Genomic DNA, 115,343 nt, shown 5'->3' with positions numbered 1-115,343 from the left:
AAACTTCCAAAAATTAAACAAGTCTTTACGCCTTGATTTATAGCAGCATTAGTTATATTTATAGTAGGATTAACAATAGCGTTTACAATGGTTGGTTTATTAAATGAAGGTTTTGAAAATGCAAGAGCATTAGTTAATGATCAAGGTCAAATTATTGGTAAAGTAGCTGATGTTAGTGGTGATAATCATTCTTTAATGTCATGATTAGGTTATGATCAACACGCTAATTATCAAGAATTGTATAAAACAATTCACGATCAATTGATTAATGGAAAAACAATGGAGTCATTAATTAATAATACTAATAAAAATAACGATCCAAAATTATATGAAGCTCTTCATTATCATGCGCATAGTAAATTTATTAATCATAATGGAACATGAGGATTTGTAACAAAAGTATTAAGTGATTGAGAAAATAGTTGATTTTACAAATATAATCAATTATTCTCACAATTAGCTAACTCACAAAATCCTGTATTAGCAGCTCAAGGAATAAAATCTCTTGCAAAATTATCAACCATTATACAATATCAAAATCCAAATTATATTGCATATAATTGAGTATTTATTGTATTTATGATGCCACAAATGATTACTTTTATAATTATTGTTGTTAAACTAGCGACTGTATTTTCACCTAAAAAAAGTGCTGAAGAAAAACAAGCTTATAAACTTGCAAAACTTGAAGTTAAAAATCAAAAAAAGGCTAAAAAATTAAATAATTCTTTACAACAAATAAATTTAAATTTAGAGGCAAACTAGTATGTCTTTAGATGCAATGAAACGAAAAATTAACTCAGTTCAAACAACTGCTAAGATTACGAATGCAATGAAACTAGTGGCAACTGCAAAATTAAAACGTCAGCGTGATCGTTTAGCTGCAATTAAAGAATATTGTCATGATTACTATGATGTTATTGGGTTATTATTGTCTGTTGTTGATGATGTTGAATTTTTAAAAATTCCAAATGCGAAAGATCGAACTTTATATATCACTATTAATTCAACAATGGGTTTAGCGGGTTCTTATAACTATAATGTTAATAAATTAATTTCTAAAATTGTAAATGAAACTGATATAACATTTACAATTGGAAAAAAAGGACATGACTTTATGCGTTTATCAGGTCGTGTTGATCAAGTTAATACTTATTTGAATTTAAATGATAATGATTTAACATTTGACATGAGTTTACAAATTGCGCGCGAGGCTCTTGAATTATATTCACAAGGTGAAGTTAATAAAATTTGTATTATATATACTAAATTTATTAACGCAATTACTTTTGAAGTAAGTGTTATAGATGTTCTTCCATTCGATAAGACAGCTTTAATTAAAGATCATCTTGCTGAAACTATTGAATTAGCAAAAGATAATATTATTTTTAAACCTAACAAGTTTGAGCTTGTTAAAAAAATTCTACCTACTTATATTGCAACAGTTCTATATGGTTCATTAATTGAATCAAAAATCTCTGAAAATGCATCACGACGCAATGCAATGGATGCAGCTACAAAAAATGCCAAAGCATTGGCTGAAAATTATAAATTAATTTACAATACATTACGCCAAGGTAAAATTACTCGTGAAATTACTGAAATTGTTGCTGGTAGTGATGATTAGAAACTATAAACAATAAGGAGCAAAATATGACAGAAGTTAAAAAAGGTAAAATTAACCAAATTTTGGGCCCTGTTGTTGACGTGCGTTTTCCCTCTGAATGATTGCCTGAAATTAACACTGCTTTAGAATTAAACAATCATGGTTCTAAATTAGTACTTGAGGTTTCTCAATTAGTTGGTGATAATATTGCAAGATGTATTGCAATGGATACAACTGATGGACTAGTACGTGGACAAGAGGTAATTAATACTCAAAAACCAATCACAATGCCTGTTGGTAAACAAGTACTTGGACGTATGTTCAATGTAACTGGTGATCCAATTGATGAACAACCTGCACCAACAGGTAAACGTATGCCAATTCATCGTCCTGCACCTTCATTCGCCGAACAAGCAGAATCAATTGAAATCCTAGAAACGGGAATTAAAGTTGTCGACTTACTTGTACCTTTTGCAAAGGGTGGTAAGATCGGTTTATTTGGTGGTGCTGGAGTTGGTAAAACAGTTTTAATGCAAGAATTAATTCATAACATCGCTAAAAATCATGGTGGTTTATCAGTTTTTGCTGGAGTTGGAGAAAGAACACGTGAAGGAAATGATTTATACTATGAAATGGCTGAGTCAGATGTTTTAGATAAAACAGCTCTTGTCTTTGGACAAATGAATGAACCACCAGGAGCACGTATGCGCGTCGCATTAAGCGGTTTAACAATGGCTGAAGAATTCCGTGATGCTTTTGGTCAAGATGTTTTATTATTTATCGATAACATTTTTAGATTCACACAAGCTGGTTCAGAAGTTTCTGCTTTACTTGGACGAATGCCATCAGCAGTTGGTTATCAACCAACACTTGCTTTTGAAATGGGTCAATTACAAGAACGAATTACATCAACTAAAAAAGGATCAATTACATCGGTTCAAGCTGTTTATGTTCCAGCTGATGACTTAACTGACCCCGCACCAGCAACAACTTTTTCACACTTAGATGCTAAAGTTGTTTTAGATAGAGCTATTGCCTCATTGGGATTATATCCAGCAATTTCACCACTACAATCAACAAGTCGTTTATTAGATCCATTAGTTGTTGGTGTAAAACACTACAGTGTTGCGCGTCGTGTAATTGAAATTTTACAAAGATTTATGGAATTACAAGATATTATTGCAATTCTTGGAATGGATGAATTAAGCGAAGAAGATCGTCAATTAGTAATGCGCGCACGTAAAGTACGTAACTACTTATCACAGCCAAGCCACGTTGCTGAAAAATTCTCTGGTCAACCTGGATTATCAGTTAAACTTGAAGATACTATTGAAGGATTTAGAAAAATTCTTGATGGTGAATGTGATGATATTCATGAACAACATTTCTTATATGTTGGTAAAATTGATGACGTTTTTGAAAAAGCAGCAAAAAATAAATAATGGCTAATTTAACTAAATTAAAAATTGTTACACCTTATGCACAAATTTTAGAAAAAGATGTGTATAGTGTTGAATTAAAAACATCAGAAGGACGAATTACCGTTTTACCTGACCATAACCCTTTGATGTCAACAATTGAAAACCATGTTGCTTATATTCGTGAATTACCAAATACTCCACGTAAACCACTATTATTATTAGATGGTATAGTTTATATTGAACAACATCAAGTTCGTGTTTTTAGTGACTATTTTAAATTTTTAGATGAAATTCAAATTGATGAAATTAATTCTTCGTTAAATCAATTAAAACATGATTTAAATAATGAAGAAGATGATAAGAAAAAACTTCAATTAAAATCTAAAATTAAATTAAACGAATCAATTTTAATCGCTTATAAAGATCGATAAAATAATAAAGACAAGAGGAATTTTCTTCTTGTTTTTTTTATTTTTTTTAAAAAATAAATAGCCCTTAAAATAAATTAATTATGTTTTAAATTTATCTAGTTTAATCTATGTTAAAATAATTAAAAATAAATTAAGGAAAATTATGAAGATTATTGGGTCAGCTTTTTTAGGAATAGTTTTTTGCATTCTTTTGGCTTTTGCAATTATTTTTGGAATCGAAATTGATTATTATCATCAAGGTGATTATTTGAAATATCTTAATTTTTTAGATAAATTACACCAATATAATAAAATTGATAATTCATTTGAATACTCAAATCATTATGAATCAGCATTAATTGGTGTAATTGTTTTAACAATTATTTGCTTTTTAATATTCATAACACCAATTATAATAATAGTAATAACAAAGATTAAAGAAAAGAAAGTAATTAACAAAAAGATTTAAAGATAAAACGGTGTTGATTTTAACAAAACGCCGTTTTATCTTTATTTATCAATTCTTTTTAAAAAATTTTATTCTTTTTAATATATAATTAAAATCCTTTAAAAAAAATAAAATTATTGACATTATATGCAAAAAAAAATATTAAAAAACTTATCAATAGGTGTTGTATCAACAATAATTCTTGGTTCAATAACTATATCATTATCTAATTGTTCTTATAACAAAAAAACATTTTCGTCTTCTACAATTACGAATCAAGATACTAAAAATTTAGACATAATAGCAAAAAACATTAAATTTAAATATGATATTTTTGAAAATGAAGATGAGCAAATAATTAAAATTAATAAAATTAAAGTTGTGGGTGACTTGGGGCAAGCTAAAATAATAATTAAAAAAGTTATTATTGAACAAAAGTCAAATAATTTTTTTGTTCAATACCAACTCAGTTTGCATAACCAAACTAAAGAATATACACAAAACTTAGAAATCAATAAGAAGCAAAGTGTTATTGAAACAAAATATATTAATGATGAATTAATAAATAATGATTATCGTCCTTTTGCATTAAAACAATTATTATCTTCACCGCAAAACATAAAAAAAACTAGTGATCTTTCTTTAATAACAATGCAGAAAAATAACCAAGAATTTAATAATTATTTTAATTTTATTCAAAATGAAGATAATTTTAAACAACTACCCTTTAATCAAGCAACGCTCTTAACAAAACAAAACCAACTAACAGATCATCACACTAACTTTAAATTTGAAAAAATTGAAATAGATAAGCAAAACCAAATTGCAACAGTTAGTTTTAGTCATGATTCTGATTCACAAACAATACAAAAAATATTAAATGCGACAAATAAACGTCTTTTGATTAAAAATTTTGATTGAACCAATCCTTTTAGCAAAATTATTTCATATGAAAAAATTAATAATAATCAATTACGCTTTTCACTAAAAGATTTTCCTAAATCATTAACAAAATTTATCATTACTCATATTCAGTATGATGATGTTGTAGAATCACTAGGACGTGATTTAAAAAATTTATTTTTATATAATCAAATTGAAGAAGAGTTAACACTCAAAAAACTTAATTTCTATTTGCAAGAAAATGAAGTATATGGATCAGCATTTTTTGATTTTAATGAACAAACTTTAAAATTATATAAGAACAAGATTTTTTTATTTGAGTTTACTCTAGACGAAAATTATAGCGAAGCTAAAAAAAATCAAAGTTTAATTGCAAAATATACTCCACCAATTCAGTATGTTCGTGTTCCTTTTAAATCGCTATGAAAATTCAAAATCCCTCATTTATATAATGGATATTTATACAAATTAAACAGAATTAGTGTTCGTGATAATAATAGTTTAACGCCTTTTGCTTTTGTTAAAGTAAAAGAATTAAATACAAGTACTTTTTTTGTAAAAAATATAATATATAATGATCGTAAAATTATTGATTTGTATTACAATAATAATCAGTTTTTTTCAACAAAATATCAAACTTTAAAGAATAAAAATTTAACTTTAAATGACTTATATAAACTTTGAGCATCTAATCAAAATAATTTATATTTAGATTATTCATTGCGAAATTTTATTTCATTAGTTCAATATGAAAATACCTACTTATTTTATCAAAATAAAACAAACGAAGGTTTTTATGATTTCATAACTAAAAAAGCTGATTTTATACTTGTAAATAATAATGAAATCAAAAATTTACATAAAACTACATTAAAAGATAATCCAGATTTGATCTTTAAAAAAGATAAAGATAATTATTTTCAATTAACAAAAAAAATAAATAAGATTAAAAATTTAAATCTTGTAAATGAAAAAAATTTAGTTTTTAATATTACTTTTGGTTTAGATCCAAATCTCATCAAAGAAACTAACCTGTGAAAAAACCTTATGTTAAGGTCTCAAATTTCATTAGCAGTCCCTTATAAAACTTTAAAAAATAAAAAAGTTATTGAAGATGCTGAATTTGTTTTAAATTATGGTATTGGAAATCAAGAGTACGAATATGAACTCTACAAAAAAATTAAGCAAGATTTTCGTTTTCAAATATCTTATATAAATGATGAATTAAAAATTAAAATTATTTCTAAAAATAACATTAGTGTTTTTGATAATATTTGAGAACATAATTCTTCAATAGATTCATCTTATTTTTTAACAAAGGCTAATTTTAATATTTATTATTTAAATAATACTACTATAGATATAATGGAAGATGATAAATCTAATAATCAATATACAACAAGAATTTATAAAAACAATGAACAGAATTTTTTACCAATTAAAAATGCTCGTGATCGTGTAATTTCATTAAGTTTAATTCAAGATGGTACATGAAATGTTCTAGGGAAGGTTAAACCTAATGATGATGATGATTATCGCTATTATCTAATTAGTTGTGCTCATGTTTTAAATAGTACGCAAGCTTTTAAATCAATTAACAAAACAGGTAATAAAGATCTCTTTGAATCAAGTAATAGTTCTAATGGAGATTTTGATCCACTAGTTCCCCAAATTATTCATGAAAATGAAACATTAAATGATAAAAAAAATCCTTATTACAATGCACTTGAAAAAAATGGCAAACTTGAAGCTAATCAAAATCAATTTCAATTTTTAAATTTTCCTGAAAAAATTAGTATCGAATCGATCATTAATTTTGATCATCAAGTAAAAAATAAATTATCCCCTCATGTTAACGCTTTAGGTTTTTTTAATCCTAATGCAAGTTTAGATTTTTCATTAATTACCATTAATTTAAAACCTTTTTTTCAAAAATATGGTCAATTAGAAAATTCACCTGCTTTTAATGATTTAACAAAAGAACAACAGAGTGTTATTAGACATATAATTAATTTTAAGGATCTAAAACCTTTGAAATTAAGTAATCAAACTAAGTATTTCGATGATAATCAAAATGTAAAATGATACTTGTCAACTTTCCCTAGAACAGAGACAATTAATGAATTTAATGCTGGCAAACTTCCACGCTATCGTGAATATGAAATTAATAAATATGATAAAATCCAAGAAAATATTATTACTACTAATAATTACTTATCAACAGTAGGGACAACTAAAATTAGTAATCAATATTTTGATGTTGGTTCTGGTTCATCAGGATCAGTAGTTTATGATGAAAATGGTGATTTAGTTGGAATGATTTCTTTTGGCGCCCATGAAAATGCAAAATTTACAGCCGGAGGTATGATTGTTTTTGATTCTCTAATTTCTGGATTTTTTGGAGATAAAAACAATTTCGCTAATCGTACATCTTTAATTCAACAAATCAAACAATTAGCCTATTTATATCCAGAAAAATATGAAGATATTTATAAATAGAAAGGAATCTTATGAAAAAAAATAAATATAAACTTCTTATTAAATCACTAGTTATTACATCTTTTTTAGTTACTACTTCAAGTGTTATTGTAGCTTGTACTAATAAAGAAAAAGAGCAACATTTAACTGAATTAAAAAAATTATCTCAACATGCAAAACAAATATATAATGAAATTAAAACTAATGAATTATTTAAAAAGGAGGCTTCTGTTTTAAATGATCAAATTAATAAAGTTTTAAAAATTAATGAACAAAATAATTTAGATGTCATTACTAAAAATTATAATGATTTAAAAAAATTATTAGATGAAATTCAAGAGAAAATTTCTAAAGAAAAAGAAAAAGAAAAGCAACAAAACGCTTATCTTAATAAAGAAATTAACATTAAATTAGAAAATTTAAATCAAATAGTTAATCATAATTTATTAAAAGGAAATAAAGAATCATTTTTTAATCAAATTATTAATTTCACTCCAATTACAACAGAAATTCAAACTATTATCAATCAAAATCAAAATCTTTTAGATTTCAAAAATGAAGAACTTGAATTAAAATTAAAAAATTTAGACCTTTTCATTAAAGAATTAGATCATAAATTTAAAAATATAATAGATCAACTATTTAATATTGAAGATTCATACATTAATAAGTTTCTAAAATTTATTAATAACCAGGACTTTATTAAGGATCAAAAATATCAAGAAAGAGAAAAGTTTAATCCGCAAGAATATTTAGAATTAACAAAATCTATTCAAAGTAGTTTTAATAAATTAAAAAACGTTACTATCAATTCAAACCTAGACCAATACCTAAATTCACTTAATTTAGTGTTATTATCTTTAACTAATGAAACTAAAGCCTTTTTTACTAAATTTGAAGATCAAATTAAAAAATATTTTAAGTGAATTGTATATGGTAGAGATGATACACTAACAAAAGCCTTTAATCGAATTGTTGAAGAACAAAAAAGAAATGAATTTATAGAGCAAACAGAAAAAGCTTTATTAACTTTTCCCATGGAAATTAATCAAAAATTTAAAATGTTCGTTGATTTTTTTACATTAAAAAATGATAAAAACGAAACTGAATATCAAAAAATCTGAAAGTCAAAACACAACGAAGTTAATAAAGTCTGATTTGGTATTGCAGAGTGTTTTGCAACTGGAAAATGTACAGACAAAAATAAACCATCATAAAAAAATAACTAGGGTTTTATTTTAGTGCGATAATGCGCTAAGATAATTCCTGTTGCTACACCAACATTTAAAGATTGTACATCACCAAACATATCAATTCGTATGCTTTGATCTGCATTTTTTAAAATTAATGGACTCACACCTTTATTTTCATTGCCTACAATAAAAACAGTTTTATTAGCATAATCAACTTTTTCATATGGTTGTGATTTTAATAAACTTGTCGCATAAACTCAAAAACCTTCATCTTGAAGGTTTTTTATTGTATTTGATAAATTATTGACTTCGATCATATAAATATAATTAATTGCACCCATACTTGTTTTAATTACTAAATCATTAATGCTTGCTTGGTGATGCTTTTTATAAATAATAGCATCCACACCAAAACCATTAGCAGTTCTAATAATTGCTCCAAAATTGCGAGGATCTTCAATTTCATCAAGTATTAAAACTAAAGCATTTTTTTTATCTTTTATTAATTTTAAAAAAGATTCTAAACTCGTTTTTTGAAAGTTTTTTTTGACTAGTTTAAATGCAATATTTTGATGGTTTAAAGAATGATCAAATTGTTTAAATCATGCTTCATTAACAATTTCATAAGTAATTTTATTTTTATTAATTAAATTAATTAACTCATAATTTTTTGATAATAAATACACTTTTGAAATTGATTGTTTGTTACCAATTGCATCTAATAATGCTTTTTTGCCAAAATTATAATTCATTTTATAAAATTCCTATATTAATTAATTGTTTTCTTAATTCATCAGCTTTAACATAATCTTTTTTATCAACGTAATTTTTTCAAGTATTTAATAATGCTAAATTCTCATCATTATGCAAATCAACAAAATTAATACCCAATATATCTAACATATATAATAATTGAGTTAAATTCAGTTTTAATTCATTCATATCCTTATTTTCTTTAATTAAAATATTTATTTTTTTAACACTAATATGAATTAGATCAACAATACCTACAAAATCTAAATCATCATTAATGCGTTCATCAAAAAGCTCAAAATGATCAATTTGTGTTAATGATTTTAGTTGATTATTGAAGTATAAATAGTTTTTTGCGTTATAAATAGCATTTTTAATTTTAAGAATTTCTTTTTCGTTCTGCTTCATGATTTCATGCGAAAATTTAATTGGTTGCTTATAATCTGCTTGATAAAAAAACCAACGCACAACTTGATAATCGTATTCAGCTAATAAATCTTTTACTAAAATAAAATTATTTAAAGATTTTGACATTTTCTCATTATTAATATTAACTAATCCAAAATGCATTCATACTTTTGCTAAATTTTTATTATATAAAACTTGATTTTGAGCATTTTCATTTTCATGGTGGGGAAATTTTAAATCAATTCCACCACCATGAATACTAACTTGTTCACCAATATAAGTGTTGATCAAACATGAGCATTCAGAATGCCAACCTGGGCGACCGATTCCTCAAGGTGTATTTCACATAATACCTTTATTTGTTTTCTTTCATAAAATAAAATCATTAGGATTGTGTTTATTAGCTGCGCTTTCAATACGCATACCAACAATATCATTTTCTAAATCACGTTTCGATAATTGTCCGTAATTTAAAGCTTTTTTTGTATCAAAATAAACATCATCACCAATAAAATAACCTGCTTGTTTATCAATCAATTTTTGGATATAATCAATAATTTTATCCATATGTGTTGATACTTTAGGATTAATCATTTCTAGTGTATTTAAAGCTTTTTTAATTTTTAAATATTCATTAAAATAATATTCACTAACCTCTAATTCTTTTAGGTTATTAGCTAGAGCATAATTAATGATTTTGTCATCAATATCAGTAATATTTAAAACATATTTAGTTTTGATATTATGTTTTTTTAAAAAACGATATAACACGTCCATAGTAATTAAAGGCCGAGCATTGCCAATATGGATATGATTATAAACGGTTGGTCCACAATTATAAATTGAAATTAATTCATCATTAATTTCTACTAATTGATTAGAATAAGAATCATATAATTTCATAAATTATTCCTTGTTAATATGTAATAATCGTTTTTTTATCTGCAAAAATTTTTAATATAGTTAATGATATAAAACTAATAATGATGTTTTTAATTAAATTAAAACTTGTATATAAAGCAATAATTCCTAATCAATATGATTTAATATTTAACAAAAATAAAGTCGGGTGCTTTTCATAAATTTTTTGTACTTCTAAAAAATTCAGTGTTGGGGTAATTTTAAAAGTGTATCAATAAAGTGGAGTGTAAAGAATACCGTTCATAATCACATTAAAAACAGTTGTTAAGAATGAACTTAATACTAAAACTCATAAATTAAGATAAAATTTTGGTCTTTTTGGAATAAATAACTTTTTAAAAAGAATAACCATAGTAACAAAAAATAAGTTATTTAAACTTAAAACCATTGTTCCGATCCATGAAGGACTTCCGTGCAATAAATTAGCTAAACTTAATAAAATTGTAACTAAATATACAAAGCGATATTTAACTTTATAAATTAAATAAACAAGTGTAAACAAAGAAAAATCAAAAGCTAAGAAATTAAAACGAATAAAGTGACTTAAATATGCAACCAAAATTCCTAAACCTAACATTACTGCACTTAGTGTGTAGTCTTTAATAATTTTAGATGTTGAATAATATATACTATGTTTTTTTTTATAATTTTTTTTAAAAATTGTTTTTTCTTTTGTTATATTTATCTTCAATAATTTTTACACCAATACCTTTACTATCTTTAATTAAAGCGTTAATTTAACTTTAATATAATGCATTACAATTATTTTAATAGTTTTATCTTTCTTAATTATAAAATATATACATTTTAAATTTTATTTTAAGAGCATATTTATTACAAAATTATTATTTTCTATATCATAGAAAACATTACAATAATTTTAATTTAGCAGCAAAAACAACTTAAAATTATTAATATTCAAGTAATTTAAAAATTATTATCCTTTTTTCAAAATTCATTTTCAATAATTTTCACACCTAATAATTTAGCTTTTTCTAATTTCGTACCCGCTTCAGTGCCAACTAAAACATAATCTGTTTTTTTAGAAACACTGTTTTTAACTTTTGCATGATAATATTTCTCTAAAATAGTTTTAATTTCATCACGGCTAATACTAAATGAACCAGTAATAACAAAAGTTTTATTTTTATATTCATCAATTATATTGATGTTATCATCATAAATAAAATCATCAATATATTCCATATTTACACCAACTTGTTGTAATTGATTAACTAAAGAAACATTATGCTCATCATTAAACCAATTAATTAATGATAAGGCTGCTTTTTCCCCACATGCATCAACATTAGTTAATTCATCAAAATTAGCGTGCATTAAAGCAGTCATTGTTTTAAATTGTTTAGCTATTTTTTTAGCTAAATTTGGTCCAACATGACGAATTCCAAAAGCTGTTAATAAAAATTCTAAAGAACATTTTTTTGAATTATTAATACTATTAATTAAATTACTAAAACTTTTTTCTTTAATTTTAAAATCACTAGTTAAAATAAATTCTTTGTGTTTTTGCAAATAGTATAAATCTGCAATGTTTTTAATTAAATTAGCATCATAAAATTTATTAATAATGGCATCACTCATTCCCTCAATATTCATGCAATTACGTGAAACAAAATAAACGATTTTTTCAATATTGATTTTTTTACATCCATAAATATTTAAGCAGCGTTGGTCAACTTCATCATTTTCACGTACTAAAACTGATTGGCATGAAGGGCAATTTATAATTGGTTCATAAGGTACACTATTTGCTAAACGTTTTGATAAATCAACACCATCAACATAAGGAATTACATCCCCTGCTTTATAAATTTTAATTTCATCATTAATTCGAATGTCTTTTTCTTTAATAAAATCAAAGTTATGTAAAGTAGCGTATTCAACCATACTACCATCTAATAAAATTGGTTTAATTTTAGCAACATATGAGATTTTTCCTGTACGCCCAACATCGTTAATAATTTCTAGTAATTGTGAGCTAACAACATTAGCTGGAAATTTATAAGCAATTGCTCATTTAGGAAATTTAGAAGTATAACCAATCTCATCATAAACTTCTAAATTATTAATTTTAATAACAATACCATCAATCATATATGAAAGTTTATCACGCACTTTAGTATAACAATCAATTTGATTAATAACTTCATTAATTGTATCGACTTTAACAATTAAATCACTAACTTTAAATTTATTATCTCTTAAAAATTGAATACTTTCATAATGCGTTTTAATTCCTAGTTCTTGTGCATTAACCAAATAATACATAAAAGCACTTAATTTACGTTCTGCAACAATTGAATTATCTAGACTTCTTAATGTTCCAGCAGCAGCATTTCTTGGATTAGCAAATTTTTTATCACTTTCTTCTAAATTATCATTCATTTCATAAAAATCATGAAAAGCCATATAGACTTCACCACGAACTTCAATTTCGTAGTCTTTATATTTTTGATCAATATAGTGAGGAATGTCTTTAATCGTTAAAATATTGGAAGTAACATCTTCGCCATTAATCCCATCTCCTCTTGTAATTGCCTGGTGTAATTTGGCATTTTTATAAATAATAGAAATGCTTAAACCATCAATTTTAGGTTCAACTACGTACCCTTTTAAATCGACACTAGCATTTTGATTATCTTGATCAAATTTTTTTAAATCATCATCATTAAAAGCATTTGAAAGTGATAACATTGGTCTTTTATGTTTTACTTTATTAAATTTTTCTGAAACAAAGCCGCCAACCTTTACACTTGGTGAATTGTTAGTTTTAAATTGAGGATAATTATTTTCAAGTTCGATTAACTCCCGCATTGTTTGATCATAAACATGGTCTGGCACACTTGGATCATCTAAAACATAATATTCATAGTTTCATTGGTCTAGTTTTTGTTTTAATTCGTCAATTTTAGCTTTTATTTTATCCATACGTAAAGTAACCTTTTTAAATCTTTATTAGTATAAATTTTAATTAAAAAACTAATATTAAAATAAACATAATTATATATTTATTATTTGCTTTTTACACTTTGCTTAATGGCTTCTAATTCAACAATCATATCGCGATATTGAGCAGCAACTTCATATTCACGTTTTTTTGCAGCTTCTTCCATTTTTTTCTTTAATTCTTTGATTTTTTGATTGTACTCGTTTTTTGAAGCTTTTGCAGCATATAATTCCGCATTTTGTTTATAATCATGGCCACTTAAATCTTCGTGAATTGGTTTAATAATTGTTTTAGGGATAATATTATGTTTTAAATTAAAAGCTAATTGAATTTCACGTCGTCGTTTTGTTTCATTGATTGCGGTTTGCATGGCTTGTGTTATTACATCAGCATACATAATTACTTTACCATCAGCATTACGTGCTGCACGTCCAATAATTTGAATTAAAGATTTATCACTTCTAAAAAAACCAGGTTTATCAGCATCAAAAATAAAAACACCTGCAACTTCTGGAACATCTAATCCTTCTCTTAAAAGATTAATTCCAACAACACAATCATAAATTCCTTTTCTTAATTTATTGATAATAACACTACGCTCTAGTGTTTTTAATTCATTATGTAAATAAGCAGCTTTAATTTTTGTATTATTTAAATAATTTGTTAAATCCTCAGCCATTCTAATTGTCATAACAGTAATAAATGCTCGTTGATTCTTGTTTTTTAAAAGCATCAATTCATTAATTAAATCATCAATTTGGTGTTCTGTTTTTCTAATTTCAATAATTGGATCTAATAATCCTGTAGGACGAACAATTTGACTAACTATATGATTATCTGATAACGCAATTTCTTCATCGTTTGGTGTGGCAGAAACATAAATCGTTTTGGAAAGTTTTTTATTAAATTCATCATAATTTAAAGGCCGATTATCTAAAGCGCTAGGTAAACGAAATCCGTATTCAACTAATGTTTGTTTACGACTACGGTCTGTATTATGCATCCCTTTCACTTGTGGTAATGAAATATGTGATTCATCTACAATTAATAATCAATCTTGATTGTTATATGAAAAAAAATCAAAAATTGTCCATGGTGTTTGAAAAGGTTCACGATGTTCAAGATGACGATAATAATTTTCAACTCCACTACAAAAACCAAACTCTACAATACTTTCAAGATCTTGTTTAGTTCGTTGCTCAATCCGTTGCGCCTCAATTAATTGATTGTTTTTTAGAAAAAATTTAACTCGTTCATCTAGTTCATTTTTAATATTTTCAATCGCTATTGCTAAACGCGAATCATCAAAAATATATTCACTTGCACTTCGTAAAATAAACCTTTGTTCTTTAGAAATAATATTATTAGTAATTGGATCGCAAAGATCAATTGATTCAACTTCATTTCCAAACATTGATATTCTTATTTTAAATTTATCACTATATCCAGACATAATTTCAATTAAATCACCACGAATCCTAAATGTTCCTGGCACTAAATCATAATCTTTTCGTTCATAACCTAATTGAACTAATTTATATTTAATTTGTTCAAATTCGATTAATTCACCAACATGTAAATATAAATTCTTTTTAGTAAATTCTATAGGAGAAACAGATGCATAAATACATGCAACAGAAGCAACAACAATGACATCATTTCTTGTAGCCAATGAATTAATAGTTGATAAACGCATCATCTCAATTTCTGCATTTGTTACTGAATCTTTTTCAATATAAGTATCAGTTATAGGTTTATAAGCTTCTGGTTGATAATAATCAAAATATGAAACAAAATATTCAACTTTATTATGAGGAAACATTTCTTTAAGTTCAGCAAATAATTGTGCAGCTAATGTTTTATTATGAGCAAGAACTAAAGTCTTTAATTGGGTTTTTGCAATTACATTAGCCACACTAAATGTTTTTCCTGTTCCTGTTGCCCCTAATAATACTTGTCGTTGAATACCTTGATTAATATTATTAACCATTTCATCAATTGCCTTTTGTTGGTCACCAGCTGGTTTATAATCGCTTATTAATTCAAATTTTTTAAAATCATCCATTGTTAATTATTATTTTTATCATCTTCATTATCTGATTGATTATCATCAAATGATTCTTGAATTGTTTGATCAGTTGGTATTGATTCGTTGAAATTTTCAAAATCAATTGAATTATTATTTTCATTAATTTCATTATCATTTACAATAAATTCACTATTTAAATCACTATAATCTTGATGAACATAATTTATTTTTCCTATTGAACATACTGTTTTTCAAGCAACATTATGTTTTAATTTTTCAAATAATTTATCTGAGTCTTCAACATAAATATTTAATGGTGCTTTTTGTTCATAAGCACGTAAATTAACTCCCTCACGAATTTTAGAAGTAATATCTAAATGTTTAGTTCATTCTTCATCAATATTACTAATCATAATTTCTGATAAGATTTGATTAAAAATTGTCGGTGTCATTAGTTGTTCTTTTTGCTCAAAAAAATTAATACAGTCTTTTTTTAATTTAGTTTTAATTTGTTCAAACTTAAGCCCATAATATTCGTCCTGATTTAAATAATTGTCATAAAAAATGTTTTGAGTTGCTAAATCAATTAATTTTTTTATGTCAATAATGTCTTCATTTGGTTTATTGTGTGATTGATAAATTAAATCATCAATTACACTATCTAACATTCGATATAAAATATCTTTATTATCTGATGAAATAAGAATTTTATCCCGTTGTTTGTAAATTAATTCGCGTTGATTACTTAAAACATGATCATAATCAATTAGATTTTTTCTTGTGTCATAGTTTAACGACTCAACTTTTTTTTGTGTATTATTTAGCAATCGTGTAAAGAATTTTGTTGAAATAACATCTTCACTTAATTTATCATCAGCTTTTGCTAAATTATCGGTTGCAAAACGACTAAATAAAGTATCTTCCATTGAAATAAAAAAACGTGATTCGCCAATATCACCTTGTCGTCCAGCACGTCCTCTTAACTGATTATCAATTCTACGTGAATCACTTCGTTCGGTTCCAATAACACATAATCCTCCAGCTTCTAATGATTCTGGAGATAATTTAATATCAGTCCCACGGCCTGCCATATTTGTTGCTATTGTAACTGCTTTATACTCTCCTGCACAAGCAATAATTTCAGCTTCGCGTGCGTGATTTTTAGCATTTAAAACTTCGTGAGGAATATTGACTCGTTCTAGTAATTGATGTAAAATTTCTGAATCTTCAACACTAGCAGTTCCAATTAAAATTGGTTGGCCATTTTCATGACGACGAATAACATCAGCAATTACATATTTCCATTTTGTTCTTTTATTATCAAAAACATAATCAGGATGGTCAATTCTTTTAATTGGTTTATTTGTTGGGATTGTAACAACAACCATATTATAAATATTTAAAAATTCTTCTGCTTCAGTAATAGCTGTTCCTGAAACTGCTGCTAATTTTTTATATAAACGAAATAATGATTGATAAGTGATTGTGGCAACTGTTAAATTTTCGGGTTCAATTTTAATTTGTTCTTTAGCTTGAATTGCTTGTTGTAATCCAGCGCTATAACTTCTTCCTTCCATAATTCTACCAGTAGATTGATCTACTAAAGCAATTATATCCTCACCATCATCATCTTTTTTAACAATATATTCGCGTCCATTAAAAAAAGTAAAATTTGCTCTTAAAGCATTAGTAACTTTGTGGATAATATCTGAATTTTCAAAATTATAATAATTTTTAGTATTGAAAAACTTTTGTGCTTTTTCAACGCCACTTTCTGTTAATGCTACTGATTGTGATTCTGGATCTAAAGTAAAATCTTGTGGATATAATGTTTTTACAAAACGATCAGCTTTAACATAATTTCCAATTTCTTCTTGAGGTTCACCAGAAATGATTAAAGGAGTCCGAGCTTCATCAATTAAAACAGAATCACCTTCATCAACAATAGCAAATCATAAGCCCCGTTGAACTTTATTAGCATAATTAGTTACCATATTATCACGTAAATAATCAAAGCCTAATTCTGAATTAGTTGTATATGTGATATCACAATTATAATTATTTCGTTTTTCATACTCATTCATATTAGCTGTAATTTGGCCAACAGACATATTTAAAAAATTTAAAACAGGTGTTGCAAATTCTGCTCCAACTTTAACTAGATATTCGTTAACAGTTACCATATGAACACCTTTTTTATAAAGTGCATTTAAATAAGCAACTAAAACTAAAGTTAATGTTTTACCCTCACCAGTCATCATTTCAGCAAAATCACCAAAATAAACAATAATTGCACCAATAATTTGAACTTTAAAAGCTCTTTTATTATGAACTCGATAAATCACTTCACGAATAATGCATAATGCTTCTACTAATTTATCATCTAATGGGTTATTATTTGCTAAATATTCAATAATATCATCAGATTTATTAATTAATTCTTGATCGCTAAAATGTTCGTATTCTTCTTCTTTTTTTAAAACTTCTTCAGCAATCAATCGAGCGCGATTTAAGATTCGGTTTTGGGGGGATATTTTTGATATTAAATTCATTTAAATCTAAGTCCTCTTATTGTTCATCTCATTTTAATTCGTCAACTGATTTTGGATGATCATTACGAATTAATTCATTAATATTACCATCTTTAACCTTAATAACTAAAGTTCCAAGTTCAGCAAAAATTGGGTTGTGGGTAACAATAATTACCGTTGTCTTTAATTCCTGGTTAACTTTTACAAATTCTTTTAAAATAATTTTTGACATTGTTTCATCAACAGCACCAGTTGGTTCATCGCCAAATAAAATAATAGGATTTTTAGCTAAAGCACGGGCTATTGAGACTCGTTGTTGCTGACCACCAGATAATTCATGTGGAAATTTTTTTGCGTAATCAAGCATCCCTACTGCTTTTAATGCATCTTGTGGTTTAATACGGCGTTTTTTATCAACTTGTAAATCAGCACCAATCTCTACATTTTCCTCTACAGATAGTGTTGGTAATAATCCATATTGTTGAAAAACAAATCCAATATATTCTTTACGAAAATCAGTTAATTTATTTTGATTCATATTAATTAGTTGTTTATCACAAACACGAACATCACCATCAGTTGCACGATCAAGTCCCGACATAATGTTCATTAATGTTGTTTTACCAGAACCTGATGGTCCTAAAATAATTACAAATTCACCTTTACGAATATCTAAATTAACACCTTTGAGTGTTTCATTAATTAAATAGCCATTTGTGAAAATTTTTTTAACATCACGAAGTTCAATAATATTATTTGGATCACGTGATGGCATATCAATGTCACCTTTGTGATTTCTGTTTAATTTTTCAACTTCTTTAATTCGTTTTTTAAGTTCTTTACGCTCATCTTTTGATAAGTCTTTTATATTAATTTTTTTGTTCTCATCTGGATTAGATAATGGATTAATAACATTATCATTTTCTTTTTTATTTCTCATAAAGCCATCCTTTATTTAAGTAAAGCTATTTAACATTTAATTATAAAACAAATCAATAATTTAATTTGATTTAAAGGTAATATAGTATTAAAATATATAATTATAAATCAAGTAATTAATTAAGGAAAAGATAGATCTATGCATAGTTTAATTAAGGATTTAAAAGCACGAAACTTAATCAATAATATAACTAATGAAGAAAAATTAATAAAAGCTTTAGAGAAAAATAAAGGAATTTATGTAGGTTTTGATCCTTCAGCTGATAGTTTACACTTAGGTAATTATATTATGATAATGTTATTAAAACGCTTTCGTTTATATAACATTAAAACATTAGCGCTTGTTGGTGGTGCTACAGGAATGATTGGTGATCCAAGTGGTAAATCCGCTGAACGTAATTTATTAGATAAAACAATTTTAGAAAAAAATATTGCAAAAATAAAATTTCAACTTGAAAAATTTACTAATTCTCAAGTTATTAATAATTATGTTTTTTATGAAAATATGACTTTTTTAGATTTTTTGCGTGATGTTGGAAAGTTAATCAACATTAATTATTTATTAGAAAAAGAAATTATTAATTCTCGTTTATCTGTTGGTATTTCATATACAGAATTTAGTTATAATTTGCTACAAGGTTATGATTTTTTACAATTATATAAAAATGATAACATAGCCATTCAAGCTGGTGGTAGTGATCAATGGGGTAACATTACAACTGGAATTGAAATGATTCGAAAAAATTTAGGTGATGACAATATCGCTTGTGGATTGACAATTAATTTATTAACAAATTCAGAAGGTAAAAAATTTGGTAAAAGTGAAAAAGGTGCTATTTATTTAGACGAAAATAAATCAACTGTTTATGAAATGTATCAGTTTTTAATTAATCAAAGCGATGCTGATGTAGAAAAATTACTTAATTTTTTAACATTAATTGATGTTGAAGAAATAAAAAAAATAATGCAAGCTCATAAAAATAATCCCGCTTTACGAGTTGCACAAAAAGCATTGGCTAAAGCTGTTGTTGTTGATATACATGGACAACAAAAATATGAACAAGCATTACATATTAGCGAAGTACTATTTAATGGTAGTATTAGTACATTAAATCAAGAAGAATTAGAAATCGCAATTAAGAGTTTACCTGCAACAAAATTAGACAAAGATGAAATTAAAATAATTGATTTATTAAATTTAGCTAATATTTCATCAAGTAACCGTATAGCACGAGATTTTTTAAATACAGGATCAATTTTAATTAATGATATTAAAATAAATGATGAAAATTTTTTAGTCAAGAAACAAGATGCTATTAATCAAAAATTTAGTATTATTAGAAAAGGTAAACGAAATTATTTTTTAATTTTATGAAATAAAGATTAAAAAATTTAATCAATTTTATTTATAATATATATGTCATTACAATATTAAGTAGCGAACCTTGTCAGGCCAGAGATGGAGCAGCAATAGCAATATCTTTTTATGTGTGATGACATATATTAATGTAATAAAACTAGCATTTTGCTAGTTTTTTTCATTTTATTAAGTTATTTATAATAATAAATTTTATAATTAAGAACGAATATTAAAATTATATATACAAGTTAAATGATTTAAGGAGTTAAAAATGCATAAAATAATTAATCACCCATTAATTAAAGATAAACTAACACGTATGCGAAAAGTTTCAACAGTTTCTACTGTTTTTCGTACAAATTTAGAAGAACTTACACAATTGATGGTTTATGAAGCAACAAAAGATTTAGAGTTAAATGAAATAGAAATTGAAACTCCTGTTGTTAAGGTTGCAAAAGGTTATAAATTAAAAAATAAAATTTGTTTAATACCTATTTTGCGCGCTGGAATTGGAATGGTTGATGGTGTTAAAAGTTTAATTCCAACAGCCACAATCGGTCATATCGGTTTATATCGTAATGAACAAACACTAAAACCAGTAGAATATTTTAAAAAATTTCCTAAAAATATTTCTGAATCAGATGTTATTATTTTAGATCCAATGTTAGCAACAGGAGGTAGTGTTGTTGAAGCTGTTAATATTATTAAAAAATACAATCCAAAATCCATTAAATTTGTATGTATTGTTGCAGCTCCAGAAGGTCTTAAATATGTTCAAGAAGTTCATCCTGAAGTTGATGTTTATATCGCAGCATTAGATGATAAATTAAATGAAAATGGATATATCACTCCTGGTTTAGGTGATGCTGGTGATCGAATTTTCGGTACTAAATAATTTTAATAATTAAGTAAAGAATAAAAAAAGCAATTCATAATAGAATTGCTTTTTTATTTATTAATGGAGCAGATGACGAGAATCGAACTCGCGTCTCGACCTTGGCAAGGTTGCGTTCTACCATTGAACTACATCTGCAACTAGCACTTATATATTATATAATAAACTAGTCTTTTTTGTGCCATTTTTGTTCATTAATATAAAAAGTGGTTAATTTGTGTTTCTAGTTCATCAATTGTTTTAACAATAAGAGGTTTTAAATTAATAATTGTTTCCATGTGCTTTTGATATTGTGGTTCTCAATTAACTAAAATAAAATGACAATTAGCATTTATAGCTGCTTTTAAATCAGCTATACTATCACCAATCAATAAAGTATTTTTATGATCAACATTACAGTTGTTCATAATTTTTAGTAAACCACTAGGATCTGGCTTCATTTGTTCGACATCTTCAGCACCAAAAATATAATCAAAATAAGGTCGTAAATTATAATAATCAACCATTGTTGCTAATAAAGAAGATCGTTTATTTGATAAAATTGCTAATTTAACATTATTATTAAGTGATTTTAATTTTTTGATTAGGTCTAAAATACCATCAAAAAAATAACTATGGATCATAAAAAGCGAAGATTCATATATTTCATAATATTTAGAAATCATCATTTCAATTTCGATATTTAAAAGATCGTGTTTAGCATACTTTTTAAAAATATTTACCATAGAAAGATTACCTAACAGATCGTTCATTTCTTTTAAACTTGGTATATGATGATTATAAAATTCTAAAACACCAATAATAGATAGGCTCATAGTTGTATGCGTGTGCATAATTGTACCATCAAAATCAAAAACAATCAGTTTTTTGGTCATAAATCTTTTATTTTTCCTTCTTATTTGAATAATAATTAACAATAAAATTATCATAAACATCTTGTTTATCTAAATTAAAATTATTATAATCAACTTTCATGTATAGATCACAATCATAATAATCTTTTAATACAGAAACAATTAAAACATCTGCATAAGCTAAAAAAATATCAAATAATTCCTTGCCGCCAATAATAAAAATATCCTCTTTTTTAGCATCGTTTAATACTTGTTGAAAATCATTTGTCACAAAATACGATTCGTCTTCTGGTGTTTGCATAATTGAAGAAAAAATGATATTTGTTCGATTATTTAATGGTTTTTGATCTAATGAATCAAAAGTGTTTTTACCCATTATAATTTTATGGTTTTTTGTTGTTTTATAAAAATGATCTAATTCTTCTTTTATATATCATGGTAATTTATTATTTTTTGATATACCACCATTCAATGTTTGACATCAAATTAACTTTAACATATTTAAATATAAAATCCTTAATCATAAATGATTGTCACATTTTGATTATATACTAATTTATTTAAATTAGACTGATATATATTAAAAAATATATTATTTAAGTATAAAAAAACCAACCTCTTAAATTTCAAGGTTGGTTTTAGCGTAGCGATGACCTATTTTACTTGCGCTATTTTCGGCTCTAGAGTGCTTGACTTCTGTGTTCGGGATGGGAACAGGTATTTCCACTCTGATATAATCACTACACAATTATGATCGACATCTGAAAACTAAATATTATCAACTATTCTTCTAAAAATTAACTAAGAACTTATATAAGTCCTCGAATTATTAGTATCGGTTAGCTAAACACGTCACCGTGCGTACACATCCGACCTATCAACGTTATAGTCTTTAACGATTCTTACTTCATTTAAGAAAGGGAAGATTAATCTTGAAGTTAGTTTCACACTTAGATGCTTTCAGCGTTTCTCTATTCCACACGTTGCTACCCTGCAGTGCCGCTGGCGCGACAACAGGATCACAAGAGGTGTGTCCATTCCGGTCCTCTCGTACTAGGAACAGCTCTTCTCAATCTTCCTACGGGCATGACAGATAGGGACCAACCTGTCTCACGACGGTTTGAACCCAACTCACGTATCTCTTTAATCGGCGAACAGCCGAACCCTTGGAACCTGCTTCAGCTCCAGGATGAGATGAGTCGACATCGAGGTGCCAAACAGTGCCGTCGATATGAACTCTTGGGCACTATCAGCCTGTTATCCCCAGAGTAGCTTTTATCCGTTGAGCGATGGCCATTCCATTCTGAGCCACCGGATCACTATGACCTAGTTTCCTACCTGTTCGACTTGTAAGTCTCACAGTCAAGCACCCTTATACCATTACACTCTATACACGATTTCCAACCGTGCTGAGGGTACCGTTGCGCGCCTCCGTTACCTTTTGGGAGGCGACCGCCCCAGTCAAACTGCCCACCTAACACTGTCCCCCAGCCAGATTCATGGCTGCAGGTTAGAGAAATCTTATCACAAGGGTAGTATTCCAACGTTGACTCCATATACCCTAGCGAGTATACTTCACAGTCTCCTACCTATGCTCTACAAGTAATAAAATTTCCCAATATTAAGCTACAGTAAAGCTTCATGGGGTCTTTCCGTCCAATCACGCCAAGAGGGCGTCTTCACCCTCACCAGGATTTCACCGAGTCTACAGTTGAGACAGTCAAGAGATGGTTACACCATTCAAGCGGGACGGAATTTACCCGACAAGGAATTTCGCTACCTTAGGACCGTTATAGTTACGGCCGCCATTCACTGGGGCTTCAGTTAAAAGCTTCGCTTGCGCTAACATTCTTCTTTAACCTTACAGCATTGGGCAGGTGTCACCCCATATACATCGTCTTACGACTTAGCATAGAGCTGTGTTTTTGTTAAACAGTCCCCCCTCGCTATTCACTGCGGCTCACCTTTTACAGCGAGCACCCCTTATTGCTAACGTACGGGGTTAATTTGCAGAGTTCCTTAACTGTAGTTAACTCGCTAACCTTAGGATATTCTCCTTGACCACGTGTGTTCGTTCTCGGTACGGACTACTAATTGTTTAACGCTAGAAGCTTTTCTTGGAAGCATGATGTATATGTCTTCGCTACTGCCCGAAGGGGTCGCTCGTATTCATAACTTGGTCTTAATAGTAAGCGGATTTGCCAACTTACTAACCTTGTTATTTAAACCGGAATCCAATAACCGGCACATAATAACCTTCTCCGTCACTCCATCACACAATTTGTAGGTACAGGAATATTAACCTGTTTTCCATCGACTACGCTTTTCAGCCTCGCCTTAGGATCCGACTTACCCTGGGAGGACGACCCTTGCCCAGGAACCCTTAGTCAATCGGTTTGAGAGATTCTCACTCTCATTCGTTACTCACGCCAGCATTCTTACTTGTATAAAGTCCAGTAGTCTTCACAGTCTACCTTCGCCCCATATACAACACTCGTCTACCGCTACATATATAATATGTAACCCATAACTTCGGTTATATGCTTAGCCCCGTTACATCTTCCGCGCAGAGTCTCTCGACAAGTGAGCTGTTACGCACTCTTTAAACGGTGGCTGCTTCTAAGCCAACATCCTTGCTGTTTATGAAACTCAACATCGTTTTCCACTTAGCATATATTAGGGACCTTAGTTAATGATCTGGGCTGTTTCCCTCGCGACAATGAAGCTTATCCCCCACTGTCTGACTGCTAGAATAGGTAATATGGTATTCAGAGTTTGATTCTATTCAGTACACCGAGGTGGCGCCATCATAGATTCAGTGCTTTACCCCCATATTCCCAATAATCTAACGCTATTCCTAAAAATATTTCGACGAGAACGAGCTATCACGGAGTTCGATTGGAATTTCACCACTATCCACAGGTCATCCCCTGTCGTTTCAACGAAAGTGGGTTCGGTCCTCCAGTGAATGTTACTTCACCTTCAACCTGCCCATGGATAGATCACCCCGTTTCGCGTCTATTATAACATACTAAAACGCCCTATTAAGACTCGGTTTCCCTACGGCTCCATCTCTACGATTTAACCTCGCATGCTATAATAACTCGCTGGCTCATACTTCAAAAGGCACGCTATCACACATTAATGTGCTCTAACACCTTGTAAGCTTATGGTTTCAGGTTCTATTTCACTCCCATCTCTGGGTTCTTTTCACCGTTCCCTCACGGTACTATGCTCTATCGGTGACAAACTAGTATTTAGGCTTACCCAATGGTCTGGGTGGATTCAGACAGGATTTCACGTGTCCCGCCCTACTCAGGATCCTACTAGGTAAAAGAATGATTTCGTATACGGGATTATCACCCTCTATGATTTGGCTTCCCAACCAATTCTACTATCATTCTCTATTCCATATTGTAGTCCTACAACCCCGAATCGAAATTCGGTTTGGCCTACTCCCCTTTCGCTCGCCGCTACACAGGGAATCACTTCGTTTTCTTTTCCTCTGGTTACTGAGATGTTTCACTTCACCAGGTATCGCTCTGTTAAACTATGAATTCATTTATACAGTAATCTAATTCTCATTAGATTGAGTTTCCTCATTCGGAGATCAACGGATTAAAGCCTCTTATCAGCTACCCGTTGCTTATCGCAGATTAGCACGTCCTTCATCGCCTGTTTGTCCCAAGGCATTCACCATAAGCTCTTAGTAACTTATTATAAATCCTTAAAGTTGTTTATTTATGATTGTTAACTATATTTAATTTAATATAGTTTCTGTTCACTGACAACTTAATGTCAATGATTAGAAAGATTTGTTGATAATTATTCAGTTTTCAAAGATCGATCATCCATAATAAATTAATTATTATGGGAGAGAATAAACTCTCAAAACTAAATAGAATCCGACCATATGAATTTTTAAAAATATTTAAAAAAGTGGCTTATATTCATATGGATTTTAATAAAAATGTACACTTATTAGTACGTAAATTAAAAATTTACTCCGAAGAAAGGAGGTGATCCATCCCCACGTTCTCGTAGGGATACCTTGTTACGACTTAACTCCAGTCACCGATCCTACCCTAGACGCATGCCTCCAAAAGGTTAGCTTTGCGGTTTTAGATATTACCAGCTCCCATAGTTTGACGGGCGGTGTGTACAAGACCCGAGAACGTATTCACCGCGACATGTCTGATTCGCGATTACTAGTGATTCCAACTTCAAGAGGACGAATTGCAGCCCTCTATCCGAACTGAGACTAACTTTTTCTGTTTCGCTTCATCTTACGATTTTGCAGCAGTTTGTATTAGCCATTGTAGCACGTTTGCAGCCCTAGATATAAGGGGCATGATGATTTGACGTCATCCCCACCTTCCTCTACCTTGCGGTAGCAGTATCGCTAGAAAAGTAACTAACGAAAGGGGTTGCGCTCGTTGCGGGACTTAACCCAACATCTCACGACACGAGCTGACGACAACCATGCACCACCTGTCATATTGTTAACCTCAACTATATTTCTATAGCATCGCAATAGATGTCAAACCTAGGTAAGGTTCTACGTGTATTGTCAAATTAAGCAACATGCTCCACCACTTGTGCGGGTCCCCGTCAATTCCGTTTGAGTTTCATTCTTGCGAATGTACTACCCAGGCACATCATTTAATGCGTTAGCTACAACACCGACCCATTCGGGCCGACATTTAATGATGATCGTTTACGGTGTGGACTACTAGGGTATCTAATCCTATTTGCTCCCCACACTTTCGAGCCTAAGCGTCAGTGATAGTCCAAGTTGGCGCCTTCGCCACCGGTGTTCTTCCATATATCTACGCATTTTACCGCTCCACATGGAGTTCCCCAACTCCCTACTACACTCTAGGTTTACAGTTTTTGATACAGCTAGACGTTAAGCATCTAGATTTAATACCAAACTTACAAACCCGCCTGCGCTCGTTTTACGCCCAGTAAATCCGGATAACGCTTGCATCCTATGTATTACCGCGGCTGCTGGCACATAGTTAGCCGATACTTATTCAAATGGTACAGTCAAACTAAAATCATTTCCTATCTTAGCGTTTCTTCCCATATAAAAGAACTTTACAATCTATAAGACCTTCATCGTTCACGCGGCATTGCTTCATAAGGCTTGCGCCCATTGTGAAAAATTCCCTACTGCTGCCTCCCGTAGGAGTATGGGCCGTGTCTCAGTCCCATTGTGGCTGTTCTACCTCTCAGTACAGCTACGCGTCATTGACTTGGTGAGCCATTACCTCACCAACTATCTGATACGTCGCACCCTCATCCAAAAGCGTCGCCACAAAGAGCGACTTTCTACATCTTCTCATGCGATATTGATGTTATTATTCGGTATTAGCTAATCTTTCGACTAGTTATCCCCAACTTAAGGGTAGATTGGATACGTGTTACTCACCCGTTCACCACTAAGCCTAAAAGGCTTCGTTCGATTTGCATGTATTAGGCATGCCGCCAGCGTTAATCCTGAGCCAGGATCAAACTCTTTAAAATTGACGGATTCTATTTAGTTTTCAAAGAACATTCTTATTGTGATTAATTATTAATAATCTTTAAACACAATACATTATAGTATAAACAATTTTTTTTAAAATGTCAAGAAATATTTTATTTTTTTAAATTATTTAACTAATTGCTTAAAAGCACTAGAAGATTATATTAAAAAAGTGTAGAAAATGTCAAGATATTTATTTTAAATTTTAATTAAGTATTTTTATATTTTTAAATTCTTAATTCAATATAGATTTTTTATTTTAAAAATCAAATATTTTTTATTCTAAATTCTTTATTCTCTAAATAATTTAATTCTTCACATTGATATTTCTTTAAATTAATAAATTTGATCTTATATGATACTAAACATTGATACATATAATTTTGATTCTTATCAATATCTTTAGTGATGTATTTTTGTTCACCAACAATTGGTGCATGCAAAAAATTTAAAACTGCTCGTATTTGGTGGGTTCTTCCAGTTAATAGTTCAATGTCATAAATAAAATATTTTTTATACTTATCTATATATGTATATTTGGTAATTGCTGTTTTATTAAATTTTGTTTTAAAATTTTGTACAATCATTGTGTTATCATCAGCTTTATACATGAAATTATAAATAACATCATTATTTTTAGGTAATTGATTGTATGTTAAACATTTATAAATTCGAATCACATCATTATTTTTAAACATTTCAGTAATTACTCTTAAAGCATTTGCAGTTTTAGCTGCAACAATTAATCCACTTGTATTTAAATCTAAACGATGACATAAGCTAGGAACAAAAGCACTTTCATCAAAAGGATGATATTCATCCTTTTTAACTAAATATTTCTTAATTCTATTTTGTAAAGTGTCATTTTTATATCTATTATCTTCATGAACAATTAAACCAATCGGTTTGTGAACAACTAAAATATTTTTATCTTCATATATAATATCTAATTCATCTTTAGCATTAGCAAAAGATAAGTCAACTTTTTTTTCTAAAAAATTCTCCTTAGCATAAATACTAACAACATCATTTTCTTTTAATAAATAATTATGATCAACTTTCTTATGATTAACTTTAACATCTTTTGTTCTAATTATTTTATAAACAGCAATTCTTGATAAATTAGGAAAATTTTTTAATAAAAAACGATCTAAACGTTGATTGGCATCGTTAATTTTAATTTTAATTTCTTTTAAATTCATTACTTAATTTTAAATCCTTAGTTTTAATTATCTTTTTCTTCTTGAGAAAATATATTTTGAAAAATTTTTAAATATTCATGTACAAAATGATGAATTATTGGGTTTTTAAAAAGTATTTCACAAATTATTTGAGCTTTTATGACAAAATTCTCAGGTTTAATTTCTTTTTTAAGATTTAAATTTAAAACTTTAATAACCTTTCTTTTATTAGTCTGTGTTTTATAAAATTTTAAGAATTTTTCACTTTGTTTTATTGATAGTTTTTTTATACTAAAAACAGCACTTTTACTTAAATAATTAAAAAAGATGTTTGCTAATTTAACTTTCATAAAATTAGATTTGGAAGTTAGTGAAGAAATTGTTTGCAATTCTAAACTACTATCATAAATTGGTTTTGAATAAAAATGATGATCTTTTTTATAAACAACAAAGTCTAAATTAAATTTATTTGAGAAATCAAATTCTTTAATATACATTACATACTTAATTTCTTTTTTAATAATTCCCCTGTTTTTTTCTTGTTCATTAGTAACAAAATATGAAGAAGAAATAATTTTTGGCAAAAATTCATAATAACGATACATTTCATATAATTCTTCGTTCGTTTTATGACGAATACACATAAAAATTTCTTTTAAAATAAAAGCATCATATAGCGCATTATGTAATTTGAAAAAATTAATTTTAATTCCACTTAGAATTCCTAATGAAAATAAACTAGGAACTGATTTAGTTTGTAATTTTTTTTCAAAAAACTTATAAACATCAAAATAAACGATTTTTTCAAAATCGAAATTATAATATGTAAAAAGCTCGTGCATTTTTTTAATATCAAAATCTGTGAAAGTAATGACAATCGCATTTTTAACAAAACAATAAATTTCTCTTGCTGCTTGCTTATCTAATTTTGGCATTTGTTCAATATTATTAAAATTTTTATTAAAGTTCAGCAAGGTTTTAATACGTGAATTAATTTCTTGTTCAGGATTGAATTTTTTATTAAAATTAAAAATTTTATTTTTTTTAATATTTAAACGGTATCCGCTAAACTGAATAATTCGTTGTTCGCCCTTACTATCTGTTGCTTCAATATCAATAAAGACTAAATCCTGATCATCATTTATTTCACTAATATTATCACATATTTTCATCACTATCTCTTTTACTATTATTAACTTATCTGTGAAAAATACCAAGTTTTAGACTTGGTATTTTATTTAACAAATGATTTTCGATTTAAATCAACAATTCTTGATTTACCATCATCAAAGAATTTACTTAAAGCACGAATTCCATTTGTTTTTGCATAGAATAATTCTTCATCATCAATAATTAAAATTTGATAAAAACTTACAAAAAAATCATTATTAATTTTACACTCTAAAGAATTCTCGCCATATCAAGATAAATCTAAAAACCCAGCAATTTTATTTGATTTATTAAAATAAGAGGGATTAATGAAGGTTTGTAATCATTTTAGTGTTAAATGATTTGAATAAGAATATTTAACGATATTAATTAAAAAATGAACTGGTCACATGTTTTCATGTTTATTAAAATCTCAATCAACAGGTAATTCTAAAAAAATCTCAGCACGCTCTTGCGTATTTTCTTCGTGATTATGTGATTTAAAAGCACCTAGTCCAAAAGTCATTAATATTTGTAAGTTTTGTTTTTTAATAACTAAAATATCATATTCAATCGGAACACGTATATGTTCATTTGATAAAAATATAATGTGGTCCACTTGCCCATATTCTCTTAAAATATAGTTATAAATAATTTGTTTTTCTTCAGCACTATATTTATAATTCATAACTACCCCATTATAAAATTCTTATATATTAATTATATAATAAACTAACGTTTATATTGAAAAATGAGAACCTTTTAACAACCTTAAATTAATATTTTTAAATCTTTTCACGGAAGGCAAGGTATGCTAATTTTAAATTAGAAATTGATAAATCATTTGTGGGAAATTCTAAAGTATTAATATTTAAACGAACATTAAAAATTTTTCTTAATGTCGCGTTTAAAGCAGCGTGTTCTTCAACCTCTTCATTGATGTTATTAAAAATAGCTTCTAATTTTAATAAAAGATAATTATTAAAAACATGTGATTCAATTTTAATATTTAAATTATTTAAACACTCATATATTAAATTTTTAATCGGTTTTTGTTCGTATATATCATTAATTAACGTAGGATTAAAAATAAATTTTTTATCTTTTTGATAAGTATTATAAATGTGATTAATAATTTCATTTAATAATGAAATATATTTATGTTTACGTTGGCGCTCTTTTTTTGTTTTATATTTTGTATCAATTTCAAAGATTTCAACCATTTTTTGTCTTAATAAATCACTTTCAAAACCAGTTTTTCCATAAAATCCATTGTTTTCATCTAAAACATAATCAGCAATTGTATTTAGTGTTGGCGAATATTGAACATAATCAAAATTACGCATTGGCGTATACAAATATCCACTATCTTCTAAAACGTCACCAACTTCATTTTGATCATCTAAACTATTTTCGTAATCAGCAATTTCTTTTGGTGTTTTATTACGATGAATTTTCAAACCATAGTCTAAAATTTTAGATTCTCCATCTGTGTTTTTTTCATTAAGACCAGCAAAACATAATTCATTTAAATATTCATAGGCTGCTTGTTCGTTTTGTTTATTAATTGAGTTACTAATTGTAAAACCATCTAAAACACTCATCGTATCTTTAGGTCGTACAACATGAAAATTATCTGATGTTGGCTTCATGTTTGCATAATTTGAATCAGCTTCAGTTGTATACTCGCCCCCATTAGCAGCAAAAGCAATATCGCCACTATAAGCAATTGCTCCAGCAACATTAGCCATTGCTAAATCATTTAATACATCGTTTGAATTTGCTTTTAAATACATAGAGTTAGGATGTAGATTTTTAAACATATTACTAATATTGTTTAATTTATCTTCAATATAAGATACACTACTACTATCTGGTAAGAACACATTCGTTTTTAATTCTTTTTGTCTATCTTCTAATTGTTTTTGCAAACGCTTTAATTTTTTAATATTTTCTTCTTTAATATCTTCTTTTATATTCGGATTTTTTAAAATATGTAAAATTTGACTAATACTATTATCAATTCCTAGAATTTCATGATTAATAATTTTAATAATGTTATTTTTATTATCCCCTTCTAATTGCATAATTTTAGCAATATCATAAATTGTTCTCGCATCATCAATAGCTATAATTTTTGTTTTATTTTTAGCAATTGTAATCGGAGTTCTTTTATCTACACCAAATCCTAAATTAGCTTTTTGTTCATATAAAAAACGATTGGGTGTGCCATCATTACGTGTTAATTCTTTAAAAACATCACTTCAATAAACATCTTTTTTATTATCATCCAAATTAGGAATTTTTTTACCACGATAAGCAAAAATTAAATCTTGGTAAAAATAAGGAATCATATATTCTAATAATTGGTCATTTTTACCATCCTTATCTAAATCTCCTAAATATGATGAATAAGCATTTGAAATTGCTCAAACTTGCTTTGTGAAAATTTTTTTTAAACCTTCAATTGAAGTAATTGTTTGGTTATTTTCATCTTTCAAATTAAATTTTGCTCAATTAATTTTCTTAATTAATCCATTTTTTGCTAATTTAGCTACTTCATATGCTGAAGCAACTTGTACATCTGAAATTTTTGCTTTAATTAATGAACTTAAAATTTCATTATTATCATAAAAACTATATGATAAATTATTTTTACGAAATCGTTTTGCTTGCTCATTAGCAACATCTGGATCCATATAAGAATCAAAATTACCAACTACAAGTTTTGATTTTTGACTACAAGCTGTAATTATAGGTATAAAAACTAACAAACTAGTAATTCCAGCAAAAATTTTTAATAATTTTTTATTAATTTTCATAATTTAAACCTGTCTATTTCAAATTTTTAATTTGCGTTTATTAGTTTGTTTATTAATTAATTTTAACTTAATAATTTTATTAGCACTAATTAATGCAGCAATTAAAATTGTTAATAAAACCATTAAAGCACCAAAACAAACCGCTCATGCTTTAATTCCTTTAGCCATCGAATACATTTCTGTTCCAATGGTATTAACTTTACCTCCAACCAATTTAGTAATAATAAAATCATCAAAAGACATAGCAAAAACAATGATTGTTGCTGAAATAATTGAAGGTAATAAATAAGGTAAAATAATTCTAAAAAAGGTTGCAATTTTTGTATAACCTAAATCATAACTAGCAAGAATTAAATTTTTTTTCATTTTTAACATTCTAGGATAAATAATCATAATTGCATAAGGAGTGCAAGAAGAAATGTGTGCTAATATAATCGTACCAAATCCAAAACTAAAACCAATTGGAATAAAAGTAGCAGCAAATAATAAAGATAATGAAATACCACTAATTACGTCTGGAATCATTATGTTTGTTTGTGATGATGCTGTCATTAATTTTTTATAAAATATTTTTGCATGCCAAACCCCAAAACAAGTTATTGTTGCAATGATTGTAGAAATTGGTACAGCGATAACTGAAATAATAATTGTATTAATTAAAGCATCTGTAAATTGATTGGTTGTTAGTGTTAAATAATTTGAACCATCATTCCAGTTAAAAGCTGATGTAATGTTTCCTTTAATTGAAGGTGTGGTAAATGATAATAAAACAATGATAATTAAAGGAATATAAATGATTGCTAAAATAATTCAAATATAAAAATTACGCAATCAAGACAATCAATTAATCTGCTTCATTATTCTTTACTCCTTTTTTTAGATTTTTTCGTTTGTAATAAATTAATTGGACTATTTTTGGAATAATAACAATAATAAGATAAATCCCTAATAAAATTAAACTAATTACTAAAGTAATTGTTGATGACCGTGATAGTTGAACTCCACTTGAAATACCGTCTTGTCCTTGAGCAAAGATTTCTCCACCAATTAGTCCTCCAGCGTTATCATTATTTAAAAAACCTGAAACCACAACTGATGTAAATGCTGCTAAATAAACAATCCAAACTCCTGAAATTAAAGCATTTTTAGTGTAAGGAATTACAATATGAAAGAAGGTGTAAAAAAAACCTCTTCCTAAATCATAACTAGCATTAACTAGGTTTTTAGGCATTGTTGACAAAGATGTATAAATAGGCAAAATCATTAATGGCAAATTAATATAAACTAAACCTAAAATAGTAAAAATGTGCCCATGTGTACTATTAATTTCTCCATTTACTACATCAAAAAAGGTTTTAATACCAATTAGTTTTACTAACATACTCATCCAAATTGGTGAAGTAATTAGTGCAATTGCAATTGCTTTTAAAAATTTTGATTTACCAATACTTAAAAAATACGCAAATGGATAACCAATAATTAAACAAAAAATTGTAGCAACTGCAGCGATTCATAACGAATTAAAAATTTTCATTCCAATAGTTGGCGTAATTACTGACCAATTATCAATGATGTTTGTTGTTACACCAGTTGAATCAGTATTGTTAATAAAAGTTTTAACAATAATACTAACCAATGGTATTATCAATAAAAAAATAGTTACTAAAAAATAAGGAATTGTTAATATTAGTGCCTTATTCATTTTTAATTTATCAAAAAGAGTTTGTTTATAATGCTTACGATTGTTTTTTTTAATTACTTTAACTTCTTTTAAAAAAAATACTGTTTCGTTTTTTTTGTTAATATCTGATAATTTAGATGGTGCAAAATTGAAATTAAATTGCTTGTTCATTATTTAAATAATCCTTTTTAATTACATGCACATCAATGTCATCTCAATCTAAACCAATTTCATCACCTTCATTAACTTTATTAACACCTTCAACACTAATAATCATGTCATTATATTTACACTTAATATCTCACATTAACCCTTTATATAATACTGATTCAACTCTAGCATTAATTGATCCTTCGTCTTTTTTAACAACATCAAAGTCTTCTGGGCGAATCATAATATAACACGCTTCATTTTCGCTAAAACCATTAATCACATCTGTTTTAGAAGTAATACCATCAAATTCAACTTCACCTTTAGCAATATAATGACCTTCAAAAATATTAGTTTTACCAATAAAATTAGCTACTCACAATGAATTTGGTGAATCATAAATATCACTTGGTTTACCGACTTGTTCGATTTGACCATTTGACATAACCACAACTTTATCTGATAAACTTAAAGCCTCTTCTTGATCATGAGTTACTAAAATAAAGGTGATTCCTAAATTTTTATGTAGTTTTTTTAATTCATCTTGTAATTGTTTACGTACTTTTGCATCTAGTGCACTTAATGGTTCATCTAATAAAATAATTTCAGGCTGTATTACTAGTGAACGTGCTAGTGCAACACGTTGTTGCATACCACCCGATAAATCACTTGGATACGAATCCTTACGTGCACTTAAACCAACTAAATTAATTACACGATTTGCTTCTTTTTCGACTTCTTCTTTAGTTAATAATCGTGTAATATTTTTATTTTCAAATTGTTCTTTTTTTAATTGTGGATAAGTTGCTCAATATGATTCTCAATAATCAAGATCATTATATTTGTAAGTAATCTTATCATATCGTTTATCTAATCCACTTTTTTCTTTATATGCTTTTTTTAAATTAAAAATTTCTCTATCAATTGGATCGTTTAAATTCAATTTTTCATGACTAAATCAACTTTTAAAATAATTTAAAAAACCTGGTTTTCCATTTTTATTAATACCTTGTTTTTGATAAAGTTCATCAAGTGTGCCAAGATATTGGTTTTTTCGCATTTCTTTTATTTCAAAAATGTTCTTATTCTTTTGGTATTTAAGATCCATTTTTTTGATTTCAGCCAATAACCCGCGTCTTTGTTTTTTTAATTCTTTAATTTTTTCATTTGCTTTTTTAGAAGCTGAATTATAAACTTTATCAGCTTGCAAATAAATACTTTGATCAACATTATCTTTTGGTTTACGCATTAGTTTTAAACCATATTTTATGTTTTGTTTAACAGTCATATTAGGGAATAGCGCATAGTCTTGAAACACCGTTGATGTTGGTCTTAGTCGAATTGGCATATCCTTAATATCAATTCCATTATATAAAATTTTTCCATTAGTAGGTTGTTCAAATCCAGCAATAATTTTTAACATTGTTGTCTTACCACAACCACTTGGTCCTAATAAAGTGACAAATTCACCTTTTTTTATTTTTAAATCAAATTTGTTTACAGCAGCAAATCCATCATCATAGATTTTTGTAATATCTCTAAGATGTAGGAGTGTTTTTTCCATATATATCCTCCATAAATAAAAAAATAAAACATGAGTAAACTCATGATATTTCAAAATTGAAAACAAATAAAATATAACATAAAAAACACTAATAAAATTATTAAAAACAACTATTTTTTTTAAATTTGATTTTAAAGTAAAAATTTGCTTTGTTTTTAAGTTTTTTTTATATGAAAAATAGCTTAAATTTTAATAGTAAAAGCAAAGAAAAAACTCTTTTTTTAGAGTTTAATTTATTTTTTAATTATTTAAATTAAAATAATAATTTTGATTTAAAAACCAATAAATATTTCATATAGTAATTAATGATATATCAATCAATAAAGGTATAAAATTTCAAGCAGTATTTATTAAAAATAAGAAGCTAGCTTTATGACTAAAGTTAACTTCTTATTTTATTTATTAATAGATGTATTTTTTTAATACTTTAGGAATGTTGATACTACCATCTTCTTGTTGATAATTTTCAACAATTGCAGCCCATAATCGATCAATTGCTAATGATGATCCGTTTAATGTATGAACTAATTCGGTTGTTGCATCAATTGTTTCTTTATAACGAATTTTTGCACGACGCGCTTGGAAATTAGTGCAATTTGAACAACTTGAAATTTCTTTATAAGCGTTATATGATGGTAATCAAACTTCTAAATCATATGTTTTAGCTGAACTAAAACCTAAATCGCCTGTGCATAAAACGATTCTTCTATAAGGTAATTCTAAAGCTTCTAAAATACTTTCAGCCTGTCTTGTCATTGATTCTAATTCTTTAAAACTATCTTCTGGTTTACATAATTTTACTAATTCTACTTTATGGAATTGGTGTTGACGAATTACACCTCTAACATCGCGTCCTGCAGATCCTGCTTCACTACGAAAACAAGGTGTTAGAGCTGTATAGTATAAAGGTAAATCACTAGCTTTTAAAATTTCATTACGATGTAAATTTGTTAATTGCACTTCAGCAGTTGGTGATAAATAATAATTTGAATTTTCTAATTTGAATAAATCATCTGCAAATTTAGGTAAGTTTCCAGAACCAATTAAAGATTCTTGATTAACAATAACAGGTGCTCAAATTTCACTAAAACCTGCTTTTACATTCATATCTAAACAAAATTGTTGTAAAGCACGATATAAACGTGCACCAAAATTAGTATAAATAATAAAACGACTACCAGTAATTTTTGTTGATTTATCAAAATCAATTAACTTGTTTTTTACTGCTAAATCTCAATGCGCAAGGGGTAAAAAATCAAATTTTTTTGGTTTAAAAACTTTTTTAATTTCGACGTTGTCATTTTCATCATTGCCAATGGGCACTGAATCATCTGGCATATTAGGAATTACTAATAATAATTTATTTAATTCATCTTGTTTGTTTGATAATGTTAATGAAATATCTTGCAATTCGTTTTTAATATTATTAACTAAATCTAATGTTTGTTGTAATTTAGGATCTTTGTTTTTAGCTAAAATACCAATTTCTTTTGATAATTGATTTTTCTTAGCATTAAGATTTTGTTCTTGTTGCATTAAACTTCGTACTAAAACATCTAAATCAAAAATTTGATCAAACAAATTGCTTGGCACCTTTTTATTTAACATCTTTTCTTTAGTAGTTGCAATATCTTTTCGTATTAAATTAATATCAAACATATAACTCTTCCTCTTTAAGTTTGCTTAACAACCTATATAAACATATATTTTAATAAAATAAAATGCTATTTAACCAAACAAAAAGGTTAGCAAGCATTTTATTTAATAATTTAGTTAGATTTTTGATCTTTTTCTTTATCTTTTATTGATTCTTCATCGTCAACAACTTTTGCTTCTTCTACACTACTATTTGCTTGTTTTTGAGAAGCTTCACGTTTGTTTTTATTAGCAATTACCTCTGGTGGTAATTGTTTGTATTGGTGAATATAATCAATTTGTGGCTTTAAAATTGTTTCTAATTCTAATAATGTTTGAACGATTAATTCCAATTCTTCACGATGTTCATTAATCATTTCTTTAACAATTTTATATTCACGTTGAATAATTTTTTCAATTTCAATATCAATTGCTAATGCTGTTTGTTCTGAATAACTATTTCGATAAGGGTTATCAACACCTTCAGTAGCAATATATTGCGTTAAACCCACATCTGTCATTCCAAAAGAAGCTACCATTGCTCTTACGATGTTTGTAATTTTATAAAAGTCATTTGCTGCACCTGTTGTAATTTCATTAGGTCCATAAATTAACTCTTCTGCAGCTCGACCACCTAATGCAGTACGCACTCGACTAATTAATTCAGTTTTATTTTGTAAAATATTTTCATTTCTTTCAGGAGTTTGTAGTGTATAACCAGCAGCTCGACCACGAGCAACAATAGTAATTTTCTGAACAACATCAGCACCTGGTGAATATAAACCAATTAATGCATGTCCAGCTTCATGGTATGAAACTTGTTCACGTTCACGTTCAGAAATAACTTTATTAGGACGTGAAGGTCCTGCAATAACACGATCAATCGCTTCATCTAAATGATTCATATGAATTGATGTTGCTTTATCTCTAACTGATAGTAATGCGGCTTCATTTAAAACATTTTCTAATTGTGCACCACTAAATCCAGCAGTACGACGTGCAATATCTTCTAAACTAACTTTCGCAGATAAGTTTTTATTACGTGAGTGAATTCTTAAAATTTGTTCACGTTCTAAAATATCTGGTAAGTTAACACTAATTTGTCGGTCAAAACGTCCAGGACGTAAAATTGCGTCATCTAATGTGTCTAATCTATTTGTCGCAGCCATAACAATTACACCACTTGAAGTATCAAAACCATCTAATTCTGATAATAATTGGTTAATTGTTTGGTCTTGTACAGCAGTTAATGAATTACCACGTTTTTTAGCTACTGAGTCAATTTCATCAATAAAAATAATGGCGGGAGCACTCTTACGTGCTTTTTCAAATAATTCTCTCACACGACGTGCACCAACTCCAACAAAAGTATCTTCAAAAGATGAACCCGTTGTTTGAAAGAATGGAACATTAGCTTCACCAGCTACAGCTTTAGCAATTAATGTTTTTCCTGTTCCTGGAGGTCCATATAACATTACACCTTTTGGGATTCTAGCACCAGCAGCAACATATTTTTTAGGTTCTTTTAAGAAATCAACAATTTCAATTAATTCTTCTTTAACCTCAGCAATTCCAGCAACATCACTAAAGCGAACACCAGATTTTGTTAGTTTAGCATTCGCCTTATTAGTTCCTAATAAAGAGTCGCTTTGTGCTTTAGAAACACGTAAAATAATGTATAAGAAAATTATGAAGAAAATAATTGAAATTAATGGAGAAATAATAACTTGTGGATTAAAGCCAGAAGATGGAATTCCTGCATTTTGAGTAATAATAGATGTTAACCAATTTCATTGATTATTAGTATTCCCAGAAATTGGTGCATAGATATTTGTTTCACCAAGTTTAAACTTTTCAACACCTTCACGCACAATATTAAATGAGATTCTTGACAGCCCTAAACTTGATGCATTAGAAATTATTTGAAAATTAGTATTATTTAAAATATTAACACGTGCAGTAAGTAGTTGATCTTCATCAATTGTATAACGTGTTATTTGAGTGCTATTAGGCCTAATAGTATTTAAATATAAAACTTTTTTGTTATTAACAACTTCTGTTTGAGCACTTTTAACAATTACGTTATCATATTCTTTACGAACAGAAAAATAAATAATAACTCCAATAATTGTTCCTATAATTAATAAAATAATTAATCAAAATATAATTCTTCGATTTCTTCGTTTGCGCGCTTCTGGCGATTGTTTACGTGGTTGAGTTAAGTCGTCTTTTTTAACATTATTATCTTCTGATTCAATTTTTGAACTAAATAAATTTACTATTTTTTTTAAAAAATACATCTAATTACTCTCCATCCCCTTCGTTTTTATTATTTAAATCATTTTGATAAACTTCTTCTTTTAAAACACCAATATATGGTAAATTACGCATAATTTCTTTATAATCTAAACCAAAACCAACAATAAAGACTAATGGAATATCACAACATACAAAATCGGCTTGTAAATCTACTAATCGGCCGTCTTTTTTATCAACCAAGGTAACTAATTTAATTGAACGAGCGCCTCGAATTTTAAGTAAATCATAAACCTTTTTAATTGTGCGTCCTGTATCAACAATATCTTCTACTAAAATTAGATCACGATCTTTAACTTCAAATTTAAGATCAGTAATAATTTCTGGTTCTGTTTGAGCACTAGTTGCTCCCTTAAAACTACTAATTGCTAAAAAATCTAGTTTCATGTCAATTTTAATTTTTGGTAATAATTTGCCAATAAATGGAATGCATCCTTTTAAAATACCAATTATAATTGGTTCTTTACCTTCATATTCCTTATTGATTCAATTAGCTGCTTCAGTGATTTTTTGATCAATTTGTTCTTCAGTGATCAAAACCTCTTTTATTCTTGGATCAATATCTTTCATTTTTATACCATCATTTCTTGTTTTTTGATTTTTAATCATACTATTATACCATTAAGTAATTATTATTATTTAAAGTAATTAGGCATAAAATAGTTTATTTTAAACTCTTTTATTAAAATATCTGGTTTATTACTTACCTTTAATTTTCCATTTTTAAAAGCTTTATCAACAAAAGCTTTTAAAGTAATTGAACGATCTTTATTTTTAATCATTTCAACATAAATTTTAGTGTTTTCTAAATCCACATCCTCAAACATCACAACAGCTAATTCACTTAAATCATTATAAGTAAGTTTATCAAAATTTAATTTATTAACTAACTCTTGTAGTTTTTGTTTTTGTTCTTTTTTAGATTCATCAAAACTTAAATCTAATCGTGCATCAGTGTTTTTGTTAATATCATATATTTTTTTGTAATAAAACTTAAAATTAATTGGTGAACTATAAATTTCATTTGTTTTATTATTAATATGTAATATACTTAGTTCTATTATTTGTTTTTGTTTATCAATTTTAGTAATTTTATATTGACGACTAAAATCATTAAAATCTTGCTCTGGACAAATAAAATAAGTTCTAAAATAACGATCAAAATCGTTGATTGTAATTTCAGATAAAGGTTTTTTAAAATATAAAAAAGTTCCTAACTCTTTAATTTTATTTGAATCATCTAATATCCCAATTTCTGAATTATTTTTATGAATAATTTGATTTCTTTGTCGATCATATTCATCCGCTTCTTGTTGATTAATTGACGTTAAGGTTATTGGTTTAAATTTTTCGTTTTCTTTAAAAACTTTAATTTTAAAAATTTTTGCAATATTAGGGTTGTTGGGATTAATCAAATTCTTGGCATTCATATCATCATGTTTTTTAATTGATACTAATTCATATTCACCTGGAGTAAACTCACTATAATTAATTAATGAATCTAAAATAAATTTTTTTTCTTTAGAATAAATCAGTTCAATCTTTTTTGTATAAGACTGAGCGCTGTTTTTATTTTTAAAAACAACATCAAAAGTTGCTTTTTCTTCTGCATTCGGTCATTGAAACAAACTTGTAAAATTCATGTATTTACTTTTTTCTTTTTTAAATCCATAAAGCGAACCATCAAGGTAAAAATCCTTGATTGCAAGTTTAGGATTAGCGATACGATATACTGAACGTAAAATACCATTTTGCATATCATAGTCACTAATTTCACTAATTAAATATCATAATTGTTGATAAAAATCTTCTGATATAATTCCTTTTTGTTGCATATTTTGAATATATTGAATAAATTCTAAAAAATATGCATCTTTAGCATCATTGCCTGTTAGTTTTAAATTTGCTAATGAATAATAAGTTAAAATGGTTTTTTGCGATAAAAAATAATCTTTTAAATCTTGAACTCATGTTATTGGAATTTCATTTTGTTTTAAATCAAAAACCGATTTCTCACCAATTTTAAAAAGTGGGGATTTTAAAGTGTTTTCGTTTTTCTCAAAAGGAATTTTAAAGGTTGAAGTGATTTTAATATTTGGAAGTGTGCGTTTTTGTTCAATTTTTGTTTTAAATTCATTAAAAAATGCTTGATCAATTTTCTCAATAATTTTATTGGGTTTTATTTTTGGATTTGGTTGTGATTTTTGCTTACTACAAGCTGTAATAGCAAAAATTGTACATAATGAAGTTAAAGTAATTCCTGCTATTAAAAGCGTTATTTTTTTTGTCTTATGTTTCATAAATTTAGTTCTTTTTTAAATACTTTTCTAAATATTGAGCAGTATAAGATATGTCCTTTTTACTTAGTAATTGCTCTGGAGTACCAGTAGCTATAATTTTACCACCTTTATTACCACCTTCAGGGCCAATATCAATAATATAATCTGCAACCTTAATTAAATCAAGATTGTGTTCTATAACTAAAACAGTGTCTCCTCCATCAACAATTTTATCTAAAATTTTAATTAATTTAGCTACATCATCAATATGCAGTCCTGTTGTTGGTTCATCTAAAACAAATAATGTTTTTCCTGTTGGCTTACGTTGTAAAAACTTAGCTAACTTAATACGTTGTGCTTCGCCCCCTGATAATGAAGTTGAAGAGGCTCCTAACTCTAAATATCCTAAACCAACATCAACTAATAATTGTAGTTTACGATGAATACCAGGATAATTTTCAAAAAATACTAAAGCTTCATCGATTGGCATTTTTAGTACATCATAAATTGATTTACCTTTAAATTTAACTTGAAGTGTTTCATCGTTATAACGTTTTCCATGACATTCTTCACAACTTATATAAACATCTGGTAAAAAGTGCATCTCAATGCGAATCGTACCATCCCCCCAACAACGTTCACAACGGCCTCCTTTAATATTAAAAGAAAAACGACTTTTACTATAGCCACGTGCTTTAGCTTCAATTGTATTTTCAAATACTGTTCTAATATCATCAAATACCCCAACATAAGTAGCTGGATTTGATCTCGTAGTTCTACCAATTGCATCTTGATTAACGACAACGATTTTATCAACATTCGATGCGCCAATTAAATCTTTATACTCGCCTGGAATTACAAAAGGATTAAAATTAGTGTATTCAATAGCTTTAACTAATGTTTCTAAAATTAGTGATGATTTACCAGATCCTGAAACTCCAGTAACACAAATGAATTTACCTAAAGGAATTGTTAAATCAACATTTTTTAAATTATTATGTTTTGCACCTTTTAAAATAACTTTATGACCATTACCACTTCTTCGTGTTTTAGGAACTAAAATATCTTTTTGTTTTGATAAATATTGTCCTGTTAGTGAATTAGGATTTTGCATTACTTCTTGTGGTGTTCCAGCTGCTATTACATAACCACCATTAACTCCAGCTTGAGGACCAATATCTATTAAATAATCAGCTGCTAGCATTGTTTCTTCATCATGTTCAACAACTATAACTGTATTACCTAAATCACGCATTTCTTTTAATGTATTAATTAATTTATCGTTATCGCGTTGATGCAAACCAATTGATGGTTCATCAAGTACATATAAAATACCTGTTAGTTTAGAGCCGATTTGAGTGGCTAAACGAATCCGTTGTGCTTCGCCCCCTGATAAACTTGATGCAGGACGAGCTAAAGTTAAATATTCTAAACCAACATTTTTTAAAAATCCTAAACGATCTAAAACTTCTTTTAAAATTGGATTGGCAATTTTTGTTTGTGCTTCATTCAAATCTAAGTGTAATAAAAAATCAATCGCCTCATCAATGTTTTTTTCAATAAAATCAATAATGTTAATTTTATTAATTAAAACCGATAAAGCTTGTGAAGATAGTTTTTTGCCTTTACATGATTTACAAACTTTTTCACTCATGTATTTATTGTAATGTTCACGGGCTAATTCACTTGATGTCTCTTGATAACGACGATTAACTAATTCTAAAACCCCCTCAACATAATCTATTGATGAATACTTTTTATTATTTGCAGAAGTTATATCAATCTCAATTGCTTCATCTGATCCATATAGTAATAAATCTATTTCTTTACGATCTAATTCTTTTAAAGGTTTAGTTTTATCAATTTTATAGTGTTTAATAATTGAATTAAAACGTTGTCAATCAAGATTAGTTGTATTAACAGTGTTTTTAAAATAATCTAAACCGCCTTCGTTAATTGATAAATTTGGATTAGGGATCATTTTACGCTCATCAGGAACATAATTATATCCTAGCCCTTTACACTGTTCACAAGCACCAATTGGTGAATTAAATGAAAATAATGTTGGTTCAATTTCTTTAATTTTAAAACCACAAACTTGACAAACATCGTTTTGTGTAAAGTAATGAATATCATCATTAACCTTAAATGCAATTTCTCCCCCACTATAATTTAAAGCAAATTCAATAGCATCTAGTGCTCGTGTTTTTGTTTGGTGATCAATATTTAAAATTAAACGATCAACAATGATTGCAACATCTGTTTTTTTGTTATCTAAAAATTGAGGCAAATTTTCATCTAATTGATAAACTTCATTATTAACTAAAACTCTTAAATAACCTTGATTTCTTAAATTATTTAAAACATCATTAATTTTATAACCTTTTTTAATTTCAATTGGTGCAAGAATTTGTATTTTACTTTTAGGTGATAAGCTAAATAAGAAATCAGCAATTTGTTTTGGAGTTTGTGATTTAATTTGACCATGCCCATTTGGACAAAAAGGTGTTCCAACACGAGCAAATAAAACTCGTAAATAATCATAGATTTCTGTAATTGTCCCAACAATTGATCTTGGATTTTGATTTGTTGATTTTTGATCAACAGCAATGGTTGGTGATAAACCTTCAATACTTTCAACATCAGCTTTATCATTTCCACCTAAAAACTGGCGGGCATAACTTGAAAGTGATTCAAAATAACGACGTTTTCCTTCAGCAAAAATCGTATCAAAAGCAAGCGATGATTTACCTGATCCTGAAACACCTGTAATAACAACTAGTTTATTTTTAGGAATTTCTAGATCAATATTTTTTAAATTATTTTCTCTAGCGCCTTTAATGATAATTTTGTCCATATTTATACCTAATAGTTATTGTTTTTAATAATAAAAATTGTATTTTATTTATATCATTTTAAATGATAACAATTTAATATATAATATAAAAAACATATATAATTTAAATACCTTAGGTTATTTATTAAAAATAATCTTCTTTGAATCATAAATATAAGAATGAAATATTTGGTATAAAATAATAAGGTGAAACCTAATAATATTTAATAATTAAGGAGTATATTTATGGCTAAATACATTAAAACAGGTGTTTCTTACATTAATTTAGACAACGCACGTACAATTAATATTCTTCCAGAAGATATTGATTCATATTTAGAACTTGGTGGAGATGAAGCTTATAAAACAAGCGATCTAGGATCAGAGTTGTATATTAATTATGCTGATTTTGAATCAACAAACATTTTATTTGATCTTAAAAAAGAAGAGTTACAAGCAAAAATTGATGCTTTTTTAATTTCTAATGATACAGTATTAGATTTATCAGAAGTTTTCTTAGATATTCATTTTAGTGAAGATGATGATTATGAAGAAGATTGCTGTTGTGAAGATGAATGCTGTAGCGATGAAGAAAATGAAGCTTGTTGTAATTCAGAAGTAAAAGTTGAAGAAGAATGCTGTGGCGGAGCTAAAGATGATTGTTGTGGTGGTCACGAACATGAACATGAAGTTTGCTGTGACTCGGAAACAAAAACATCAGAAACCCAAGAAGAATGTTGTGGTGGAACTAAAGATGATTGCTGTGGTGGTCACGAACATGAACACCATCATCATCACAGTCACCAACATTAATTAAAAAGTATTTAATTAAATGATAGAGATTACTAAGTTAATTAGGAATCTCTTTTTTATTTATATATGGTTTTAAAATTAATAAATCCATATTTTTATATATAATTCTAATTAAAATTCTTGCTAGTCTTTTATTTCTTTCTTGTGTAGTACTTCCTAAACGACTATTATTAACATCAATATCATTAAATAACCCTTTTAAATTTTTTTCAGAATCATAACCAGAGGATGATCCTTCAATATTGTTAAAAACAGTTTCCAAAGTTTCATTTAAATTTTCATTTTTTTCAGCATTTTTAACAATATTAGCAAACAAAAATGACGGCTTAATATAAAAACCTTTTTCTTTAATTAAGGTTATTTTCATTTCTTCATCTACATCATCATCATTACATGTTTCATAGTTAAAATCATGATCACCTATTTTATGCTCATTATCGTTAATATATTTAGTTAAGTTTTCTGATATATATCGATAAAATAATATTCCTAAAACATATTGTTTAAAATCTCATCCATCAATTGCGCCACGGAGCTCATCAGCAATTTTTCAAATTGTTGCATGTAAATTGTTTCGTTCAATTTCTTTTTTATTATCCATATTTATAAACCCTTTATAAATTTATATTTTTAAGTTTGTTAATTAGAATTATCAAACACCTTTAATATTCCACACACATTTGTTATTGAAAATTTGCCTTTTCTATAGAAAACAGTTCCCGCATATGCACCATCTGTAGTTCAAGTAACATATTCACCATCAAAATCATATTTATTAATATTTCCTAAAACACCATCATTTAAACTTTGTGATGAATATACTGGATAATTTCCTTTATTAGAATTAATAAATTCCTTAGAGTATACTTGACCTCTTTTTATTTCACACACATATTCAATCTTTTTAAACTCAATTTTATGATCAATAGATTTTATATCATCACTGTCCATTATTTTCTTTAATAATGTTTGATTTTTATTAAAGTTTAGTAATTCATTGCGATAATATATATACTGCTTATTTCTAAGTTCTAATTCTGTTTCTAATTCTGTTTCTAATTCTGTTTCTAATTCTGTATACTTGTCTAATATTTCAACAATTTTATTTTGGATTGAAATGGGCGGAATAGGGATTGCAAGATTTAAAAATTCTTTTTTATTTAAATTTTTTAATGTACTACCTATAAACAATTTTTTATTAATAAAATTAGAAATATTTAATAGATAGAAGTAAAGATATTTTGTGTTATATTCATTTACTTTGAATGCGAATATATGATCAGAATACATTGTTTTTCCAAAATTATATTTTATATCTGCTTGACCGCCATCATTAACAAATATATATTCTCCATCAACTAAAAAATTGTCAACATAAAATGATTTCTTCCCTGATGTTATTGTTAAATAATTTCCCTTTTCCATTTTTAAAAGTTTTGTAACTCCAAAAGGTGATTTAGGAGCCACTGTAATTATATTTTTTAATTTTTTAAACTCCACTCCATTAGGGCAGAACTCATTAATTAATTTTTCAATTTTATTCATAATTTATTCTTCTAATTCTAAAACAATTTCATCAATTTCTTTTCTTAACTTTTCGATTTTAGCCACAATTTCTTTAATTTGCATATTTAATAATTTAATATCAATTTTTTCTGACGTGTCTTCTTTTTCCACATATGTGTTAACTGATAAATTATAGTTTTTATTTTTAACTTCTTCTCGTGATACAAGTTTTGAAAAATAAGTTACTTCTTTTTTGAAACGAATCGTATCAACTATTTTTTTAATATTAGCATTGGTTAATTTGTTTTTGATACCAGATTTAACAAATTCTTTTGATGCATCAACAAACAAGATACCATTAGCATTATCATTGTTGTTTTTGTTTTTTCTTAAAACTATAATACATGTTGAAATACTTGTTCCAAAAAACAGATTATCTGGTAATTGAATCACACTATCTACAACATTAACATTATCAACTAAATATTTTCTAATATCTTGTTCTGCATGATCTCGATATAAAGTTCCTGGAAACATAACTATAGCTGCTGTTCCACTAGAAGATAAATTATGAAGTATATGCAATACAAAAGCAAAATCAGCTTTTCCTTTAGGTGCTAATTGAGTAACATGAAATCGCTCATCGTTAGCTAATAAAGGATTTGATTTTCCCTCCCATTTTGTTGAATATGGAGGATTTGAAACAATTGCATCAAAAGGTTTATCATCATTATGTTTAGGATCTAGTAATGTATCACCTAATTTGATATCAAATTTATCATAACCTATATTGTGCAAAAACATATTAATTCTTGCTAAATTATACGTAGTAAGATTAATTTCTTGACCATAAAATTTAACTCCTTCATTTAATTTTGCATACTTTAAAAGTAATGATCCAGAACCACAACATGGATCATAAACTTTTCCAATTTTTCTTCTAACATCTTTATTTTCATTATTAAAATCAATTAATGTTAATTCTACTAATAGTTCACTAACTTCTTGAGGGGTGAAAAATTCTCCCCCTGATTTACCTGCATTTGCAGCATACATACTCATTAAGTATTCATAAGCATCACCGAACACATCGATTGTATTATCTTGATAATTACCTAGATCAAGTTCATTAATTCTAATTTAAACACAAAATATTTGAGCTTTATTTTGAGAAAAATTACTAAAAAACATGTAAATCAAGCATCAGGAAATCCAAAATTAATGAGTAATGTTATGCAAGAAATCATAATCCCTATTCCGCCCATTTCAATCCAAAATAAAATTGTTGAGATTTTAGATAAATTGGAAACATATACGAAAGATATTAATACTGGACTTCCTCTTGAAATCGAACAACGTAAAAAACAATACGAATATTATCGTAATAAATTATTAGACTTTGATAATATAGCACGAGAGAGAGAGAGCTAAGTAGGGATTACATTTGAACATTAAAGAATATATATGAAAAATTAGTTCAAAACAATGTTAAATATAAAAAACTTTGAGAAATAGTTAATTTTGACAAAAAATTTAAAGGAGTTCCAAAAGAAAAACAAAATGAAATATTGTCATTTAAGCATATATCTGCAAACGAATTAAAACGATATGAAAAGTGTAATTTTGGTAATGTTAAACTTCTTTCAACAGGATTGTATGATGGATATATAAAATATAATGAAAATGATAATAATATTAATTATGGCGAAATAATTGCTTTGCCATCTGGTGGTTCTCCAATAATAAAATACTATAATGGTTATTTCATAGATAGTTTAAATATAATTTTTTCACAAAAAAACAAAAAAGAATGTAATTTAAAATTTATTTACTATTTTTTGATAGCAAATAAAATGCTTATTGAAGAAAATTATCGTGGTGCATCTGTAAAACATCCAAACATGATAGAGATTATTGAATTATTAATTCCTATCCCTCACATTTCAATCCAAAATAAAATTGTTGAAATCCTAGATAAATTAGAAGCATATACAAAAGATATTGGCGTAGGATTACCTTTTGAAATCAAACAACGCAAAAAACAATATGAATACTATCGAAATAAATTATTAGATTTTAAAAAATATTAAAAGGAGTTTGTTTTTATATTATGGAAAATAAGGTACTATTAGCAGAACATGAAAATTCAACGGTTGTTGCTGAATTTAAATCAATTAAAGTTCATTCGAATAAATTTGAAAGTGAAGCTGAATTAGAAGAAACATTTATTAAATTATTAATTGCACAAGGTTATGAATACTTACCTATTAAAAATAATAATGATTTAAAAAATAATTTAAGAAAACAAATCGAAAAACTTAATAATTATCAATTTACTAATAATGAATGAGAATCTTTTTTAAGTACTTATTTATTAAATCCTAATGATGGAATTGAAGCAAGATCAAAAAAAATTCATGAAGATTATAGCTACCCTTTAAAAAAAGATAAAGATAGTATCACCAAAAATATAAAGATAATTGATAAAAATAATATTCATAATAATTCTATTCAAGTTATTAATCAATATCAAAATAACAATTTAGATAATCAACAAAAAACACGATATGATGTGTCTATTTTGATTAATGGACTTCCATTAGTACATATTGAACTAAAAAGACGAGGAACTAATCTTAAAGAAGCTTTTAATCAAATTAAAAGATATGCAAATCATTCGTTTACAGATTTATATCTTTACACGCAAATTTATGTTATTTCTAATGGTACACAAACTAAATATTATTCAAATACAACTAGAGAAACTTCTATAAAAGAAAGAAATAATACAAACTCTAAAAAAACAAGTAATTCTTTTGAATTTACATCATACTGAGCTGATTCAAAAAATAATCAAATTCTTGATTTAATCGATTTTTGTCAGACCTTTTTTGCTAAACATACTATTTTAAATATTTTGACAAAATATTGTGTTTTTACAAGCGATAATACGTTAATGGTTTTAAGACCATACCAAATTGTTGCAACTGAAAGAATTATTAATCGAATTAAGATTTCTTTAAATGATAAAAAATTATTAGGAACTACAGGCGCTGGTGGTTATATTTGACACACAACAGGAAGCGGAAAAACTCTTACATCATTTAAAACTGCCGCTTTAGCAAAAGAAATTGAAGGTGTGGATAAGGTTCTATTTGTTGTTGATCGAAAAGATTTAGACTATCAAACAACAAAAGAATATGAAAAGTATTCTAAAGGATGTGTTAGTGCTAATACAAATGTTAATGAACTAGCTAAGCAAATTGGAAATCAAGAGAATAAAATTATTATTACAACCATTCAAAAACTTGGCATATTCATTAGTAAAAATCCAAAACATCCTATTTATTCTAAAAATGTTGTTCTTGTTTTTGATGAATGTCATCGTTCTCAATTTGGTGATTTACATAAAAAAATTACTAAAAAATCTTTTAAAAAATATATGATTTTTGGGTTTACAGGCACACCTATTTTAGAAGAAAATAGTAATGTCAAAAATAAAAATATTTTCTTTACAACAGAGCATCTTTTTGGAGCTTGTTTACATAAATATACAATTGATAAAGCTATTCGTGATGGTAATGTTTTAGGTTTTAGAACGGAGTATTATAAAACACTTAGCGAAAAAGATGACATTGACGATGAAACATCATCAACTGGAATAGATAAAAAAGAAGCTTTGGAAAATCCGATTCGTATTTCTGAAATTGTTGATTTTATTTTAAAAAACTATAATCGTTTAACCAAAAGAAATGAAGAATTTTTTGAACATAATAAGATTGCTAATATAAATGAAGTTATTACTAGCAGAAATAAATTAAGCGAAAATAAAGTATTAACAACACTAAATGGATTTAATTCTATTCTAGCTTGCTCTTCTATTAATGCAGCTAAAATATATTATTCAGAATTTAAAAAACAACAACAAAAATTTCCTCAAGAAGAAAAATTAAAAATTGGATTAATTTATAGTTATTTACCAAGCGAACAAGAAAGTAATGATAATGAACTTTCTAATTTTGAACTATTAGATGAGAATAACGAAAACACTAATCAACTTGATTTAGATTCACGTAATTTTCTTGATGAAGCGATTAAAGATTATAATGAAATGTTTGGGACATCATACTCAACAGATAATGCTAATTTTAATAATTACTATAAAGACTTTAGCTTGAGATTAAAGGATCGAAGCTTAGATATAGCAATCGTTGTTAATATGTTTTTAACAGGTTTTGATGCAACAACTTTAAATACATTATGATTGGACAAAAAACTAAAATATCATAGTTTAATTCAAGCAATGTCGCGAACCAATCGAATTCTTAATGGTGTTAAATCAAATGGTAATATTGTCTTTTTCATAAATTTAGAAGATGAAGTGAATGAAGCTTTAAGATTATTTTCATCAGAGAGCAATATTAATTCTTCGATCGCTATTTTAAGATCATTTAAAGAATATTATGAAGGATATTATAATGAAGATAATCAATATATACAAGGTTATCGAAACTTAGTAGAAGAATTAAAAAGTAACTTTAAAATTCCTTTTAATGGAACAAAAGAAGAGGAAAGAATTTTTATTAAACTTTTTGGTGATATTTTAAAATATAAAAATTTGCTTTCACAATTTAGTGAATTTGAACAAAACGATGATCTTATTGGTACAGAAATGCAAGATTATCAAAGTATATATATCGGGTTGCGTGATAAATATCAAGATAAAAAACGTATGGAAACAGATAGCATTGTTAGTGATCTTGATTTTAAAATTGAATTAATTAGTCAACAAGATATTGGTGTTGATTATATTCTTAAGTTAATGAATGAAAAGCTCAAAAAAGATCTAAAAGAAGTTAAATATCACGATCTAGAAAGAGATATTTTATCTAGTCTAAAAGCGCGAAAAAAGAAAGATTTAATTATTGAATTTGTTAATGAAATTAATAAACTACCTAATAAGGATGAAATTGATATTTTTAATGAATGGAGTAAGTTTATTAAAAATAAAAAAGAAAGTGAGCTTATAAAAATAATTAATGAAAATAAATTAGATAACAAAAAAACATTTGAATTTATGAAAAAAGCATTTGAAAATAATGAATTTAATGAAAATGGAGTAGATATTGTTAATTTAATGCCTCCTACCTCTTTTTTTAAAAAAAGTAATCAGAATAGTAATAGGTCTAAAATAAAAGAAAATGCTACTGAAAAATTACTCGAATATTTTGAAAAATTCCGTGGTTAAATGAACATTAAAATAAAAAATATTTGAAACAATAATAGCGTTACAATTAGTACTTATTTTAATTATATAATTTAGCATATATTTTTAAAGAAATGAGATTATTAATTTAAATAAAATTAAATGTAAATTAGAAAATTGTTTTGGTATAGATAAAATGGAACACACATTTATTTTACCAGATCAAATATAATTACAATTTATGATAAAAATAGATTAATGAAAACTTCATTAGCAAATACTTTCAAAAAAACAAAAAAATAAACAGAGCGAAATAAAAGACCAAATTTTTGTAACACCTATGTATGAAATACCTGTAGATGGTCGCGAAATAAGAAGTGATGAAGTGTTTGTAATTAAACAGTTTTGAAAATTATTATGAATCAAAATATGCTTCAGATTTATTAATACATGAAGATTTAAAACAAGATTTAGAAGAAAAATCTAAATTAAAAATTGAAAAATTTCATTAGAAAAAAGGGTTTGTGAATTAAAAGAAGAATTAAATTCATTTTTTAATAAGGGTGATGATTTATTATTATCAAAATTAAAATCATTAATAAATAATAAAAATAATTCATATATTCCAGAAGTTAAATAGACAAATATTTTTGATTCTTCAATTTTAAAAAAGATAAAGGATATTTATTTTCAAAATCATAAATTTCTTCTAAGGGTTTTTCCCTTTCAAAATTAAAAAATATATTAAAAAGTTTAAAATCTAATAATTTTTTGTTAATGAAAATATAGAAATTAAAAGTATAAAAACTTGAAAATAAAATAAAAGAAATTGAATCAGAATTTAAAAATATTTCAGCTTACAAACAAATAATAAAATCATTAGAAGGTTCTAAGAGTATAGCACTACGAGATGCTATAGAAAATGATCCTTATTGGAGAAAGTTTTCCAAAAATTAAATTTCAATTCAAAAAAATAATGTGTTAAAAATTTTAAATCGCTCGAAATTAAAAAAACAATACTTTTGCGTCAAGGAGAAAAAAGGTCTTTATATTTATTAAATGTAATATTTAATAAAGAAAAATTGAAAAAATAATAAGAAAACTCTTATTGTGATTAATGATATTGCTGATTCTTTTGATTATAAAAATATATATGCAATAAAAATTTCAAATTTAATAGTTTTAACTCATAATTTTGATTTTTATAGAACAATATCATTGGGATTTGATGTTTGCAAAGAATCGCAATTTGTTGTATAAAAAAGAAAGATAAAGAAAACTAATATTATATATTTGCTTTAATTCCTTTTATAAAAAATTTAATAGAATTTAGCTTTAACAAATCGATTTCTAAGGCAGAAAATTTTGAAAATGATCATTAATTTCCAAATGCTAATAGATTTATATAAAAATTATATTGGAAAAGAAAATATTCAATTACCAAGTAATTTTTCAAAAGAAGATATTGTGATGAAAAAAATTCAAAAAGTAGTTAAGTAAAATAACAATGATTCAAACGATTTTGAATACAAAATTTTATTATCAATAGTTTGCAGAATTAAGACTAAAGAAATTATGACGATTAATGATGCTCTTATAATTACACCAAAAAACATTCATATTAATCAATTTATGTATGAACAAAACTAAACAACAAAAGTATAAGAATTAACTAATTTAGTGCGATTAGGATCACTTAAATCTAACATTGGCTTAGTAAAGTGTAATGTGATAACTACTTTTTTTAAAATATTTAGATTGTATTTAATTTCATCATTATTATTTAAGACGTTTGTTTGATCACTATCGTTAGTGTTTAAACCAAAATTAAATGCAACTGCACTCAAATAAACATCTTTTTTTAAATCAACTTTTTTCCCAAATCCAAGCAATTTATAATCAATTAGTTCTTGAAGCGTTAAATTAATTTGATCATAAGCACTAGTTGCAATGATTTTTCGTCCTAATGCGTCTTGATATAATTCTTGACCATCTGTTTTAATAGTTTTAATTTTAGCTAAAATTAAGTTACGAATTGTTTGATTACCAACTTTATTTTCTAAATTATTAGAAAAATGTTTGAAATCAAAGCCTTCACAATATGTATTTGAATCATAGTTTTTTAAATACTTGTTTAAATTATCTTTGATTAAATATTTAACATTTTTGTCATTAGGAATCTTTTTATCACCTTCAAAAGTTTCATAAATCGCTAGTGGATTTATGAATACTCATTTTTTATAAAATAACCAATTTAATAATTGAGCAACATATTTATTAGGTAATAAACGATCGTTTCTTAATGATATATTTTCAATGATTGCTTTCATAGAATTAGGCATATGGGTTTGAACTGTGTGTGTTGGATAAAAAACATAACCAATTTTATATTTATCATGATCACTACGGTCTTTAAAAATTAAAGTTGTTAACTCTTGTGGTTGACTAATGCTAATTGTATGATCAACATAATCGTTTTTTGCTAAAACAATTTTATAAGGAAATTCTTTTTTGATTTGTTCTCATAATCCACCAAGATCAATAAAACTTAATGGTTTTTGTGGTAATAAATCAAATAAAGGTTTAATATCAAATTCTGCATTAGCTAAAACTTTATAACGATATTTAATATTTAGTTTCTTAATTAATAAATTGTTTTGATCATATTCAAGTTCTTTACTTGTGATTTCAGGCTTGCTAATCCCATATTTAAAATATGATTTTAAATCATTAATTGAAGGATCATTAGATGTAATTTTTGGATATAAAATAGCATCTAAAAGTTTTTTAATATTTTCTTTATTTCAATTAGTATTTTGAATTAGTAATTCATCAATAATTTTATAAATAAATTCGGGAATTGCTATTTGAAATTTTTTTAATAAACTAAAAATCATTTCAACACCCTTATGATAATCAAGTTGGTCATTTTTGTTTAAAGAAATCAAATCTAAAATTTTAATTTTTGTTAAAAAATAATTGGTACTGATAATTTGTTGGTCTTTAGGGTCATATTGGTTTTCATGCGGAATTAAGTTATTTGCAATTTTTTTAACTTCAGTAATTAAATCATATAAAGTATAATTTTGATCACCAATTTTAAAATTAATACTACTTGGTAGATCATTTTGTTTTAAATTTAAAAAGAAGGAAAATAGTTCGTCCAAACCATCAATAAATCCATAATTTTTAGGGTCTTTTTTAGAACGTGCTTCAATTAAAGAAATTAATTCTAATAATTTATTAATAATTGGTTTATAGGTTTTAATTTCAGTTAATGAGATACTATCAAGTAAGGTTCTAATTTGTCCAATTTCAGCAATTAAATTATTTTTAAAATCCATTGAATCAATTTTTGATCAAATTGTATTTTTAACTGATTGGTCAATACTTGGATTATTATAAATAATTTCTTTTAAAATTGGTTTAAAACCATCAATAACCATCCCTAATGATTGATTTGATGTAATTAAAGTGATTAAATTAGTCAAATTATTCTGTTGTGTAATGTTATAAGTTAAATTTCTAAAATCTTGTGATGATTGTAAAAACAATTCTTTTAAATTTAAATCATTAGCAACACCTTTTAAAATGTTAAAAATACTACCAATGGAATCAATTGCTACATCATAACCACTAGTAAATGCATATTCAATATCTTTTAAAATTTGTTGTTCATTTAATTTTTTTAATTCGTTTTTAATTTTATGATCTAAACTAAAAATATCTTGTTCATATGAAGCTTGTGTGATTTCATTATTTAATGTGTATGAGTGTGTACCAAAGCTAAATTTTTCATTACTATTAGCACCGAAATAAAATTCTTTTGGAAAATTTTCTTCTGCGTTTTGGTCTCCACGTTTAGCATTGTTTTTAACCTTTGTAACTTGTTTTTCAACACGAATATTATTAAAATAATAACGCATTTTATATGTGTTTTTAATTGATGTGGTTTGTGCACTATATTTATCGCGTTCTAATCGATCGGTTTGGCTAAAATCTAAAGCGATCGGTGATGCTTCAATCCTAATAAAATATTTTTCACTAGTATTTGAAGCAATCCCAGAAGGTTTTTTATAAAATGGATCATTGATTAAAATATTAGCACTACTTTGATTTGTTAAAGCATACCAAAAACTAATGCTAACTCTTAACGCCTTATTCTTTTCTAAAAGATTAATATTATTTTTAATATCTTGTTCTGTTAGTGGTTCAAAAATGGCTTGATTGGGATTTAAAACTTGTTTTTGATTATTTCCTAAATCTTTTCAAACTTTAATTTGTGGTTCACTTGATGAAAAAACAAGTGATGGTTTAGTGTTGTCTTTACGAATATTATTAATAAAATTATAAAGATCATTTTTTAATGTATTAGGCGTTAATTTTAAAAATCAATTTATAAAATAGGGGTCATTAATATCAATAACTTTATTTAAATTTTTATATTTTGATGCTTCATTAATTCAAATATATTCATAAAAATTCTTGATTTGTTGATCGTGTTGTTTTTTAACACTATCATATTCTTTTAAATAATCATTTCAAAGAATTGGTTTTTGTTCATAATTATTATTTCTCAAAATTTGTTGATTTAAATTAGTATCATTTTCTGGCGCTTTAATTATGTAATCGTTTACATCAAAACCAGTAATTGCGTCGTTGGTTGTTGATCCATTATAAATAAAACCTGCGTTTACTATTTTATTATTTGTGTTAGCACATGCACTTAATGAAACTACAGCAATACTACTTATTGATAATGAAGTACAGATTATAAATCATTTACGACTTGAACTTCTTTTTTTAAACATAGTATTAATTCCTTAATTTGAATTAATTTAATTGTATTCGTATAATTATAAAGAATTTAAATATCTATTAATATTAAATAATTAAAATTTTCGTTCTTTTTTTAAAGAATGAAAGATATTCTTATTTATTTTTTAAAACACTGTCATAGTAGATTTTCTCTAATGCATCATATTTATGACCACTATATACTAGCTTTCCTTTGTGAATTAAAGTCAAACTATCAACGTAAGTATCCATTTCTTTTAAAATATGCGAACAAATAAAAATGGTTTTGTTTTGTTCGTGCAATTCTTTTAAGATATTATTGAATTCATGACGTGCTGATGGGTCTAAGTTCGCTGTTGGTTCATCTAAAATAATTAACTCTGGATCGTGTAATAAAGCTTGAATTAAAATCACTTTCTTTTTTTGTCCAGATGAAAAATTGATTGGTTTTTTATTTTTTAAATCACTAATTCTAAATTTTTCTAAAAAATTATGAATGCGTTCAATAGCTTGTTTTTTATTTAAATTTGATAAACGAGCAAATGAATATAAATATTGAAAAGTTGTTAATTCACTAGGAAATAAAGCAATTTCTGGCACATAACCAATTTTTTCATGACTTTTTGGGGTTTTATTATCAAAACCATCAATTAAAATTGATCCTTTGTAATTTGTGTATGCATTAATAATTGATTTAATAGTTGTTGTTTTACCTGATCCATTTTCACCAATAAATGCATGAATTTCGCCACGTTTTACATTAAAACTTAAATCAAAAACCCCTTGGTTTGATTTTTTATAAATTTTTGTTAAATTTTTAACTTCTAAAATAAATTCATTATTCATTAACGATAGTCCTTTCTTTTATAGCCATAATATGTACCAATTAATAAACTAAAAATTAATATTAATCAAATTACGCAGTAAGCTTCTTTATAAACAATTTGTTGCTTTCTTTTAAAACTATAATTTTGTTGGACATAATCGAATAAATAATTTCCGCCTTGTTCTAAACTATATCTGTAACGAATCTTTTTATCTTTTTTTAATTCATCTATGCCATCGTCATTTTCTTGAGGCAATATCTGATGAAGTAAGTAGCTTTTAAAACCGCCAATTAAATAATTTTTATTATTTAAATTTATTTTTAATTGTGTTTTATATTGTAAATTATTTTGATGATCAACTAATAAAATTTTTAGTAAATTCGTATAGTGTGGATTGAAATATAGATAATAAATTAAACTAACTGCTAAATATATTTGTTGTTCAGTTTTTGATTTAATTAATAATTTATTAAAATCCTTTTTAAATAAATCAGCATTCTCATCGTTTCATTTATTGAAATCAAATTTTTGTACACTATTTGAAATTAAATCTAAGATTTGTTTTTGATTTGCTTTTTGATCAAGTGTTTTAAATAAATTATTAGCATATGTATTAAACGATCTTACGTTTAATACCTCTTTAATAATCATTCATTTAAGCGAACCAACAATATCATCACTACTTAATTGTGTATAACTGTTTTTTTGATATTCGATCGTTTGATCTTTTCAATTGTCAATTGCATAAATTACTTCTTGATTTAAGTTATTGTTAATTAAATTTTGAGAATCGTTTTTTAACAAACTTGGAATTAAAAAACTTTTATCATTATTAATACTAAAATTGATTAATGAATTACTATTTTTTTCTAACTGATAATTAAATTGTTTTGATGCTAAATTATTGGCATATAAAATCTGATCTACTTGATTTTTAATAAAATCACTAAATGGCTCATAATCACTTTTATTAAAAACATCAGCTAATTGATAAACAGGAAGAATTCAACTACTTACTTGTCAAAAAGTTGCTAAACTTCTAGTTTTTAAATAAGCGTTCATAATTTCTAAATTTTGATTTTCATTAAATTTATGATTAAAAAAACCTGTGTTAATTAAATAATATTGATCTAAATTATTATTTAAATAAAAAGCCTCAATATTGTTTGTTGATTTTTGTTTTAATAATCTTAAAAAGGCTTGTGATTGGACTTGACTAACTAAGTTCGCAATAATTCCAATAGTAAGTAAGGGAATAAAACTAACAAAAGGAATTAAAATACTTATTTTTGCATTTAATTTTAAAGCTAAAAGGCTTGTTATTAACCCAAAAATTAAATAACAAATAAAAGGACTTATATAACTTAAGATTCAATAATAATTAACATTTTTAGCAAAATTAAAGCTAATTAAATAAAAAATTAATAGTCCTAAAAAACTAACTAGACTTCAAACAATACCTGTTAGGACGAAGAAAAAAATTTTTGATCAAACAATGTTTTTACGGCTAATTGGTTTAGAAATTACTAAAATATCAATACCATCTTCACTAAAATCCTTAAAAATATTTAATGCTTTTAGTGAAGCAAAAATTGTTGTCATTAATAAATTAAACATGATCATTACATATGAAATTATCAAAAATTGTGTTTTTTGCTTAACAACACAGCCGACAACAATTCCTATAATTAATGTAATTAATAAAGTTATGATCGGTAAAAGATATGTTGTTTTTTTTACAATAATAAGGCGTGTTAAAAAACCAATATAAGCTAAACTGCTGTTCAAATTTATTTTTTTATTCATTTTTATGTGATTTTTCCATATATTAAATATTGTTAATAATTTTATTCAAAAGATAAATTTAATTTTGGTTTTATTGTATTTTTTTATTTTGATTATTTTGTTTTTAAAAATATATGGAATAATAAGAAAAATTATTAAGATAGTGTTTTATTTTTTCTTATTCAACAATTTATTATATTAAATAAAATAAAAAAATGGTGTATAACCATTTTTAACTAAATAACCCACCAGATTTACTAAAAGGATTTTTTCCTTTTTGTAACATTTTACCAAGTTCTGCCATTTTATCACGTGACACTTCCCACTGTTTTAATAACTTATTTAATTCATCAGGCGAACGTCCTGATCCTTTTAAAACCCGTATGCGTCTTGATGGTTCTTTTTTAAAAACGCGCGGATCACGACGTTCTTTTAAAGTCATACTTGATAATAAAATTGTTCATATTTTCATTTTGCTCTCAGCATCACCAATTTGGTTTTCAGAAATATTGTTCAATCCAGGAATCATCTTAGCTATTCCTGAAAAACTACCTAATTTACTAATTTGACTCATTTGACGCATTAAATCTTCTAAATCCATTTTTCCTGCCATCATTCGTTGCATCGAACCACGAACTTGTTTTTCATCAATAACATCAGCTGCTTTCTCTGCTAAAGTCATGATATCACCAAGACCTAAAATTCGATCAGCCATTCGTTCTGGATAGAAACTATCAATTGATCCTATTTTTTCACCAGTACCTGTGAATTTAATTGGTATATTTAATAACGATGTTAATGATAAAACAGCTCCAGCACGTGCATCTGAATCTAATTTAGTAACAATAATACCTGTTAATTTTAATCAATTATTGAATTCTGTAGCAACGTTAATAATGTCTTGGCCTGCCATAGCATCAACAACTAAAAAAACCTCATCAGGATTTAGTGTTTTTTTAACATTTACTAATTCTTGCATTAACTCTTCGTTTGTTTGTAAACGTCCAGCTGTATCAACAATTATCAAATTATTTTCATTTTCATCAGCTTTGTTTAAAGCATTTTTTACAATTAAATCAGGGCGTTGTGTTCCTTCTTCTCAAAAATCTACACGAACTTGTTTTGCTAATGTTCTTAATTGATCAATCGCCGCTGGACGATAGATATCAGCCGCCACTAATAATGGTTTTTTATTGTATTTATTTTTAAAATAATTAGCTAATTTACCAGTAGTTGTTGTTTTACCTGAACCTTGTAAACCAACCATCATAATTTTTAATTGTGATTTAGCTGTGTTAACTGGCTTATTTTCTTTTCCTAAAATTTCAACTAATTCATCTTTAATTATTTTTAAAACAAGATCTGCTGGCTTTTGGTTTGCTTCAACATACAATCCAATTGTTTTTTCTTTGATGTTTTTAATAAATTTTTTAACAACTAATAAATTAACGTCAGCATCTAATAATGCTATTCTTATCTCGCTTAATAATTCTTTAATATCTTCTTCAACAATTGTCGCATTTTTTAATTTTTTTGACATTTGTTTACTTACAATACTACCTATCATTGCTTTGAACATCAATTACCTCTTTATATTTTAAAAATTATTGTACTAATCATTAATTATATTATTTAATCTTTGTATTTCTTAATAAGAAATTTATAAAATTATAAAAAACACAAAATTTGTATTATAGATATAAAGTTTAAATTCAAAATGCTTCTAATCAAAATAAAATGTTTCTAATTTATAGTATTAATGAATTAATTAAAATAACCAATGAGTTAAAAAAAACAAATCTATAAATAAAAATTCTTAAATTAGAAAAAGATTAACGAATTAGAACTAAGAATTTAAAATGTTATCTATTCTTAAACAAAATATTAATTTATCAAAATGATAATGTTATGTTCTTAAACAAGTCGAATCTTTCTACTTTGTTTGATGACATAATAAGTTCCTCCTTTCATCAACCCTTTGAGATCAGAGAAAAATAATTTTTTTTGCACCACTCCACCATTAATCGGTCATAGGTACTGCAAAGCACTATACACATTGGCTTGCATTAATACTATATCAAAGCATACGAATATTTACAATATTCAAGCAAAAAAACCATGTAATTCCACTTCATACAGAAATTAATTTATTTAGAACTGAGTAAAATCTAGATTTTTATACATTTATTTATTTTTAGTTTGCTTTTAAACCAAAAATATCCAAAAGCTTATTTTTTATAAGGGATTTTCTTTCATTAAAAAATTTATCAAAATTGGATAATTCAAGAGAAACATTTTCTGGTCTATATTCAAAGGTATTTCCATCTTTAACCCAATTTGATAAAGGCCTTTTATTTTTTGACTCATTTTCCTTACCTGCCAAAAACTGCAAATTAGGAATTAAATTTCTTTTAAACTGCCATTCTTTTATTTTATCTTCTGTCAATCCTAATTTTTTAATGTTTTTATCATCAAATGAAGTATAAGGGTGACAGTGATCCTGATGGAACTCAACTTGGCTTAACTTTAAATTAGGATAAAGCAAAGAAAGAATTATGAATGTGTTTTTTCCTTTTTCAAACTTCGTCAACCAATATTCAATATCATCTTTCGATGCAGTAAATGTTCTATTACCCGTTAAAGTAATACTACTAAATAAAGTTAATGAAAATGGAGTTTTTTCATTTACTGACTTAAGAGCAGTTCTGCTTTGATTCAAAGAATCATTACTTGCTACACCAAACAGTCCTTTTGACATTGAAACGGCTAGGAACTTTCTTGCTTCTTTTTTTGATTCTGCTGTATCAATTTTGCCACCTTTGTAAAAATAATATGCCAGTGGAATGGTTGCATTATATGAGGTCATATTTTCGTCACACATGCCAATTGAAACTAATAATTCAGATAATTTTTCTAGCGCTTTCTTTATTTTTTGCCAGTTATCCCTGATTTCCTTTATTGTTTTAGAAGTTAACGAATCAATTTTTAAATTAGTATTTGCATCAACTAATACCAAAGCCAATCGCATTAAATAATCTCTTGTAAAAGAAAATCCATCTCCAGCTGAATTTAAGTCAGACAATAAGGTGTCTATATTTTCCTTCCCTTCTTTCCAACCATCAATTAATGTAGAAAATAATAAATCGGACTTTGATAGTTTTCTTCCAGTAGAATTTACTCTAACAAAAATATCTAGTGCTTCATCATATGTATTCTCTGCAATGCAATAATAATGAATTACACTAGTGGCAGACGCTTCCATAATTCTTCTATACAAACACATTAAATCCGTTTTTACATTTTTATTAAAATTCGATATTGTATCAACATAATCAGTTAAGTTATCACTTTTAACTATTTGCTTAACTTTATAATAATTACCATTCTTTGCTTCTTCTTCAGACAAAAATACAAATCTTTTAATGGGATTTTCATCATCCAATTCATTGCTGTCGTAAAAAGATAAATTATAATATAGTTCTCGTTCTACCCATGATTTAGAATTTTTTACACTATATCCTTTACCTTTTTTCTTAGATGTAAACGATCCAAACAATGCAATATTAAGAGATGTAATTCTTTGTTGTCCATCTAATACTATATAATAATCTGTTTCATCAGATACAAATTCTGGTGCTTTTTCATTTTTAGTTACGCCTTGCTTATATTTAGAAATAAAATAATAAAGATTTGGTTTTTCATCATTAAGTACTTTTTTATTTGTTTTCCAAAATATACAAGAACCCACTGGATAATCATCAACTATAGATTCAAATAATTTTTCTATATCAGTTGTATCCCAAACATATTCTCTTTGAATATCTGGTAATAACATATTTCTATTTTTCACAAATTTGAGTGCATCTAAGGCACACATATTATAATACTCATTAGCCATAATTAACTCGCCTCTTCTCAAATTAAATATATTAAAAAAATGAGCCAGCATACCACCAGCTCAATCAAAAAATAAAAATTTTTTATTATCTAGTTCTTAGTCAATATAAGCTTCAAAATCACCGAATGATGTAACTTTTTGTAATTTTACATCAGGAAAGCTAGTAACAACTTGAATTTTAATAGTTTCCTCACAAAAAGAAGATGAATTTGAAATCTTTACTTTGTAATCAGGAAATGATGTAACAAATTGAACCTTTAGATCAGGAAAGCTATTTACAACCTTAAATCTTACTTTCTTGTTTTTAAACATTGCTAAGTATCCTTTACCGTAACCCATATGTTTAACCTCCTTATAATTATACAATTATTATAACCCCCATTTAAAATGAATAATTAAAGATTGTTTTAAAATAAAAAATTAATTTCTTATTTTCCGTTTATTAATAAGAGACTGCTTTAAAGTTTCATCATCTGCATAATCAATGCTTGAATTTAAAGGAATACCAAAGCCAATACGATAAATTTGTAAATCTTTAATGTCTTCAAGCATTCTTATAATATAATCAGCCGTAACTTCCCCATCATGGGTATAACTTGTAGCAATAATTATTTCTTTAAAACTACCATTTAAAACACGCTCTTTAATAGTCTTAATGTTTGTATGTTCAATAACAACGTTTTTCCTTAAAGAGATTTCACCATTTGTAATATGATATAGGCCATTATAAATGTTAGCTGATTCGATTCTTTCTAAATCCTCGTTTGTGGTAACAATCATTAATTTAGTAAAATCACGATATTCATTTAAACAAATATCGCATTCGTCTTTATTTGTAAAATTAGCACAATACTTACATTTTAAAATATTTGTTTTTGCTTCTTTAATTCTTTTAATAAGATCATCAATGTATTTTTGATCTTGTTGTAACAAAAAAAATGCTCATTTATTAGCATTTTTTGTTCCTACACCAGGTAATGATTTAAGTGCATCAACAAGCATTTCAAATTCTACTGGTTTACTCATAATTAATTCTAAAAAAGACCTGTTCCTTTAGGGATTGTAGCATTCATAATCGCATCTCGTTCTTTACATGTTATAGAGATTGCTTCATTGATCGCTGCACGTAAAATATCTTGTAATGTTTCTTTGTCTTCAGGATCCACTATTTCTGTTTTTATTTCAATTGCTTCAATATTTAAATCACCTTTGATTTTAACAAGTACATATCCTTTATAATCAAAATCAAACACTTTTTCTTCAAATTCTTTTTGTTTTTTACTTAAAGTGTTTTGCATTTTTTTTAATTCTTGTGCAAGTTTTTGAAAGTCCATTTAAATTTTACTCCTCATCTTCAATTTCATTTAATAACGCTGTTTGTTCTTGTTTTCGTTGTTCTTCTTGTTTTAATAACATTTTAATATCATCAATTAAAACATCATTAATTATATTAGTTTTTAAACCTTGTTTTTTAATATTAATAATATTTAATGCTTGTTTTTTGCTAATAGCAATAACTAACTTGATAGAATCAAATTTCTTAACAAATTCTTTAATAAATTCAAATGAATGCGTAACTTTATTGATACGATTAATTAATCCTAAAAACTCTACTCCTAAAACTAGTGCATTAGGTGAGCACCAAAGTACTAAATCAGCTTGTTTAATAATATCAATATAACTATTTTCAATGGTTTCTTCATTTTTAAAATCTTTAAATTTTTGACTCATTTCTTTTGAAAGTTTAATGTCTTTATTAAAAAAAGCTTGTTTGGCTAGTTCATAATTATCTAATATATCATTAGAATTGCAAATCAATTTATTATCATTAACTAATTCTGTACTTAATTCTTCTTTTTGATTAATACCTGATTCTTTATCATTCTGGTTGTTAATTTTTTTGTGATAAAAAATTTTTGTTTTGTATAACTTATCAAAATCAACAGTATTTTTATTTATTTCTTCAAAACAATCGATTTTTTTTGTCGTTATTATTTGGGAATTATTAATTTTATTTTCTTCAGGGTTAATTGACAATTCTATTTTTTTATTTTCTAATTTATCATTATTAGCATTGATTATTTTATATAAATAAATTTCAAATTCAAAAACTTGATTTAATGATTTTTTTAAATTATTAAATAAAGAAATAAAATTATTTAACAAATAATTACCATTAAAATTAATTAATAACATTTTTTTTAATTCATCAACTGATACTTTTTTAAGATTATTTATATCGTTTGTTTTTAAATAAATTAAATAATCAATTAAAACATTTATTATTTGCACACAAAAAGCTTCTAAATTAACACCTTGATTGTATAATTCATAAATAAATTCACGCAATAATAAAATGTCGTTTTTTTGAATTAATTCGATTAAAGAAATTACTTTAAAGTTGTCAACTAAACCAAAAGTTTTATTTATTAAATCAAGATCTATATTTTTTTTAACCGTTGTTAATTGATCTAAAATGCTTAAACAATCACGCCCAGATCCATCAGCTAATTGAATTAATTTATCAATTGCATTATTATCAATTTTGATATCTTCTTTTGTAAGGATAGAGTCTATTAATTCTTGTAATTCACTGTTATTTAAACGCTTAAAATCATAACGTTGGCAACGACTAATAATTGTTAAGGGAATTTTTTGGTACTCTGTTGTTGCAAAAATAAAAATAACGTGTTGTGGTGGTTCTTCAACTGTTTTTAATAAAGCATTTCATGCTGATGTAGATAGCATATGTGCTTCATCAATAATATAGACTTTATACTTAAAAAATGTTGGTAAATAATTTATATTATCAGTAATAATACGTATTTGATCAACACCATTATTACTAGCAGCATCTAATTCAATCAAATCAACACTTTGTTCTTTGAGAATACTTTCACAAACACTACATTTGCCGCAACAATCACCTTTATTAGGATTTAAACAATTAATACTAGACGCAAAAATTCTAGCTATTGATGTTTTTCCAATTCCTCGTGGTCCACTAAAAATATAAGCATGTGTAATTTTGTTGTTTAAACAAGCATTCATTAATGCTTGTTTAATTAAATCTTGACCTATTACATTTTTAAATTTATGTGGCCGATATTTACGGTACAATGTTGATTCGCTCATTTATTATCCCCTAAAAACTACTAGTTTTAATTATAAATTAGAATTAGCACAAAATTTAATTTTTATCTATTATAAATACCATAAAATTAACATTTTTTAATAATAAAAAAATTATTTTTTTAATTTTATTTTTTAGTTTTTTTATTTGTATAATCTAAAATATGAACTAAAAAAATATTTATGATAAGGGTTAAAATATGTCAGATAAAAAATTAGATTTTTTAACACCATCTTTTAAAAAAAATAGGGTTTCTAATTCTATTGCAATAGGTGGTATGATTGCTTTTGGTAAATCTACTTTAGCACAAGCTTTACACGAAAAATATCAACCATCAAATGTGGTTTATGAAATGGTTGAGGGTGATAAATTAATGGATTTATTACTAGCAAAAATGTATGAACGTGAGAATAACGTTCTTTTTGGGTCTTTATTTCAACTATATTTTGTTTTAAATCGTTTTGCAAACTACAAAAATAATTGTAACCGTAAAAGTTTAACAATTTTTGATCGTAGTATTTTTGAAGATTGATTATTTGCGCATGCAAATATTGATAAACCTTCTGTATTTTCATATTATGATGGATTGTGACAAGGAGTTTGCAAAGAATTAATCTATGAACATGGAGTTCCAAAACTTTACGTCATTTTAGATGGTGATTGAGAGTTATTCAAAGAAAGAATTTTTAAAAGAAACCGGAAAGTTGAAATTGATAATTTTTCAATTAATGAAACATACTTCAAACGTTTATTAGAAATGTACAAAAATTATATGGTTAATGTTTGTAAAGATTTTGGTATTAACTATGTTGTTTTAGATGCAAACAATTCTGTTGAACAAAACGTTGATGAAGTTACAAAAATATTACAAAAGTTAGAAAATGAGCAAGACAAATAATAAATCAAAAATTTGATTGATCGTTGGTATTATTTTTGCTATTAGTTTGTCGTTTGGTATTTGAGGAATTTCAAAAGCATTACGCAACGACGAGCAAACAAAACAAAAATATCTAAATAAAAATTCAGATAAAAAACATATAAAAGAAAATAATAAAAAAGAAACAAGGTAGTCTTGCTTCTTTTTTATTATTTCATACTATCCAATAATATTTGTGTCAATTGAAATCCTTTTTTCTTTAATTAAAACGATCTTAATTTTATAATTTGTTAATAAATCATTTTCTTCAATTGCAACTTTGATCTCGTGACCTAAGAGTTCTAATTGCTCATCACTTACCAAGTTAGAATCAACAATTACACGTAATTGACGACCAGATTTAATGACATAGGCGCTTTTAACACCTTCGAATCGCATACATATTGTTTCAAGTTCTTTTACACGACTGTAATATTCATCATAAGAATTAACACGTGCTCCTGGTCTGGCTGCTGATAGCGTATCAACTATTTTAACTAATGCACCATAAATTGTTGTTGGAATTACTTTGTTATGATGTGATTCAATTGCATTATAAATATAATCATCTAAATTAAATTTCTTAGCAATCAATAATCCCGCTTCTACATGATCTAGGTCACTTTCAAAATCAATCGTTTTTCCTATATCATGAAAAAATGCAGCTTTTTTTGCCTTTATAGGATCAATATTAATTAATTTAGCAATTCGTTCAGCATATTCAGCAACTTCTAATGAATGGGATAAAATATTTTGACCATAAGAATTACGAAATTTCATTCTCCCTATATAAGAATAAATTCCTTCAGGTAAATCAAAAAAACCTAATGTTTGTTCTACGACGTTTTTACCAATCTCAAAAACTTTTTTTTCAAACTTTTCACGTTCTTCTTTAAAAAGTAATTCAATACGATTAATATCAATATTTTTTGAATCAATTAATTTTTGCATAACAATTCGTGCTATTTCACGACGAATTGGATTTGGAGTAGATATTCCTACAATTGGCTGTTGTCGATCAACAATTAGATCAACTCCGCCTTCATTTTCAAAAACTGCTTTATTACGTCCATCACGTCCAATAATTTTTCCTTTTAGATTTTCATCAATAATGTCAATATTAAATAAAGATCTTTCAACAATTAAAGGCTCAGCAATTTGCTCCATTGTTTCTACTAGAATGTTTTGAGCATAAATTTCTTGGGCTTCATTAAATTCGTGTTTAATTTTTGCATATTCTTGAGCAAGCTCTTTTTTAAATTTTATTTTTAATAAATTAAAAAGTTCTTTTTTCGCTTGTTCAGCTGTTAAACTTGTGGCATTTAGTAAAAAATTTTCATTGTTTTTTTTGAGTAAATCAATTTGTAAATTTTGATCACTAATTGCTTTTTTTAATTCATTATTTTTATTATTTAAATCTTCACATTCTTCTTCTAAATCTTTAGTTTTTTGAACTATTTTTTTAAAAGAAGTTTGGCTTTTTGGAACAAAAGTTAATTTCAGTTGTTTTTTCTTAAGATAAACTACCATTACAACTGGAACAATGGTAATCAGCAATACAAATAATATTAGTAATATAATAAATGCTATTAAATAACCCATCTTATATCACCAATAATAATTATATTACAAGTTATTGTCAATTGCTTTTTTCATTATTGACAAACTCCAAAGTTTTTTCTGAAATTTGTATAAAAAGTTCATTGTTTTTTGATAGTGTATTTTTTAATTGTTCTCGCCCTTGCCCTATTTTATTATCATTAAAATAAAATCAAGAACCGTTTTTTTTCAAGACGCCATATTGGATTGCAAAATCTATAATTTCATTATTATAATCGAAACCAGAACCAAAAAAAATATCAATAAAACATGTTTGTAACGGTGGTGCTAATTTGTTTTTAACTGTTGTTACTTTTGTTTTTATACCAATTTTATTAATACCCTCTTTAATTAAATCTGCTTTTTTGGTTTCTATTCTCAAACTAGCATAAAATTTTAAAGCTTTACCGCCTGTGGTCATTTCAGGATTGCCAAAAAAAGTATTAATTTTTTCACGTAATTGATTAATAAAAATAATGGCTGTTTTACTTTTATTAATTAATGGTTGAATTTTACGTAAACCTTTTGACATTAAGCGAGCGTGTGCTCCCATCAATGCTTCATTCATATTTGCTTGATATTCGCTTTCTGGGAGCATTGCAGCAACTGAATCAATAACTATTAAATCTATTGAATTTGTTTTAATCAATGTTTCAATCATATCAAAAGCCTGTTCACCTGTTTGAGGTTGCGTAATGATTAATTTTGTTAAATCGACTTTTAGACTTTTGGCATAATTAATATCAAATGAGCCCTCAAGATCTAACAAAACTACTGTCCCACCAGTTTTTTGACATTCAGCAATTGTTTGTAAAGCAATTGTAGTTTTACCTGATGATTCATTACCATAAATTTCTGTAATTTTTCCTACTGGAATTCCATTAATTCCTGTTATTTGATCTATATGAATTGATCCTGTAGATATTGCATTAATTTTTTCATCTTTTATTTCATCAGCAATAAAATAAGATGATTTAGCAAATTTTGTTTCAAGTGTTGCAATTGGATCTAATTTCTCAAGATTATTATTTTCTTTCATAAATTTATTCACCTATCCTATTTAAAGAATTAGTAAAATTATTTTTTTATCAATTCAATTAAATAACTAATTGCTTCTCATGCTATAGAAAAACGATTAAAAGTACGTTCATTTGAATTTAATGTGACTTTTTTTACAATTGCAAAATCTTTAATTGCGATTCCAATGTAAAATAAACCTACTTCTTTATTTTCGCTTCCCTGTGGTCCAGCATTTCCTGTAATTGAAATTGCAATATCAGTATTAAACTTTTGATTTGTTTGTAAACACATTTCTTTAGCAGTTTGTTCAGAAACAGCGCCATATTTAAAAATTGTTTTTTCACTCACTCCTACTAATTTAATTTTTACTTCATTACTATAACTAATAAAACCACCTGCAAAAACACTTGAAGCACCTGCAACTTCACCAATTGATGATGATAAAGCTCCACAACTTGCTGATTCGCAAACACTCAATCTTAAACGTCTTTCTTTTAGTAAATTAATTAGTTCTAAAGCCACATTCATTATTTTAAAATCCTTTCAAATTGAATAATTATTAGTTTAGATAATAAAAACCACTTTTAGAAAAAGTAAAGTATAACTTTATTTTTTAAAGTAGTTTTTATTGTCATTTATTTTAGATTGTAATCATTTTCTTGTAATAATTGTTCATCATTAATTTCTTCTTTTTTAAAGATAGCAATTGATTTTACTTCTTCTTTATTTTCTAATGAAATTAATTTAACTCCTGATGTATTTCTTCCAATTACACTAATGTCTTTAATCGATAAACGAATAACTTTTCCACTAGTTGTAATAATTAAAGCTTCTTCTTCACGATTAACAACTTTAATACTTACTAAGTTACCTGTTTTATCATTTACTTTTAGTGTATTAACACCTTTTGCTCCACGCTTAGTTAAACGATAATCATTGATGTCAGTTAATTTACCTAATCCTTTAGAACCAACAGCTAAAACATATTCTCCATGACTAGATAACCCTGTTCCTACAACATATTCATCATTTTCTAAATTAATTCCTTTAACACCTGTCGCAATTCTTCCCATTTCACGTGCATCATTTTCATTGAAACGAATTACATTACCATTTGATGCGCCGATAAATACTTCATCATTACCTAGTGTTTGCATTACTGAAAATAATTTATCACCATCTTTTAAAGTAATAGCAATTTTACCATTAGCACGAATTGACTCGAAATCACTTAGATTAGCTCGTTTTATAATTCCTTTACTTGTTGTAAAGAATAATGAACCTTGATCATAATTATCTATTGGTAAAATAGTTAAAATGCTTTCACTTTTTTCAATTGGTAAAAAATTAATTGCTGGAATTCCTTTTGATTGTCGTGATCCCAATGGTACTTCATGTCCTCGTAATCGATAAACACGACCTAAATCAGAAAAGAATAATAAATCTGTATGGGTATTAGCAACTAAGATTTTTTCAACATCATCATCCTCATACGTTTTTAATCCTTGTACACCTACACCACCACGTCGTTGATTTTTATATGTATCAATTGGCAAACGTTTAAAATAACCACGTTTTGACATTGTTACAACAATATCTTCGACTGGTATTAAATCTTCATCATCAATATGCGAACTAACTCCATACATAATTTCTGTACGACGCTCATCACCAAATTTTTCAATTAAATAATCTAAATTTTCACAAATAATATTAACTTGACGATTGTAGTTGTTTAAAACATCTTCTAAATCTTTAATAACTAATATTAAATCTTCATATTCTTTTTTTAATTTATCAATATTTAGTCCTGTTAAAGCGCGTAAACGCATTTCTAAAATTGCTTTCGTTTGCAATTCTGTTAAATCGAAACGTTGAATTAGTGATTTTGAAGCAATATCATCATCACCTGAGGCTTTAATAATTTTAATTACTTCATCGATATTATTAACAGCAATTACTAAACCTTCAACAATATGAATTCGTTCTTTTGCTTTTTTTAAATCAAAATTTGTTCTTCTTACTAAAATCTCAATTTGGTGTTCAAAATAGTATTTAATCATTTCCTTAATGTTTAATACCATTGGTACACCATTAACTAAAGCTAAATTATTAACACTAAAATTTGTTTGTAAAGGTGTTGTTTTAAATAATTTGTTTAATAAAACTTCAGGTATAACATCACGTTTAACTTCAATAACAATTCGAATTCCATCACGACTTGACTCGTCACGTAAATCAGAAATTCCTTCGATTTGTTTGTTTGTTACTAATTCAACAATTTTTTCAATTAAATTAGCTTTATTAACCATATAAGGAATTTCTGTCACAACAATTGCTACACGTCCTTGCCCAATATCTTCAATTTCATATTTTGAACGAATTGTTACTGAACCACGACCTGTATTAAAATATTTAATAATACCGCTATCACCATAAATTTCAGCGCCTGTTGGAAAATCAGGACCTTTTAGATATTCCATAATTTCAGAAATAGTAACATTATGGTTTTTAGCATAAGCTTTTATTGCTTGACAAACTTCAGTTAAATTATGTGGTGGAATATTTGTTGCCATCCCAACAGCTATTCCTGTAGTTCCATTTGTTAATAAATTTGGAAAACCTGATGGTAAAACACTTGGTTCTTGTTCTGATGCATCATAATTAGGTACAAAATCTACTGTTTCTTTATCAATGTATTTTAATAATTCATAAGAGATTTTTGATAATCGTGCTTCTGTATAACGCATCGCAGCTGCACTATCACCATCAATCGAACCAAAATTACCATGACCATCAACTAATAAATAACGCATTGAAAAGTCTTGTGCCATTCTTACAATAGTTTGATAAACAGCTTGATCTCCATGTGGATGATATTTTCCAATTACATCCCCAACTCAACGTGCAGATTTTTTATAAGGCTTATCATGTGTCATTCCGTTTTCGAAAGCAGCAAATAAAGCTCGGCGATGCACGGGCTTAAATCCATCACGCACATCAGGCAAAGCACGTGCAACGATTACAGACATTGAATAATCTAAAAATGATGTTTCGACTTCTTTTGTAATTGATTGTTCTTTAATCGTTGAACCTTCTAATTGTTGCTTAATTTCTTCGGTGGTTAAACGACTTTTTTTTGGTTTTTTTAATGCCATAATATTTTATATACCTCAATTTTAAGCATCAATATTTTTTACATATTTTGCATTTTTTTCAATAAATTCTTTTCTTGGAGCTACATCATCACCCATTAATAGAGAAAATGTTTTATCAGCAATTGCAGCGTCTTCAATATTAACTTTTAATAAAAGTCTATTTTTAGGATCCATTGTTGTTTCTCACAATTGATCAGGATTCATTTCACCTAACCCTTTATAGCGTTGAATGTTATATTTAATATTTGATATTGTTGATTTAATTCTTTCTAACTCTTGATCAGAATATGCGTATTTAATTGTTTTAGCATAACTTACTTTATACAATGGTGGTTGCGCTATATAAACATTTCCATTTTGAATCAATGGCAACATGTATCGATAAAAAAATGTTAGCAATAAAATTCGAATATGACTGCCATCAACATCCGCATCAGTCATAATAATAATTTTTGAATATCTTAATTTTTCAATATTAAATTCAGGACCTATTCCTGCTCCAAAAGCAGTAATCATATTTTGAATTTCTTCATTAGCAAAAATCTTATCAATTTTAGCTTTTTCAACATTAATAATCTTTCCACGCAGTGGTAAAATTGCTTGAAATTCACGCTCACGACCTGTTTTTGCTGAACCACCCGCTGAATCTCCTTCGACAATATAAATTTCAGTAACACTTGAATCACGATTTGAGCAGTCAGCTAATTTACCAGGTAATGAATTTGATTCAAAAGGTGATTTACGCCGTGTAGCTTCACGTGCTTCATGTGAACGTCGTCGTGCTTCAGCAGCTTGCATAACCTTAGCAACAATTTTTTTTGATTCTTCAGGATTTTCATTTAAAAATTTTTCAAAAATAATAGATGTGATTTCATTAACATAAGGACGAACTTCACTATTACCTAATTTCTTTTTTGTTTGACCTTCATATTGAGGATTAGGATGCTTAACTGAAATAATTGCTGTTAATCCTTCACTAACGTCTTCTTTAGTGATTTTATCATCAGTGTCTTTTAAATATTTTTTATCGACCGCATATTTATTTAATAAACGCGTAATCGCTAATTTAAAACCTTCTTCGTGTGTTCCACCTTCAGTGGTATTGATGTTATTACAAAATGAATGGGTTGAGTTATTGTATGAATTATTATATTGAAATGCAACTTCACATTTAATGTTATAAGTTTGCTCGTTATGTCCTGGAACTCTAACTTCTTTTTCTTCTTCTCCATAAACAATTAAATCAAATAATGGTTCTTTTTCAGCATTTAAATCTGTTATATATTCTTTTAAACCACCTTCATAATGTCATTTTTCTTTACGGTTAGTTAATTCTGATTCAAATTCAATGTTAACACCTTTGTTAAGATAAGCTAATTGCTTTAAACGAGCCATTATTTTAAGCTCATCTCACTCATTTTCTTCCATAATTTCAAAATCTGGAATAAATTCAATTGTTGTTCCTTTTTCTTTAACATCTTTATTATTAATCGGTTTTAGTGGCTCAATAGCATGACCGCCATTGATAAATTCAACATAATATTGAACATGATTCTTGTTTACTCAAACCTTAAAATTTTTACTTAAAGCATTAACAACAGAGGCACCAACACCATGTAATCCACCAGACACTTTATAACTATCATTATCAAACTTACCACCAGCATGTAAAACTGTTAATACTGTTTCAACACCTGATAAGCCTGTTTTTTCGTGAATTTCAATTGGAATTCCGCGTCCATCATCTTCTACACGTACTGATCCGTCTTTTTTTAGAATAACTCTAACAATTGTTGCAAATCCGCCCATAGCCTCATCAATTGAATTATCAACAATTTCTCAAATCATATGGTGTAGACCCTCTGATTGGGTTGAACCAATGTACATACCAGGACGTTTTCGTACTGCTTCTAAACCTTCTAGTACTTTAATACTTTCGGCGGTGTATTTTTTTTCTTTATTAGAATCGTTCATAAAACTCCTATCTACTCATTAGTTTTAACTATTTGATACAATTGATTTTTTATTTTAATAATCATTTGATCATATAATTTACGACCACGTCTATTTTCTATTTTTTCATCAACCATAACTTTATTTTCCAACAATCAAAATTTAGCTTGACCACCATTATTAATCAATCCAGCTATTTTTAAAAATTGGTTTAAAGTCACATACTCTGTTGATATAAAAATTTTTTTCATAGGTCTTAAAATATTTGTAGTAATACATATTTATTATAACATATATAAAATATTAAAAATTTGGTTAAACAACTAGTAAATGTAAGTGATATTTATTAGAAAAATATTAATATTTAAATAATAATAAACTGTTTTCTTTAATTTTTTATTCTTGATAAAATCTGTTTAAATCCAACATCTTTGGTATCGATAAAAATAATAGGTCTTAAAATTTCATCTTTAACTTTAAAAGTTACATCGTTGTTATCAAAATTTTTTAAAACATGAGCTAGCAAACTAGGGTTTAAAATAAACTCAGCACTTTTATTGTTTAAATTAACTATTGACATTTTTTCTTTCATATTACCAATTTCAAAAGTTGTTAAACTGATTTCTGCTTCATTTTTGTCTATTCTAATACTAATTTTAGGGTTTTGTTCTTGCATAACAATATTCATACCCCGTTCAATAATTTCTATCAATAAACGACGATCAAAAACATATGTATTTTCTTCATTTGTTTCATCAAAAATTGAGTAAATATTTGGATAAACACCATCAATCATTCTTGTTTGTAAAATTGCATCATTAATTTTAAAAATTAAACTTCTACTTCGAACATAAAAATCAACAGTTTGATTATTACTATATTCAACATTTTTAAGGATTTCGATAATCAATTTCATTGTTGAATAAGAGACAATAAATTTAAATTTTTCACCCATATATTCTCTTATTAAACATGAAGCTTTAATTTTATCTGTACCAATAGCAATCAACTTATTTTCTAAAGTTTGAGTATCAATCAAAATTCCAGAAATCGGTTGAATTTTTTCAATTCCTTGACTGTTCAAAACGTTGGGTAAAACCTTTGTATTAATCTCTTGCATAATTTGATGCGGCAAACTGATTTTAACGTAATCTTCTAAACTAAAGTTTAAATTAGGAAAGCCTTCAATATTCATTGTATTAATTTGAGTTTCAAAATTTTCAGTTTTAATTAATAAAATATTTGTGTCAATTTGTTTTAATAAAACAGATTTATCTTTAAGCTTAGAAATTAATCCTAAAATAATCTTAGCTGTAACTAAAACTTTTCCACTATTAAAATATTCAAATCCTTCAGTAATTTCTTTATAACCACTCACTTGATTATTTGTCGTCTTAAAACTAATTTTATTTTGACTAACTTCAATCAAAACACCTAATAATAAAGCATTTGCATTGTTTGTATTAGCAATTGTTGTACTAAATTTTATTGCTTCAATTAATTTTTTTATAGAAATAAAAACTTCCATGTTTTATTAAAATCCTCATTTTTTATTATTTATATTATAAAAGATATAAATTCAAAAAAGCGTGATGCTTTAAAATATAATTTATTTTTTATTTATTTATTTTTAATTATTAATATTATTATTAAGTGTTTAAATGTGCATAACTTAAAATTCATCTATTATATAATAATTTTATTGAAGAGATTTATAAACATTGTACGTTTATAATATGGGTATTAAATGTGGAAAAATATTTAATTGTTGGATTAGGTAATCCAGGATCAAACTATGCAAAAACAAGACATAATGTTGGCTTTATGGTTATTAATGAGATTTGCAACAAACTTAATTTGTCTCTAGATAGTTCAAAATTTAATGGAATTTTTACTAAAACAATTTATAACAATTCCATAGTGTTTTTTTGTCAACCAACAACTTACATGAATTTAAGTGGTGAATTTGTTATCAAAATGCTTAATTTTTATAATATTCCAATTAAAAATTTAATAGTTATTTATGATGATGTTGATACGAAATTAGGAACGATAAAATTGAGAAAAAAGGGGTCCTCAGGAGGGCAAAATGGAATTAAAAATATTATTAACATTTTAAAAACAGATGAAATTAAACGCATTCGTATAGGAATTGATAAAGATCCACATATAAAATTAGATCAATATGTCTTATCGAATTTTAAGATTGACGAATTAGTTATAATTAAACCAGCTATTATAAAGGGCGCTTTAGCTACATTAGCAGCGATTGGTGAAGATTTTGATAAAGTTATGAACAAATTTAATTAATAGAATTAGTAATAAAAAATACTTAGCTGCTGTTTCTGGTGGTCCAGATTCTATGGCAATGTTAAATATGTACAAAAGAAATATTCGTGTTGTTTGTCATGTGAATTATCATAAACGCGAATCATCCGATCGTGATCAGCAAATAGTTGTCGATTTTTGTAGAAAAAATAATTTAATAATTGAAATTTTAGATGTTGATGAAAAAGTTTATGAACGTTATGGTCATATTGATAATTTTCAAACAAAAGCACGTTTAATTCGTTATGATTTTTTCAAAGAAATTGGTAAAAAATATAATATTGAAAATTTGTATATAGCGCATAATTTTGATGATTTTTTAGAAACGGCATATATGCAACGAGCTCGCCAATCAAAAGCCTTATTTTATGGCATTAAGGAAAGTAATGTTATTAATGGCATAATTGTTAAACGTCCGGTTTTATTTGTGCGTAAACAAACATTACAACGCTATTGTGATGAAAATAAAATTAAGTATGGTATTGACGAAACAAATGAATTAGATATATACGAACGCAATCGTGTTCGTAAAATAATTAGTTCTTGAAGTTTAAATGAGGTTTATGATTTTAAAAAATTCGTTATTAAATATAATAAAGAACATAGTTCTTTTGCTAATTTTATAGATTTATCATATATTGAATTTAAAAAAAATAAATACAAATATGACTACTTTATTCGTCAAGACGATATGGTTCAATATTATTTAATTTACTACTTTTTAATTGATCATAAAATTATTAATCCAAGTGAAAATAAAATCATTTCATTAATCAAATTCTTTGGTAAACAAATTAATAAAGAAAAAGCTTATCGTGTTCAAGAAAATATTTATATGCATGTTAATGATGATGAATTAATTAGTTTAATATCATACAATAAAAGCGATAATATTAGCAACTCTAATGTTGATATTATCGATGATCATAATGTTATTGAGAAATAGGTAGATAATAATTAATGGAAATTCGTGGTAAATTATTTGTTAGTCAAGTTGTTAGAAAGTTTAATTTAAACGTTGTTGCAAATTCTGACTATATTGATCGTGAGATTTCTACAACAGGAATTACACGTGTTGGATTTGAATTAGCTGGCGAAATTTTGTTTAAAGAGATTTGAAATATTGTTTATTTTGGTTCAAAAGAAAGCAATTATTTTAATAAATTTTCAGAAACGATCATTTCTAAAAAATTAGGAAAAATTTTAGATTTAAATCCACCATTAATTATTTTTGGTAAAAATTTTAAACATGCTGGAATTTTGTTAAAATTAGCAGAGCGCTATAAAATTCCAATTGTAGAGGTTAAATATAGTTTTTATGAATTAAATTTTACAATTAATAGTTACATTAGTCAAAAACTTTCACACCAATCATTAGTTCACGGAACATTATTATCTGTTTTTGGAATCGGCGTTATTTTAATGGGGGAATCAGGTGTTGGTAAATCTGAGTTAGCAATTGAATTAGTTAAAAAAGGTCATATTTTTGTAGGTGATGATGCTATTTTAGTTAATAGAATTGGAGGTAATCTATATGGAAGAGCTGAAGATTCGACTAAAGATTTTATTGAAATTAGAGGTTTAGGTATTATGAATTTTTCACGTTCTTTCGGTATTGAACGAATGATTGAATCAACAAAAATTGAAATAGTTATTGAATTAATAAAACCAGCTAAACATGAAAAAATCAAGTTTGAACGTTTTGGTCGTGAAATTCAACACAAAGAATTTTTAGAAACAAAAATAGCCCATTATTATATTCCGGTTATCGAAGGAAGAAGTATTTCAGATATCATTGAGACAGCCATTACTGATTATAAATTAAAAACATCAGGTTATAATTCAGCTGAAGAATTTATTTTACAAATTAATAAAAAGGGGATTTAAATGCAATTAGAAATTATTAATCCAGAAAGCACATTAGTTAATGATGTTGTTGCACATCGAGTAGCTTTTAGTATTGGTAGCAATTTTAATATATATTGATATGGAATCATCTTTGTATGCGGTTTTTTAATTGCTATACTAACATATAGTCTACGTTTAAAATTTCATTATAAAGTGCCTTATGATCCAGGATTTTATTATATTTTTTTAGCAATTCCCATGACAATTATTGGTGCTCGTTTATGATCATTAGCAATCGGTGATGCTAAAGATTTTTTTGATTTTAGAAGTGGAGGGTTAGCGATTCAAGGCGGGGTGATTGCTGGGGTATTAAGTGCTGCAGTTTATTTTCCTCTTATTTTGCGCATGCCTAAATATCACATTCGAGATATTGATGCTGATGGCAATGTTGTTATTCGCCAACCTAGTATGTGAATATATGCGGATGCTATTATTCCAACAATTTTAATTGGTCAGGCATTAGGGCGTTGAGGAAATTTTATTAACGGTGAAATATTTGGTGCTGAAAGTACTGTTAACGATTTACAATGATTAAAAAAAGCTATGCCAGCTGTTTTCGAAGGAATGAAACATTATTTCATTGAGGGCAATAAAACTCTATTTACAATTTATCAACCTTTATTTCTATATGAATCATTCTTTAATGTAATTGTTTTTGTTTTTATTTATTTTGGCTTGTCTTACATTAAACAATTAAAAATAGGCTTTATTTCAATGTCATATTTTTTCTTTTATGGTGTTACTCGTTTTAGTACGGAGTCAGCTCGTGCTCCACAGTTTAGTTTTGAAGGAACTTATATAATTAATTCATTGTTATTAATCTTTGGTGTATTAGGTGCATTATATGTACAATTTATAGCGCCACTTTTAAGAAAAAAATTCTTATTAGATGCAATTATTGAAATGTTTTATAAAAAGAAAGACCAAATTCATAAATTTGGAGAATTAAGAAAGCCAGAAGAATTTTTATTTTATTGTCATAAATAATAAAGAAAAGGATTTTAAATGAATCAAGAAGTTTACGATTTAGTAATCATTGGCGCAGGTCCAGCCGGTTTAGCTGCTGCTGTTTATGCTAAACGTTCTGGATTAAATGTGATCATTGTTGAAAAACAATTCCCAGGAGGAAAAATAGCATTAACATCAAATGTAGAAAATTATTTAGGTATCAATAGTATTCCAGGACCTGAATTGGCTTATAAAATGTACGAACAAGTCTTAAATTTAAATGTTTCTATTATTTATGAAGCTGCTGATGAAATATCTTTAAAAGAAAAATATAAAAAAATTAAATTAACTACACAAACATTAATTACTAAAACTGTAATTATTGCAACAGGAACAGAAAATAGACGGTTAAACATTTTAGGTGAATTAGAATTTGAAAACAAGGGAATTAGTTATTGCGCTATTTGTGATGGACCACTTTATAAAAATAAAGCTGTCTCTGTGATTGGATCTGGTAACTCTGCTGTGGAAGAGGCCATATATTTAGCTACAATTGCTAAAGAAGTTCATTTAATTGCCAATAAACCACAATTTAAAGCAGAACAACAATTAGTACAAATTGCAAATAACACACCTAATATAAAAATTTATTACAATAAACAAACATTCGAATTTTTTGGTCATCAGTTTTTAGAAGGTTTAAAATTTAGAGATTTAATCACAAACGAAGTAACTACACTAAATATTGAAGCTAATTTCACTTTTATTGGCCTATTGCCTTCAAGAATTAATACAAATAATTTATGTATTTTTAATGAGGTAAACGGATTTATTACAACTGATAAAAATATGCAAACTAGTGTTTGTGGTATTTTTGCAGCCGGTGATATTGTTGATAAAAATGTTCGACAAATTGCGACTGCTACAAATGATGGAGTCATTGCAGCACTTTATGCCAAAGAGTACATTACAAGAAATAATTGATAATGATTCTAACAAATTCACGTTTAGTGAATTTGTTAAAGAAGATATTTATACTAACACTGATTATTCATCCACAGACTATAAAGTTATTTTATATTCGTTTTTTCGTAATAATTTAACCATTAAAATTGGTCAAAAACTAACTTGAATTATTAAATCTCAAAATTTACAAATTATTGAATTTATTTTAAATGGTTTAGATTATTTTAATAATTTAAATATTGAATATGAGATTATGTTTGAGCCTGACCATTTAAATAAAACTCGTACTAATTATTCGCTATTACTTTGAGGTGATTTGGATAAATTAGATGAAATTTTAAAACTATTTGATGATGCGAATAATGAAAATTTTCATAAAGACCGCTATTGTTCAAATTTTTTAATTGGTGCAATGTTGTCTGGTGGTTCAATTGCACACCCACTTGAAAACTATCATTTAGAAATTCGCTGTGATTCAAATAATTACATCCCATTATTAACAAAGGCTTTAGCCCGTTATGGTTTAGAATATAAAATTATTTATCGTAATAAAAAAACCATTGTTTATTTTAAAAAATCAGAGATAATCAGTGATTTTTTAAAAGCGATCCGTACGCAAAATTCGTTATTTGAATTTGAGAATATTCGTATCCAACGTGATTTTAATAATCAACAACAACGTTTAAATAATTTAGATATTTCTAACCTTTCTAAAAGTTCTAAAGCAGGGGTTTTGACTAAAGAAATGATTTTAGAAATAAAAAAAAACCACGATGAATTTTGCAAACAAAGTACTAAATTTTTAAAGTATTGTGAACTACGAGTACAAAATCCAGACTGTTCATTAAATGAACTTTCTTGTTTATTAAAACAGATGTTTAATATTGAAATTTCAAAAAGTGGTTTAAATCATTTTAATTCTCGTATTAAAGAAATGTATGAAGAATTAAAATTAAAAAAACTAGTTTTTAAAAACTAGTTTTTTTATCTCATTGTTTAGGATTGATTAATCTTTTTTTCAATTAAAAAGGCAAATTGATTTGTTCTTACATCTTTAAAAGTTTCAATATACATATTAGGAGTGTTAATTAATTGGCGGTTTTTAAATGCGCGATTTTTATTAATTTTAGAAATATATTTGCCCATACTAATATCATCGTTAACTTCAATATCTTTGTCAATATATTGATGTAAAAATAATTTAGCGTTAGTTTTAGCATCAACACGTCAAGTTGTTTCATTAACGATTTGAATTTCTTTTATTTCGTTCTCATTATCAGTTTCATCATAAACATTACCAGTTAATTCTTCAGTAATGTTTTCTAATGTAATGATTCCTATAGGATTTTTTTCAGTAATATTATCAACAACAATTCCTAAATGAATTCTTTGAAATTGCATTGTTCTTAAACCATCATATAATGTATCTTTTTGGTTTATTAATAAAGGTGTTTGCATGATAGTTCTAATGATTTTATTAGGTTCGTTAAGAAGATATTTAATAATTTTTTTTAAATAAATAATACCAACAACCTCATCGTTTTTATTGACTACAACCAAACGCGAAAATCCAGTTGAATTAAAAATTTCAAAACTTTGAAGAACAGTTTTATTTTCATTAATTTTAACAACTTGTGTTCATGGAACCATTTTTTGTTTAATTAATATATCATCAAATAAAATTGCTTTATTAATAATTAATGCTTCTTGACTATCTAAAGTTCCTTCATGACGAATAACTTCAATAAGCGATTTTAATTCTTCTTCAGTGGCTGTGATAATATTTTGTGATTTTTTATTAAAAATTCGATTTAAAGATCAAGTTAATGGCCAAAAAAGTATATAGAAACAATTTAAGGGATAAGCTACTAATTTAAGAACTTTAATCGGATTTTTCTTAGCAAAATTTTTAGGAATAAATTCGCCAAATATTAAAACAATTAAAGTTATAATTCCTGTTGCAATTCCTGTACCAATAGCTTCAGCGTTACTTGTTGTACTAAAAGATTTCATTATACCTGCAAAAAATAAACCTGCGATTGTTGATGATGCTGTATTTACTAATGTGTTACCAATTAAAATGGTTGCCAAGGTAATTGTATAATTATTAATCATTTTATAAACAACATTAGTAATTGTTTTTGATTTAATTTTATTGCTTTCAGTTTTTCATTTTACGGTTGTGACACTGGTAATAGCAGTTTCGGCTGCTGAAAAAAAGACTGAAAAACATATCAAAATAAGAGTAATTATTGCTAATATTACTAAAATGCCAACGCTAAAATTTGCTTGAGTACTGATCGTTTCCTGGGAATCTTCAATCATAAGTTTCCTTTTGTTATAAAAATTATTATCAAGTCATAATTTGACTTCTATTTTATTATATATAAATATTAATTGAATTAAAAACTTTTATTTTTTAAAAAAAGCTTTATTAATTCCATTTTTTATTATTAATTTTGATTAATTAGATATTTAATTAATTTAATTATATCCATAATTGTTGTTTTATTTATAATTGATAAGAATTCAAATAAATAAAATTAAGGATCTAAAAATGCATAAGAAAACAAAAAAATATTTAATTAGTATGTTGGCAACAATTTCTATTGTAATTGGTACAACAACAATTATTAGTTCATGTACAAAAAAAACATCTGCAAACGTTCAAGAGCAAATCAAATACGATATAATGCCAACTTATACTTCTCAGGCTGATAATTTATTAGCGTTAGGAATTACACCTGATTATTATCCTCAACAAATGTATTGAAAGAAAAATTCACCTTATGATTATTTAAATCCCCAAAAACCAAATTATCAAAAATGATTTTATGAAAAAGACGATTTTGCTAATAAATTTAAAGAAAAATTAATTAATTTAGAAAAAAATATTAAACAATATGGAACTACATGATGAAGCTTTAGTGGCAATACTTATGGCGAAGGTGTAAGTGAAGAGTATTGAAATAAAAATAAAGGCAAACTTGTTTATTATGATCGTTATTTGATTGATAATAGTCATTTTGAACGTGCAAAAAAAACATTAGTTGCACATGGTGGCCCGATATCAAATCAAAAAACTGCTATTCCTGTTGATTTTAAAATGAGTCGTGATTTTTATTTAACCTTAAATAAAAATGACATTTTAAATTTTAAAAACGATCCTAACTCATTATTACGTAAAAGTCTATTGTTAGGTTTAGAGTATAAGGATAAAGAAAAAGGTGAATTAAACGAACTTTATAATTATTCCTATTTTGCTGATAAATTAAACAAAAACTATTTTAATGCTGAAACATTTGATGGTATTAATTTTAATAATTCAGCTTTTAAAAAAAGAATTTTAGAAGGTAATGATATACCTATTTTTTATACTGAAACAAAATGAAAAGATCCTAAATCATTAAATTCAAAAATTTATGAAGCATTTAAAACAGTTGTGTTAACAAAAAAAGTTAGGGAATCAGGATTAAATAAATTAAATTATGATCCTTTTTTATCAACTACAAAACAAGATAGTTATGTTACATCAATTCTACAACACCATCCTATTTATGAACAAAATATGCGATGAGATGGAGGTACACAGGTTTATTTAGGAACAATGCGCGATTCATTGCTTTATTTATATGATATTGCTTATGCAACAACAAAATATGCATACTCAGAAGAAGCAAAAATTGATTTTAAAGATAATTTAGCAAAATTAGAACCATTAAAAAAAGCGTTATTTAATGCTAATCAAATTGCTAATAATTTAATTAATCGCTTAAACAAAATGCGTTTGTATTTTCAAGCAATTGGCGTTGTTGATAAAAATTATAATCCTAATATAAAACAATTTGATAATACTAATTCCAAAACTTTAGGCTTATTAACTACATCACAAAATAGTGGTTCTTCAACTTTACAAACTCAATCTAAATACGGTTTTTTATATTATGATTTAGGGTTTAAAGCACCTAAACCAATCTTAAAAAAGGACGAATGGACTGAATTATTAGAAGATGTTAACGGCAAACAATTATTATGTCATAGACACGGAAATGGACAAATTCATTGTTTTGGTGGTGATAATCAAGATGGGACACAAATTGATAAAAACATTGTTGGTTCTCTATTTAATATGGATGATAATGGTTGATGATGAAATTTAGGAGAGGGATCATTAAGTGCTAGTAACTTTGCTAAATTTAATTCAGAGTTCGACTATTTAATTAAAATTAGTTATCAAAACTTAGAAGATTTTCATAGTAATAATTTATCAAGACCACAAAAAGAATTAATCATGTCATTAATTAAATCAGATTATGATGATCCAGCGAAGCGTATTTTTGATGATAATTATGAATTATGAAATGATGGAATTAAATCACCTATTGGATATAATATGATTTTAGATTCTGTGATTAAAATTATTAATAAAACAATTGATCCGCAATTAATCCAACAAAATAAACAATTGTTAAAAGAAGCTAATGATTGGGGTTCATATTGAAAAACATTTGTTAACCAAAAATAATAAAAAAAACGAGAATCAATGAAAATTAATCAAAAAACGAATTTAAAGCAAAAGCATTTTTATTTAATTAAAAATCTTAATTATAAACAATCTGTAATCATTAAAATGGCAGGACTAATTCTCATTGCCATTTGTTTTGTTTTTTTAACATTAGCAATTTATTTTGATACCACTAATGGTTTTGAAGCATCGATCAATCAATTTAATTTTAATATTCGTGGTCCTAAAACTTTAATGGCCTTTTTTTCAGGAGGAGCAATTGCTGTAGCTGGATTATTATTACAAAAAGTTACACGTAATCATTTAGCAGATACGTCAGTTTTAGGTATTGGTTCATTAAACATCATTTTAATGACAGTATATTTAATTCTTATTAAAGATAAAACAAGCAGTTATTTAAATCCTGAAATGCGAATTTTACCCTTGGTGATGTTTTTATCATCAATTTTTGGAACAAGTATTGTTTATACATTATCAAAATTAGGAAGAGCTAATAATGAAAAATTTATTATTATCGGAATTGCTTTGAATTTTTTATTTGAAGCGATTTCCGTGGTTTTAATTAATCCTGCTAATAATTCATTGTTCTCCAATCAAGATAAAAATTTAATGATTGCTTTTGAAAATATCAAAAATTATACTTTAGGAATTATTCCAAATTCGCAATATATTGATTTATCATTAGTAATCTCTTGCTCAGTATTAATTGCATTAACATTGATTCCAATTTGATTTTTACGTAAAAAAATTGATTTATACGAAACAAGCGCTGCTTTAGCATCAACAACAGGAATTAATATTGAGCGTTTAAAAATTAGTATTTATTTACTAGTGGCTTTATTAGCAGGATTAGAAATTGTTTTAGTTGGTTATATAGCTTTATTAGGAGTTATTGGCGCTAGCGTTGCACGTCAATTATTTGGTAATAGAACAGGTATTACAATGTTTGCAGCATTTTTAATCGGCGCAACTTTAGTGTGTTTTGCGTTATTAATTTCGGTTAATTTTAATACACAAGTACCAGTTGGTTTTTTATCAACAACAATTATTACACCTTATTTTATGTATCTAATTGTGAGAGGAAAATAAAAATATGTTTAAAATTTTTGCTAAATACTTTTGCAATCATCAATTAGATCGGAATCAAATTATTAATGCAAGTAAAAACGACGCTTTAATTATTAATAATTTATCTTATAGATATCACAAAAAACTTCCTGAAGTTTTAAAAAATTTATCATTTAGTATTAAAAAAAATTCATTTACAACAATTTTAGGACCAAATGGATGTGGTAAGTCTACAACAGCGAAAGCGATTGTTAAATTATTAAAACTTAAAAAAAATATTATTAAAGTGTTTGATAGAAACATTAATGAATTAAGTTTTAAACAATTAGCACAATTAATTTCTTACATTCCTCAAAGTATTGAAATTCCCCAAGGCACTCGTGTTATTGATTTTATTACGTTTGGTCGTAATCCATATTTAGGATTTAGTGGTATTTTAGGAAAAGAAGATAAATTAATTATTGATTTAGTAATTAATGAAATGCAACTGCACGATTTAAAAGAAAAATTTATGCAAGAATTATCTGGTGGTCAGCGCCAAAAAGTTATTTTAGCATTGTGTTTAGTTCAAGATACTCCAATTATTTTATTAGATGAACCAACTACATATTTAGATATTAAAAATCAATATGAATTACTTGAATCACTAAAAAAATTACAAATTTTACGTCAAAAAACAATTATTGCAATTTTACATGATATTAATCAAGCTATTCAATATAGTGATGAAGTTTTTGTCTTAAAAAATGGGCAAATCTATGCAAATGGTAATCCAAATGAAGTTATTACTAAAGAGTTATTAAAAAACGTTTATAACATTGATGCTCAAATTGATATTGTTGATAATCAAAAAATTGTTCATAAGATTAAAGTTAAAGATTATTTATCAAATAGTGAATAATATTTTAGTAATTAAAGTAAATAAATTAAAATATTATAATATACGTGTATTAAACTCATGATTTATTTGATAACTAAAAGGAAATAATATATGAATTTTAAAAGTACCATCGTTAATAAAAAACCGATTGATTGGAAACACACAATTGTTTTAGAAGAATTAAATGTTGATCCTAAAGCATTAGAAATGCATAAAGAAAGAATTAACACAGTTTTTGCAAAACAAACTGAAGAACAACGTTCTCAACAATTACATAACATTATTGTTCGTGAAAATTTGTTTAATAAAGCAATGACATATCTTGCTGATTTTTATGAAATTGATGTTAATGAAGAAGATATTAAAGATTTAGCACCACGTATTAAACAAGCATTTGGTGTTGAAGATGAAAAGTTAGCTTATGAAATTGCACAAAAAATCATCGCTAAAGCACTAATTTTTCAAGATTTACAAAAAGAATTTACAATTGAAATTAAAGATGAAGAATTAACAAAAATACTTGAATCATACTATGAAGAGACAAACTTATCAATTCGTGACTTTAAAGAAAACAAAGCACAATGAGAAGCTGCAAAATCAACATTATTAGAAGAAAAAACAACAGCGTTTATTGTTGATAAATTTGATCGTGATTTATCAATTCTTGAAGCTAATATTCGTAAGAAAATAGCTGAACAAATGGAACTTGATAAAAAGATAAAGGAAATACAAGACAATAACAAATCAAAACAAAACGCTGACAAATAAAACTTACATTGTTCGCTATATTATCTTAAAAATAGCTATGGATCAATATAAAATAAATGAATTGATTCCTAGTGAGTATAAACTAGCAAGTTATTTTAATTGTGGACGAATCACTATTCATAATGCTTATGAAGTATTAAAAGTTTTAGGCATTGTAACAACAATCAAAGGAAGTGGTTATTATGTTTATTCAAGTATTGATCACTTTACTAACAAGGCTTTTGCTAATTTATACAAAACCATTGATAATATTAAATACGAACAATTTCTAATTGATTTTGAATATCATGGTAATAAGTTTAATTCAATCACTAAATTTAGTTTAATTAAAAATAAAAAAATAATTGCAGTATCATACTATATAACACCAAATAATATGGATTTAGAACAATTCGATACTAATAACATTAATATTAGTAAACAATTAATTCTTTCTGGTTTTGATGATTTTTTTAATGTAAAAACACAAATTAATTATGAGAATATTAATTTATTAAAATCAATTTTAGAAGATGAAAATATTAAATTTAACACACCAATTATTTTAAATAAATTAACTTCATCATCATTAAAAGTAGAATTATTAATTTTAACACACATTAGCAAAGAATATTTTGATTATGAAGAGACTAATAAATTAATTATTAATTAAAATCAGCCACTAAAGTATAAAATACTTAGCTTTAGTGGTTTTTAATTTAAGTTAAATCTGTTAAAAAAGCCACGCATAATAAATAAGTTGTTGCAATAATTTCATCACTACTTGCTGAACGACTAATAACACTAACTTTTGTTAAGATATTACTAATATATGTACCGACTGTTAAATAATTAAGTTTTGTTTGATAAATTTTAAAAACAGTATTTGCAATACTTATATTATCAAAAACATAATGATTAATATGGTATTGATGGATATTAGGTACTTTTTTATTACGAACTTTTAAATCAACTACAGCATCGAATTGAATTGGGCCAATAAAATCAAAATTTTTATTTTGATAAATAACATCATTTTGACTTAAATAACTAATATATCCCACATGATTGTTTAAAACATCAAAATAATTTCTACTAATTGTGCATGAATATTTTGCTGCATCAATCATTTGTTGTTTATTCAAGTTTAAATTTAAAGCACAATCACTCATAAAAATTAATTCTCGTTTATTAATCATAACCATTGTACTATATGCGATCGAACCGTTAGGATTTTTCAAAATCTTTAAGATACTACTAAAACAAGTTTTTGATGACAAGTTAGCACCCACAATTAAAACATCGATTTTTTTTAAATAACTTAAACAAACAGCAAAATTTAAATTGTCATTAACTGCTATTTGGGCATCATTTCGACTCTCACCTTTTAATTTTCGTAATTCATATCAAATCTCTTCGCATTCATTAATAATTTCTGGTGTTTTAAAAGATGACAAATCTACGATATTAATTAAAGTATCTTGACTTAACATTTTTTTTGCTTTATCAATTTCTAAACTTTGTTCAATAAATAAAACTTTTATTGGTTTTTTTGCTAGATTTTTTAATTTATTTTTTAACTTATTTATAGAACTCAACATGATTTTTTTCCTATTTTTTAGCAATTAACTTTATATATTGCTATTAATAAATATTATAATTATTATATTCGTTATAAGGAGTTTGTAATGGAAAATAAAAAATACGAATGAGATCTTGATGATTTATTAAACAACAAATCATTAGATGATTTATATGCTGAATTTGAAGAAAAAAAAGCTAAATACATTAAAGCTTTTCCAACTTTTTTAGATTCAAAACAAAATTTTGCTCAATGACAAATTTTAGAAGAAGAATTCACAATTGTTGCAAATCGTTTTTATAATTATGTATCAAATAATTTAAATACTAATGTTGTTGATCCAAAATGAAATTCTTGATCACAAAAACTATCAGCTTCTTTTTATGAATTAGAAACAGCATTAAGTAATTATAATAGTGTAGTTTTAGCAAACGAAGCAAAGATTAAAGAATATTTGACAGATTCTCAATTAAATGTATATACACGCAAGTATAATGAAATTTTTCGTTATCAACCACACACATTAAATAATGAACAAAGTAAGTTATTTTCAACATTAATACGTGCTGATGAAGGTTTTTCAACAATTTTTTCAACATATACAAATAATGATATGAAATTTAGTGATGCTATTGATGCAAAAGGTAAAAAACACCCAATTAAGAATGAAGCAGAAGCTTTTGTTCATTTAAAATCAAAAGATCGCGTTTTGCGTAAAAGCGCTTATTTATCAATGTATAGAGCATATTATGATTCACGTGAATCAATTACAAAAATGTTGTACTACAACTATTTATCATTAAATCAACAAGCAAAAGCAAAAAACTTTGATGATTATATTGCTAAAGCAGCATTTGATGATGTTGTTGACAAATCATTAATTACTTTAATTTATGATCAAGTAAAACTTTATAAAGATACAAATGAAGATTATAAAAAAGTACGAAATACATATTTAAAAAAATTAATTAAAGTTTCAAAGATCGAACCTTGAGATAATGGACTACCATTAATTTCTAAAAAAATTGACATTCCAATTGAAGAAGCAAAACAAATGGCTATTGATTCATTATCAATTTTAGGTGATGAATATGTAAGTAATATTAAACGAGCATTCGATGAAAAATGAGTTTCATGATTACCACAAAAAGGGAAACGTGGTGGGGCTTATTCAATTGGTGGCACAAAGGGTATTAGTAAATATTATATTTTAATGAACTATACTAACTCATTACGTGATGTACAAACTATTGTTCATGAATTAGGCCACTCAATGCATTCGTTATATTCTAATCGCACACAAAAAATTTATAGTGATTACAAGATTTTCTATGCGGAAATTGCATCAATTTCAAATGAAGTTTATTTAAACTACTATTTATTAGAAAAATACAAGAACGATCTTGAAATGAAATTAATGATTTTAGATGAAATGATTAGTGGGTTCTTCGCAACAACAACAAGACAAGTAATTTTTTCAAATTTTGAATGAATTGCTAATGAATTAATTAATAGTGGGGCACCATTTACGGCAGATGTTGTTATGAAAGAATATCAAAAACTAGAACTTGAATATACTAACAAACCAATTGTAGAGGATCTAAATTCAATTTATTCATTATCAAGCATTACTCCACTTCGTATTCCTCATTTTTATGTAGGTAATTTTTATGTATATAAATATGCAGTAGGTCAAGTTGCAGCAATTATTTCAGGCCATCGTGTTTTCACTAAAGTAACAGGTGCAAAACAAAAAGTGTTTGATTTCTTATCAAGTGGTGGTTCAAAAGATCCATTAGATACAATTAAATTACTAGGTGTTGATTTAACAAAACCACAAGCATGACAAGAAGCCTTAGAAATTGTTAAATTATGAATTAAAGATTATAAACAAACAATTGCTTTACTAAATAAAAAAAGAAGCAAAAAATAATATTTAAATTTCAAAAGGTTTAATATGAGTGACGAACAAAAAACTAAATTAATAGAATTGAAGCAAAAAGTTAATGATCTTGAGTTTGAATTAGATAAAATTAAAAATGAATTTATGATGAAAATAATCATAGCCGTTATTTTAATCTTTTTTTTAACCATAGTAGGGCTATTTTATTTAATAATAAATTTATCAAGAATTATTAGTTTAAATCAAAAAAGAAAATCATTGGAATTAAAAACCAAAGAATTAAACCACGAAATTAATAAAATAGAAATTTCATTATTGTAATCAAATTAATTAAAATCTATTTTTCGTTTTTCATAAAAAAAGATTGAGTAGTTAACACAGTCAATCTTTTTTTATTTTTAACTTTTGGATTCCAAAAATAAAAAAACTAATAAAAGCAAATTTAAATAATGTTATGATTAACACATTAAATTTTTAGGAGTAAATTCATGAGTAAAAAAATCAAAATTTATTTAGCTGGTCCTTTATTCACCTTAGCTGAAATTAATGATCGAAAACAACAAGCTAGTTTAATTAGAAAAACATTTAAAGATGAATTACCAAATTATGAACTTGATCTTTTTAATCCGATCGAAGTTAACGACGAATTAGGTGCTAATGCACATAAACCAAATATCTTTTTTTATGAATCAGATATTAAATTTATTGATCAAACTGATATCGCAATTATAGATATTGATAACACTGATGATGGCACCATGGCTGAAATGGGTTATTTTGTAGCACTTCAAAAACACGTTAAACCAACGTTAAAAATTTATATTTTAAATACTGATTGAAGAGTTCACAAACACCGCAATGAAGTTTTAAACAAGTTTTTAGATGGTATGATATTATCACATTGCCAATATTTTACTAATTTTACAGATTTACTTAATCATTTATTAATAGAATTAAAAAAATAATTCAAATCAATCAATTATATATATATAGGCACTAGTGGTTTTTAAACTCACACACCTACTTTTTTTTACTATCTGATTGTGATGAATTATAACATTGTATTTGATAGTTGTATTTTTTTATGATAGTTTTAATTTATCATATTTTTTAATTAGTATAAACTTTAACACTTTAGGTTTAACAATTGGAAATAAAAAAAAATACAAAATGTTTGATTTATTAACATTTTGTAGTATTGTTATTAGTTTTTATATATCACCTTTAAAATATTACTAATTCCATTTCAATTTTATTTTGTTTTATCTTTCATGTGAGGAAATAATAAAACATTACGAATACTATCATTACTTGTTAACAGCATTACTAAACGATCAACACCGATTCCCAAACCACCTGTTGGAGGCATACCATATTCTAAGGCCTCAATAAATTCCATATCTAATTCACTTGCTTCGTCATTTCCTAATTTAGCTTCTTCTAACTGTGCGATAAAACGTTCATATTGATCAATTGGATCATTAATTTCACTATAAGCATTAGCAAATTCTTTTTGACAAATAAATAATTCAAAACGATCTACAAAACGAGGATCACTCTGATTCTTTTTAGTAAGTGGAGAAACTTGTAACGGATGACCATATACAAATGTTGGTTCAACTAATTTTTCTTCAACAAAAGTTTCAAAAAAAGCATTAACGATATGACCAAAGTTTTTTTGATGATCTAATAATTTAACATGGTGTTTTTTTGCTAATTCAATTGCTTGTTCATCGCTTTTAACTTCAAAAAAATTAACACCAACATATTCATTAATTAAATCAACCATATGAGCTTTTTTAAAAGGTTTATTTAAATCAATACTAAAACCTCTAAATGTAGGATTTAATAAGTTTAATTTAGTAGCAATATGACGAATTAAATCTTCAGTTAGTTGCATAATATATCATAAATCAACATATGCAATATATAATTCAACTGAAGTAAATTCAGGATTATGAGTACTATCCATTCCCTCATTTCGAAAAATTCTACCTATTTCATATACTTTTTCAAAACCCCCAATAATACACTTTTTTAAAGCAATTTCAGTAGCAATTCTTAAATAATATTCTTTATTTAAAGTGTTATGATGTGTAATAAAAGGACGAGCAGCAGCACCACTTAAAATATCTTGCAAAACAGGCGTTTCAACTTCAAAAAAACCTTTATTATCTAACCAATTACGCATTTCACGTATAATTAAAGATCGTTTTATAAAAGTATTTTTTGTCTCATCGTTAACAATTAAATCTAAATAACGTTGACGTGCTTTAATTTCTTCATCAACCAATCCATGATACTTTTCAGGGAGAACTTTTAGACTTTTAGCAACTAATCGAATGTTTGTAACATTTAAAGTAATTTCATCACTATTAGTTTTCATTGCTACACCTTCTAATTCAATAATATCACCAATATCTAATGATTTAAAAGTTGAAAAAACCTCTGGAGCAACATTTTTTTTATTAATATAAATTTGTAACTTTGCTGAAAAATCTTGAATAATCCCAAAGGTTTGACGTATTCCGATTAAACGACCAGCAAGTGTCAATTTCTCTAAATCCATATTATGTAATTCTTCTTTGCTAAAATTTTTATATTTTTCAGCAAAGTCTTTTAAAAACATACTTCTATCAACTTTTGTTATTAAAAAAGGATTTTTATTTTGGTTTTTTAATTCTTGTAAGTGTGTACGACGGATTAATTCTTGATCACTAAATTTTCTTTCCATAAATAATTTACCTATTATTAAAATACACTATCTTTTTATTATCTCATATTCAAAATTTTAAATAAATATAAAGTGTTTTATTATTAATTTTTTATAGTATTTATAATAATTAATTTAATTGAAAATAAAGTTTATATAAAATTTTTAAATATAAATCTTCAACATAAATAACTTCGCAATCAAAATACTTAAATTCATTATTAATACGATGGTCATTATTCATTGAACGGCACAATTCATTTAAAATCAAATCAAGCAAATAAAGTTTATAAATAGCGTGTTTTTGACGATCAAAAACATTATTTAAATTATTTTGATCAATAAAATAATCGATTGGAGCAAGCATATCGCTTTCTTTGCTACGATGCGCGTATTCATTTAAATACTCATGAAATGATAAGTTTTTACCACCGAATTTATTTTGCTTTATTTCTTCAAAGACCGCATCGCATTTTTCTTCTCTAAATAAGGTATAAGCGAAATTAAAATTTTCATAAAATTTATAATCATCTCAATTACCTAATTGGTAATCGTTAACAATCTCTTTTAATATACTAAATTTATTAGCAATTCATTCATTATCTTTAAAATCAACTATATTTAGAATTTCTAGTTGTTTAAAAACCTCTTTTTGAACAGGTTCATTTAATAAAACAAATTCATAATGAATCTTTCTTGTATGTTTATCATGTTTATATAATTTATAAATAAATTGACACAAAACAATAAAATCTTTTTCATCTAAGTTATTAATAATAAATTGTTTTGCTTCTTGTTGTAGACGTTCAATTTTACGTTCGCGTTGTTTTCTTAATTCAATAAAATAAATATTAAAAGAAATTGATAGTGTTGCAATTAACGAAAGTATACTAATTACTAACGTGGTTATGTCTAACGATGTCATGGAATCTCCTGATTGTTATATATGTATTTAACTACCTTTATAATATCATACTATTGCAATTATTCATTAAAATTTGCATAGTAAAGTTCTTGATAAAAAGGCGAATTCTTAATCAAATAATCATGATTCCCTTGTGCAATAATTTCACCATCTTTAATTACAAGAATTAAATCAGAGTTAATAATTGTTGATAATCGATGGGCAATAATAAATGATGTTCGTCCTTTTAGTAAATTATTAATTGCTAATTGTAATTTATGTTCGGTTTGCGTATCCACAGAGCTTGTTGCTTCGTCTAAAATAATAATTTTCGCATCAGAAATAATAGCACGAGCGATAGTTATTAATTGTTTTTGACCTTGTGATAAGTTTTGTTTTTCATCAATAACTGTAGCATAATCTTTTGGAAATGAAAGGATCAAATCATGAACTTGAGCTTTTTTAGCTGCTGCAATAATTTCTTCTTTTGTTGCATTCATTTTACCTTTTTTGATATTCTCATAAATACTTTCACTAAATAAAAAAGGATCTTGTAAAACAATAGAAATATGTTCACGTACACTTTCACGGGATTTATTTGTAATGTCAACATCGTTAAAATAAATAAAGCCATTATTAATATCATAAAATTTATTAATTAAGTTAGTAATTGTTGTTTTTCCAGCACCTGTGGGTCCAATAATAGCAATTCTTTGGTTCCTTTTGGCAACAAAATTAATATTTTTTAAGGTAGGTGTATTTTTTAAATAATTAAAATTAACATTTTCAAAACGCACTTCAATGCCTTGGGAGGCATCAATTATTAATTTTTCATTTCAATTTATCTCATTAGGAGTTTTAACAATTTCATCAATTTTAGCAAGTGATGTTCTAGCAACGATAAAAATAGGAATAGTATTTGATAATTGACTAAAATTATCACAAAAGAAATTACCAAATAATGAAATACTAACTAAACCACCAAAAGAAATAATATTCGTTGTTGGATCAATATTATTTATAAGCCCTGGCAAATGAATTCCTTTAATAGAAATTAATAAATAAGACACAATTAAAACGGCATTCATTAATCGCATAGAAAAGATACTTCAAGGAAAAATAATTTGAGAACTATATTGAGCTTTAATTCAATTTTTATATAATTTTTTAATCATATTATCTAATTTTTTTATGAAAAAAACTTGTTCATTAAAATTAGCTACAACGTTTTGCCCATAAATCATTTCTTCAATATATCCGTTCATTTCACCAAAATTTTGCCGTTTTATGCGCATTAATTGATGGGATTTTTTAAATATCAAAATATTAAATAGCATTACTAGAACATAAATGACAATTCCAATTAAAGCAATATAAGGACTTGTTATTAATAAAGCAGTTCCAAAACCAATTGCGCCAAATATAGCTTTATTTAACTCAATATAAAAATTAACAATTCCATCTTGTACACTTGTTGGATCACTTAGTGTTTTAGTAAAAATTTCTCCGCTTTTATTAATATCAAAATACTTCATTGGTAAATAACGAATACGATTAATCACCATCATTGATAAATGGGATTCAATCTTAAAAGATATTCGAATGGCAAATTCGTTGATAATTAGTAAAAATATAAATGAGAAAAAATAAATTCCTATCAATCCTGCACACATTTTAACTACTGTATCAACAATACCATTAGCAATAGCATATTTATCAACCGTTTCTTGTAATAAAAAAGTTGCTGCAATAGTTGTTGATAATCAAAAAATAATGGCAATTGACAAACCAATAAATACTTTTTTAAAATCCTTAAAATAATAATAAATTAAATAAAGTTTACTTACAGGTTTATTGGTTTGTAGTTGTTGGCTCATATTCTGCTCCTTTATTTATTTGATGTTGATAGATATTTTTATAAACTGCACAAGTTTTAAGTAATGTCTCATTATTACCAATTCCAACAATCTTACCTTTATCCATTACAATAATTTTGTCACAGTCTAAAATATTATTAATTCTTTGAGCAATAATAATCGAATTCTTAAATTTAATTTGTTGTTTTAGTGCAGTTAAAAACTTTTTTTCAGTGATCATGTCTAATGCGCTAGTTGAATCATCTAGCACTAAAGTTCTTGCGTCGCGCAACAATGCACGTGCCATTGCTAGACGTTGTTTTTGTCCTCCAGATAGATTTTGAGCCCTTTGTGCTATTAGAGATTCTAATTTTTCATTCTTAGATTCAATAAAATCCTTAGCTTGTGCAATTTCAATAACTTCGTTGATTTTGTTTTCATCAATATCCTCTAAACCAAATAATACGTTATCACGGATAGTTCCATAAAAAAGCAAAGGGACTTGTTCATTAAGGCTAAAAGCAGCTTGCAAACTTGTTTTTTTAATATCTTTTAAAGGAATATTATCAATAAATATTTCTCCGCTATTTGGTTCTAATTGATGCATCAGTAATTTAATTAATGTCGTTTTTCCAGCACCTGTGGTTCCAATGATTCCTACGCGATCAGTGTCTTTAATTGAAAAAGAAATATTTTTTACTGCTCATTTTTTTGAATTATGATACCTAAAACTTACATTTTTGAATTCAATATTATTGTTATTAATTTCTTTTGTACCATTATAAACAATTTGATTTTTATAAAAAATTAAATCATTAATTCTTTTAATACTTACTATAGATCTAAAATACTGTTCGCTTCCAAAACCAATTAACGCAATTCCTAAAACTAATAAATTAGTTGATTGCATGATTGATAAAATGTTTGTTGCTTTCATAGAATTAGTACAAATTCCAATAATTAAAATAACCGGAGTAATAACATAAATGATAAAAGTAACAATAGCTATGCTTACTTTACTAATTCGATTGGCAATAATAGATTTAGAAACATTATCTTTTCATTTAAAATCTAATTTTGTTAAAAAAAATGCATCTAATAAGAAAGAACGAATAACTTTTACTCCACTAACATTTTCTAATGACACTTTTGCTAATTCATCATTAGCAACACGCATTTTATTTCAATTTTTAGCATTAAATTTTGAAATAATCATAAAAATAATAATTGTTGATAAAGCCATCAAAACTACAGTTAAAGGGATTTGTCATAAATTACCACTAATAATGAATAATAATATAATTGCTCCAATGAAATAAAAAATTCCCATAATTACAGGTCGTGTTAAAAAGATAATTGTTTTTGAAAGTTCTTCGACGTCTTTTATTGAAGTTGTTAATAAAATTGATTGATTAAATTTTTGTTTATCTGCATATGTTAAGAACATTGTTTTTTCAAAAATTTTCTTTTGTAAACGACTTTCAACAATAATTTGAAAAACGGTTGAAATGTAATTTGTAAAAATAGAAAATATTGCTCATCCTATAGCCATGGCGATTAACACACCGCCATAAATAAAAGCGTCAGCGGTTGTTGATGCATAATTACCATTATTAAGAATTGATAATAAAAGAGGAGAACCAATTACTAATAAAACTTGTACTAAATTTAAAAATAAAATAAAGAAAAATAAAAATTTATGTTTTATTAACAAAATCTTTCAAACACTTTTCATTATAATTCCTCCTTTAATATTAAAATAAACGCGTTTCACGCGCTAAATCTCTTTTTTTTATATCCTCACGTTTATCATGAAGCTGTTTACCTTTTCCTAAAGCAATCTCTATCTTTAGTTTATTATTTTTCCAATAAATTTTGGTTGGCACAATTGTCATATGTTGTGTTTTCACTAAATGTTGAAGTCTAATAATTTCTTTTTTGTGTAATAATAGTTTTCGATTCCGGTATGGATCTTGATTAAAGTTATTACCCTCAAAAAAATTTGCAACATGCATATTTAAAATTAAAGCTTGATTTTTAATTATTTGGACATAAGCTTCATTAATTGAGCAATTAGCACGTGAAATAGATTTAACTTCAGTTCCTTTTAAAACGATTCCACATTCAAAAAAATCTAGTAATTCATAATTTCGACGTGCGTGTTTATTTGATACAATCATTATTAAAAATACTAAAAACCTTTCTTTATTAATAAATTGTAAAGTTTATTAGTTCAAAAGAAATTTTAATCGCAAAAAAGTTATATTTTATATAAAAATGTAACATTTTATGATAATTAGCAATTAAAAAACGACTAAATATTTACTTTAGTCATCTTCTTTGTGTATTATAAATAAATTTTTTTAAGTCTTATATTTTTTATTGTGCAACTAGTTCAAAATCAATTTTTCTTGTAAGTTTGTTAGCTTCAATAACACGTACACGAACTTTATTGCCAACAGTAATAATTTTCTTTCTTTTTTGACCAACTAAAGTCATGTTTTCAGGAATAAAATCATAAAAATCATCTTTTAAATTTTTAATTCTAATTAAACCTTCAATCGTATTTTCGAGTTCAACAAAAACACCAAAACTAGAAACTGTTGTTACCACACCAATAAATTCTTTACCAATATGTAAATTCATATATTCAGCAAATTTAGCAGCATTAACATCACGTTCAGTCTTAACTGCTATAATTTCATTTTTATTTGATTCTTCAGTAATTAACTTCAGTTTATTTACTAATTCTACTCGTTGTTTATCTGTATAACTTTGAGAATCAAAAATAAACATTCATAATAAACGGTGTACAATTAAATCTGGATAACGCCGTATTGGTGATGTAAAGTGTGTATAGTTATCAGATGCTAAACCAAAATGTCCCGTATTAATAATTTCATAAGAAGCTTTAGCCATTGATCTTAATAATAATTTACTAATTAATGGTAAGTTAACATGATTATCATTCATTTTTAGTCAATTTGAAATAGTGTTAGGTTGAATGTTCTCAAAATCATGTGAGATATTGAAACTCAATTTTTTTGCCTCAATTTCAAATTTTTGTAAGTTAATAATTGATGGTTTATCATGAACACGATAGATAAAAGGCATTTCTAAATTAAATTCTTTTAGTGTTTTATCCATGTGTTCTTCAGCAAACATAGTTACAGCCTCATTAGCTGCAATCATAAAATCTTCAACCATCATTTGAGCAGTTTTACGTTCGTAAATTTTAATATCAATAGGGACACCAGTTTCATCTAAAATAATTTTTGGTTCTTTAATATCAAAATCAACATAACCATCTTTAATTTTTTTATTTCTTAAAATATGGTGCAATTCTTTAGCTTCTAATAACATTTCTTTCATAGTTAATGTTGCTGATTCAAAACGTGATTTTCCTTCATAAAAATCATTAACTTCATCATATGACATTTGACGATAATTTTTCATGATAGCAGGATAAACATCTTTTCAACATATTTTTCCATCTTTGTCAATTACCATATCACATGTTATACACATGCGAAACTCACCTTCGTTTAATGAACAAATATTATTAGAAATATTATGCGGAAGCATTGGAATAACACGATCAACTAAATATGTTGATGTTCCCCTTTTAAAAGCATCAGCATCAAGAATGGTGTTAGGTTGTACATAAAAACTAACATCAGCAATAGAAATACCTAAAAAGTAACGTTGATCATTTAATTTTTTAACATAAACAGCATCATCAATATCTTTAGAACCAACAGGATCAATAGAAATAATTTCACGATCAATTATTGAACGTCGAATTTTGTTTTGATGTTCATCAACATAAAATTCTAATTTTGAAGCCAAATCAACAACTTGTGGATCAAAAGTTGGATCAATACCATTATCATAAACGATTGATAAAACATCAGAACCAACATCGTTTTTATGACCTATGATATGAACTAATTCTGCAATAGCATCTTTTGTTGTTTGCGAAATAATTTTAAAAAGAATTTTGTGACCATTAACTAAACCGGTAGTATCTTTTAAATTTATATTTAAGTAAAATAAAGGATCGTCAACAAAAATGTAATAACCACCATTAGGAAGAGTTATAAATTGACCAACATAATGGTCTTTAGCATGCCCAACAATTTCAATTACAGCAGCATCTTGCAGGTTGTTTTTAGGTTCTTTTTTTAACTTTACAAATTTAACTGAATCTTTTTTTAAAGCCCCATTTAAATATTTTTTGTTGACGTAATATTCAATTTCAGTATTATCTTCTTTAATGAAGCCATCACCTTTTGAATTGATAGTAATTATTCCTTGTTTGATCTCGTGATCAAATTCATAATCTAGATAACCAATAACCAATCGATTATTTTCTAATTTTTTAATAGTATTTTCTTGAATTAATAAATCAATTAGTTTATAAACATCAGTTTTATTTAAAGTGGGTATTTTTTCTAACACTTTTTTAGCAAGAATAGCAGCGGGTATTGGGCGCTCTTCCTTAGAAATTACTTCGGTAATAGTTTGTTTCGTAAAATCACTCATCTAGCTCACTCTATAAAAAATTATTATTAAAATCATAACAATTGTTAATAAAAACATAAAGACTTGTAAACCTTTAATTCAACCACGGTCTTTTGTTTTTTTAAAAATTTCTAGATCTTGTCCATTTAAACTTGACAATCCACCAGATGGTGAAGTTCTTGATAATAATAAACCTATTATTAAAGCTAGAACACTAAACAAGATTAAAACAATTGTTAATGCCATATTTTTATTCCTTGATAATTAATAACTATTATTATAACATTTAACAAAATGATAACCCCTAGTTTAATTTTTGAACACGAGGTTATCATTTTGCTTATTTAGTGTCGTTTTTATTTAAACCTAAATCAAAGAATGTAGGTGCATGATCAGAAATATCGTTACGAATATAAAATAATTTATCATGATATTCATTAGGGTATAAACTACGCACTTTTTTTAACCATTCTTGATCAACAATTTGATCTTCATATACATTTCATAAATTATAAATACTTGGATTAGAAATAGTTAAACCATTAACTTGAGAAAAAATTTTATCATAAGGGTTTGAAAATTCACCAGGATTTACACTTAATGATGATTTAAATAAGTCATTATCGCTAAAAACACTACTATAACCATTTTGAATTAAAGTTCTAAAAACTCATTGTTGATTATGTAAACGAATATTAGTATCACCTAAAAAGAAATAATCATCATCCTTATTGTTATCAATTTTTTTAATTTCTTCCATAACTTTGACTAATCGTTCAGCATCGTCCACTTCACGACTTCCTTGTTCATATTTATTAATCATTTGGTTCGTTGAAATTACTTTTTTATTAACTAATTCTGTACGTTTTAGTAGATGCTCTTTCTTTTGATATTCTGTATTTGATGGATAAGTTCCAGGACTATCAAGATGACCGAAAACCAATGTAAAATCATTTTTAATTTGACCAATTGAAGCAAATTTAATAGCAAATGGTGGACGTGAATAATCAGTTTCTGCTTTTTCATATTTGCCAGGTTGTAATGGATTTGAATAAATATAACCGATTTTATTATTTGCAAACGGAATAGGTTTAACTTTTTTCTTATTATAAATTATCCCAATTCGTTCAGTACTTGTATGTTCGTTTGTTGCTAATTTATCATTTTCACTACCTTTAAGATTATCACTAATTAAAAAATCATAATCATCTGAGCCACTTAACTGATTTAAATACTTAATGATTCCTATCAACGGTAAATTGTTTTGTTCCTGATTGTTATTTTCTGCAGGCCAAATTTCTGTTAATCCAATAATATCGTATTTATTAAATAAAATTGTTTTAGCTAAAGCATAGTTCTTAGGATCATTTAATCCAGTCTGATGTAGAACATTTCAGTGCCCAATTCTTAAATGATCGGCTTGTTTATTATTAATACTTTCATTAATATGATTGTAAATAAGTGATTTATTTTGGTCTGTTTCTTTTTTTTTATAAAAACGAGCATCATTTTTACTAAACACACTTTGATCATATTTTTGATCGATTTGTGTTTCTTTTGGTAAGTATGTTCTTAGCAAATCACGAATATTAGTTTGGTCAGCGTATGTTTTATTTAAAAGAGCCTCACTAAATTTTTTATTAAATTTTAAGATCGAATTCATAACACTTACTATAATTTTTTGATTATCATTTAATTCTGTATACGTACCATCTGAATTTTTCAAAAAGACTTTAATAACTCTTTTTTGATGACTTAAAATTAGACCATCTTTTTTTTCATTATCACTATAACTTTGTTCTGATTGTTTTTTTCTTGATTTTTTCTTTGTTTTTGTTTCTTGTAAGTTTTCATATTCAATTTTTAGCGTATTACTAAATTGATATGGTTCGTTGTAATTTTGAGATTTATTCTTGTTAATTAAAAATTCTTTAAGATTTTTAACACTAATTTCACCTGATACTAACGTATCATTAAAAGGTAAAATTTGATTTAAATTTTCTAGTTTAATAGGTTTAGCAGAAACCAAAGAACGAATAGCATGAGGAGCTAATAGGATAGCTTGTGTTTGTTTAAATTCAAAAGTATGTGTTTGTTTATTATAAAAAGGAGCTTGATAGTATTTTGCTAATATATCACTTATAAACGCTCCTAAGGAACTAAGTGAATATGTTGAAGAATATAAATTGACTTTTTTATCATTTTTAATCAGTATTTTTTCTCTTAATTGCTCGTATTCATGATCTTTATAATTATTAAGAAAATTATTTAATGTAATCAAATTTTGATTGAAATCAGGATTTTTTTGTGGATTTAATAAATCTTGTTGAGTTATATAATGATATCCTGCATTATCACCGCTTGTTGACAGTTTATCAACAAGCTTAATTTCTGTTTTTAAAATACGGTTATAAGGATTTAGTGTGATCATATATCGTACAAAACCACTATTAGGTTTTGATTGAACAACATTCAAAGGTTGATTATTTTTATTATTAGCAATTACATTAAGTGCTTTATAAGGATTAATAACACTCATTAAATTGACATTATTATCTATTAATTTACTCATTCGTGATGCTTCTTTATAAAAAGATTTTTCATCATTAGTTAAAGTGTCATTTTCCTTTGCTTTATCTGCTAAAAAACTTGATAATAAAACAATATTTTTAACACCTTGATCCTTAAGCTTATCGGCCTCATCATTAATCAAATTAGCTGTTTGTTCATTACTAAATCATTGAATATTTTTTGTTAAATTAAGATTAGATTCAAAATTAATTAAATTACTCATTGCTCCAATTAATCCTAATTTAAAACCACCAAAGTTAATAATTTTTGAATTATTAGTCATTTGTATGTTTTTATCACCATCTTTTAGATAAGAGTTAACAGATAAAATACCATCATTACCATATAAAGCTTTGACGTATTCTTTAAAATGCTTTGTTTTTTCGTCAATTAAATCATAACCCCAATTTAAATCAGTATTAGCGATGCTAGTAGCTACTGGATTTAAAAACTTTAATGCGGCTGTTGTATATTGAGCTCTAGTTAATGAAGATATATTATTTTCATAATAATTATTTCCACCCATAACTACAGCAACATTATTCGCACCTCGTTCTTTTTTAATTTTATTAACTTCATTTAATAATCGAATTAACCCGGGTGCTTTTAAATATGTAGTTTGTTTATTATAATCTGGAACAATTTGTTCATCAACAAAACCATTAAACCCACTAATAATAATTAGTTCAACAGTTCTAGCGATGCTATCATCCATTTTAGTATCAAAACTAAATGTCTGATTGTTTTTTGTATAAATAATTTGATTAGGCGCTTTTGGATCGTAAAAATCAATTTGTTTTAGTAGATATTTAACATTCTCATCTAAACTGTCAAAAACAAATTTTTTATCCACTAAATTTGTTTTAGCTGTTTTAATTGTTTTTAATCAGTTATTTTTTTTATCAAAAACATCAAAAACAGCAACCATTTGTAAATTTAACTCTTTATTTATGTCAAAATCCAATGTAAATTTTGCTGTTTCTTTATTGAAGACATTATTTTTTAAAACAATATCAATATTTTTAGCTTCAAGATTTAAATTACTTATTTGTTTTGGTTTTATAACTTCTTGCTTTATTTTTTTCTCTTTTGCGCATGTAACTAAAAAAGGAATTATTGCACTAGTTAAAACAGTTCCAATAGCAATAAAACCAAACATTTTCAATTTATTTTTTTTACAAACCACTTTATTTTAAACTCCTTAATTTGTATAGACAAGTTATATATAAAAATCTTAACAAGCTATAAGAAAAAATGATGAAAAATTTATACAAATATTTATAATATTTTTAAATATCTAAAATTAGCTTTTGAAAACTTTTTTAAAAAAAGATGTTTTATTTTGCACTTTTGAAACTAAACAAAACATATTAATGGTGAACATTTTAATAAAAAACCTCGGTAATTAATATAGTTACCAAGGTTTAAATTTAATATAAATTAATAATTATTAATGATCTTGAGAAATATCCTTATTTGAACCAATATAGGCAAAAACATCTGGACTTTGTTTTAAATATTTACCTTCTAAAATACGAATTACACTTTCAACAGTCTCTTTTAATGGAACAAACTGACCAGGAGCTTTTGTGAAATGTTCAGTCATAAAAAAGTTTTGTGTAAAGAACATTTCTAGCTGTAAAGCTTTTTTAACAATAATTTTACTTTCAGCATCTAGTTCATCAAAACCTAAAATTAAAATAACATCTTCTAGATCTTTATAAGCTTTTAAAACTTTTTTAGTTTCGATAATTGCATTATAATGACGTTCACCAATAATTTTAGGATCAATAGCGTTTGTTGAGCTTGCTAATGGATCAAATGCTGGAAAAATATTTTTAGCAGCTTGTGCTCGCGATAATACTAATTTTCCATCTAAATGATTAAATACAGCGACAGCTGATGGATCACTTAAATCATCCATTGGCAAAAAAATTGTTTGAAATGAGGTAATTGATCCATTTTTATTTCTAAATAATCGATTTTGAATATGTGTAACATCACTTTCTAGTGTTGATTGATAACCTCCAACAGACGGTTTTTTACCTAATGCAGTAGAAACTTCATTTTCAGCTTGAATAAAACGATAAATATTATCAATAAACAATAAAACATTTTCTTTGTTTTGATCACGTAAATATTCAGCAGCAGTAATTCCAATTGGTACAATTGAAGTACGTGCACCAGGAGCTTCATTCATCTTAGAAATAAACATTACTGAATTAGGCATTAAATTAGAAGCAGTCAATTCATTATATAATTCAATTGCTTCACGTGAACGCTCTCCTGAACCAATAAAAATATTTGAATTTGCTTGTTTATGTCTGTTTAAGTTAAAAATGATTTCTTTCATTAAAACTGTTTTACCAACTCCAGCACCACCAAAGATTCCTAATTTATATCCTTTTAGAATTGGCATAAAAAAATCAATTGCTTTAATTCCTGTCTCTACAATTTCTATACTTTTATCAACATATCGCTCGTTTAAAATTGTTGAATTCATTTCAACATATTTAGGTGTTTTATTAGTTTCTAATAAAGGATGTCCCCAAAAATTATAAATATTATTTTTTGAATCATTACCAACTGGGACCATAAAACTTTTGTTTGTATTAATAACAATATCATTAATTGCTAAATCTTTTGATGCATAAACAACAATTGCTCTCGCATGTGTAGCATCAACTAATCTTTTAACTAATAAGAAAGTATTGCCATCATGAGTTGTTAATAAGTGATTTAAAGCTGGTAAGCTGTTTTTAAATTCAATTTCGACAATATCTGATCAGATTTTTATAACTCGGCCGTTATTCATTATTTATCTCCTAAAAATTTTGCTACATTCATTAAAAACTCATTTTGTAAAGGAATAAAACTATGTTCTAATTCAACTTCTCAATTTAAATTTAAGTAATCAGAGTATTGTTTTAGGATGAAAGCAAAGTAGTTTTTCATAATTTTATCATCATAATTTTGAGTTGTTGAAATAGTATTGAATGCTTTTTGAGCATCTTCATAATTATTAATCGCATAATCTAACAACATAAATGCTTTTTGTTCATCTTTAACACCTTTTAAAATGCCTCAGGCAATTAGCTTAGTACTTAAAACAATAAAACGGTATGAAAATAAAGAGAAACCTTTTTGTAAAAACATTTTATCTATTAATTTACCTTTATGCAATAAAAGGCTAGTTTCTTTATTAAATTCATAATCTAACATTGCTAATTTTAAATGACGTTTGTATTGTCTAAAAATTTTATTAATTTCACCTGCTACTTTAGTAATCATTCTTGATTGTACACTTGAACCTGTTCTTGAAACTGATAAATCAATATTAATAGCAGGAACTTTACCAGCAGCAAATAAATCAGTTGAAGTTACAATTTGACCATCAGTAATAGAAATAATATTTGAAGAGATTAATGAAGTAATATCCCCATCAACTGTTTGTAAAATCGGCAAAGCAGTAATTGTTTTACGATTTTTGAATGAACCAGCACGTTCAAGTAATGATGAATGTGAGAAGAATACATCTGAAGGCATTGCTTCTTTACCAACTGGTTTATTTGTTAATAAAGCCATTTCACGAATAATATTAGCGTGTTTTGTTAGATCATCAAATACAATTAATACATCATCTTGATACGATAAGTTTTCAGCATGAGCCATTCCAATATATGGTGCTAAATATTGTTCATATGCTGTTAAAGGAGCATCGATAATAATTGTGTTTTTTAATGCGTCATGAGCCTTTAAAGTTTCATAAACAGTAGTTAATGATTCGCGTTTTTGACCAATTGCTACATAAATACATTTTGTGCCAGCACGGCTTTGATTAATAATAGTATTTAAAGCAATATGCGTTTTTCCAGTTTGACGATCACCAATAATTAATTCCCTTTGTCCTTTGCCAATCGGAATTAATAAATCAATTGCTACAATTCCAGTATTTAATTGCTCATTTAAAGTTTTCACTGTCATTAAATTATGAGCTAAACCAAATGCAGGATTAGTTTGAGCAATTTTTGCTGATGGAAGATTATTAAGTGGTTTTGGTCAAATAAAATTATTATTAATATCTATAATCTTCCCGAAATAATTTAAATCAGTAACAACATTTTCTTCACGATTTGTTTCAATGATTTCATCGCCGATATTAATATTAGCATGTTCATTGCTAATTAATAAATAAGCAAGATCTTCTTTTGCTGAAATAACAAATAATTTTACTGTTGGATCATTTTTTAAAACAAATATTTGATGATGTTGATAATCATAGATTCCACTAACAGTTACAATATAGTTAAAAATCGATTTAATACGAGGGTTTGCCTTAGTGTTTTGCATTTTTCTATTTCCTTTCTAAATTATTAGAATAATTCCCATTATTAAAACAATGATTGTCAACACCATTATCACACTATTAATAATTAGAATAACTTTTTTATTTTTTAGTTTTTTAATCAATCCATAAATAATTAAATTAATTATTAAAACCAGTAAGCTAATTACTATAAACGCAATTCCAATCTTACGACGAATTTGTTTATTTACTTGTTTTTGTCTTTCAAGAGATTTTAAAGCACTATCATATGCATTTTTAAAATCCTTAGCTTTGTCCTTATTTGTTTTAATATCGGTTTGATTTGTTAATATAGACATTAAATCAAAATTTTCTTTAATCGGTTGTAAAACATTTAAATATGACTGATATCATTGTTGAGAATTAAAACTACGTTGTGCAACAATCGCCGATAATTGATAAATTAATTGGTTATTTAATTTATATAAATTTGCAATGGTGTTTTCATCACCTTTAATACTTGCAATATTAGCTTTAATTTTATCTTTATTTAATCGAAGAACTTCACTAAACTGTAAGCTAACTTGTTTATAAGCACCAACTAGTTGATATCAATAATAATCATTATTGATTAAAGTGTTATTTAAATAACGAAAGAAATTTTCTTTTGTTAAATTATTAAACTCATTTAATAATCTTTCCTTATCATCGGTGTTGTTTACAAGTTTTTGTTTGTATTTTTCTAAATATTCATTTTGTAATGTTGCAAAAGTTTTTTGACCAATAATTTTATTATCTTTATCAATTTGATTGAATCGCAAAATAAGTTTTTGAGCAGCTTCAATCATTGTAAATAAAGCATTTCTAATATAAAAGTTACGTAATTTCTTATAATCAATTTTCTCATCTAGTCCTAAATGTTTATACAAGTTAACAAAAATTTGTTTAATAGCATTAACTTCATTTAATTTTAGACTATTAAAATTAATATCTAAAATTGGATCATATTTATTAATAATATATGTACGTTGTAGTTTAGGATTAACTTGATCAATAATTTTAACTTTAATATTAATCATACTACTACCATTAACGCCAAAATCTAATACACTATAAAGATAACGTGTGTTAATTGGGTTATTAAAATAAAATAATGTTTGTTTAAGCTCTGGTTTTAAACTATCAAATTTTGATTTTAATCCACTTAATGATTCATTTGAATATATAGGACTAATATAAGGTAATAATAGTGGTAAAGAAGAAATAATAGCATTAGCTTGTGTTGGGGGAAGATCTATTTCATTATGATCGCCTTCTACTAATGGTGGTGGTAATGGTGGTGGTGTATCGGGATCTTTTTGCTCATTTGGCTGTTCTTCTTGTTTATCTTCGTTTGTTTGTTGATTTTGTTTTAAATCAAATGCTGTAACACGATCTTTTATTTTAGAAATAAAATAAGCGTTTCAATCATTATAACCTTTAGGTAAAGTTGTATTAAATTGTCCTTTTTCATCACGTGTTAACTCAACATCTTTGTTAATTTGTGGAACATCATTTTCATCATAAATTAATTTATTAATTTCTTTTAAAAATTCAGATTCATATTTTTTTAACGTATCTTTGTATTTTGTTTCTTCAACATCATTAATTTGATCACTTTGTACATCACTAATTTTTCCTTTTGGAGCAACGGCTTTTTGATAATTTAAAGGATCAGTTTTGCCAACTTTGATTTGCTTATATGTTTCTCCATTAAACTCAATATCTTTAATATCATAATTTTTAAGAGTTCCTAAAATTTGAGGAGTATTTAAATAAAAACCATAATCATTAGGATTTTTTAAGATGTTTTCTTTATTTTTCTCAAGATATGACTGCAGATTTTTTAAATAAATTAGTTGTTGAATTTTTTTCTTAAACTCAATTTCTTTATTTTCTAAAATTTCTTCTTGACGTGATTTTACATAAACAATAGCAGCATTAATTCCTTTTTCTAAACTATCTTTAACAGTTTTATCAGCATCAGTTTTAAAAGTATTAAAATTAGGATCGTTTTTAGGAATTTTTGGTTTTTTTTGTTGATTAGGATCATGATTATTACCATTATTGTTTTCTTGTTTACCATCCTCATTAGCTGCAACAGAAAAAATTAATGGTGAAGCTACAATTGGTATTGTTGCTAGTGAAGCTAAAAATTTTAATTTTATTTTCAATTTATTTCTCATCTTTTTTATACTCCACTAAATTTAATCTAATTTGCATATTAGTTATATATTGTTCTTGTTTTAGATTATCAAGATCTAAAAATTCACTTAGAGTTAATCCTAATTGTTGTTTAGCTTCAAGTTCTAAAATATTATTAGTAATATTTTTATATTTATCTACCAACTCTTTTTTATGATTATTTTTTTTGTTTAATCCATCTTTAATAAAGAAATGTAAATCATTTAATGCTTGAATTTTAACGATGTTATTTAAAACAGAAATATGTGTGTTTTTTAGAAATAAATAAAAAGTTTTTTTATAATCATCATCAACTATTTTTAATAAGATTATTTCATAGGCTAAAACGGTGTTGTTTTCAATTTTTTGTCATGTATTTTCTTCATTAACATTTACATATAATAAACCATTATCAATATTAAACTTTTTGTTTTCAAGTAATGTAATTTGAATATTATAATTATGATTCATAAACACCACCATCGTTATCATTATCATCTTCATTCATATTTTGTCTTGCTAATAAATTTATTTCTTCAATTTGCAACTCTGTCTTTACACGTGTAATTTTACGTTGAATTTTTGAAAGGTTATCATCTAGTTCTTTTAGGATATTATTAGTAGCTACTAGTCCATTTTTTGTTTTATAAAAAGATGATTCAGTAATTAAAGTATTAATAATATTAACTAAGAAAACATTAATTTGGACATTAATAAATTCATTTAAATTTGGATAAATTTTTACTTTTTGAAAATCAATAATATTAGAATCGCATTTTTGTAAATTAATAAATTTATCAAAACTAAATTCATTCATTGGTAATATAGTAAAGTGTCCATCATAGTTTTTATTAGAATTAATAACAAAATTAACTTTTTTATAATTATCAAAAGTATATAAAATCATAATCATTTTAGTTAATTGTGTAGTTAAATTTTTAATATTTGAGTCATTAAATGTTTGCAGAACATTTAAATTATGATTCTTACCAAATTCAATTGCTCCTTGACCGATCAAAATAAAATCATCACGATTTGATTTAATCGTTTTTAAGATTTTTTGTTCATAACGCGAATATGAATCAGTACTATATTTTTGCTCTTCAGTTAAATAAATCCATAAAACACGATCATTAATTTTATTTAAAAACTTAAAAATCTTTCGTTCCTCATGTCTTAACATATCATGTTTAATATTATAAATACGCTTTAAACTTAGAATTGATTCTTTTATTTCAAAAGCATTTTTACTAAAAAAAGTTAATCGCTGATTTAGTTTCATAATATTAATTAAAAAAATATTACGTTCGTTACTCACTTTTAAATTAATATTATTTAAATTCTTTTTTTTATTAATTAAATCTTTTAATTGCATACTTAATTTCCTGATTTTTGTTCAATTGAAGCGATAATTTTTTCACTAAATACGAGCACTAAACTACCATTAAGATTTGATTTAAATAAAATCAAATGAGGAAGAATTTGAACAGGATGATTTTGAAGTAATAATTTTTTAATTTTTTGGTTATATGAAATTAAAAAATTATTATAAACAGGATTTTGATCATTTCTAAAATTAATTGCATCAGTTGTAGAATTAGCTTTAGTTACTAATATTGGAATCATAATAGTTGTTGAAAATTTTAAATTTAAATTGAAATTAATAATAAAATTTTCAAATCAAATATCTAGTTTTTTTTCAAAAGCTAATGTAAATTTTTTAACAAAATCTAAATAAACCTCTGATTCAAAACCTAATTTATTATCAAATAAAACTGATGCCATTAATTCTTCATATGTAATTAAATCAACACTTGCTTTTTTCTCTTTATAAGTATTAAATACATCAAAATAATTTGTTGTAGGTGTCAGATTAGATTTATTTTTTTTCATTGTTTAACTCCTTATTTAGCTTATTGATTTTAAAAATTACCATTGCAAATTTAATTGTTAAATAACTAATTAAAGTAAAATTCAAACTAAAATTTAATAACAACATGATTTGTACTAAATTCATTTTCGGTTGAATGTTTGAGAATAAATAGTTATTATGATGATCAGATGTTAATAAATAATCAAAACCTACAATTGCTGCGGTTAAAATAATTAAAATCATAATAACCTTTAATAGCACCAATAATTTAGTTGAAATGTTTTTATTTTGAAATATGTAGATTCCAAACACACTCATTTGTACAGTAATTGTAATAAAAACATTAATTAAAGAAACCACACTCTTAGAATTAAATAATGTTACTAAAAACAAGCTTAAACTTAGAATTGTTTGAGTGACTACTAAATTTAATAAAGTATTTAAACTACTCTTTACGCTTAAGCGTTTTTTTAAAGTGAATACCATATATAGTATTAATATGATTATTGCAAAAAAACTTTGTAAAATATAAACTCATAATAAATGGTTGTTACCAACCGGTAGATTTTCATTTTCGTGCTTATATGCAAAAACTCTTAATAATCAAATAAATATAGCACTAAATAAAAGTAAAATAAATCATAAATTATTCTTAACATAATTACGATCGTAACGTTTATTAATTACTAAAGCGAAAAAATTAGTATTTGCTAAAACAATAAATGTAATTAAAAAGAAGAAGAAAGCAATTAAAATAATAAAATTTTTACCTGATTGAACAGTGAAGATATCAACTATGCGTGTGTAGAAACGATTATCAACAAATAAAAAGTTAGGACTTTTACCTGTATTAATTCATACAAGGGGGGTAATTATTACAAATAATAGTAATAACGCTTGAAAAACCATGGCAATAATTAAATTTTTATAATTATCGTATAATAAAGGGTTAGTTTTTTTAGAAATAAAATAATTAAATATTTCATAACTTAAATTTAATAAAAATAACACTAATAGTAAAAATACTAAATTAAAAACTTCTTTTGGTCAAACACTAAAAAAAGTAAAAAATAGTAAGAAACTAATTGTTGCAATCACTAAATATAAAACGAATCATGGTAAGTATTTTTTAATGGTTGCTCGATGCCAATAAAGATTTGTGAAATTTTTGATTAAGGTATAAAACAGTGTAAAACTTAAAATAAAAAAGCGAAATACAATTAAAAAGTTAAGTTGTAAATATTTAGGGCTGTGTAAATCAAAAAAAGCATTTAGCGATTTTGAAATCATCATTGATTTATTCTCATCACCAAAACCTAAACCAAACAACGTATTTTCAGCAAAGATTAAAAGTAAAATAAAGAATAATAAAGTAATAGCAGATAACAATCCTTTTAAAAATTGATTGATAAAGCTACTTTTTTGTTGTTGCTTTAGCGAATAGTTATCATCATAAATTACTCTATTAACGGAAGTAAATGTTTTTGTATTCATCATATAATTTTCTAATTCAATATAAAAGTTAATTAATTTTTAAATTTAAAAGCACTGGGGATTTGATCTTCACCAAAACCATTAGGGAATAAAGCGGTTGCAATATTTTTATTTTTATATAACGCCATCATTGCTTGGCGATAGGAAGTTTTT

At 26.0% G+C, this 115,343-nt stretch carries 89 protein-coding genes, 1 tRNA gene, 3 rRNA genes and 1 other RNA gene (2 of these 94 cut by a window edge); 32 read left to right on the top strand and 62 right to left on the bottom strand.

Annotated elements, in window-relative coordinates; all coding sequences use genetic code 4:
- From UPA3_RS00700 to UPA3_RS00670, 7 genes are all read left to right on the top strand, one after another.
- Nucleotides 1-765, top strand: the 3' portion of a protein-coding gene (locus tag UPA3_RS00700; protein ID WP_010891683.1) for a hypothetical protein. Its footprint begins 42 nt before the window's first position; the window shows 765 of its 807 coding nt (coding positions 43-807); its start codon lies off the left edge, out of view; it ends in the stop codon at nt 763-765.
- 1 nt (nt 766) lies between these two features.
- Nucleotides 767-1,627 (top strand): ATP synthase F1 subunit gamma, encoded by an 861-nt coding sequence (atpG, locus tag UPA3_RS00695; RefSeq protein WP_006688922.1) that lies wholly within the window; start codon nt 767-769, stop codon nt 1,625-1,627.
- A gap of 26 nt (nt 1,628-1,653) precedes the next feature.
- The gene (gene atpD, locus UPA3_RS00690; RefSeq protein WP_006688878.1) at nt 1,654-3,048 is read left to right on the top strand and encodes a F0F1 ATP synthase subunit beta; all 1,395 of its coding nucleotides are present in this window, start codon (nt 1,654-1,656) and stop codon (nt 3,046-3,048) included.
- Nucleotides 3,048-3,458 carry an ATP synthase F1 subunit epsilon gene (gene atpC, locus UPA3_RS00685; protein WP_006688897.1) on the top strand — a complete coding sequence of 137 codons (411 nt, stop codon included), beginning with the start codon at nt 3,048-3,050 and terminating at the stop codon, nt 3,456-3,458. The genes atpD and atpC overlap by 1 nt, the downstream gene beginning before the upstream one ends.
- 142 nt (nt 3,459-3,600) lie before the next feature.
- A complete protein-coding gene (locus UPA3_RS00680) occupies nt 3,601-3,906 on the top strand; it encodes a hypothetical protein (protein WP_006688845.1) in 306 nt (101 codons plus the stop codon).
- A gap of 126 nt (nt 3,907-4,032) precedes the next feature.
- Complete coding sequence (locus tag UPA3_RS00675; protein WP_010891682.1) at nt 4,033-7,287, top strand: hypothetical protein; 3,255 nt, start codon at nt 4,033-4,035, stop codon at nt 7,285-7,287.
- Nucleotides 7,288-7,298: 11 nt separating this feature from the next.
- On the top strand, nt 7,299-8,483 hold the full coding sequence (locus UPA3_RS00670) for a hypothetical protein (RefSeq protein WP_010891681.1): 1,185 nt from the start codon (nt 7,299-7,301) through the stop codon (nt 8,481-8,483).
- A gap of 8 nt (nt 8,484-8,491) precedes the next feature.
- On the opposite strand, the gene rlmB is transcribed toward UPA3_RS00670, so the two are convergent.
- From rlmB to UPA3_RS00635, 7 genes are all read right to left on the bottom strand, one after another.
- Nucleotides 8,492-9,211, bottom strand: a complete 720-nt coding sequence (rlmB, locus tag UPA3_RS00665; RefSeq protein ID WP_006689126.1) for a 23S rRNA (guanosine(2251)-2'-O)-methyltransferase RlmB — start codon at nt 9,209-9,211, stop codon at nt 8,492-8,494.
- Between the two features lies 1 nt (nt 9,212).
- Nucleotides 9,213-10,523 (bottom strand): cysteine--tRNA ligase, encoded by a 1,311-nt coding sequence (gene cysS / locus UPA3_RS00660; RefSeq protein WP_006689137.1) that lies wholly within the window; start codon nt 10,521-10,523, stop codon nt 9,213-9,215.
- 13 nt (nt 10,524-10,536) lie between these two features.
- Nucleotides 10,537-11,232, bottom strand: a complete 696-nt coding sequence (locus UPA3_RS00655; RefSeq protein ID WP_006688873.1) for an MPN527 family putative ECF transporter permease subunit — start codon at nt 11,230-11,232, stop codon at nt 10,537-10,539.
- A gap of 236 nt (nt 11,233-11,468) precedes the next feature.
- Nucleotides 11,469-13,490: an NAD-dependent DNA ligase LigA gene (gene ligA / locus UPA3_RS00650; RefSeq protein WP_006689158.1), complete on the bottom strand. Its 2,022-nt coding sequence runs from the start codon at nt 13,488-13,490 to the stop codon at nt 11,469-11,471.
- 83 nt (nt 13,491-13,573) lie between these two features.
- Nucleotides 13,574-15,574, bottom strand: coding sequence for an excinuclease ABC subunit UvrB (gene uvrB / locus UPA3_RS00645; protein WP_006688958.1), 2,001 nt, complete (start codon nt 15,572-15,574; stop codon nt 13,574-13,576).
- A 2-nt stretch (nt 15,575-15,576) separates the two neighbouring features.
- On the bottom strand, nt 15,577-18,090 hold the full coding sequence (secA, locus tag UPA3_RS00640; RefSeq protein WP_006689106.1) for a preprotein translocase subunit SecA: 2,514 nt from the start codon (nt 18,088-18,090) through the stop codon (nt 15,577-15,579).
- Nucleotides 18,091-18,106: 16 nt separating this feature from the next.
- Nucleotides 18,107-19,009 carry an ABC transporter ATP-binding protein gene (locus UPA3_RS00635; protein WP_006688936.1) on the bottom strand — a complete coding sequence of 301 codons (903 nt, stop codon included), beginning with the start codon at nt 19,007-19,009 and terminating at the stop codon, nt 18,107-18,109.
- Between the two features lie 138 nt (nt 19,010-19,147).
- Here UPA3_RS00635 and tyrS point away from each other — a divergent pair, with 138 nt between their 5' ends.
- The 3 genes from tyrS (at nt 19,148) to upp (ending at nt 21,263) form a co-directional block, all read left to right on the top strand.
- A complete protein-coding gene (gene tyrS, locus UPA3_RS00630) occupies nt 19,148-20,395 on the top strand; it encodes a tyrosine--tRNA ligase (protein ID WP_006688855.1) in 1,248 nt (415 codons plus the stop codon).
- A 25-nt stretch (nt 20,396-20,420) separates the two neighbouring features.
- An RNA gene (ffs, locus tag UPA3_RS03225) (signal recognition particle sRNA small type) lies at nt 20,421-20,518 on the top strand.
- 121 nt (nt 20,519-20,639) lie between these two features.
- Nucleotides 20,640-21,263, top strand: a complete 624-nt coding sequence (gene upp / locus UPA3_RS00625) for a uracil phosphoribosyltransferase (RefSeq protein WP_006688866.1) — start codon at nt 20,640-20,642, stop codon at nt 21,261-21,263.
- A gap of 64 nt (nt 21,264-21,327) precedes the next feature.
- Here the strand turns inward: upp and UPA3_RS00620 are convergent.
- From UPA3_RS00620 to uvrA, 18 genes are all read right to left on the bottom strand, one after another.
- A tRNA-Gly gene (locus UPA3_RS00620) sits at nt 21,328-21,401 on the bottom strand.
- 56 nt (nt 21,402-21,457) lie between these two features.
- On the bottom strand, nt 21,458-22,138 hold the full coding sequence (locus tag UPA3_RS00615) for an HAD family hydrolase (protein ID WP_006688940.1): 681 nt from the start codon (nt 22,136-22,138) through the stop codon (nt 21,458-21,460).
- Nucleotides 22,139-22,145: 7 nt separating this feature from the next.
- On the bottom strand, nt 22,146-22,616 hold the full coding sequence (locus UPA3_RS00610; RefSeq protein WP_006689146.1) for a dihydrofolate reductase: 471 nt from the start codon (nt 22,614-22,616) through the stop codon (nt 22,146-22,148).
- A gap of 142 nt (nt 22,617-22,758) precedes the next feature.
- Nucleotides 22,759-22,862, bottom strand: a 5S ribosomal RNA gene (gene rrf, locus UPA3_RS00605).
- A gap of 64 nt (nt 22,863-22,926) precedes the next feature.
- A 23S ribosomal RNA gene (locus UPA3_RS00600) occupies nt 22,927-25,837 on the bottom strand.
- Between the two features lie 292 nt (nt 25,838-26,129).
- Nucleotides 26,130-27,646, bottom strand: a 16S ribosomal RNA gene (locus UPA3_RS00595).
- The 16S, 23S and 5S rRNA genes sit together here, the layout of an rRNA operon.
- Nucleotides 27,647-27,901: 255 nt before the next feature.
- Nucleotides 27,902-28,849, bottom strand: coding sequence for a pseudouridine synthase (locus tag UPA3_RS00590; protein ID WP_006688664.1), 948 nt, complete (start codon nt 28,847-28,849; stop codon nt 27,902-27,904).
- Between the two features lie 23 nt (nt 28,850-28,872).
- On the bottom strand, nt 28,873-30,000 hold the full coding sequence (locus UPA3_RS00585; protein WP_006689147.1) for an exonuclease domain-containing protein: 1,128 nt from the start codon (nt 29,998-30,000) through the stop codon (nt 28,873-28,875).
- A gap of 62 nt (nt 30,001-30,062) precedes the next feature.
- Entirely contained in the window at nt 30,063-30,665 is a 603-nt protein-coding gene (locus UPA3_RS00580) for a suppressor of fused domain protein (protein ID WP_006688801.1), read from the bottom strand.
- A gap of 97 nt (nt 30,666-30,762) precedes the next feature.
- The gene (locus UPA3_RS00575; RefSeq protein WP_010891678.1) at nt 30,763-32,799 is read right to left on the bottom strand and encodes a type 2 periplasmic-binding domain-containing protein; all 2,037 of its coding nucleotides are present in this window, start codon (nt 32,797-32,799) and stop codon (nt 30,763-30,765) included.
- A 3-nt stretch (nt 32,800-32,802) separates the two neighbouring features.
- Entirely contained in the window at nt 32,803-33,657 is an 855-nt protein-coding gene (locus UPA3_RS00570) for an ABC transporter permease (RefSeq protein WP_006688519.1), read from the bottom strand.
- Nucleotides 33,644-34,651 (bottom strand): ABC transporter permease, encoded by a 1,008-nt coding sequence (locus tag UPA3_RS00565; protein WP_006688430.1) that lies wholly within the window; start codon nt 34,649-34,651, stop codon nt 33,644-33,646. Before UPA3_RS00565 ends, UPA3_RS00570 begins: the two co-directional genes overlap by 14 nt.
- On the bottom strand, nt 34,635-36,194 hold the full coding sequence (locus UPA3_RS00560; RefSeq protein ID WP_006688552.1) for an ABC transporter ATP-binding protein: 1,560 nt from the start codon (nt 36,192-36,194) through the stop codon (nt 34,635-34,637). Before UPA3_RS00560 ends, UPA3_RS00565 begins: the two co-directional genes overlap by 17 nt.
- A 402-nt stretch (nt 36,195-36,596) precedes the next feature.
- Nucleotides 36,597-37,853, bottom strand: a complete 1,257-nt coding sequence (serS, locus tag UPA3_RS00555; protein ID WP_006688660.1) for a serine--tRNA ligase — start codon at nt 37,851-37,853, stop codon at nt 36,597-36,599.
- Between the two features lie 110 nt (nt 37,854-37,963).
- Nucleotides 37,964-40,129 (bottom strand): ATP-dependent zinc metalloprotease FtsH, encoded by a 2,166-nt coding sequence (ftsH, locus tag UPA3_RS00550; RefSeq protein ID WP_006688776.1) that lies wholly within the window; start codon nt 40,127-40,129, stop codon nt 37,964-37,966.
- Between the two features lie 4 nt (nt 40,130-40,133).
- Entirely contained in the window at nt 40,134-40,715 is a 582-nt protein-coding gene (gene hpt / locus UPA3_RS00545) for a hypoxanthine phosphoribosyltransferase (protein WP_006689289.1), read from the bottom strand.
- 65 nt (nt 40,716-40,780) lie between these two features.
- Nucleotides 40,781-42,445, bottom strand: a complete 1,665-nt coding sequence (locus UPA3_RS00540; protein ID WP_006688595.1) for a hypothetical protein — start codon at nt 42,443-42,445, stop codon at nt 40,781-40,783.
- 4 nt (nt 42,446-42,449) lie between these two features.
- Nucleotides 42,450-45,281, bottom strand: coding sequence for an excinuclease ABC subunit UvrA (gene uvrA / locus UPA3_RS00535; RefSeq protein WP_006688528.1), 2,832 nt, complete (start codon nt 45,279-45,281; stop codon nt 42,450-42,452).
- Nucleotides 45,282-45,506: 225 nt separating this feature from the next.
- On the opposite strand from uvrA, the gene UPA3_RS00530 reads away from it, so the two are divergent.
- On the top strand, nt 45,507-46,073 hold the full coding sequence (locus UPA3_RS00530; RefSeq protein ID WP_006689154.1) for a hypothetical protein: 567 nt from the start codon (nt 45,507-45,509) through the stop codon (nt 46,071-46,073).
- 37 nt (nt 46,074-46,110) lie between these two features.
- Here the strand turns inward: UPA3_RS00530 and UPA3_RS00525 are convergent, their stop codons facing one another.
- Genes UPA3_RS00525 through UPA3_RS00515 form a run of 3 tightly spaced genes read right to left on the bottom strand, consistent with a single transcriptional unit; the run spans nt 46,111 to nt 48,713 of the window.
- Entirely contained in the window at nt 46,111-46,674 is a 564-nt protein-coding gene (locus UPA3_RS00525; protein ID WP_010891677.1) for a type I restriction-modification system subunit M N-terminal domain-containing protein, read from the bottom strand.
- A 38-nt stretch (nt 46,675-46,712) separates the two neighbouring features.
- Entirely contained in the window at nt 46,713-47,618 is a 906-nt protein-coding gene (locus tag UPA3_RS00520) for a restriction endonuclease subunit S (RefSeq protein WP_010891676.1), read from the bottom strand.
- 3 nt (nt 47,619-47,621) lie between these two features.
- Complete coding sequence (locus UPA3_RS00515) at nt 47,622-48,713, bottom strand: type I restriction-modification system subunit M (protein WP_269207881.1); 1,092 nt, start codon at nt 48,711-48,713, stop codon at nt 47,622-47,624.
- A 33-nt stretch (nt 48,714-48,746) separates the two neighbouring features.
- On the opposite strand from UPA3_RS00515, the gene UPA3_RS00510 reads away from it, so the two are divergent.
- The 5 genes from UPA3_RS00510 (at nt 48,747) to UPA3_RS03320 (ending at nt 54,285) form a co-directional block, all read left to right on the top strand.
- Nucleotides 48,747-49,010, top strand: coding sequence for a restriction endonuclease subunit S (locus UPA3_RS00510; RefSeq protein WP_231140601.1), 264 nt, complete (start codon nt 48,747-48,749; stop codon nt 49,008-49,010).
- A gap of 137 nt (nt 49,011-49,147) precedes the next feature.
- Entirely contained in the window at nt 49,148-49,669 is a 522-nt protein-coding gene (locus UPA3_RS00505) for a restriction endonuclease subunit S (RefSeq protein ID WP_010891674.1), read from the top strand.
- Nucleotides 49,670-49,689: 20 nt separating this feature from the next.
- On the top strand, nt 49,690-52,827 hold the full coding sequence (locus UPA3_RS00500; protein WP_006689104.1) for a type I restriction endonuclease subunit R: 3,138 nt from the start codon (nt 49,690-49,692) through the stop codon (nt 52,825-52,827).
- Nucleotides 52,828-53,895: 1,068 nt separating this feature from the next.
- Nucleotides 53,896-54,045 (top strand): hypothetical protein, encoded by a 150-nt coding sequence (locus UPA3_RS03270; protein ID WP_012316997.1) that lies wholly within the window; start codon nt 53,896-53,898, stop codon nt 54,043-54,045.
- A gap of 111 nt (nt 54,046-54,156) precedes the next feature.
- The gene (locus tag UPA3_RS03320; RefSeq protein ID WP_006688744.1) at nt 54,157-54,285 is read left to right on the top strand and encodes a hypothetical protein; all 129 of its coding nucleotides are present in this window, start codon (nt 54,157-54,159) and stop codon (nt 54,283-54,285) included.
- Nucleotides 54,286-54,431: 146 nt separating this feature from the next.
- On the opposite strand, the gene UPA3_RS00495 is transcribed toward UPA3_RS03320, so the two are convergent.
- From UPA3_RS00495 to dnaX, 9 genes are all read right to left on the bottom strand, one after another.
- Entirely contained in the window at nt 54,432-57,596 is a 3,165-nt protein-coding gene (locus UPA3_RS00495; protein ID WP_006689039.1) for a hypothetical protein, read from the bottom strand.
- A 121-nt stretch (nt 57,597-57,717) separates the two neighbouring features.
- Nucleotides 57,718-58,428, bottom strand: coding sequence for an ABC transporter ATP-binding protein (locus UPA3_RS00490; protein WP_006688981.1), 711 nt, complete (start codon nt 58,426-58,428; stop codon nt 57,718-57,720).
- Entirely contained in the window at nt 58,428-60,215 is a 1,788-nt protein-coding gene (locus UPA3_RS00485) for an ABC-2 transporter permease (RefSeq protein ID WP_006689010.1), read from the bottom strand. The genes UPA3_RS00490 and UPA3_RS00485 overlap by 1 nt, the downstream gene beginning before the upstream one ends.
- Before the next feature lie 211 nt (nt 60,216-60,426).
- Nucleotides 60,427-61,773, bottom strand: coding sequence for a signal recognition particle protein (gene ffh, locus UPA3_RS00480; protein ID WP_006689022.1), 1,347 nt, complete (start codon nt 61,771-61,773; stop codon nt 60,427-60,429).
- Between the two features lie 615 nt (nt 61,774-62,388).
- Nucleotides 62,389-64,092: a DUF262 domain-containing protein gene (locus UPA3_RS00475; protein WP_006689055.1), complete on the bottom strand. Its 1,704-nt coding sequence runs from the start codon at nt 64,090-64,092 to the stop codon at nt 62,389-62,391.
- 96 nt (nt 64,093-64,188) lie between these two features.
- Nucleotides 64,189-64,431, bottom strand: coding sequence for a hypothetical protein (locus UPA3_RS00470; RefSeq protein ID WP_006689098.1), 243 nt, complete (start codon nt 64,429-64,431; stop codon nt 64,189-64,191).
- Between the two features lie 81 nt (nt 64,432-64,512).
- Nucleotides 64,513-65,118 carry a recombination mediator RecR gene (recR, locus tag UPA3_RS00465; RefSeq protein ID WP_006688992.1) on the bottom strand — a complete coding sequence of 202 codons (606 nt, stop codon included), beginning with the start codon at nt 65,116-65,118 and terminating at the stop codon, nt 64,513-64,515.
- Nucleotides 65,119-65,126: 8 nt separating this feature from the next.
- Nucleotides 65,127-65,426 carry a YbaB/EbfC family nucleoid-associated protein gene (locus tag UPA3_RS00460; protein WP_006689002.1) on the bottom strand — a complete coding sequence of 100 codons (300 nt, stop codon included), beginning with the start codon at nt 65,424-65,426 and terminating at the stop codon, nt 65,127-65,129.
- A gap of 7 nt (nt 65,427-65,433) precedes the next feature.
- Nucleotides 65,434-67,227: a DNA polymerase III subunit gamma/tau gene (gene dnaX / locus UPA3_RS00455; RefSeq protein ID WP_006688985.1), complete on the bottom strand. Its 1,794-nt coding sequence runs from the start codon at nt 67,225-67,227 to the stop codon at nt 65,434-65,436.
- 197 nt (nt 67,228-67,424) lie between these two features.
- Here dnaX and UPA3_RS00450 point away from each other — a divergent pair, with 197 nt between their 5' ends.
- Together UPA3_RS00450 and UPA3_RS00445 are read left to right on the top strand one after the other, a co-directional pair.
- Entirely contained in the window at nt 67,425-68,123 is a 699-nt protein-coding gene (locus UPA3_RS00450; RefSeq protein WP_006688655.1) for a deoxynucleoside kinase, read from the top strand.
- Nucleotides 68,107-68,295 (top strand): hypothetical protein, encoded by a 189-nt coding sequence (locus UPA3_RS00445; RefSeq protein WP_006688678.1) that lies wholly within the window; start codon nt 68,107-68,109, stop codon nt 68,293-68,295. Before UPA3_RS00450 ends, UPA3_RS00445 begins: the two co-directional genes overlap by 17 nt.
- A 26-nt stretch (nt 68,296-68,321) precedes the next feature.
- Here the strand turns inward: UPA3_RS00445 and UPA3_RS00440 are convergent, their stop codons facing one another.
- From UPA3_RS00440 to UPA3_RS00410, 7 genes are all read right to left on the bottom strand, one after another.
- Nucleotides 68,322-69,743, bottom strand: coding sequence for a ribonuclease Y (locus tag UPA3_RS00440; RefSeq protein WP_006688749.1), 1,422 nt, complete (start codon nt 69,741-69,743; stop codon nt 68,322-68,324).
- A gap of 31 nt (nt 69,744-69,774) precedes the next feature.
- Nucleotides 69,775-70,779 carry a recombinase RecA gene (recA, locus tag UPA3_RS00435; protein WP_006688656.1) on the bottom strand — a complete coding sequence of 335 codons (1,005 nt, stop codon included), beginning with the start codon at nt 70,777-70,779 and terminating at the stop codon, nt 69,775-69,777.
- A 38-nt stretch (nt 70,780-70,817) separates the two neighbouring features.
- Nucleotides 70,818-71,288, bottom strand: coding sequence for a CinA family protein (locus tag UPA3_RS00430; protein ID WP_006688479.1), 471 nt, complete (start codon nt 71,286-71,288; stop codon nt 70,818-70,820).
- A gap of 107 nt (nt 71,289-71,395) precedes the next feature.
- A complete protein-coding gene (gene gyrA / locus UPA3_RS00425) occupies nt 71,396-73,918 on the bottom strand; it encodes a DNA topoisomerase (ATP-hydrolyzing) subunit A (RefSeq protein ID WP_006688806.1) in 2,523 nt (840 codons plus the stop codon).
- Between the two features lie 21 nt (nt 73,919-73,939).
- Complete coding sequence (gyrB, locus tag UPA3_RS00420; RefSeq protein ID WP_006688798.1) at nt 73,940-75,892, bottom strand: DNA topoisomerase (ATP-hydrolyzing) subunit B; 1,953 nt, start codon at nt 75,890-75,892, stop codon at nt 73,940-73,942.
- Between the two features lie 11 nt (nt 75,893-75,903).
- Nucleotides 75,904-76,122 carry a S4 domain-containing protein YaaA gene (gene yaaA, locus UPA3_RS00415; RefSeq protein ID WP_006688669.1) on the bottom strand — a complete coding sequence of 73 codons (219 nt, stop codon included), beginning with the start codon at nt 76,120-76,122 and terminating at the stop codon, nt 75,904-75,906.
- 137 nt (nt 76,123-76,259) lie between these two features.
- Nucleotides 76,260-77,399, bottom strand: a complete 1,140-nt coding sequence (locus tag UPA3_RS00410; RefSeq protein ID WP_006688589.1) for a DNA polymerase III subunit beta — start codon at nt 77,397-77,399, stop codon at nt 76,260-76,262.
- Between the two features lie 221 nt (nt 77,400-77,620).
- On the opposite strand from UPA3_RS00410, the gene pth reads away from it, so the two are divergent.
- Genes pth through whiA form a run of 6 tightly spaced genes read left to right on the top strand, consistent with a single transcriptional unit; the run spans nt 77,621 to nt 83,000 of the window.
- A complete protein-coding gene (pth, locus tag UPA3_RS00405; protein ID WP_006688439.1) occupies nt 77,621-78,181 on the top strand; it encodes an aminoacyl-tRNA hydrolase in 561 nt (186 codons plus the stop codon).
- Nucleotides 78,153-79,145, top strand: coding sequence for a tRNA lysidine(34) synthetase TilS (gene tilS / locus UPA3_RS00400; RefSeq protein ID WP_006688449.1), 993 nt, complete (start codon nt 78,153-78,155; stop codon nt 79,143-79,145). The genes pth and tilS overlap by 29 nt, the downstream gene beginning before the upstream one ends.
- A gap of 14 nt (nt 79,146-79,159) precedes the next feature.
- Nucleotides 79,160-80,086: an HPr(Ser) kinase/phosphatase gene (gene hprK, locus UPA3_RS00395; protein WP_006688665.1), complete on the top strand. Its 927-nt coding sequence runs from the start codon at nt 79,160-79,162 to the stop codon at nt 80,084-80,086.
- Nucleotides 80,087-81,094, top strand: coding sequence for a prolipoprotein diacylglyceryl transferase (gene lgt, locus UPA3_RS00390; protein WP_006688652.1), 1,008 nt, complete (start codon nt 80,087-80,089; stop codon nt 81,092-81,094). It abuts the gene before it with no gap.
- An 18-nt stretch (nt 81,095-81,112) separates the two neighbouring features.
- Nucleotides 81,113-82,042 carry an NAD(P)/FAD-dependent oxidoreductase gene (locus UPA3_RS00385; RefSeq protein WP_006688550.1) on the top strand — a complete coding sequence of 310 codons (930 nt, stop codon included), beginning with the start codon at nt 81,113-81,115 and terminating at the stop codon, nt 82,040-82,042.
- Nucleotides 82,008-83,000, top strand: coding sequence for a DNA-binding protein WhiA (whiA, locus tag UPA3_RS00380; protein ID WP_006689029.1), 993 nt, complete (start codon nt 82,008-82,010; stop codon nt 82,998-83,000). Before UPA3_RS00385 ends, whiA begins: the two co-directional genes overlap by 35 nt.
- Nucleotides 83,001-83,017: 17 nt before the next feature.
- On the opposite strand, the gene UPA3_RS00375 is transcribed toward whiA, so the two are convergent.
- The gene (locus UPA3_RS00375; RefSeq protein ID WP_006688709.1) at nt 83,018-84,346 is read right to left on the bottom strand and encodes a hemolysin family protein; all 1,329 of its coding nucleotides are present in this window, start codon (nt 84,344-84,346) and stop codon (nt 83,018-83,020) included.
- A gap of 232 nt (nt 84,347-84,578) precedes the next feature.
- On the opposite strand from UPA3_RS00375, the gene UPA3_RS00370 reads away from it, so the two are divergent.
- The 5 genes from UPA3_RS00370 (at nt 84,579) to UPA3_RS00350 (ending at nt 89,914) form a co-directional block, all read left to right on the top strand.
- Complete coding sequence (locus tag UPA3_RS00370; RefSeq protein WP_006688707.1) at nt 84,579-86,546, top strand: Vmc-like lipoprotein signal peptide domain-containing protein; 1,968 nt, start codon at nt 84,579-84,581, stop codon at nt 86,544-86,546.
- Between the two features lie 18 nt (nt 86,547-86,564).
- On the top strand, nt 86,565-87,635 hold the full coding sequence (locus tag UPA3_RS00365; RefSeq protein WP_006688599.1) for an iron ABC transporter permease: 1,071 nt from the start codon (nt 86,565-86,567) through the stop codon (nt 87,633-87,635).
- A 4-nt stretch (nt 87,636-87,639) separates the two neighbouring features.
- Nucleotides 87,640-88,515, top strand: a complete 876-nt coding sequence (locus UPA3_RS00360; protein ID WP_006688512.1) for an ABC transporter ATP-binding protein — start codon at nt 87,640-87,642, stop codon at nt 88,513-88,515.
- A gap of 90 nt (nt 88,516-88,605) precedes the next feature.
- Nucleotides 88,606-89,262, top strand: coding sequence for an MPN555 family protein chaperone (locus tag UPA3_RS00355; protein ID WP_006688618.1), 657 nt, complete (start codon nt 88,606-88,608; stop codon nt 89,260-89,262).
- Between the two features lie 19 nt (nt 89,263-89,281).
- Nucleotides 89,282-89,914 carry a winged helix-turn-helix domain-containing protein gene (locus tag UPA3_RS00350; RefSeq protein ID WP_269207880.1) on the top strand — a complete coding sequence of 211 codons (633 nt, stop codon included), beginning with the start codon at nt 89,282-89,284 and terminating at the stop codon, nt 89,912-89,914.
- 46 nt (nt 89,915-89,960) lie between these two features.
- On the opposite strand, the gene UPA3_RS00345 is transcribed toward UPA3_RS00350, so the two are convergent.
- Nucleotides 89,961-90,842 (bottom strand): phosphate acyltransferase, encoded by an 882-nt coding sequence (locus tag UPA3_RS00345; protein WP_006688802.1) that lies wholly within the window; start codon nt 90,840-90,842, stop codon nt 89,961-89,963.
- 87 nt (nt 90,843-90,929) lie between these two features.
- Here UPA3_RS00345 and pepF point away from each other — a divergent pair, with 87 nt between their 5' ends.
- The 3 genes from pepF to UPA3_RS00330 all read left to right on the top strand — a co-directional run bounded on the left by pepF (nt 90,930) and on the right by UPA3_RS00330 (nt 93,691).
- A complete protein-coding gene (gene pepF, locus UPA3_RS00340; protein ID WP_006688614.1) occupies nt 90,930-92,756 on the top strand; it encodes an oligoendopeptidase F in 1,827 nt (608 codons plus the stop codon).
- 24 nt (nt 92,757-92,780) lie between these two features.
- Complete coding sequence (locus UPA3_RS00335) at nt 92,781-93,047, top strand: hypothetical protein (protein ID WP_006688619.1); 267 nt, start codon at nt 92,781-92,783, stop codon at nt 93,045-93,047.
- A gap of 167 nt (nt 93,048-93,214) precedes the next feature.
- Nucleotides 93,215-93,691 carry a nucleoside 2-deoxyribosyltransferase gene (locus UPA3_RS00330; RefSeq protein ID WP_006688445.1) on the top strand — a complete coding sequence of 159 codons (477 nt, stop codon included), beginning with the start codon at nt 93,215-93,217 and terminating at the stop codon, nt 93,689-93,691.
- A 287-nt stretch (nt 93,692-93,978) separates the two neighbouring features.
- On the opposite strand, the gene lysS is transcribed toward UPA3_RS00330, so the two are convergent.
- The 16 genes from lysS to mip all read right to left on the bottom strand — a co-directional run.
- Entirely contained in the window at nt 93,979-95,460 is a 1,482-nt protein-coding gene (gene lysS, locus UPA3_RS00320; protein ID WP_006688759.1) for a lysine--tRNA ligase, read from the bottom strand.
- Nucleotides 95,461-95,569: 109 nt separating this feature from the next.
- Nucleotides 95,570-96,364 carry a hypothetical protein gene (locus UPA3_RS00315; protein ID WP_006689028.1) on the bottom strand — a complete coding sequence of 265 codons (795 nt, stop codon included), beginning with the start codon at nt 96,362-96,364 and terminating at the stop codon, nt 95,570-95,572.
- 59 nt (nt 96,365-96,423) lie between these two features.
- Nucleotides 96,424-98,220 (bottom strand): ABC transporter ATP-binding protein, encoded by a 1,797-nt coding sequence (locus tag UPA3_RS00310; RefSeq protein ID WP_006689063.1) that lies wholly within the window; start codon nt 98,218-98,220, stop codon nt 96,424-96,426.
- Complete coding sequence (locus UPA3_RS00305; RefSeq protein WP_006689082.1) at nt 98,195-99,934, bottom strand: ABC transporter ATP-binding protein; 1,740 nt, start codon at nt 99,932-99,934, stop codon at nt 98,195-98,197. The genes UPA3_RS00310 and UPA3_RS00305 overlap by 26 nt, the downstream gene beginning before the upstream one ends.
- Before the next feature lie 19 nt (nt 99,935-99,953).
- Entirely contained in the window at nt 99,954-100,379 is a 426-nt protein-coding gene (gene smpB, locus UPA3_RS00300) for an SsrA-binding protein SmpB (RefSeq protein ID WP_006688578.1), read from the bottom strand.
- Between the two features lie 199 nt (nt 100,380-100,578).
- Entirely contained in the window at nt 100,579-102,744 is a 2,166-nt protein-coding gene (gene rnr, locus UPA3_RS00295) for a ribonuclease R (protein ID WP_006688547.1), read from the bottom strand.
- Nucleotides 102,745-102,969 (bottom strand): preprotein translocase subunit SecG, encoded by a 225-nt coding sequence (secG, locus tag UPA3_RS00290; RefSeq protein WP_006688648.1) that lies wholly within the window; start codon nt 102,967-102,969, stop codon nt 102,745-102,747.
- A 94-nt stretch (nt 102,970-103,063) separates the two neighbouring features.
- Nucleotides 103,064-106,453, bottom strand: a complete 3,390-nt coding sequence (locus UPA3_RS00285) for an MnuA family membrane nuclease (protein ID WP_041941987.1) — start codon at nt 106,451-106,453, stop codon at nt 103,064-103,066.
- A 291-nt stretch (nt 106,454-106,744) separates the two neighbouring features.
- Nucleotides 106,745-108,109, bottom strand: a complete 1,365-nt coding sequence (locus UPA3_RS00280) for an MSC_0618 family F1-like ATPase beta subunit (RefSeq protein WP_006688563.1) — start codon at nt 108,107-108,109, stop codon at nt 106,745-106,747.
- On the bottom strand, nt 108,109-109,644 hold the full coding sequence (locus UPA3_RS00275) for an MSC_0619 family F1-like ATPase alpha subunit (RefSeq protein ID WP_006688732.1): 1,536 nt from the start codon (nt 109,642-109,644) through the stop codon (nt 108,109-108,111). The genes UPA3_RS00280 and UPA3_RS00275 overlap by 1 nt, the downstream gene beginning before the upstream one ends.
- Nucleotides 109,645-109,659: 15 nt before the next feature.
- A complete protein-coding gene (locus UPA3_RS00270) occupies nt 109,660-111,825 on the bottom strand; it encodes an MSC_0620 family F1-like ATPase-associated subunit (RefSeq protein WP_010891668.1) in 2,166 nt (721 codons plus the stop codon).
- Entirely contained in the window at nt 111,815-112,294 is a 480-nt protein-coding gene (locus UPA3_RS00265; protein WP_006688520.1) for an MSC_0621 family F1-like ATPase epsilon subunit, read from the bottom strand. The genes UPA3_RS00270 and UPA3_RS00265 overlap by 11 nt, the downstream gene beginning before the upstream one ends.
- A complete protein-coding gene (locus UPA3_RS00260; RefSeq protein WP_006688472.1) occupies nt 112,284-113,198 on the bottom strand; it encodes an MSC_0622 family F1-like ATPase gamma subunit in 915 nt (304 codons plus the stop codon). The genes UPA3_RS00265 and UPA3_RS00260 overlap by 11 nt, the downstream gene beginning before the upstream one ends.
- 2 nt (nt 113,199-113,200) lie before the next feature.
- Nucleotides 113,201-113,716 (bottom strand): DUF2714 domain-containing protein, encoded by a 516-nt coding sequence (locus tag UPA3_RS00255; protein ID WP_006688416.1) that lies wholly within the window; start codon nt 113,714-113,716, stop codon nt 113,201-113,203.
- Nucleotides 113,703-115,193, bottom strand: a complete 1,491-nt coding sequence (locus UPA3_RS00250; protein WP_010891666.1) for an MSC_0624 family F1-like ATPase-associated membrane protein — start codon at nt 115,191-115,193, stop codon at nt 113,703-113,705. Before UPA3_RS00250 ends, UPA3_RS00255 begins: the two co-directional genes overlap by 14 nt.
- A gap of 29 nt (nt 115,194-115,222) precedes the next feature.
- Nucleotides 115,223-115,343, bottom strand: partial view of an Ig-specific serine endopeptidase MIP gene (mip, locus tag UPA3_RS00245; protein ID WP_006688541.1) — the 3' end only. Its footprint extends 2,483 nt past the window's final position; the window shows 121 of its 2,604 coding nt (coding positions 2,484-2,604); its start codon lies off the right edge, out of view; it ends in the stop codon at nt 115,223-115,225.

Source organism: Ureaplasma parvum serovar 3 str. ATCC 27815, assembly GCF_000019345.1.
Lineage (GTDB): Bacteria > Bacillota_I > Bacilli_A > Mycoplasmatales > Mycoplasmoidaceae > Ureaplasma > Ureaplasma parvum.
The sequence above is the reverse complement of the archived record's forward strand: the minus strand, read 5'-3'. Positions and strand labels throughout refer to the sequence as shown.